Source organism: Proteus penneri (genome assembly GCF_003144535.1).
Taxonomy (GTDB): domain Bacteria; phylum Pseudomonadota; class Gammaproteobacteria; order Enterobacterales; family Enterobacteriaceae; genus Proteus; species Proteus penneri.
Genome location: NZ_PHFJ01000003.1, coordinates 173014 through 286498, shown reverse-complemented (window position 1 = coordinate 286498; position 113485 = coordinate 173014). Strand labels below are relative to the sequence as shown.

130 protein-coding genes and 10 pseudogenes are annotated in these 113485 nt (G+C 36.6%); 104 read left to right on the top strand and 36 right to left on the bottom strand.

Features of this window, described 5'->3' with window-relative positions; all coding sequences use genetic code 11:
- Positions 1-17: 17 nt before the first annotated feature.
- The 7 genes and pseudogenes from phoQ to rluE form a co-directional block, all read right to left on the bottom strand.
- Positions 18-1478 (bottom strand): annotated as a pseudogene (gene phoQ, locus CUB63_RS06320) (two-component system sensor histidine kinase PhoQ); the annotation flags it as partial.
- Positions 1479-2153: a two-component system response regulator PhoP gene (gene phoP / locus CUB63_RS06315; protein ID WP_006537215.1), complete on the bottom strand. Its 675-nt coding sequence runs from the start codon at positions 2151-2153 to the stop codon at positions 1479-1481. It lies immediately after the preceding pseudogene.
- A gap of 213 nt (positions 2154-2366) precedes the next feature.
- On the bottom strand, positions 2367-3737 hold the full coding sequence (gene purB, locus CUB63_RS06310) for an adenylosuccinate lyase (RefSeq protein WP_109847698.1): 1371 nt from the start codon (positions 3735-3737) through the stop codon (positions 2367-2369).
- A 31-nt stretch (positions 3738-3768) separates the two neighbouring features.
- Positions 3769-4398: a high frequency lysogenization protein HflD gene (gene hflD / locus CUB63_RS06305; RefSeq protein WP_072062697.1), complete on the bottom strand. Its 630-nt coding sequence runs from the start codon at positions 4396-4398 to the stop codon at positions 3769-3771.
- 2 nt (positions 4399-4400) lie between these two features.
- Positions 4401-5504 (bottom strand): tRNA 2-thiouridine(34) synthase MnmA, encoded by a 1104-nt coding sequence (mnmA, locus tag CUB63_RS06300; protein ID WP_109847697.1) that lies wholly within the window; start codon positions 5502-5504, stop codon positions 4401-4403.
- A 109-nt stretch (positions 5505-5613) separates the two neighbouring features.
- Positions 5614-6063 (bottom strand): NUDIX hydrolase, encoded by a 450-nt coding sequence (locus CUB63_RS06295; protein WP_109847696.1) that lies wholly within the window; start codon positions 6061-6063, stop codon positions 5614-5616.
- Complete coding sequence (gene rluE, locus CUB63_RS06290) at positions 6056-6685, bottom strand: 23S rRNA pseudouridine(2457) synthase RluE (RefSeq protein ID WP_109847695.1); 630 nt, start codon at positions 6683-6685, stop codon at positions 6056-6058. The genes CUB63_RS06295 and rluE overlap by 8 nt, the downstream gene beginning before the upstream one ends.
- A gap of 138 nt (positions 6686-6823) precedes the next feature.
- On the opposite strand from rluE, the gene icd reads away from it, so the two are divergent.
- A complete protein-coding gene (gene icd / locus CUB63_RS06285; protein ID WP_006537208.1) occupies positions 6824-8077 on the top strand; it encodes an NADP-dependent isocitrate dehydrogenase in 1254 nt (417 codons plus the stop codon).
- Between the two features lie 303 nt (positions 8078-8380).
- Here the strand turns inward: icd and CUB63_RS06280 are convergent, their stop codons facing one another.
- The 3 genes from CUB63_RS06280 to CUB63_RS06270 all read right to left on the bottom strand — a co-directional run bounded on the left by CUB63_RS06280 (position 8381) and on the right by CUB63_RS06270 (position 10647).
- Entirely contained in the window at positions 8381-9508 is a 1128-nt protein-coding gene (locus tag CUB63_RS06280; protein ID WP_109847694.1) for a phage integrase Arm DNA-binding domain-containing protein, read from the bottom strand.
- Positions 9489-9731 (bottom strand): excisionase, encoded by a 243-nt coding sequence (locus tag CUB63_RS06275; RefSeq protein WP_109399515.1) that lies wholly within the window; start codon positions 9729-9731, stop codon positions 9489-9491. The genes CUB63_RS06280 and CUB63_RS06275 overlap by 20 nt, the downstream gene beginning before the upstream one ends.
- A 256-nt stretch (positions 9732-9987) precedes the next feature.
- Positions 9988-10647 (bottom strand): helix-turn-helix domain-containing protein, encoded by a 660-nt coding sequence (locus CUB63_RS06270; protein ID WP_072062694.1) that lies wholly within the window; start codon positions 10645-10647, stop codon positions 9988-9990.
- 321 nt (positions 10648-10968) lie between these two features.
- Between CUB63_RS06270 and CUB63_RS06265 the strand changes: the two genes are divergently transcribed.
- The 4 genes from CUB63_RS06265 (at position 10969) to CUB63_RS06250 (ending at position 13364) form a co-directional block, all read left to right on the top strand.
- Positions 10969-12039, top strand: a complete 1071-nt coding sequence (locus CUB63_RS06265) for a conserved phage C-terminal domain-containing protein (RefSeq protein WP_109847693.1) — start codon at positions 10969-10971, stop codon at positions 12037-12039.
- Positions 12040-12052: 13 nt separating this feature from the next.
- On the top strand, positions 12053-12448 hold the full coding sequence (locus tag CUB63_RS06260) for an antiterminator Q family protein (protein ID WP_109847692.1): 396 nt from the start codon (positions 12053-12055) through the stop codon (positions 12446-12448).
- A 226-nt stretch (positions 12449-12674) separates the two neighbouring features.
- Entirely contained in the window at positions 12675-12935 is a 261-nt protein-coding gene (locus CUB63_RS06255) for a helix-turn-helix domain-containing protein (RefSeq protein ID WP_072062691.1), read from the top strand.
- Positions 12936-13109: 174 nt separating this feature from the next.
- The gene (locus CUB63_RS06250) at positions 13110-13364 is read left to right on the top strand and encodes a helix-turn-helix domain-containing protein (protein WP_023582489.1); all 255 of its coding nucleotides are present in this window, start codon (positions 13110-13112) and stop codon (positions 13362-13364) included.
- 8 nt (positions 13365-13372) lie between these two features.
- On the opposite strand, the gene CUB63_RS06245 is transcribed toward CUB63_RS06250, so the two are convergent.
- Entirely contained in the window at positions 13373-13645 is a 273-nt protein-coding gene (locus CUB63_RS06245; protein WP_023582488.1) for a helix-turn-helix domain-containing protein, read from the bottom strand.
- 304 nt (positions 13646-13949) lie between these two features.
- Between CUB63_RS06245 and CUB63_RS06240 the strand changes: the two genes are divergently transcribed.
- The 32 genes from CUB63_RS06240 to CUB63_RS06080 all read left to right on the top strand — a co-directional run bounded on the left by CUB63_RS06240 (position 13950) and on the right by CUB63_RS06080 (position 41082).
- The gene (locus CUB63_RS06240; protein ID WP_109847691.1) at positions 13950-14156 is read left to right on the top strand and encodes a hypothetical protein; all 207 of its coding nucleotides are present in this window, start codon (positions 13950-13952) and stop codon (positions 14154-14156) included.
- A gap of 185 nt (positions 14157-14341) precedes the next feature.
- Positions 14342-14725 (top strand): hypothetical protein, encoded by a 384-nt coding sequence (locus CUB63_RS06235; protein WP_109847690.1) that lies wholly within the window; start codon positions 14342-14344, stop codon positions 14723-14725.
- 97 nt (positions 14726-14822) lie between these two features.
- Positions 14823-15842: a DNA-methyltransferase gene (locus CUB63_RS06230; RefSeq protein WP_109847689.1), complete on the top strand. Its 1020-nt coding sequence runs from the start codon at positions 14823-14825 to the stop codon at positions 15840-15842.
- Between the two features lie 946 nt (positions 15843-16788).
- On the top strand, positions 16789-17058 hold the full coding sequence (locus tag CUB63_RS06220) for a phage holin family protein (protein WP_109399521.1): 270 nt from the start codon (positions 16789-16791) through the stop codon (positions 17056-17058).
- Positions 17058-17528, top strand: coding sequence for a lysozyme (locus CUB63_RS06215; RefSeq protein ID WP_109399522.1), 471 nt, complete (start codon positions 17058-17060; stop codon positions 17526-17528). Before CUB63_RS06220 ends, CUB63_RS06215 begins: the two co-directional genes overlap by 1 nt.
- A gap of 167 nt (positions 17529-17695) precedes the next feature.
- Positions 17696-18127, top strand: a complete 432-nt coding sequence (locus tag CUB63_RS06210) for a lysis protein (protein WP_237584857.1) — start codon at positions 17696-17698, stop codon at positions 18125-18127.
- A 124-nt stretch (positions 18128-18251) separates the two neighbouring features.
- Complete coding sequence (locus CUB63_RS06205; protein ID WP_109399524.1) at positions 18252-18674, top strand: hypothetical protein; 423 nt, start codon at positions 18252-18254, stop codon at positions 18672-18674.
- Between the two features lie 387 nt (positions 18675-19061).
- Positions 19062-19562: a hypothetical protein gene (locus CUB63_RS06200; protein ID WP_109847688.1), complete on the top strand. Its 501-nt coding sequence runs from the start codon at positions 19062-19064 to the stop codon at positions 19560-19562.
- Positions 19563-19625: 63 nt separating this feature from the next.
- Positions 19626-20102: a DUF1441 family protein gene (locus CUB63_RS06195; protein WP_109847716.1), complete on the top strand. Its 477-nt coding sequence runs from the start codon at positions 19626-19628 to the stop codon at positions 20100-20102.
- Positions 20103-20113: 11 nt separating this feature from the next.
- The gene (locus CUB63_RS06190) at positions 20114-22216 is read left to right on the top strand and encodes a phage terminase large subunit family protein (RefSeq protein ID WP_109847687.1); all 2103 of its coding nucleotides are present in this window, start codon (positions 20114-20116) and stop codon (positions 22214-22216) included.
- The gene (locus CUB63_RS06185) at positions 22213-22428 is read left to right on the top strand and encodes a hypothetical protein (protein ID WP_072062679.1); all 216 of its coding nucleotides are present in this window, start codon (positions 22213-22215) and stop codon (positions 22426-22428) included. The genes CUB63_RS06190 and CUB63_RS06185 overlap by 4 nt, the downstream gene beginning before the upstream one ends.
- Positions 22425-23915: a phage portal protein gene (locus tag CUB63_RS06180; RefSeq protein ID WP_109847686.1), complete on the top strand. Its 1491-nt coding sequence runs from the start codon at positions 22425-22427 to the stop codon at positions 23913-23915. Before CUB63_RS06185 ends, CUB63_RS06180 begins: the two co-directional genes overlap by 4 nt.
- Positions 23881-25872: a ClpP-like prohead protease/major capsid protein fusion protein gene (locus CUB63_RS06175; RefSeq protein WP_109847685.1), complete on the top strand. Its 1992-nt coding sequence runs from the start codon at positions 23881-23883 to the stop codon at positions 25870-25872. The genes CUB63_RS06180 and CUB63_RS06175 overlap by 35 nt, the downstream gene beginning before the upstream one ends.
- 88 nt (positions 25873-25960) lie before the next feature.
- A complete protein-coding gene (locus CUB63_RS06170) occupies positions 25961-26299 on the top strand; it encodes a capsid cement protein (RefSeq protein WP_109847684.1) in 339 nt (112 codons plus the stop codon).
- A 9-nt stretch (positions 26300-26308) separates the two neighbouring features.
- Entirely contained in the window at positions 26309-26581 is a 273-nt protein-coding gene (locus tag CUB63_RS06165) for an ATP-binding protein (protein WP_109847683.1), read from the top strand.
- 9 nt (positions 26582-26590) lie between these two features.
- Positions 26591-27154 carry a phage tail protein gene (locus CUB63_RS06160; RefSeq protein WP_109847682.1) on the top strand — a complete coding sequence of 188 codons (564 nt, stop codon included), beginning with the start codon at positions 26591-26593 and terminating at the stop codon, positions 27152-27154.
- Complete coding sequence (gpU, locus tag CUB63_RS06155) at positions 27151-27549, top strand: phage tail terminator protein (RefSeq protein ID WP_109847681.1); 399 nt, start codon at positions 27151-27153, stop codon at positions 27547-27549. The genes CUB63_RS06160 and gpU overlap by 4 nt, the downstream gene beginning before the upstream one ends.
- On the top strand, positions 27467-28075 hold the full coding sequence (locus CUB63_RS06150; RefSeq protein ID WP_237584856.1) for a phage tail tube protein: 609 nt from the start codon (positions 27467-27469) through the stop codon (positions 28073-28075). Before gpU ends, CUB63_RS06150 begins: the two co-directional genes overlap by 83 nt.
- Positions 28076-28078: 3 nt before the next feature.
- A complete protein-coding gene (gene gpG, locus CUB63_RS06145; protein ID WP_109847679.1) occupies positions 28079-28480 on the top strand; it encodes a phage tail assembly chaperone G in 402 nt (133 codons plus the stop codon).
- 65 nt (positions 28481-28545) lie between these two features.
- Complete coding sequence (locus CUB63_RS06140) at positions 28546-28821, top strand: phage tail assembly protein T (RefSeq protein WP_232240050.1); 276 nt, start codon at positions 28546-28548, stop codon at positions 28819-28821.
- Complete coding sequence (locus CUB63_RS17565; RefSeq protein ID WP_170110784.1) at positions 28790-29773, top strand: coiled-coil domain-containing protein; 984 nt, start codon at positions 28790-28792, stop codon at positions 29771-29773. The genes CUB63_RS06140 and CUB63_RS17565 overlap by 32 nt, the downstream gene beginning before the upstream one ends.
- Positions 29712-31787, top strand: coding sequence for a phage tail tape measure protein (locus CUB63_RS06135; protein WP_170110783.1), 2076 nt, complete (start codon positions 29712-29714; stop codon positions 31785-31787). The genes CUB63_RS17565 and CUB63_RS06135 overlap by 62 nt, the downstream gene beginning before the upstream one ends.
- 7 nt (positions 31788-31794) lie before the next feature.
- The gene (locus CUB63_RS06130; protein WP_109399539.1) at positions 31795-32124 is read left to right on the top strand and encodes a phage tail protein; all 330 of its coding nucleotides are present in this window, start codon (positions 31795-31797) and stop codon (positions 32122-32124) included.
- A 451-nt stretch (positions 32125-32575) separates the two neighbouring features.
- Entirely contained in the window at positions 32576-33973 is a 1398-nt protein-coding gene (locus CUB63_RS06120; protein ID WP_157955975.1) for a hypothetical protein, read from the top strand.
- A 1-nt stretch (position 33974) separates the two neighbouring features.
- Complete coding sequence (locus tag CUB63_RS06115; RefSeq protein ID WP_109847674.1) at positions 33975-34205, top strand: hypothetical protein; 231 nt, start codon at positions 33975-33977, stop codon at positions 34203-34205.
- 202 nt (positions 34206-34407) lie between these two features.
- The gene (locus tag CUB63_RS06110; RefSeq protein WP_072069159.1) at positions 34408-35112 is read left to right on the top strand and encodes a phage minor tail protein L; all 705 of its coding nucleotides are present in this window, start codon (positions 34408-34410) and stop codon (positions 35110-35112) included.
- A gap of 21 nt (positions 35113-35133) precedes the next feature.
- Positions 35134-35862: a C40 family peptidase gene (locus CUB63_RS06105; protein WP_109399542.1), complete on the top strand. Its 729-nt coding sequence runs from the start codon at positions 35134-35136 to the stop codon at positions 35860-35862.
- The gene (locus CUB63_RS06100; protein WP_193524908.1) at positions 35766-36416 is read left to right on the top strand and encodes a tail assembly protein; all 651 of its coding nucleotides are present in this window, start codon (positions 35766-35768) and stop codon (positions 36414-36416) included. Before CUB63_RS06105 ends, CUB63_RS06100 begins: the two co-directional genes overlap by 97 nt.
- A 14-nt stretch (positions 36417-36430) precedes the next feature.
- Positions 36431-39634, top strand: a complete 3204-nt coding sequence (locus CUB63_RS06095; RefSeq protein WP_109399544.1) for a TipJ family phage tail tip protein — start codon at positions 36431-36433, stop codon at positions 39632-39634.
- The gene (locus tag CUB63_RS06090) at positions 39624-39956 is read left to right on the top strand and encodes a hypothetical protein (RefSeq protein WP_109399545.1); all 333 of its coding nucleotides are present in this window, start codon (positions 39624-39626) and stop codon (positions 39954-39956) included. The genes CUB63_RS06095 and CUB63_RS06090 overlap by 11 nt, the downstream gene beginning before the upstream one ends.
- Positions 39956-40645, top strand: coding sequence for a hypothetical protein (locus CUB63_RS06085; protein WP_109399546.1), 690 nt, complete (start codon positions 39956-39958; stop codon positions 40643-40645). Before CUB63_RS06090 ends, CUB63_RS06085 begins: the two co-directional genes overlap by 1 nt.
- Positions 40646-40725: 80 nt before the next feature.
- Positions 40726-41082, top strand: a complete 357-nt coding sequence (locus tag CUB63_RS06080) for a DUF6979 family protein (RefSeq protein WP_109399547.1) — start codon at positions 40726-40728, stop codon at positions 41080-41082.
- Positions 41083-41110: 28 nt separating this feature from the next.
- Here the strand turns inward: CUB63_RS06080 and CUB63_RS06075 are convergent, their stop codons facing one another.
- Positions 41111-41458 (bottom strand): Rap1a/Tai family immunity protein, encoded by a 348-nt coding sequence (locus CUB63_RS06075; protein WP_109399548.1) that lies wholly within the window; start codon positions 41456-41458, stop codon positions 41111-41113.
- A 352-nt stretch (positions 41459-41810) separates the two neighbouring features.
- Between CUB63_RS06075 and CUB63_RS06070 the strand changes: the two genes are divergently transcribed.
- From CUB63_RS06070 to CUB63_RS06060, 3 genes are all read left to right on the top strand, one after another.
- Positions 41811-42362, top strand: a complete 552-nt coding sequence (locus CUB63_RS06070; RefSeq protein WP_109399549.1) for a hypothetical protein — start codon at positions 41811-41813, stop codon at positions 42360-42362.
- 587 nt (positions 42363-42949) lie between these two features.
- A complete protein-coding gene (locus CUB63_RS06065; protein ID WP_109847673.1) occupies positions 42950-45061 on the top strand; it encodes an AAA family ATPase in 2112 nt (703 codons plus the stop codon).
- Positions 45062-45064: 3 nt separating this feature from the next.
- The gene (locus CUB63_RS06060; protein WP_232240049.1) at positions 45065-46816 is read left to right on the top strand and encodes a UvrD-helicase domain-containing protein; all 1752 of its coding nucleotides are present in this window, start codon (positions 45065-45067) and stop codon (positions 46814-46816) included.
- A gap of 208 nt (positions 46817-47024) precedes the next feature.
- Here the strand turns inward: CUB63_RS06060 and CUB63_RS06055 are convergent.
- Positions 47025-48047, bottom strand: a pseudogene (locus CUB63_RS06055) (IS3 family transposase).
- A gap of 218 nt (positions 48048-48265) precedes the next feature.
- Here CUB63_RS06055 and CUB63_RS06050 point away from each other — a divergent pair.
- Together CUB63_RS06050 and CUB63_RS17495 are read left to right on the top strand one after the other, a co-directional pair.
- Positions 48266-48976, top strand: a complete 711-nt coding sequence (locus tag CUB63_RS06050; RefSeq protein WP_109399551.1) for a hypothetical protein — start codon at positions 48266-48268, stop codon at positions 48974-48976.
- 75 nt (positions 48977-49051) lie between these two features.
- Positions 49052-49225, top strand: coding sequence for a hypothetical protein (locus tag CUB63_RS17495; RefSeq protein ID WP_157955974.1), 174 nt, complete (start codon positions 49052-49054; stop codon positions 49223-49225).
- Between the two features lie 193 nt (positions 49226-49418).
- Here the strand turns inward: CUB63_RS17495 and CUB63_RS06045 are convergent, their stop codons facing one another.
- Positions 49419-49775: a hypothetical protein gene (locus tag CUB63_RS06045; protein ID WP_109399552.1), complete on the bottom strand. Its 357-nt coding sequence runs from the start codon at positions 49773-49775 to the stop codon at positions 49419-49421.
- Positions 49776-49936: 161 nt separating this feature from the next.
- On the opposite strand from CUB63_RS06045, the pseudogene CUB63_RS06040 reads away from it, so the two are divergent.
- Positions 49937-50104 (top strand): annotated as a pseudogene (locus CUB63_RS06040) (isocitrate/isopropylmalate family dehydrogenase); the annotation flags it as partial.
- A 120-nt stretch (positions 50105-50224) separates the two neighbouring features.
- On the opposite strand, the gene CUB63_RS06035 reads toward CUB63_RS06040, so the two are convergent.
- The 4 genes from CUB63_RS06035 to CUB63_RS06020 form a co-directional block, all read right to left on the bottom strand.
- Positions 50225-51358 carry a site-specific integrase gene (locus CUB63_RS06035; protein WP_109847672.1) on the bottom strand — a complete coding sequence of 378 codons (1134 nt, stop codon included), beginning with the start codon at positions 51356-51358 and terminating at the stop codon, positions 50225-50227.
- On the bottom strand, positions 51333-51584 hold the full coding sequence (locus CUB63_RS06030) for an excisionase (RefSeq protein ID WP_017628380.1): 252 nt from the start codon (positions 51582-51584) through the stop codon (positions 51333-51335). The genes CUB63_RS06035 and CUB63_RS06030 overlap by 26 nt, the downstream gene beginning before the upstream one ends.
- Before the next feature lie 85 nt (positions 51585-51669).
- Positions 51670-52194 (bottom strand): hypothetical protein, encoded by a 525-nt coding sequence (locus tag CUB63_RS06025; protein ID WP_109847671.1) that lies wholly within the window; start codon positions 52192-52194, stop codon positions 51670-51672.
- Positions 52195-52472: 278 nt separating this feature from the next.
- Positions 52473-53105, bottom strand: coding sequence for a LexA family protein (locus CUB63_RS06020; protein ID WP_109847670.1), 633 nt, complete (start codon positions 53103-53105; stop codon positions 52473-52475).
- A 100-nt stretch (positions 53106-53205) separates the two neighbouring features.
- Between CUB63_RS06020 and CUB63_RS06015 the strand changes: the two genes are divergently transcribed.
- The 7 genes from CUB63_RS06015 (at position 53206) to CUB63_RS05980 (ending at position 57668) form a co-directional block, all read left to right on the top strand.
- Complete coding sequence (locus tag CUB63_RS06015; RefSeq protein ID WP_006537203.1) at positions 53206-53412, top strand: Cro/CI family transcriptional regulator; 207 nt, start codon at positions 53206-53208, stop codon at positions 53410-53412.
- A gap of 37 nt (positions 53413-53449) precedes the next feature.
- Positions 53450-53926 carry a YmfL family putative regulatory protein gene (locus CUB63_RS06010; RefSeq protein WP_036976726.1) on the top strand — a complete coding sequence of 159 codons (477 nt, stop codon included), beginning with the start codon at positions 53450-53452 and terminating at the stop codon, positions 53924-53926.
- 261 nt (positions 53927-54187) lie between these two features.
- The gene (locus CUB63_RS06005; RefSeq protein ID WP_017628377.1) at positions 54188-54367 is read left to right on the top strand and encodes a DUF4222 domain-containing protein; all 180 of its coding nucleotides are present in this window, start codon (positions 54188-54190) and stop codon (positions 54365-54367) included.
- Positions 54368-54375: 8 nt separating this feature from the next.
- Positions 54376-55440, top strand: coding sequence for a helix-turn-helix domain-containing protein (locus tag CUB63_RS17715; RefSeq protein ID WP_223805433.1), 1065 nt, complete (start codon positions 54376-54378; stop codon positions 55438-55440).
- Positions 55441-55461: 21 nt separating this feature from the next.
- A complete protein-coding gene (locus tag CUB63_RS05990) occupies positions 55462-56268 on the top strand; it encodes a KilA-N domain-containing protein (protein ID WP_109847669.1) in 807 nt (268 codons plus the stop codon).
- A complete protein-coding gene (locus CUB63_RS05985) occupies positions 56265-57290 on the top strand; it encodes a DUF968 domain-containing protein (protein ID WP_109847668.1) in 1026 nt (341 codons plus the stop codon). The genes CUB63_RS05990 and CUB63_RS05985 overlap by 4 nt, the downstream gene beginning before the upstream one ends.
- 27 nt (positions 57291-57317) lie before the next feature.
- Positions 57318-57668: an antiterminator Q family protein gene (locus tag CUB63_RS05980; protein ID WP_109847667.1), complete on the top strand. Its 351-nt coding sequence runs from the start codon at positions 57318-57320 to the stop codon at positions 57666-57668.
- Here the strand turns inward: CUB63_RS05980 and CUB63_RS05975 are convergent, their stop codons facing one another.
- Both CUB63_RS05975 and CUB63_RS05970 read right to left on the bottom strand, forming a co-directional pair.
- Positions 57669-58886: a hypothetical protein gene (locus tag CUB63_RS05975; protein WP_109847666.1), complete on the bottom strand. Its 1218-nt coding sequence runs from the start codon at positions 58884-58886 to the stop codon at positions 57669-57671. It lies immediately after the preceding gene.
- A 15-nt stretch (positions 58887-58901) separates the two neighbouring features.
- Positions 58902-60032 carry a nucleoid-associated protein gene (locus CUB63_RS05970; protein ID WP_109847665.1) on the bottom strand — a complete coding sequence of 377 codons (1131 nt, stop codon included), beginning with the start codon at positions 60030-60032 and terminating at the stop codon, positions 58902-58904.
- Positions 60033-60448: 416 nt separating this feature from the next.
- Here CUB63_RS05970 and cspE (CUB63_RS05965) point away from each other — a divergent pair, with 416 nt between their 5' ends.
- The 3 genes from cspE (CUB63_RS05965) (at position 60449) to CUB63_RS05960 (ending at position 61451) form a co-directional block, all read left to right on the top strand.
- On the top strand, positions 60449-60661 hold the full coding sequence (gene cspE / locus CUB63_RS05965) for a transcription antiterminator/RNA stability regulator CspE (RefSeq protein WP_004244726.1): 213 nt from the start codon (positions 60449-60451) through the stop codon (positions 60659-60661).
- Between the two features lie 7 nt (positions 60662-60668).
- Positions 60669-60809 carry a cold shock small protein YmcF gene (gene ymcF / locus CUB63_RS17710; protein WP_420902344.1) on the top strand — a complete coding sequence of 47 codons (141 nt, stop codon included), beginning with the start codon at positions 60669-60671 and terminating at the stop codon, positions 60807-60809.
- Between the two features lie 183 nt (positions 60810-60992).
- The gene (locus CUB63_RS05960; RefSeq protein ID WP_109847664.1) at positions 60993-61451 is read left to right on the top strand and encodes an Hsp20 family protein; all 459 of its coding nucleotides are present in this window, start codon (positions 60993-60995) and stop codon (positions 61449-61451) included.
- Between the two features lie 187 nt (positions 61452-61638).
- On the opposite strand, the gene CUB63_RS05955 is transcribed toward CUB63_RS05960, so the two are convergent.
- The 3 genes from CUB63_RS05955 to CUB63_RS05945 all read right to left on the bottom strand — a co-directional run bounded on the left by CUB63_RS05955 (position 61639) and on the right by CUB63_RS05945 (position 63632).
- Positions 61639-62475: a restriction endonuclease gene (locus tag CUB63_RS05955; protein WP_109847663.1), complete on the bottom strand. Its 837-nt coding sequence runs from the start codon at positions 62473-62475 to the stop codon at positions 61639-61641.
- 131 nt (positions 62476-62606) lie between these two features.
- On the bottom strand, positions 62607-62942 hold the full coding sequence (locus CUB63_RS05950; RefSeq protein ID WP_109847662.1) for a hypothetical protein: 336 nt from the start codon (positions 62940-62942) through the stop codon (positions 62607-62609).
- Positions 62943-62984: 42 nt separating this feature from the next.
- On the bottom strand, positions 62985-63632 hold the full coding sequence (locus tag CUB63_RS05945) for a hypothetical protein (RefSeq protein WP_109847661.1): 648 nt from the start codon (positions 63630-63632) through the stop codon (positions 62985-62987).
- A gap of 467 nt (positions 63633-64099) precedes the next feature.
- Between CUB63_RS05945 and CUB63_RS05940 the strand changes: the two genes are divergently transcribed.
- Positions 64100-64522, top strand: coding sequence for a hypothetical protein (locus CUB63_RS05940; RefSeq protein ID WP_109409339.1), 423 nt, complete (start codon positions 64100-64102; stop codon positions 64520-64522).
- Between the two features lie 149 nt (positions 64523-64671).
- On the opposite strand, the gene CUB63_RS05935 is transcribed toward CUB63_RS05940, so the two are convergent.
- Positions 64672-65226: a hypothetical protein gene (locus CUB63_RS05935; protein ID WP_109847660.1), complete on the bottom strand. Its 555-nt coding sequence runs from the start codon at positions 65224-65226 to the stop codon at positions 64672-64674.
- A 21-nt stretch (positions 65227-65247) separates the two neighbouring features.
- On the opposite strand from CUB63_RS05935, the gene CUB63_RS05930 reads away from it, so the two are divergent.
- The 19 genes from CUB63_RS05930 (at position 65248) to CUB63_RS05845 (ending at position 77009) form a co-directional block, all read left to right on the top strand.
- Complete coding sequence (locus tag CUB63_RS05930) at positions 65248-65550, top strand: hypothetical protein (RefSeq protein ID WP_109409337.1); 303 nt, start codon at positions 65248-65250, stop codon at positions 65548-65550.
- Between the two features lie 184 nt (positions 65551-65734).
- Positions 65735-66004 (top strand): phage holin family protein, encoded by a 270-nt coding sequence (locus CUB63_RS05925; RefSeq protein ID WP_046334538.1) that lies wholly within the window; start codon positions 65735-65737, stop codon positions 66002-66004.
- Positions 66004-66474 (top strand): lysozyme, encoded by a 471-nt coding sequence (locus tag CUB63_RS05920; protein ID WP_109847659.1) that lies wholly within the window; start codon positions 66004-66006, stop codon positions 66472-66474. Before CUB63_RS05925 ends, CUB63_RS05920 begins: the two co-directional genes overlap by 1 nt.
- Positions 66456-66614, top strand: coding sequence for a hypothetical protein (locus CUB63_RS17560; RefSeq protein WP_004244729.1), 159 nt, complete (start codon positions 66456-66458; stop codon positions 66612-66614). Before CUB63_RS05920 ends, CUB63_RS17560 begins: the two co-directional genes overlap by 19 nt.
- Before the next feature lie 2 nt (positions 66615-66616).
- Positions 66617-67078: a lysis protein gene (locus tag CUB63_RS05915; protein WP_109847658.1), complete on the top strand. Its 462-nt coding sequence runs from the start codon at positions 66617-66619 to the stop codon at positions 67076-67078.
- A 174-nt stretch (positions 67079-67252) separates the two neighbouring features.
- Positions 67253-68086, top strand: a complete 834-nt coding sequence (locus tag CUB63_RS05910) for a pPIWI-associating nuclease domain-containing protein (protein WP_109847657.1) — start codon at positions 67253-67255, stop codon at positions 68084-68086.
- 336 nt (positions 68087-68422) lie between these two features.
- Positions 68423-68761, top strand: a complete 339-nt coding sequence (locus CUB63_RS05905; RefSeq protein ID WP_004242468.1) for an HNH endonuclease — start codon at positions 68423-68425, stop codon at positions 68759-68761.
- Between the two features lie 118 nt (positions 68762-68879).
- A complete protein-coding gene (locus CUB63_RS05900; protein WP_006537822.1) occupies positions 68880-69347 on the top strand; it encodes a phage terminase small subunit P27 family in 468 nt (155 codons plus the stop codon).
- The gene (locus CUB63_RS05895; RefSeq protein ID WP_109847656.1) at positions 69301-71034 is read left to right on the top strand and encodes a terminase large subunit; all 1734 of its coding nucleotides are present in this window, start codon (positions 69301-69303) and stop codon (positions 71032-71034) included. Before CUB63_RS05900 ends, CUB63_RS05895 begins: the two co-directional genes overlap by 47 nt.
- Positions 71034-72302 (top strand): phage portal protein, encoded by a 1269-nt coding sequence (locus CUB63_RS05890; RefSeq protein WP_109847655.1) that lies wholly within the window; start codon positions 71034-71036, stop codon positions 72300-72302. The genes CUB63_RS05895 and CUB63_RS05890 overlap by 1 nt, the downstream gene beginning before the upstream one ends.
- 17 nt (positions 72303-72319) lie before the next feature.
- Positions 72320-72988 carry an HK97 family phage prohead protease gene (locus CUB63_RS05885; protein ID WP_004242476.1) on the top strand — a complete coding sequence of 223 codons (669 nt, stop codon included), beginning with the start codon at positions 72320-72322 and terminating at the stop codon, positions 72986-72988.
- Between the two features lie 3 nt (positions 72989-72991).
- Positions 72992-74158, top strand: a complete 1167-nt coding sequence (locus CUB63_RS05880; RefSeq protein WP_109847654.1) for a phage major capsid protein — start codon at positions 72992-72994, stop codon at positions 74156-74158.
- 38 nt (positions 74159-74196) lie between these two features.
- Positions 74197-74439: a head-tail connector protein gene (locus CUB63_RS05875; RefSeq protein ID WP_109847653.1), complete on the top strand. Its 243-nt coding sequence runs from the start codon at positions 74197-74199 to the stop codon at positions 74437-74439.
- The gene (locus CUB63_RS05870; protein WP_075672647.1) at positions 74439-74768 is read left to right on the top strand and encodes a phage head closure protein; all 330 of its coding nucleotides are present in this window, start codon (positions 74439-74441) and stop codon (positions 74766-74768) included. Before CUB63_RS05875 ends, CUB63_RS05870 begins: the two co-directional genes overlap by 1 nt.
- Positions 74758-75231, top strand: coding sequence for an HK97-gp10 family putative phage morphogenesis protein (locus CUB63_RS05865; protein WP_087802806.1), 474 nt, complete (start codon positions 74758-74760; stop codon positions 75229-75231). The genes CUB63_RS05870 and CUB63_RS05865 overlap by 11 nt, the downstream gene beginning before the upstream one ends.
- Before the next feature lie 5 nt (positions 75232-75236).
- Positions 75237-75578 (top strand): tail completion protein gp17, encoded by a 342-nt coding sequence (gene gp17 / locus CUB63_RS05860; RefSeq protein WP_109847652.1) that lies wholly within the window; start codon positions 75237-75239, stop codon positions 75576-75578.
- A 9-nt stretch (positions 75579-75587) separates the two neighbouring features.
- The gene (locus tag CUB63_RS05855) at positions 75588-76253 is read left to right on the top strand and encodes a hypothetical protein (protein ID WP_017628356.1); all 666 of its coding nucleotides are present in this window, start codon (positions 75588-75590) and stop codon (positions 76251-76253) included.
- A gap of 64 nt (positions 76254-76317) precedes the next feature.
- Positions 76318-76734 carry a hypothetical protein gene (locus CUB63_RS05850; protein WP_088495934.1) on the top strand — a complete coding sequence of 139 codons (417 nt, stop codon included), beginning with the start codon at positions 76318-76320 and terminating at the stop codon, positions 76732-76734.
- Positions 76735-76778: 44 nt separating this feature from the next.
- Complete coding sequence (locus tag CUB63_RS05845) at positions 76779-77009, top strand: phage tail assembly protein T (protein WP_223231949.1); 231 nt, start codon at positions 76779-76781, stop codon at positions 77007-77009.
- Between the two features lie 24 nt (positions 77010-77033).
- On the opposite strand, the gene CUB63_RS05840 is transcribed toward CUB63_RS05845, so the two are convergent.
- On the bottom strand, positions 77034-77225 hold the full coding sequence (locus tag CUB63_RS05840; RefSeq protein ID WP_004242485.1) for a YqaE/Pmp3 family membrane protein: 192 nt from the start codon (positions 77223-77225) through the stop codon (positions 77034-77036).
- Between the two features lie 126 nt (positions 77226-77351).
- On the opposite strand from CUB63_RS05840, the gene CUB63_RS05835 reads away from it, so the two are divergent.
- From CUB63_RS05835 to CUB63_RS05780, 11 genes and pseudogenes are all read left to right on the top strand, one after another.
- A complete protein-coding gene (locus tag CUB63_RS05835; RefSeq protein WP_109847651.1) occupies positions 77352-80627 on the top strand; it encodes a phage tail tape measure protein in 3276 nt (1091 codons plus the stop codon).
- Entirely contained in the window at positions 80628-81224 is a 597-nt protein-coding gene (locus CUB63_RS05830) for a hypothetical protein (RefSeq protein ID WP_109847650.1), read from the top strand. It abuts the gene before it with no gap.
- Positions 81224-81805: a hypothetical protein gene (locus tag CUB63_RS05825; RefSeq protein ID WP_109847649.1), complete on the top strand. Its 582-nt coding sequence runs from the start codon at positions 81224-81226 to the stop codon at positions 81803-81805. The genes CUB63_RS05830 and CUB63_RS05825 overlap by 1 nt, the downstream gene beginning before the upstream one ends.
- Positions 81806-82188: 383 nt before the next feature.
- Entirely contained in the window at positions 82189-82368 is a 180-nt protein-coding gene (locus CUB63_RS05820) for a hypothetical protein (protein ID WP_072062631.1), read from the top strand.
- Between the two features lie 3 nt (positions 82369-82371).
- Positions 82372-82859, top strand: a pseudogene (locus CUB63_RS05815) (type II toxin-antitoxin system death-on-curing family toxin).
- Between the two features lie 98 nt (positions 82860-82957).
- Positions 82958-83356: a DUF6950 family protein gene (locus CUB63_RS05810; RefSeq protein ID WP_006537800.1), complete on the top strand. Its 399-nt coding sequence runs from the start codon at positions 82958-82960 to the stop codon at positions 83354-83356.
- Entirely contained in the window at positions 83356-87018 is a 3663-nt protein-coding gene (locus tag CUB63_RS05805; RefSeq protein WP_109847648.1) for a phage tail tip fiber protein, read from the top strand. Before CUB63_RS05810 ends, CUB63_RS05805 begins: the two co-directional genes overlap by 1 nt.
- Positions 87019-87021: 3 nt before the next feature.
- Positions 87022-87273: a hypothetical protein gene (locus tag CUB63_RS05800; protein WP_004242498.1), complete on the top strand. Its 252-nt coding sequence runs from the start codon at positions 87022-87024 to the stop codon at positions 87271-87273.
- A gap of 244 nt (positions 87274-87517) precedes the next feature.
- Positions 87518-88162: a hypothetical protein gene (locus CUB63_RS05790; protein ID WP_109847646.1), complete on the top strand. Its 645-nt coding sequence runs from the start codon at positions 87518-87520 to the stop codon at positions 88160-88162.
- Between the two features lie 816 nt (positions 88163-88978).
- A complete protein-coding gene (locus CUB63_RS05785; RefSeq protein WP_109847645.1) occupies positions 88979-90541 on the top strand; it encodes an HD domain-containing protein in 1563 nt (520 codons plus the stop codon).
- A gap of 217 nt (positions 90542-90758) precedes the next feature.
- A complete protein-coding gene (locus CUB63_RS05780; protein WP_337247294.1) occupies positions 90759-90980 on the top strand; it encodes an isocitrate/isopropylmalate family dehydrogenase in 222 nt (73 codons plus the stop codon).
- Between the two features lie 109 nt (positions 90981-91089).
- Here the strand turns inward: CUB63_RS05780 and CUB63_RS05775 are convergent.
- Both CUB63_RS05775 and CUB63_RS17705 read right to left on the bottom strand, forming a co-directional pair.
- Positions 91090-91476, bottom strand: a pseudogene (locus CUB63_RS05775) (tyrosine-type recombinase/integrase); the annotation flags it as partial.
- A gap of 2 nt (positions 91477-91478) precedes the next feature.
- Positions 91479-91796 (bottom strand): annotated as a pseudogene (locus CUB63_RS17705) (HD family hydrolase); the annotation flags it as partial.
- Position 91797: 1 nt separating this feature from the next.
- Between CUB63_RS17705 and CUB63_RS17490 the strand changes: the two are divergent.
- From CUB63_RS17490 to CUB63_RS05755, 5 genes and pseudogenes are all read left to right on the top strand, one after another.
- Positions 91798-91974, top strand: a pseudogene (locus tag CUB63_RS17490) (antiterminator Q family protein); the annotation flags it as partial.
- 319 nt (positions 91975-92293) lie between these two features.
- Entirely contained in the window at positions 92294-92815 is a 522-nt protein-coding gene (locus tag CUB63_RS05765) for a YagU family protein (RefSeq protein WP_072062621.1), read from the top strand.
- Positions 92816-93139: 324 nt separating this feature from the next.
- The gene (cspE, locus tag CUB63_RS05760; protein ID WP_004244726.1) at positions 93140-93352 is read left to right on the top strand and encodes a transcription antiterminator/RNA stability regulator CspE; all 213 of its coding nucleotides are present in this window, start codon (positions 93140-93142) and stop codon (positions 93350-93352) included.
- 7 nt (positions 93353-93359) lie between these two features.
- Complete coding sequence (gene ymcF / locus CUB63_RS17700) at positions 93360-93497, top strand: cold shock small protein YmcF (RefSeq protein ID WP_420902343.1); 138 nt, start codon at positions 93360-93362, stop codon at positions 93495-93497.
- A 183-nt stretch (positions 93498-93680) separates the two neighbouring features.
- Entirely contained in the window at positions 93681-94139 is a 459-nt protein-coding gene (locus CUB63_RS05755) for an Hsp20 family protein (RefSeq protein WP_072070436.1), read from the top strand.
- Positions 94140-94269: 130 nt separating this feature from the next.
- Here CUB63_RS05755 and CUB63_RS05750 read toward each other — a convergent pair whose 3' ends face one another.
- Together CUB63_RS05750 and CUB63_RS05745 are read right to left on the bottom strand one after the other, a co-directional pair.
- Entirely contained in the window at positions 94270-94911 is a 642-nt protein-coding gene (locus CUB63_RS05750) for an IbrB-like domain-containing protein (protein ID WP_109847643.1), read from the bottom strand.
- 12 nt (positions 94912-94923) lie between these two features.
- Positions 94924-96150, bottom strand: a complete 1227-nt coding sequence (locus tag CUB63_RS05745) for a phosphoadenosine phosphosulfate reductase (RefSeq protein ID WP_109847642.1) — start codon at positions 96148-96150, stop codon at positions 94924-94926.
- A 300-nt stretch (positions 96151-96450) separates the two neighbouring features.
- Here CUB63_RS05745 and CUB63_RS05740 point away from each other — a divergent pair, with 300 nt between their 5' ends.
- The 3 genes and pseudogenes from CUB63_RS05740 to CUB63_RS05730 all read left to right on the top strand — a co-directional run.
- The gene (locus CUB63_RS05740; protein ID WP_109847641.1) at positions 96451-97110 is read left to right on the top strand and encodes a class I SAM-dependent methyltransferase; all 660 of its coding nucleotides are present in this window, start codon (positions 96451-96453) and stop codon (positions 97108-97110) included.
- A 62-nt stretch (positions 97111-97172) separates the two neighbouring features.
- Complete coding sequence (locus tag CUB63_RS05735) at positions 97173-97568, top strand: subtilase family AB5 toxin binding subunit (RefSeq protein ID WP_157955973.1); 396 nt, start codon at positions 97173-97175, stop codon at positions 97566-97568.
- 125 nt (positions 97569-97693) lie between these two features.
- Positions 97694-97876: pseudogene (locus CUB63_RS05730) on the top strand (colicin E3-like toxin immunity protein); the annotation flags it as partial.
- Between the two features lie 95 nt (positions 97877-97971).
- Here the strand turns inward: CUB63_RS05730 and CUB63_RS17695 are convergent.
- A complete protein-coding gene (locus CUB63_RS17695) occupies positions 97972-98163 on the bottom strand; it encodes a hypothetical protein (protein WP_232240083.1) in 192 nt (63 codons plus the stop codon).
- Positions 98155-98407, bottom strand: a pseudogene (locus CUB63_RS05725) (integrase); the annotation flags it as partial. The pseudogene CUB63_RS05725 and the gene CUB63_RS17695, both read right to left, overlap by 9 nt.
- A gap of 69 nt (positions 98408-98476) precedes the next feature.
- Here CUB63_RS05725 and CUB63_RS05720 point away from each other — a divergent pair.
- The 3 genes and pseudogenes from CUB63_RS05720 (at position 98477) to CUB63_RS05710 (ending at position 100373) form a co-directional block, all read left to right on the top strand.
- Positions 98477-99472, top strand: a complete 996-nt coding sequence (locus tag CUB63_RS05720) for a YbgA family protein (RefSeq protein WP_109847639.1) — start codon at positions 98477-98479, stop codon at positions 99470-99472.
- 96 nt (positions 99473-99568) lie between these two features.
- A pseudogene (locus tag CUB63_RS05715) lies at positions 99569-100008 on the top strand (lipocalin family protein).
- Positions 100009-100223: 215 nt separating this feature from the next.
- Positions 100224-100373, top strand: coding sequence for a bacteriocin immunity protein (locus CUB63_RS05710; RefSeq protein WP_006537186.1), 150 nt, complete (start codon positions 100224-100226; stop codon positions 100371-100373).
- Positions 100374-100557: 184 nt separating this feature from the next.
- On the opposite strand, the gene CUB63_RS05705 is transcribed toward CUB63_RS05710, so the two are convergent.
- Positions 100558-101550, bottom strand: a complete 993-nt coding sequence (locus CUB63_RS05705) for an acetyltransferase (RefSeq protein WP_174704108.1) — start codon at positions 101548-101550, stop codon at positions 100558-100560.
- 621 nt (positions 101551-102171) lie between these two features.
- On the opposite strand from CUB63_RS05705, the gene CUB63_RS05695 reads away from it, so the two are divergent.
- The 5 genes from CUB63_RS05695 to CUB63_RS05675 all read left to right on the top strand — a co-directional run bounded on the left by CUB63_RS05695 (position 102172) and on the right by CUB63_RS05675 (position 105400).
- Positions 102172-102507: a c-type lysozyme inhibitor gene (locus CUB63_RS05695; RefSeq protein WP_006537182.1), complete on the top strand. Its 336-nt coding sequence runs from the start codon at positions 102172-102174 to the stop codon at positions 102505-102507.
- Positions 102508-103029: 522 nt separating this feature from the next.
- Positions 103030-103488, top strand: a complete 459-nt coding sequence (locus tag CUB63_RS05690; RefSeq protein WP_006537181.1) for an anti-virulence regulator CigR family protein — start codon at positions 103030-103032, stop codon at positions 103486-103488.
- Positions 103489-104007: 519 nt separating this feature from the next.
- Complete coding sequence (locus CUB63_RS17555; protein WP_006537179.1) at positions 104008-104163, top strand: hypothetical protein; 156 nt, start codon at positions 104008-104010, stop codon at positions 104161-104163.
- Positions 104164-104821: 658 nt separating this feature from the next.
- Positions 104822-104956, top strand: coding sequence for an immunity protein Imm33 domain-containing protein (locus CUB63_RS17965; RefSeq protein WP_420902342.1), 135 nt, complete (start codon positions 104822-104824; stop codon positions 104954-104956).
- A 222-nt stretch (positions 104957-105178) separates the two neighbouring features.
- Entirely contained in the window at positions 105179-105400 is a 222-nt protein-coding gene (locus CUB63_RS05675; RefSeq protein ID WP_072062611.1) for a DUF465 domain-containing protein, read from the top strand.
- Between the two features lie 164 nt (positions 105401-105564).
- Here CUB63_RS05675 and CUB63_RS05670 read toward each other — a convergent pair whose 3' ends face one another.
- Positions 105565-106104, bottom strand: a complete 540-nt coding sequence (locus CUB63_RS05670; protein WP_109847637.1) for an AAA family ATPase — start codon at positions 106102-106104, stop codon at positions 105565-105567.
- A gap of 400 nt (positions 106105-106504) precedes the next feature.
- Between CUB63_RS05670 and CUB63_RS05665 the strand changes: the two genes are divergently transcribed.
- The 3 genes from CUB63_RS05665 to CUB63_RS05655 all read left to right on the top strand — a co-directional run bounded on the left by CUB63_RS05665 (position 106505) and on the right by CUB63_RS05655 (position 108703).
- Positions 106505-106702: a ParD-like family protein gene (locus tag CUB63_RS05665; protein ID WP_036913277.1), complete on the top strand. Its 198-nt coding sequence runs from the start codon at positions 106505-106507 to the stop codon at positions 106700-106702.
- A 13-nt stretch (positions 106703-106715) separates the two neighbouring features.
- Positions 106716-107492 (top strand): type I methionyl aminopeptidase, encoded by a 777-nt coding sequence (gene map, locus CUB63_RS05660; RefSeq protein ID WP_109400290.1) that lies wholly within the window; start codon positions 106716-106718, stop codon positions 107490-107492.
- Positions 107493-107839: 347 nt separating this feature from the next.
- A complete protein-coding gene (locus CUB63_RS05655) occupies positions 107840-108703 on the top strand; it encodes a lipase family alpha/beta hydrolase (RefSeq protein ID WP_109400289.1) in 864 nt (287 codons plus the stop codon).
- Between the two features lie 76 nt (positions 108704-108779).
- Here the strand turns inward: CUB63_RS05655 and CUB63_RS05650 are convergent, their stop codons facing one another.
- Positions 108780-109217, bottom strand: coding sequence for a type II toxin-antitoxin system HicB family antitoxin (locus CUB63_RS05650; protein WP_109400288.1), 438 nt, complete (start codon positions 109215-109217; stop codon positions 108780-108782).
- A 314-nt stretch (positions 109218-109531) separates the two neighbouring features.
- Between CUB63_RS05650 and CUB63_RS05645 the strand changes: the two genes are divergently transcribed.
- Entirely contained in the window at positions 109532-110269 is a 738-nt protein-coding gene (locus tag CUB63_RS05645; protein ID WP_109847636.1) for a phosphatase, read from the top strand.
- Positions 110270-110343: 74 nt separating this feature from the next.
- Here the strand turns inward: CUB63_RS05645 and CUB63_RS05640 are convergent, their stop codons facing one another.
- Together CUB63_RS05640 and CUB63_RS05635 are read right to left on the bottom strand one after the other, a co-directional pair.
- Positions 110344-111942 (bottom strand): methyl-accepting chemotaxis protein, encoded by a 1599-nt coding sequence (locus tag CUB63_RS05640; RefSeq protein WP_170110782.1) that lies wholly within the window; start codon positions 111940-111942, stop codon positions 110344-110346.
- A 782-nt stretch (positions 111943-112724) separates the two neighbouring features.
- Positions 112725-113276, bottom strand: a complete 552-nt coding sequence (locus CUB63_RS05635) for a class IV adenylate cyclase (RefSeq protein ID WP_109847635.1) — start codon at positions 113274-113276, stop codon at positions 112725-112727.
- Positions 113277-113485 lie beyond the last annotated feature (209 nt).

Genomic DNA, 113485 nt, shown 5'->3' with positions numbered 1-113485 from the left:
ACCTTAATCAACAATGATTATTCACGCTCAGCCGTAAGTTGCTGCTCAGCAAAGATTACAGTAATACGAGCACCACCTAAAGGACTATCGGTAATAGTAATTTCACCACTGTATTGTTCAATAATATCTACTGCAATAGATAATCCTAAACCTTGCCCTGGACGAAGCGTGTCTGCTCTTGTTCCTCGCTGGAAAATAGCTTCTCTTTTTTCCGGGCTGACGCCTGGCCCGTCATCATCAATAATAATAATGACACTACTTTCATTATTGCTAACATTGATTTCAACAAATTCTAAGCAGTATTTACAAGCGTTATCCAGGATATTGCCCATCACTTCCATAAAATCATTTTTCTCACCTAACCACATGATTTCAGGTGAAATATTGAGTGTTAAATCAACGCCTTTTGACTGATAAACTTTACTTAATGCACTACAAAGATTATCTAATAACCCTGACAGTGAATGGAGTTTTCGTGTGGTAATATCGTGATCACCATGAATAGATGCTCGATGCAGATAATAACCGACTTGTTGTGAAATTCGTTCTATCTGATCGAGCATGATAGGTTCAGCTTGCTCTATCGTCATTTGCTTACCTGATCGTAAAGAGCGTAATGTTGATTGTAATACGGCAAGTGGCGTTTTTAAGCTATGAGTCAGATCTGATAAGCTTGTGCGATATTTACTATAACGGTTTCGTTCATTACGCAATAATACATTTAAGTTTCGGACTAAGCCTTTTAACTCGGTTGGTGGGTTTTCATCCAAATCATTGCGTGTCCCTTTTTCTAATGCACTGATTTGTTCTATCACTTGTTTTATAGGCCGTAAACTCCAGTGTGCAGCTAACCAAATTAAAGGCACAACTAAGAACAAATTAGCGAGAATGATATATAAGAACCAGTCCCAAACCTGACTGACTTTTTGCATTCGCTGAGGAATAGGATCGATAACTGCAATCGCCATATAAGGCATATTATCAGCCGCAGGATAATGATTAATTACCACTGAGTGAGTTAAAAATTCGTTACTTGAATATTCTTCGAGTCGCTTGAGATAAACACGGTATTGAGGTAACTGTTGTAGCATTAAACGCGTTGTTTTGACATCAACCGAAATTTCAAATAACCCTTCTTCATGGCGCCATTTATGCTTAATGCTATCTGGAATGGCTTTAGGTAAATCGGGAGTTGTCCATAATACACTGCCTTTATCATCAAAAATGATCACCAAAGAGGTGTTATTATTAAGGCTTGTAGGAAACTCAATATTCAGCTTGCCCTTATCCCACTGCGCTAAGCTGTAGTAAAGATTGCTTTGACTACGCATTAGCATAAAAGTGGTTTTATCCACACTGACAATCGAACCGACAATGGCAACTAATCCATAAGAAAGCACAAGAGCTAAAATTATGGCACTAGTTGCAAGTAAAAAACGAGTTCGTAATGAGAGTGGGGAGCGCTGTTTTTTTGCATATTAGGGTTTCATATCAAAACGGTAGCCTTGTCCACGTACTGTCACGACAACATCATCAGGATATTTTTCTAAGATTTTTTTACGTAATCGCCCCATTAGTACATCAATAGTATGACTTTCTTTTAATTCAGCATCTGGATACAACTGGCGCATTAATGCATCTTTGCTAACAACTTTGTTTTGATTGCGCATCAAGGTTTCTAAAATTGTATATTCAAATGCAGTTAACTTAATTTGTTCTCCCGAAATCATGAACTCTTTACGTGACAAATCCAATTCAAAAGGTTCGATAGCGAGGGTTTGTGATGCAATTCCCATGTTTCTTCGCATTAATGCCTGAATACGTGCAATAATTTCCTCAAAATGAAAGGGCTTTGTCACATAGTCATCAGCGCCTGCATTTAACGCTGACACTTTTTCTTGCCAACTTTCTCGTGCTGTTAAGACCATTATTGGTAGAGTAATATTATTTTCTCGCCATCTACGAATAAGGCTAATGCCATCTTCATCTGGTAATCCTAAGTCCACAATAGCTACATCAGGTGTACCTTCTGCAATAAAACTATCTGCTTCTTTGGCATCTTCAGCTGCATCAACCTGATGGCCAGCATCACGAAATTGCACAGATAAGTGATGGCGAAGTAAGATATTATCTTCAATAATTAAGATCCGCATTATTCCACCTTGAGTACAATCAGCAAAAATTTACTGTCATAAAATAAATATATGAATGATAGTTAATCTATCAGATAAAAATATGGGCTCATCATAGACAATCTATCGCTTAAAAAACACTGTATCTAGCAAAGTGTTTAAGTTATAGATAGTTTTCTTTGTGTTTTGGCTATAAAAAAAGGCAGAAATTATCTGCCTTTTTAGAGAGGTAAATTAGTTTAATTTATCAACGAGTTGAGTTGCAAAACCAATATAACTTTCAGGTTTCATTGCTTTTAAACGTGTTTTTTCATTTTCTGGTAATTCTAAACCATCGATGAAAACGACCATGTCTTGTTCTGTGATGCGTTTACCACGAGTAAGCTCTTTTAATTTTTCGTAAGGTTTTTCAATGCCATAACGACGCATTACAGTTTGAATTGGCTCGGCTAATACTTCCCAATTGCAGTCTAATTCTTTACGAAGGTGGTTTTCATTCACTTCAAGTTTATTAAGACCTTTCATGGTTGATTGGTAAGCAATTAATGCATAACCCATACCCACACCTAAATTACGCAGTACAGTTGAATCAGTTAAATCACGTTGCCAGCGAGAAACAGGTAATTTGCTAGCAAGATGTCCCATTACTGCATTTGCTAACCCTAAGTTTCCTTCAGAGTTTTCAAAATCAATTGGGTTTACTTTATGAGGCATGGTGGATGAACCAATTTCACCTGCAATGGTTTTTTGTTTAAAGTGGTTCAGTGCAATGTAACCCCAAATATCACGGTCGAAATCAATCAAGATAGTATTGAAGCGACTAATACAATCAAAAAGCTCCGCAATATAATCATGTGGTTCAATTTGAGTTGTGTATGGGTTCCATGTAATACCAAGTGAAGTGACAAATTCTTCACTAAATTGATGCCAGTTTACATCAGGGTATGCAGCTAAGTGAGCATTGTAGTTACCTACTGCACCATTGATTTTACCTAAGATCTCAACTTGTGTAAGTTGGCGATATTGGCGCTCCATGCGGTAAGCAACGTTAGCAAACTCTTTGCCAATTGTAGAGGGTGTCGCAGGTTGACCATGAGTGCGAGAAAGTAATGGTAAATCACGGTATTCTTGAGCCATTTTGCTAATGGTATCAATAAGTTCACGCCATGCAGGTAATAAGATCTCTTGGCGTGCCGTTTCCAGCATAATGGCATGAGACAGGTTATTAATATCTTCAGAAGTACAAGCAAAGTGAATAAATTCAGAAACCTGATGTAAAGCAGGGATGTTCGCCACTTTTTCTTTTAAGAAATATTCTACGGCTTTTACATCATGATTAGTGGTGCGTTCGATCGTTTTAATGCGAGCTGCATCTTCTTCATTGAAGTTAGCAACAATTGCATCAAGGTAATCGTTTGCGTTTTTTTCAAAGGCGGGAACTTCTTTAATGTCGGCGCAAGATGCCAGCTTTTGTAGCCAGCGAACTTCTACCTGTACACGGAATTTCAGAAGACCGAATTCACTAAAAATAGAACGTAACGACGAGGTTTTACTACCGTAACGACCGTCAATCGGTGAAATCGCTGTCAGCGAAGATAATTCCATTGTTGGCAACTCCCAGGTTGAATTTAAAGTATTAACATTGAGCGAGAAAATCATCAGCTTGTCGCAGGATAGTCTTTTGATGAAGTAAAAAATCAAAACGACGGCCACCTACTTGACGCCAGAGCACAGCACTACGAATGCCAGTTAATAACAACGCTCTAACTTTAGCTTGAATAATAGGGTTCTTTAACAGATCAATTGCGCCATGAACTTGAATGCGTGGGCCAACAGGGCTAACGGCATCAACATAAACGCCGGCAAGTGCATTAAATACACCTTCAGACATGGGTTCAAAGTAACTTTTTTGGCGATCTAATTGAGAAATTTTTTGCGATAAACGAGAACTGTAATCATCATTTCTATTGATAAGACGTTCTAGATTGATTAAGCCCTGTTGGTAAGTCATCAATTCAAGCGTTAATTTTTCTCTTCTTACCGCCTGATGAATAGCTTTCAGTGTTTGAAAGCCTAATTTTAAATGACTGATTTGATTGCCATAAACATCAAGTGTTGAGGTTGGATTGAGATTAAAAATACTGTTAACCATCACTTCAACATCATTCTCGTTCGCACTACCTTGGTAAGCAATTTGCTGAACAAGACGACTTGCTTGGCAGATGCCTGCCAATGCAAGTGTAATATCACGAAAATCTTTAGCCACGTCTACTCCTGAATACGGGTTTCAATGATACCGCCACCTAAACAGACTTCGTCTTGATAAAAGACGGCTGATTGTCCTGGCGTTACAGCAGCAACAGGATAATCAAAGCGGACTTCAATTTTATCTTCACTTAATGGCGTTACTGTACACGCAATATCAGGTTGGCGGTATCGTGTTTTAACAGTACAGCGGAAAGCTTCAGTAATTGGCTCTCTCGATACCCAATGCAATTGTTGAGCAATTAAGCCGACAGACATTAATCTTGGATGTTCATGACCTTGTGCCACAATAAGAATGTTGTTTTCAACATCTTTATCAACGACATACCAAGGGGAGTCTCCACCGTCTTTTGTTCCACCGATACCTAAACCTTTACGTTGACCTAATGTGTGATACATCAATCCTTGGTGTTCACCAATAGTTTCACCATCAACTGTGATGATAGGGCCAGGTTTAGCAGGGAGGTAACGTGATAAGAAATCGGTAAATTTACGCTCACCAATAAAACAAATACCTGTTGAGTCTTTTTTCTTTGCTGTTGCTAAATCAAGTTTTTCAGCGATTTTTCTAACTTCAGGCTTTTCCATTTCACCAACAGGGAAAAGGCTTTGTGCGATTTGCTCGTGACTTAACGTGTATAAGAAATAGCTCTGGTCTTTGTTATTATCGACGCCACGAAGTAATTGGCTTTTGCCATTGATATCACGACGGCGAACATAGTGACCTGTTGCGATGTAATCAGCACCTAAGTCTTCTGCCGCATATTCTAAAAATGCTTTAAATTTTATTTCTTTATTGCACAGAATATCGGGGTTTGGGGTGCGGCCTGCTTTATATTCAGATAAAAAATGTTCAAAAACATTATCCCAATATTCAGCGGCAAAATTGATAGTATAAAGCTCAATGCCAAGTTTATCGCACACGGCTTGCGCATCGGCAAGATCCGTTGAAGCTGAGCAATATTCTGTATCGTCGTCTTCTTCCCAGTTCTTCATAAACAGACCAACGACCTGATATCCCTGTTCCTTAAGAAGATAGGCTGAGACGGATGAATCTACGCCACCGGACATTCCTACGATGACTTTTTTTTGGCTGTTATCTGACATGACTGGATCTCACTGCGGAAAAATAAGCGCCATACTTTACCATATCACTGACACAGGTGCATCAAGTGTTGCTCTGTTTTTGATGCTTTGTTTTTCTATTCTCTACCATTTAGTTAAAGGGCGCACCAAAGCTAGTTAAAATAGAAAGAGGGTAGCGTTCACCTTGTTGATAACATAATAGGCTTTCTCTTACCAACGGTGAGCGCAATTGCTGGCTATGAATAATTTCATCAGCGCTAACCCAGTGACAACAATCAATATCACTATCTTGGGGCTGAGTTTCAAATTGTTCTTGTGCTTCAATAAGAAAAAGAAAACGTAGAAAAGGCGTTTTATCTGGGGCAATCCATTGATGTAACTTAAGAAAATGTTGAACGGGAAGTGTTAAGCCTGTTTCTTCCCATAATTCACGTTGAACAGCCTGAATAAGAGTTTCATTGGCTTCAAGGTGCCCTGCAGGTTGATTCCACGTTGCTTTTCCATTGACAGTTTCTTCAACAACGAGAAACTTATTTTGCGCATGAACGATACACGCGACAGTCACATGAGGTTTAAACAAAATTAATCTCCTTCCATTCACCGGGTAATAAATTATCCAATGTAATATTTCCCATACTAAAGCGGATCAAACGCAATGTAGGATAACCAATATGAGCCGTCATTCGTCTTACTTGACGGTTTTTGCCTTCAAATAAGGTGATTCTTAACCAAGTGGTCGGGATAGTTTGGCGTTCTCTAATCGGCGGGTTTCTCTCCCATAACCATTCGGGTTGCTCAACTATTTCGACTTGTGCTGGCAATGTTTTGCCATCTTTAAGCGCTAATCCATCTCGAAATTGTTGTAATGCGGCTGTACAAGGAACACCCTCTACTTGAGCATAGTAGATTTTTCCTGTGTTTTTACTCGGTTGTGTTAATTTTGCTTGTAGCTTCCCATCATTTGTTAAGACTAAAAGTCCTTCACTGTCTCTATCTAAACGTCCTGCTGCATAAATATCACGAATAGGAATAAAATCTTTTAGTGTTTTTCTGCCATTCTCGTCTGTAAATTGTACAAGAACATCGAAGGGCTTGTTGAAGATAACGACTTTACGCTCACCTCTTAGGCGCACTGGTTTTCTTTGTGCTAATGAAGTGTGGTGTTTTCTCGGTTTAGCACTATTTTTAAGTTGATTTGCCATAGTTAATTTTTGTAAAAAATGGGAGATTGATTATACCTTAAAAGAGAAGCGATTGGCGTTAGCTGAATAATCAAGTAGTATTGACAGGTCTCTTACAAAAAATTAACAAAGCGTGCGCTTACATGAAAGGAGAGGTAAATGGAAAGCAAAGTAGTTGTTCCGGCTAATGGCGCTAAAATTACACTAGATGCTAAAGGTAAGCTTGTTGTTCCAAATAATCCGGTTATCCCTTATATCGAAGGGGACGGTATCGGTATCGATGTTACGCCAGCAATGTTAAAAGTTGTTGATGCTGCAGTTGAGAAAGCTTACGGCAAAGAACGTAAAATTGAGTGGATGGAAGTCTATACTGGTGAGAAATCAACGCAGGTATATGGCAAAGATGTTTGGTTACCAGAAGAAACATTAGATCTTATCCGTGAATATCGTGTTTCTATCAAAGGACCTCTTACTACCCCAGTTGGCGGTGGTATCCGTTCATTAAACGTTGCACTACGCCAACAACTTGACCTCTATATTTGCCTACGTCCAGTACGTTACTACAAAGGCACACCAAGCCCAGTTAAACAACCTGAACTAACTGATATGGTTATCTTCCGTGAAAATTCAGAAGATATCTATGCAGGTATTGAATGGAAAGCGGGCTCAGCAGAAGCCGATAAAGTCATTAAATTCCTGCAAAATGAAATGGGTGTTACCAAAATCCGCTTCCCACAAGATTGCGGTATTGGCATCAAACCTTGTTCAGAAGAAGGAACTAAGCGCTTAGTTCGTGCGGCAATTGAATACGCTATCGATAACGACCGTGATTCAGTTACATTGGTACATAAAGGTAATATTATGAAATTTACCGAAGGTGCCTTTAAAGACTGGGGTTATGAATTAGCTCGCGAAGAGTTTGGTGGTGAATTATTAGATGGTGGTCCTTGGGTTAAAATCAAAAATCCAAAATCGGGTAAAGAGATCATCGTTAAAGACGTCATCGCTGACGCATTCTTGCAACAGATTCTGTTACGTCCAGCAGAGTACGATGTTATCGCATGTATGAACCTAAATGGTGACTACATTTCTGATGCATTAGCGGCTCAAGTAGGTGGTATTGGCATCGCACCTGGCGCAAATATTGGTGATGAATGTGCTTTATTTGAAGCAACACACGGTACTGCACCAAAATATGCAGGCCAAGATAAAGTTAACCCTGGTTCTATTATTCTTTCCGCAGAGATGATGCTACGCCACATGGGTTGGACAGAAGCTGCTGACTTAATCATTAAAGGTATGGAAGGCGCGATTGCCGCTAAGACTGTAACTTATGATTTCGAACGTCAGTTAGAAGGCGCTAAACTGCTGAAATGTAGCGAGTTTGGTGACGCGATTATCAAACATATGTAATATAATTAGCGTTGCGAACTGATTACGGGAACTTAAGGGTTCCCGTTTTTGTTACAGGATTTTTTATGAGTACGTGTAACGTCTTGATGCGTATTTTTGTATTAAAAGTAGCCTAATGTAGCAAAACCAAACAAACAATGCATAAAGCGTAAGTGTTAAAATCAACCCATTAAAAGAGGCGATAAGGCTTTATTTACGGCGAAATGAAAAAGAAAGAAAATAATCTGCAAACTGCATGATAAACGTGGCGAAAATTATCATTTGCAGATTATCTGATGGATTAAAATAAGGTCAGAAATAAGATTAACACGCGATGGTTATCCATTCTTTGCCACGAACATCATTATAACGGTCTGTCTGTGCTCGAGTGGCATGCCCTAATAAAGCTTGCGTATCTATACCCTGTTTTCGATATAAACGTTCTGATAATGAACGTTGCTCATGAAAGGACGCTGGCATTCCTTCACCCCAATCAATATTGGTTTTATTTCTTGCTTTGGTGAAATTCGTTGTCATCGTATTTGCGGTGACAGGGCCTCCTCGTTGCCCTTGTGATGTAGTCCGAAAATAGTGAATTAAATAGTGGCTTACCACGCGATCACGACAGCGGTCAACAATTTCTTTAAGTGAAACATTGATGGCTTGATTGCGTAAAGAAAGGGGAATGGCCACTTTAGCCCCGGTTTTTCCTTGAACAACATGTAAATGGTCATCCCAAATATCTTGAAAACGCATCCGTGAGATATCGCTAATACGCTGACCTGTTACGAGAGCAAGGAGCATCGCATTACCCATATAACGATGTTGCTTGTCCGCTAAATCATAAATCTGATGCCACTCATCTAAAGTCAATCTTTGACGTTTTATCCGAGTTTTTGGCCTTTTAGTTGCCAATGCGGGGTTATAACCTGGTGGAACTTCACCCGCATGTTGTGCTTCTTTAAAAATATCACTAAAAACGGATCTAACGACCTGTGCCATACGCGATTGTCCCGCCGTTTTATACTCGTCGAGAATACTGACCAAATCTCGAGTGCCTACTTTGGCTAATGGGAGCAACGCTAATTTTTGGCGCATAAGGGCGATGGGTTTTTTCTTTTGCCGATAGGTGGCCAGTTGTATCTCTCCTTGATCTAAGCGCTCCTTTTGGATGTTCCAATAACGATCTAACCATGTGGCAACCGTAATCGACTCATCTTTGTCAGTTGCAATGCGATCACTGATGGCTAAAATTTGACGCGTTCTTTGCTCTGCAATACGGCTATTGGCTTCGATGGCGATTAATCGCGCTTGAGTTTCATCAGCGCCCAAGGAATGAAATTTACCCGTTATAGGGTGACGATATCGCCAATACATTTTTCGCATTCTTGGATGATACGTTGTATATAAATTGGGGATATCAATGTTCTTCTCACGAGGTCGTCCGGTCATCTTTCAGTATCTTCCTTAATATTGGATCATCAAAGGTATTGATTGAAGGGATAGCTAACATGCCGACTAAATCCGCATCTTCTCTTACTCGCCACATGCCACCTTCTTTCCTTGCGGGAGGGCAGAAAAAACCTAATCGCGCATAGCGACTTAATGTGGTGAGAGACGGCGGACGACTTTTGTATCGTTTATCAGCCCACTCTTTTAATGTTAATACTTGCATTATTCTTTCCTTATATTATTAAAAATGAATTAATAATGATTATTCCTTTATTTTAAATAAATGAATGCTGTATTTATTTGATGACTAATTAATACGTAATTATATTTATAGTCTTTTATTCCCTTATCGTTTAAATGCGTGGGTGTTTGTTACTTGTGATTAATTGTACTCTATGTTTCTTTATAGGCAATAACACTGTGAGGGGAAGTACATATTGAGCTGAAGTGATCCAGCTCAATAAATTAAACTAAATAAGTTAAAGTGTTTGAATAATTTGTATCACATAACCAATGATTTGATAATCATGAGTTAATAATATAGGTGTAAAGGCGGTATTTAATGAAACCAAATAAAGATGAGGGGGTTCTGATATCAATTTCTTAATTACCACATCATGGGTAATACAATTTTTCGCGATGATTATCTTTCCATATAATTCAATATTATTTTTAAATTCCGGCTCGATAATAATCGTTGAACCCTTTGGTATGGAGGGGAGCGAGTAAGGGTTAGTCATTGATTCACCTTGATACACAAGCCCATAAGCCTGCTCAGAAACAGGTACTGTTGCATAACACCAAGTTTGAATATCACTTAATCTTAATGTTTCATAACGTGCATTCCAATCAATGGTTTGCTCTAGTGTGATAACGGGAATTTGACGAATATTCATTGTCTTGCGTGTGATTATTAATGCATCAGCATCGGATGATGTTCCACCATAAAGTAACCATTCGGGTGAAACTTCAAGAACTTTAGCCAGCATTTGTAAGTTTTCCCCGTCGGGCTCGGTGACTTGGGTTTCCCATTTTGTAATAGAAACTCGGCTGACACTTAACATCTTTGCTAATGACTCTTGTGTTAAAGCTAATTGCAATCGACGCTCTCTAATTCGGGTATGCATTTTGTTTCTCATGTAATTCCCATTTCCTTTTATTTAAGTAAAAATGATTTGCGTGTCCATTCTCTATTTGTTAATTTTAATAGCGTAATCGATAACTGATTAATTTAATCTATAAAGATGTTATTTAAATTAATCCTATTAATTTAACTCACGATAGTTTCAATAGTAATAACGAATTAGATTTTTTCGTTAAGTGTGCTAATTAAAATTAATGCAACGGAATATTTTACAAAACAAAAGTGGAATTACCATCTTTTGTTATTTTTTCAATTAAATTATTTTTAATTTGATGCGCATCTTTTTTTTAAAAGAATGGTAGAAAAAGGAATTCACATGAAATTATTAATGGAAAAAACACGTCCTCAGATAGTCATACCTGAATTAGCAGTTCAAATTGGGTTATACGAAGCAATTGTTTTGCAACAATTACATTATTGGATAACAGAAACAACATCGGGTGTTGAATATGAAGGACGGCGATGGATCTACAATACATTACCTGATTGGCATTTACAGTTTCCCTACTTATCTCTATCAACACTAAAACGCGTCTTTACTCATCTTCGAACGGCTGGATTGATTGAAGTGAGACAGCTCAACAAACACCTTCATGATCGTACTAACTTTTATAGTATTAATTATCAGCATAAGATTTTGAAAACAGAAGATGAAGAGCAAAAGACGAATGAAGAAGGTAGTGATAATAAAACGAAAATACGTACATTCGATGGCGCCAAACAGGAACAATGGAAGGGAAGCAAAAGTCAGCCTCAGAACAGTTCAAATAGGGCTCTTCTTACAGAGAATACAACAAAGATTACTACAAAGAGTAACCTTAAAAGATCTTGTTCAGATTGCTCATTGCCAAATCGTGAGCGGCCTGAAATAGACATTATTCGCTATTTTAATAAAACAACCCACTCCCATTATCGAGAATGTCAAATCACATTGAGCTATGTTCGAGCGAGGTTAGCTGATGGTTTTCAAGTTGATGAATTGATCTTAATTACCGATTACCTAACAGCAAAATGGCTTAATGATAATAAAATGCAGGATTATTTAAGACCTAAAACTCTGTTCCATAAAAACAATTGTGCAGAGTATCTTGATAAAGCGAAAAAATGGCAATTAAAAGGACGACCGGCTTATCAAAATGGGCGGTGCTTAAAGGAGGGTGAGATCCCTATTGAAATCGATTGTGCTGAAAGAGATAACACATTTAGTCTGTTATTTAGTTCAGCATGGAAGCCTAAAACAGCCCTTCAGATCCTCGCGAAAAAAATCGCCTTACAACGTGGTTTAGGGCGAATGCATATTCATAATGCTAAAGCGCTTTGGAAAGAAATTTGGTATCAGTCCGCACAGTTAATTGCGCGTTCAACACACCACAATAGTATTGGATAAAGGTATTTGCGACATGAGAGATATACAGCAAGTATTAGAACGATGGGGTGCTTGGGCATCTGATGTACAAAGTGGTGTGGATTATTCTCATATTGCTGCGGGTTTTAAAGGGATATTACCTTATCAATCATCATCTCGTATAAGTTGTTGCGATGATGATGGATTGATCATTGATTCAGCTATCGCTCGCCTAAAACAACTGAGAAAAGAAGGAGAGGTGAATGCACTTATATTACATTATATTTATCAGCATACTAAAAGAAGTATTGCGAGGCGTTGGAAAATAAGTGAAAGCCGAGTTCGTCAAATTATACAAGTCGCAGAGGGTTTTGTTGAAGGTGGGCTGGCAATGTTAGAAATACGTTTAGAGATGGATCATGAAGTTTCTTGTTATAAGAAAACAAATTAAATAAAAAAGTATTAACGCGCTACGCAAACTAGCTGTTAATCTAATAAAAATAAAGATATTTACCTGACTTATGTTTTATTTAAAACGGTAATATTAAATAATGAAATATCAAATACTATTTTAATTAATGTTTATATGGCCTAATCTTGTTAAGTAATGCTTAATTTTTAAGGTTTGAATTTTTATGATATAAACTTACATCTTCATTTTAAATGTTAGAGTTATTATGATCCCTAAAAGACTAAAAACAGCAAGAGCAAGAGTTGAATTAACTCAAGAGGAGTTAGGAATTTTAGCTGAGATAGATGAAGAGTCAGCTAAAATTAGAGTTTGCCAATATGAGTCAGGCACACATCGTCCTAATTTTGAAACTATTTGCCGGTTTGCCAAAATATTGAAAGTACCAGAAAATTATTTTTACACTTTAAATGATGAATTCGCAGAAGAGTTAATTCTTATTTATAATGAAAAATATAATTTACTATAAATTTTTTTAAAGAAGTGCTATACACGTTTTTTTACTTTATGATATAAAATAAATGAATTACTAAAATAAAATACTATTTTTAAAGAAATTGCTATTTGTTTAATAATTGGGAGGTGAGATAGAATAGATAAAATAAATATTATATTAATTTTGAAGAGTAATTAGTTTTGAATTATGGTTCCTATTAGATTGAGATATGCCCGTAAAAGGGCAAAGTTGACTCAGGCAAGATTAGGTGCTTTAGTTGGAATGGAAATAGCTAGTTCTCGTTCTAGAATTTCGCAATACGAGTCTGGGTTACATAAACCAAGCTTTGATATGGTATGTAAGCTAGCCAAAGTACTTAATTTGCCTGAATGTTATTTTTATACTGTTAATGATAATCTGGCAGAAGATATCATTGAATTATATTATAATAAATATTGCTAATGATGAATTTATTCTTTATTTTTATCATTAAATTTTTGTTCTCTTGTTTTTCGGATAATTTGATTTCCGTTTTCATCAAAATATCTTTCAGGCCATATTGTTGAAGGTGGCAAATTAAGTTTTTGAGCGATAATTTGTTCACCTTTAGGCCATGGTCGGGACAACGCATTAGCTAGAGTTGAGGAACTTAAACCAGCACCTCTGGAGATCTCTGCTAACGTTGTCCCTTTTTTCTTTAATGATGCGATAATATCTGCTGCATGCCAATTTTTATTAATCATAATATACCCATATGAGTTTGATGAAATAATGTATTATAAGTAATTTGTTAATACATCGGTTAACATTTTTTATTTTAAATAATTATTGTATTTTTTCAATTGAAGTGATTCCTATTTTTAAATGTAGTGAATTAGTATTTGTTTTTATAAAAATATCTTAAATATATAAATTAATATTTTTTGTTTTTACAATTATCAATAAAGTTATTTATTTAAAAATAATCTGACAAAAAACTTGCTGTTTTTAGGATGAGGAGTTACATCTTTAGATATATTCTCTTTTAAATAAAAGGTGTAAAATATCATGATAAAACAGAGTGATATGACTATTCAGGCATATGATGTATTAGAAATGATATCACAAAGTGTAGGTAAGGATATAATAGAAATCGTAAGTGAATCAAAACTCAGTTATGAAAGTTGCGAATTTTTACTCACTCAATTAGAAATGGCGGAATTAATTTTAAAACAAGATGATTTTTATAAGCGAACAAGTAAAAGAATTGATTAAATACTTTATATTATAATAAAAGGTGTCAGTTCATATTTTTCTTGCATAAAAGATGAATTTACACTTGATAAGCCGTAGATAAAGATAAGACCGAATAATTACTTTATAAATTAAAATTTAAGATAAAGCTTTTCGATTAATTGACGATATACATAATGACTTATCTTAAATGAGAGATTAAATTTGTGAAAAAAATCTTATTATTATCACTACTGTTTAGTTCTTCTGTTTTTGCACAAAATGTCGATGTAGGGCAAGTATGTAAAGCGTCTGCGGCAACCATGTTTGGTCGAGATCATAAGATTATGCAATTAGATACTATTGAAAGCGGTATTGCTTATGTTCATTACATTCGTTCAGTGGATAAAAGTCGCTGGGCTATTAAATGCAAGCTAAACGGTGAAAAGGTAATTTGGGCATCAAATAATGCTGATAGTATTGGTCGATGGAGGGATGATCCTCTAGATAGCATTGTGAAATATTCTGTAAATGGTGGGGATATCACGATTTCTGAAATTTATAGTGATGGTTCTAAAACGGAAAAAACATATCCAATAAAAGAGCTATAAATTACCACCTGTTTTTGCACTCTTTTATATTAAATATAAATACAAGTCAGAAATTTGATAATTTCTGGCTTTTTTGTTGCCTCAATAAAGGATATAGATGCAATTATATAATAATGACGCATTAATTGTGCTGAAAGCGTTACCAGAGAATTGTATTGATTTGATAGTGACAGATCCCCCTTATTTTCGGGTTAAATCTTGTGCATGGGATAATCAATGGGCAAATGAAGCAGAATACTTAGCGTGGTTAGATGACGTATTAACTGAGTTTTGGCGAGTATTGAAACCGAATGGAAGCTTGTATTTATTTTGTGGCTCTAAGCTTGCCTCAGATACTGAATTATTAGTAAAAGGGCGATTTAATATGCTAAGTCATATTATTTGGGCTAAACCTTCAGGTCCTTGGCGACGCCAGAATAAAGAAAGCCTGCGTGCATTTTTTCCTTCGACAGAACGAATATTGTTTGCGGAACATTATCAAAGACCAGTACAAGCAAAAGGGGCTGAGTTTGTTATAAAGTGTCGTGAACTCAAGCAACAAGTATTTAAACCGCTAATGGATTATTTTATCGATGCACGATCAGCATTACAGGTTGGTGTTAAACAAATAAATAAAGTTACAGGGAAGAAAATGGCTAATCACTGGTTTGGTCGCAGTCAGTGGCAATTACCATTAAGGGATGACTATCAAAAATTACAAATGTTATTTTCACAACGAGCTACGCATATTGATCAGTTATCACCGTTATTACGTACCTATGATGATTTGCTGTCAGAACATAAAGTTTCTCAGATACGTTATCAAGTATTGGTTGAAGAATACGGATTATCGAAGCGTCCTTTTTTTGTTACAGCTGATGTTCCTTACACTGATGTATGGACATATCCTCCAGTGCAATATTATTCTGGCAAGCATCCTTGTGAAAAGCCATCAGCTATGATGGAACATATCATTCGTTCTAGTAGCCGTGAAGGTGATTTAGTGGCTGATTTCTTTATGGGCTCAGGGGCAACACTGAAAGCAGCACTAAAACTTAATCGAGAGGTTTTAGGTGTTGAGCTAGAAAAAGAACGCTTCGAACAAACAGAGAAAGAGATAAATAATACATTGTTATAGATATAATCAGTACTCATTAAGCAAGTATTGGCAAGGTCAGTAAAGTCAGAAGTGCGATTTTAATCACCGAATTGACTTAAGCTAAATGTTATTAAATTATCTTCATACTTAAATGGAGGTAATGAATGGTTGTTTGTCGGGGATGTAAATATCCATTATCTGAATCTCAAGAGATAGAAATAGATGGTGAGTTGTTGAAATCTTGTCCCAAATGCTCATCCAATAAGGGTGTTCATATTTTCTATAGGTATGAAGACTTTGGAATGAGAGATATGGGGGATGGACGTCATATTGTACAATCATGGTGCCCATCATGTCGCTCTGATGAGTATCCGTCCCTTAAAACAAAATTTACTTGTTAATTTATTAGTAAAGTAAAATTATAAGGCCTCCTTTGGTGGCCTTTTTCGTATAAGAGATAGTTATGTAACATAAAAAATTATAAATTGCAGTTAGTATGGCATCAATGCAAGTGGAAGAACGAGGACAATAAATAATAGAGTTAAAAAATAGCTAGCATGCAATTAATGAGCTATAAATTAGAAACTATTAATAAAGCTACACTAATGGCTCTACTATTTACCACTTAAAGCTTTTTAGTTGTTTGACCTATTAGAGCTATTTGCTCTTTAACTAGTAGTTGCTCATTCCATTTTAGAGTTTTATTTAACATTCTAAAAACGTTATTTTTTATTTTTATTACCATTAGTCATTAGCTTTGCTAACAATGAAAATAAAAAATGTGTGGCATACATCATTTTTCTACTTTAATTTTTAGATCTTTTATTTTTTCAAATTCATATTTCATAAAGCTTCTTTACCGAAGTAAATCAGCCATCCTTTCGGTTCATTACATTGGAATAACCTATCAGTTTAACTTAAGTTTTACTGTTTCTTGTTTAACTCACTCATATTAATCATCAACGGACACTCCATAGGGGTGTATATGCGCATGGAAAAATTGACCAATGTTACCTACGGAACGGCTGGCTTAACTGCCTTTTTTGCAAGTATCTCATTGTATGAATGGGGATTTGTAATAGGGATGGGATTTAGCATGCTGCTTGGATTAGCAACTTATCTGATGACATGGCGAGAACAGCGGAAACGAACAGCGTTATTTGCCGAGCTAGTTCATCGAAATTGTTCTAGTGATCCGCGAGACATAGAAAAGATAGTTGGTGAAATACTGACTAAAGCTAAAAAGGACATTTAATGAATCTAAAACAAAAGGTAGCTGCAGTTGCGAGTGCAGGTGTAGTAAGTATTGCGATAACTATGATTAGTTATTTTGAAGGTGTGCATTACGAACCTTATCGTGATGTTGTTGGTGTGCTGACGGTTTGCTACGGACATACTGGCAATGACATCATTCAGAATAGGCTATACACACAGCAAGAATGTGATGCTTTATTACAAAAAGATTTTATTAAAATACAACGACAAGTCGATGCTTTAGTTAAAGTATCCCTCGATAATCACACTCAAGCCTCTTTATATTCTTTTGCTTTTAATGTTGGAATAACTGCATTTGCGCGTTCTACTTTACTCAATAAATTAAATGCAGGTGATAAACATGGTGCTTGTGAAGAAATGAAACGCTGGGTTTATGCTGGTGGAAAAGTATGGAAGGGCTTAATTAATCGCCGTGAAATGGAATCTACTTTATGCCATGGAAATCTTTAATTATTATTTTGTGCTTTATTATTACTCTTTTTCTTATTGTTATCTTCAGTTTTTATCTTTCCATTGATCCTTTTTGTTCAAATGATAAAGCGAGTTTAGCTAAACGTTGTCAACGCGCTATTTCTCATCATAGGTATTAATCAATAATGAATTGGAAAGTTTATATCATGACTATAGCGATAGTTATCATTGCGGGTGGTTATATGGTGGTAAATGAGCAATCAAAAAAACTCAATAGATTAAACGATGCTAATAAGGAGCTAGCCAGTCGTTTAAAAGAGCTAGTGAATATAAATCACGATTATCAAAAACGGGTAACTCTATTAAATCAGCTCGATATTAAACACACTAAGGAATTAGTTAATGCGAAAAAGAAAATTGATGGGTTGCGTATTTTGGCTGAGCGTAATCCTAAGCGGGTGTATATCAGAGCCGAGTGCTCCTCTCGTATCACCACAAATTCCACCTCCAGCATGGATGATGCAACCCCCGCCAGACCTACTGACACCGCTATCCGAAATTATTGGCTACTTAGAGAGCGAATTGCCGAGTCGGAAAGAATGATTAAGGGATTGCAGGAGTATATCAAAATAGAATAAATCAATAACTACAGTTATAAATTTTTTGATAATAATAAGATTAATTAATAGTATGTATTGGAATATATAATTATAATGCTATTATGTTAAACAACTTTTATAAAATTTAATTTGGCTAGATTTAATGAAAATCATAATAAAATTATTAGTTATAACTCAATTTTTATTCTTATCAATAAATGCACACGCATTAATGGCGAGAACGGTAGTTATAGCAGCAACCTATGAATCTTATTTTGCATGTGCAGCCGCTCAAGAAAATATAGAGTTTGATAAAATTTATCTTCTAATGCGTGATAATCGAAATGAAGTAAATGGCGAAGGAGATCAAATACCATTGTCTTTAAATCCTAGATTTGATACCGATTTACTTAAACATTATCGTATAGTTCAAGAAATTAAAATGAGCGGAAAACAATTAGACTGTAATATCTTTGCTAGTGTTGTGTATGATTCATTAAAAGAAGAGCTCGATGCAAATGATATGAGTGAATATGTTCCAATGAGTAAGAAGAATGCGGATAAAATTTTATCTTTGTTAAAATGATTAATTCTTTGTTATTTATAAAGTTTTCAATAATATTTAATAAATTAATATCTATCTATTAATTCGTTAATAGCTTGAAGAATAGAATAAATTACAAAAGGTACTCCCAATAGCCTCCCTTCCCACGGGGCGAGGGCTTCGCGGAAAACGTCAAATTTTTGTATTTTATTTTAGCATCATCACTATTGAATTAACTTATTAATTTTTAAATATATAAATAATAAATACTGATGATCGTGAACGTTTTTTGTTCATCAGCATGTTTTACAATTCATTATTTTCTACAGGAATTTTTTTTAATATTTATAAGAATGTGATGTAGTGACTTGTATTTATTACATTCAGCACGTATATCATAAATCATTATTTAAAGTGGACTATCCCATAATGAAACTTGGTAAAAAATTATTGTTAGGTGTTTTTGGTGCAAGTGAACGAGGTAAAACTCAAACACTGAGCAAATTGATTGATAAGTTTGAATCAGATAAAAGCTATTCTATTCCTTTTGAATTAAAAATAAGGGAATTATCTTCAAGTGATGAGATCGCTATTTTTGAGAAAAATGGTATTAAAATAGGAATTTCTACAGAAGGTGATTATAAAGAAATAGTAGATAAAACAGTTGGGAAATTAATTAGTCATGGATGTGATCTGATCGTTACAGCGACAAGAACTAAAGGTGAAACTACGAACTTAATTAATCAAATAGCAGATAAATATTGCTATGAAATGCAATGGTTCGAAAAAAATACAAATATAAATGAGTGGTGTAATAAATGGCCTCATAAAGGTGAAGATTTTGAAAAAAGAAAAACCGAATATTTTAATAAATTAAACGAGACTGATGCTCAATTTCTTTTTGACTATATTGATTCCCTAACACAATAAAGTTAAATACCACTGCGAACACCCGCTCAACGCGGGTTTTTTATTCACTATTTACATGCAATGATGGATCAAAAACTCAAACAGCTAACACTCAATATTAGCCAGATAGCTGTATTATCAGGAATACATCGACAGACCGTTTCATCACGCCTTAAAAATCTCACACCTGTTAATACCAATAACTCAAACCTCAAACTTTATGCACTTAGCGATATTTTAGCCGAAACAATGAAAGCTCATGCATCGATTGATAGTCAAGACATGCAACCTCAAGATCGAAAAGCGTGGTATCAGTCTGAGCGGGAGCGTTTGAAGTTTGAGCAAGAAGTGGGGGAGTTATTGCCGGCTTCAGATGTTGCACGAGAATATTCAGTACTGGCTAAAGCGATGGTGCAAGTATTGGAAACGTTACCAGATATATTAGAGCGCGATTGTGCATTAACGCCTTCAGCGGTTTTTCAAATACAAGCAGTGATTGATGACCTACGTGATCAAATTGCGATAAAAGTGCTAGCAGACGATGAGCTTAAGGAGGATTAAAAGGAGGGGAAATGGTTAAACCAATATCTGCCTCTTTGTTACGTAAGAATGTGGCTCAACTCATCAAAGCACCGAGGCGAATGCCAGTTGCGGATGCTGTGGCAAAATATATGCGCGTACCAGTAGGCGCGGGTAACTCTGTTCCTTGGGACCCAGCAGTATCCCCTTACATTGTTGAACCTATGAATTGTTTATCGTCACGGCTCTATGATGCAGTGATATTTGTCGGTCCTGCGAGAACAGGAAAGACGGTCGGGTTAATTGATGGGTGGGTAATTTACAATATTGTGTGCGACCCTTCGGATATGTTGCTGGTGCAAATGACGCAAGACAAAGCACAAGAGCACAGTAAAAAACGGCTTTCTCGTACCTTTCGTTGCAGTCCTGAAGTCAGTAAGCAACTCAGTCCTCGTCGTAACGATAATAACGTGTTTGATAAATACTTTTTATCGGGCAGTTTTTTAAAAATGGGGTGGCCATCGATTAATGTGATGTCCTCATCTGACTTTAAATGTGTGGCACTCACTGATTATGACCGTTTTCCTGAAGATATTGACGGTGAAGGGGATGGCTTTTCTTTAGCCTCAAAACGGACAACCACTTTTATGTCAGCGGGTATGACGTTGGTGGAAAGCTCTCCGGGACGAGATATTACCGATACTAAATGGAGTCGTTTATCCCCTCACGAAGCTCCGCCCACAACGGGCATTTTATCGCTTTATAATCGGGGGGATCGCCGTCGCTGGTACTGGCAATGTCCTCACTGCCACGAATATTTTCAGCCTATTTATGATGCGGTAAAGGGGTATCGTGACAATCCAGATCCCGTAGAAGCGAGTGAATCTGCGTATGTGGAATGTCAGCACTGCTTAGGTCGCATCGAACCCCATCAAAAACGGGAACTCAATAATAAAGGGGTGTGGTTGATTGAAGGGCAGTCCATTGATAAGCAAGGGAAGATCTCAGGCACAGGGCGTCGTTCGCGTATTGCCTCTTTTTGGATGGAAGGACCTGCTGCTGCTTATCAAACGTTGTCTCAGTTAGTTTATAAGTTACTAACTGCAGAACAAGAATACGAATTAACCGGCAGTGAAGAAACCCTAAAAGCCGTCACCAATACAGACTGGGGTTTGCCTTATTTACCGCGCACAGCACAAGAGCAACGCCGGAGCGATGAATTAATCAATCGTGTAGAAAGTTGGGAAGAATCAGTTGTGCCAGATGGTGTACGGTTCTTGGTTGCCACAGTTGACGTACAGGGCGGTAAAAAACGACGCTTTGTGGTTCAGGTGGTCGGTTATGGCGAAAAAGGCGAGCGCTGGGTGATTGACCGATTTGAAATCACGCAATCTCTACGTTATGACAACAACGGTGAATGCCGTCGAATCGATCCGGGTTCGTATCCCGAAGATTGGCAAGTATTAATCACCGATGTATTAGAGAAAACCTATCCATTGCAACATTATCCTCACCATGAAATGGAAATCATGATGTTGGGCGTAGACTCTGGTGGTGAAGATGGCGTTACTGATAATGCTTATAAATTTTGGCGTCGCTGTCGAAAAGAGGGATTACACCGTAAAGTCTATCTCTTTAAGGGCGACGGGCATAAACGCAGTAAGTTAATTACTAAATCATTCCCTGATAACACCAGTCGTTCTGAAAGGCGCGCCCAAGCCAAAGGGGATGTGCCTCTTTATTTACTGCAAACAGACCAACTTAAAGATCGGATCAGTTCTGCGTTATCGCGCGATACCGTCGGGCCTAATTATATTCATTTCCCTGATTGGCTGGATGAATCGTTCTATGACGAGTTGACGTATGAAGAGCGTGATGAAAAAGGGCATTGGGAAAAACCGGGTCGAGGCGCTAATGAGGCATTTGACTTGATGGTTTACGCCCATGCCTTGGTGATATTAAAGGGGTACGAAGGGATCAATTGGGAAAAACCGCCTAAATGGGCAAGGTTGCCTGATGTAACGCTTTCCTCATCTCCGTCAATTGCCGATATCGCCACAGAGCCTGAAATAAAACCCTCACCCGAAATCCAAAAACAGGAAATGCCTGCCGTATCAGCATGGGCACCGGTATCAAACAGCGGAGGCTGGATATGACGAAAGAAGAAATTGAACACATGATTGAGCAATACCGTTTAGCGGAAGAGGCGGTGTTAAAAGGCAAATCCATCACCTTTAATGGACAAGCCATGACAATGGAAAACCTCAACGAGATCATTAAAGGTCGTGAGCGTTGGGAAGCCCGTTTATCGGCATTGATATCACGAAAACGAGGTAATCCAATGTATAAATTAGCGAGGTTTAGATGACATTATTAGACAACGCCATTGGTTATTTCGCCCCAAACTGGCAAGCCTCACGCCTCCGCTCTCGATTACAAATTAAAGCTTATGAAGCCGTTTTACCCACTCGCACACATCCCGCTAAACGTGAAAATCGCAATGGTAACCAGCTAACTCAATTCGGTGGGGCATCATTACGGGAGCAAGCGCGGTGGCTAGATAATAATCATGATATCTCTATCGGTATTCTCGACAAGATGGAAGAGCGCATTGTCGGGGCAAAGGGCATTATTGTTGAGCCTCAGCCCTTAGATGGCGCAGGGCAAATCCATGAGGATTTAGCGTCGCAAATTCGTCAAGCCTGGGCGGAATGGTCCGTGTTACCCGAAGTGACAGGGCAATTTAGTCGCCCTGTATTAGAACGTTTATTGGTGAGAACATGGCTACGTGATGGTGAAGTCTTTGCTCAACTGGTCAAAGGTAAAGCCAAAGGATTAGAACCTCACGCCAATATCTATTTTTGGCTAGAAGCCTTAGAGCCTGACTTTGTGCCGATCCACATGAATATGCCAGAAAGTAAGATTATCCAAGGCATTAAATTCAATGAGTGGGGGCGACCCACAGGGTATCAGGTGTATAAAAACCTCCCCCAATTCAGTGCCAATTTAGGGGATATCAAAACCATTGATGCCGAAAACATGTTGCACCTGAAGTTCACTCGCCGGCTTCATCAAGCGCGAGGTGTCAGTTTGTTTTCGGGGATCTTAATGCGCTTAAGTGCGTTAAAAGATTACGAAGATGCGGAATTAACCTCCGCACGTATTGCAGCTTCATTGGGGATGTACATCAAGAAAGGGGATGCTGGCTCTTTCCCAGAGGGTGAATACGACGAAGATGAGCAACGTAACATCGATATTCAGCCGGGCATGATTTACGACGGATTAAAACCGGGTGAAGAAGTGGGCATGATCAAATCAGACCGACCCAATCCTAATCTACAAACTTTTCGCAATGGGCAATTACGTGCAGTTTCTGCAGGCAGTCGGGGCAGTTATTCCAGTATCGCCCGTGACTATAACGGTACATATAGCGCTCAACGACAAGAGCTGGTGGAGTCATTTGAAGGTTATAACATTTTCCAAGATACCTTTGTGGCAGGTATTAGCCGTCCGATGTATCGCAATTGGTTAAAAATGGCGATAGCCAGTGGTGTGGTCGCCGTGCCACCTGATGTTGACCCTAAATCACTGTTTAATGCGGTTTACAGTGGCCCTGTGATGCCGTGGATTGATCCGAAAAAAGAGTCTGAGGCATGGAAAACCTTATTACGCGGTGGTGCGTCAACAGAAAGTGACTGGATACGTGCCAAAGGGGGCAACCCTGCGGATGTGAAACGTCGTCGTAAAACCGAAATTGACGAAAATAAACGATTAGGACTGGTATTTGATACTGATCCTGCTAATGACAAAGGGGCACAAGATGCTAAACAACAAGAAATCGATGACGATGCCTAAAATGTCGGGGCCAGCAAATCAAAAAAGCTGGTTTCGCATGCAGGCTAAAGAAGACCAAACTGCAGATATCTATATTTATGATGAAATTGGTGGGTGGGGAATTAGCGCAAGACGCTTTACAGAAGATTTACTCTCGCTGGGTAATCTCAGCCATATCAATCTGCATATTCACTCGCCGGGTGGTGAGGTATTTGATGGTATCGCCATTTATAACCAACTTAAAAACCATTCTGCAACAATCACGGTTTATATCGATGGTTTGGCCGCCTCAATGGCGTCGGTCATTGCCATGGTCGGTGACACGGTCATTATGCCGAAAAATGCCATGATGATGATCCACAAACCGTGGGGCGTTTCATGGGGGGATGCGAATGATATGCGCGAATATGCTGACTTGCTCGACAAGTTAGAAAACGTATTAATCCCTGCTTATGTGGCGAAAACAGGAAAAACAACAGAAGAAATTACCGCCATGTTAGAGCAGGAAACATGGCTGGATGGTGACGAGTGTGTTGAACACGGTTTCGCCGATAAAGTGATTGAGCCAGTAAAAGCAATGGCAAGTCTTACATCTAAACGAATTGAGGAATTTTCATCTATGCCAAGTGCAATTAAAAATCAAATTACCCCTAAAAACACCACGAGTCCTACACAACCTCATCCAACTCCAGTGCCAGCACCGGAGCCACAACCTAGCGCCACCTATGCTGACGAACAAGCGCGATTAAATGGGATTAAAGATTTATTTGCCATGTTCGGTGGTCGTCACAATGATTTGATGATTACTTGTTTAGCGGATGCGAGCTGTTCTATTGAGAAAGCGCGTGAGCAATTACTTAACACGGTTGCACAACAACAAAATCCTGAACCATCAAATAAAGGTAATGCACATATTTACGCTGGAAACGGCAATATCGTGGGTGACAGTGTGCGTGCCTCTGTGATGGCACGCGCGGGTTATCAGGATTATGAAAAAGATAACGCCTATAACAGCATGACACTGCGTGAGTTAGCACGCGCATCACTGACGGAGCGTGGTGTTGGCGTGGCTACGTATAATCCGATGCAAATGATTGGTATGGCCTTTACGCACAGCACCTCTGATTTCGGTAATATCCTGCTGGATGTCGCGAATAAAGCGATTTTGCTTGGTTGGGAAGAAAATGACGAAACCTTTGAGAAATGGACGAAAAAAGGACAACTCAGTGACTTTAAAACTGCACATCGTGTGGGATTAGGGGCATTCCCTTCCTTACGTCAAGTGCGTGAAGGTGCCGAGTATAAATACGTTACGCTCGATGATAAAGGTGAAACCATCGCGCTGGCGACCTACGGTGAGTTATTTAGCATTACCCGTCAAGCCATTATCAATGATGATATGAACATGCTGACGGATGTGCCAATGAAGTTCGGTCGTGCAGCTAAAGCGACAGTCGGCGATTTGGTATATGCGGTGCTTATCGACAATGAAAAAATGAGCGATAAAAAAGCGCTATTTAGTGCCGATCATAAAAACATGATCACCGGTGGGATGGATGTAGAAACCATCAGCGCAGGTCGTACCGCTATGCGCCAACAAAAAGAAGGTGAGCGTACACTCAATATTCGCCCCGCGTTTATGTTGGTACCGACCACACTGGAAACACAAGCTATCCAAGTGGTTAAATCAGGCAGTGTGAAAGGCGCTGATGTTAATGCCAATATTATTAACCCGGTGCGTGATTTAGCGGAAATTATTGCTGAACCTCGTTTAGATGATGCGAGCGAGAAAGATTGGTATATGGCCTCACGTCAAGGTAGCGACACCATTGAGGTGGCGTACTTAAACGGGATTGATGTGCCATATATTGATCAGCTTGAAGGCTTTACCTCTGATGGTGTCACTACGAAAGTGCGTATTGATGCGGGTGTAGCACCGGTTGATTATCGCGGTCTGCTGAAAGTAACTGGTAAGTAAGACGTCTTTTTTCTTCGTTTTATCCTGATGCCCTGATGGGCTTTTTTTATATCTAAAATCCGGTGTTTCGGCATCGGAAGGAGTTTTTATGGCTAAAAATTATGTACAAGCAGGAAACACTATCGCCATACATAACACCACTCAACATAGGATCAAAAGTGGTCAGCTAGTTTTTGTGGGGAAAGTTGCCACGGTTGCATTGACCGATATTGCAATAAAAAGTGTGGGGGATGGGATCACGGAAGGTGTCTTTTTACTTAACAAAAAAGTAGGGATCACGCTAAAAGCAGGCACAGTCGCATTGGTCAAAAATAATGAAGTTGTGGAGACAGAAGGCATGCCAGCAGGGATGGTATGGCAGGATGTTGAAGCTTCTGACAGCGCGATTGCAGTGAAATTAAATGTTGCTATGCCTAAACAAGAATAGAAGGAAAAAATGAGTGTATTTGAATACTTGCGTTATCAAATGGATAGTCTTACGGCAAAACGTATTGGAAAAAGCATCAGAATAAATGGGATCGTTTATCAAGCCATTGACGCTTATTTTATGGTTGAATTAGGCCCAATTCAGGGCGATAGCGTGAGCTATATCGTGTTTTCCCAAGATTATCGACCTCAACGTGGTGATGAGGTTGAAGTGGATAATCACATTTATAAAGTGACTCGCTATCAACAATTTAATGGAAAACCGCATATATGGGTAACATAAGGAACAAATATGAAAGGACTCGATCAGGCAATAAAAAACCTGAACAGCATCAATGATCAAATGGTTCCTAAAGCGACGGCACAAGCGATTAACCGTGTTGCAACACGGGTGATCAGCCATAGTGTAAAGCGAGTGGCGAAAAAAACAGGCGTACCACAGCGATTAATTCGACAACGTGTCAAACTCAATAAAGCTAAAAGTAATTACACAAAACCTCGTGCAAGGCTGGTGATAAATCGAGGTAACTTACCTGCGATTGCATTAGGTAAAGCTCGACTTCAACTGACTCGAAAACAACGTTATCAAAAAAATCAGGGGAGCGTTCTTAAAGTAGGGAAATTTACTTTTCCTAATGCCTTTATTCAGCAACTTAATAACGGGCGCTGGCATGTTCTTCAACGTGTTACAAAGGATCAATATCCCATTGATGTTGTAAAAATCCCACTTGTTACACCTCTGACCCAAGCCTTTCAAGAAGAGACTCAACGACTAATACATTCAGAAATGTCAAAAGAAATAGGGTATGCCTTGAAGCAACAATTGAGGCTCTATATTAACGAGAGGACGAGATGACCAAACATGCTCAAATACGACAGAAAGTGAAAGAGGCGATAATACCTTATGTAACGGGGGCGACATTTTTTGATGGACGCCCCTTTTTTATTGATACACAAGAATTACCCGCCATTGCAATTTATTTAACAGATGCGGTTTCGATTAGCGATACGCTTGATGCGGATAGTTGGCAAGCGATTATCCATATCACTCTTTTTCTCGAAGCGAAAAAACCAGATACCGAATTAGATCAATGGATAGAAACACTAATTTATCCAGCCTTGAATACGCTACCTTCGCTCACCTCCTTAATTGATGTCATGACACCTCATGGTTATGACTATCAGCGCGATGATGATGTTGGCTTATGGTGTTCTGCTGATCTTACCTACCACATACAGTATGTATTGTAAGGCGATTATGACTATAACCTCACTAACACCGATTAAAGGTACAGGTACCACATTATGGCTTTATCTCGGTGAAAATAACCCATTGGAAGCCCCTTTTTCAAATACAGATTGGATAAAAATAGCCAAAGTAAAAGAACTTCAACCTGGAGAAATGACAGCCGAAAGCCAAGACGACACTTATCTTGATGATGAAAATGCGGATTGGAAAATAACCACGCAAGGTGAAAAATCAGCGGGTGAAGCGAGTATTACACTGGCATGGCTACCTAATGAATCAGGACAAAAGGAGATCATTCATTGGTTTGATAAAGGAAATGTTCGTTACTATCGCATTCGTTTTCCTAATGGTGCTGTCGATATTTACCAAGGCTGGGTAAGCGCATTAGGTAAAACCGTCACCGCGAAAGAAATGATCACTCGTACAATTAAAATTACCAACAACGGCCGCCCTACATTAGCTGAAATTTTACCTAACCCGCCTGTAATAATAAAAACAGTGACTCAACTCACTGAAGAAGAGGAATAAATTATGTTTTTAAAACAAAAAACACTCAATTATGGTGAAAACAATATTGTGATACATGAATTATTAGCATTACAGCGTGTTGAGTATTTCGATTTTCTTGTTGAACAATCAGAACATAAAGCGCCAGAGAAAAACAATGATGACATTAAACGCACCGCTTTTTATTTACGTTTATCTGTAGAAGCGAATGCTTGGTTAGTTTCTTGCTCATTACAACAACAAGGAGCTCAAGAGGTAAATGATGTTTACAAAGAGGTTATTAATACATGGCCTCCAAGCATGTTAGAAAGTGTGGCAAAAGAAGTATTATTACTGAGTGATATGTTACCTAATAACCCATCATCAAAATCTTCTTCTCCAGAAGAAAATGGAGAACCCACATCTTATGAGTCATTGGAAAAGTAAGAACCCGTGAACATCAATTTATTTTACGTTTAGCTCATGAATTTAGGCGATTAGATTGGCATAAAATGCTGAGTGAAATGTCGTCTAGTGAACTTGCGGATTGGGGGCGTTATTTCGGTGAAGTACCGTTTACGCTCCCTTTTTATGATTGGGCGTTTGCGGGATTAAATTGCACCATAATGACGGCATTAACAGGGAAGGAAAATTGTTCATTAACCGACTTCACCTTATTGAATAAGGAAAATACTAACGAAATGAAGGCTGAAACAATGATGACAATTAGCGAAGGAATGGCAGGTGGAATAAGGTATGAGCCAACAAATAGCCGATCTCACGATTAATTTAAGTGCGGATACCGCAGAGTTTGGTCAGCAAATGGGGCGTGTTGAACGTCAACTGCAAGAAACCGCAGAAAAAGCCAAAGCCAGTCAACGACGCATGGCTCAACTGGTTGAACAACAAGCGCAATCTGCTCGCAGTTCAGCAGAGAGTACTGCGCAGTCTCTTCAAGAACTTAACAATCAACAAGAAATTTCCCAGCAACAACGGGCTGATTACTATCAGCGGATCGCACAGGAAGAAGCGCGTTCAGCGATTGAATCACGCAAACAAGCCGATGCTTTTTTAGAGCAAGCTCAAAGTGTTGGGCAAACGAGAAATGCACTCGAACAACTCACTGAGGTTTTAAATAAATCAACAAAGGCTTATGACAAGCTCAAAATTACAGGTGAGCAGTTTGTCGAAATTCAGAATGTCACTAAATCAAGAATAAAGGCGATACAAGATCAACAAGACGCGAATACTGAAAAATACTACAAACAAATCGAAGCCGTTAAAGGATTATCAGGTAGTGCATCAGCGTTAAGAGCCATTCAGGCTCAGTTAAACCAAGAAGTGAAGAAAGGCACTATCCATCAACGCGATTATCAGGTGCTTATTTCTGCTATTACTTCAGAGTCAATGAAGTTACGCAGAGAAGAAGAGTCTCTAACACAACAAAAAACACGGTTTATTCAGCGACTAAAAGAACAGGTTGCCACTCAAAATTTAAGTCGTGAACAGATGTTGCGTTATCAAGCCTCTCAACTAGGTGTCAGTTCTTCAGCCGAGATCTATATTCGTCGATTATATGAATCGAACAAAGAAACTAAAGAGTTTGATAAAAACAGCAAGTCATTATCTGGTCGTCTTCAAAGTATTGCCAACTCCTTTAATATGGGCTCACTGGTTCGTGGTGGTATTTGGGGGGGGGATCACCGCAGGGTTAACGGGCGTTGCAAAATTAGCTTATGATGCAGAAAGAGAGTTTTCTCAATTTAATAAGCAGTTGATCTTAACAGGTAACTACGCCAATAAATCTGCCAGCCAATTAAATGAAATGGCGCGAACCCTTGCAGGTGGCGGTATTACGCGTGGTGAAATGGCAACATCCATTTCGAGTGTGGTCGGTACAGGCGTATTTTCAAATAATGAAATTTCTCGTGTTTCAAAAGCGGCCGCACAGATGAATTACATCACTGGGCAGGCGATTGATACCACGATTGATCAGTTTAAACGCTTGCAAGATGAACCACTTCAAATGTCGCTTGAATTAGAAAAAGCGAATCATCATCTCACAGCATCCCAATTAGAGCAAATCAGAACACTCGAATTGCAAGGTAATAAAACCGAAGCAGCACGATTGGCAATTGATGCTTATGCCCAAGCTATCAATGATGGTGCTAATGATATTGTTGAAAATCTTGGGTATTTAGAATCGGCATGGCTAGGGATAAAAAATACAGCGAAAAAAGGCTGGGATGCCATGCTCAATATTGGGCGTACAGAAACATTAAATGATCAAATTAGAGAGCAAGAGTCATTATTAAAGAGCCTCAGTAATATCGTGATCACTCCGCAATATCGTCTTGATGAAATCAAAGTAAAAATCGCTACTTTAAAAGAGCAAGTGAGCGATATTGATCTTAAAAATGCACAAAAACAAGCAGAAGTGGTGGCAAATCAATTAGAAGTGAACCAAATCAGGTTACAAGAAAAATGGCGAAGTTTTTATAGTTGGGAAACACAACGGCTAAAAAAATTAGCTGAATTAGAAAAAGAGAAACATGCCTTAACCAAAGAGCAGTACGAAGAAGCTAAAGCGATGATCAATTACCGATTAAGAGATCGTCAAATACCAAGAAGAGGACGAGAAAATGGAAATCGCGTCTCTGCTGGGAAGCGCGAAGAAGAGAATGCCTCACGTGACTTACTCGCATTACAAGCCCAACTTGATGTACTCAGAAAACATCACAATACATATCAACAAATTAGCCAACAACGTAAAGACTTACAAAAACAACAAGCGCAATTTACCCTCTTAGAACAAGCCTCTCAGTCTCGGCAATTAACGGTAACTGAAAAATCGTTATTAGCTCACAAAGATAATATCCTCACACAAAAAGAAAAATTAGCATTAATTGGTGATGAAATCGTATTACAGCAACGCTTAAACAAGATGCAAGCGCAAGCTGAAAAATATCTCACTCAACAAATTAAAAAACGTCAAGCAATAGAGGCAAATGCAGGACTTTCTCGTCAAGAAATTCAACGAAATAATCAGCGAGAACAATTATTAATAGACAATAAAGATAATCCTCAATTATCTATGATGGTTGCAGAGCAACAAAAAACATTTGAAGCGGAAGACAATCAACGAAACAACTGGTTAGCAGGGGCAAAAAGTGCGTGGGCTGATTATTGTGAAACGGCATTAGATGTTAACACGCAAGTTAAAAATGCCACATCAATGGCATTAGACGGATTTAGTAGCCAGTTAACAGATGTATTAGTAGAAAGAGAAGCTGATTTTAAAGCATTCACTAAATCGATATTTAAAATGATCACGAATATCTTAGTTAAAATGGCTTTAATAAAAGGCCTAGAAGCCTTTGGCTTTGGTGGTTTTAGTGCGCCAGTCGCTAATGCGAAAGGGGGTGTTTATTCCTCATCAAGTCTTAGTCGTTATAGTGGACACATCGTCAATCGCCCTACATTATTTGCCTTCGCTAAAGGCGCAGGAGTGATGGGGGAAGCTGGGCCTGAAGGTATTTTTCCTCTTCGCCGAGGGATTGATGGCAAATTAGGTGTTGTTGCTAAAATACCGAATCAAGGTGCAGGATTCACTCAAATCAATAATGTCACTATTCAAAATGAAAGTAGTCAGGGACAAATTAGCCCTCATGTGCTGAAAAAAATCTATGAGATAAGCAAGCGGGGAGCTCAAGATTATATTTTAAGTCAGCGCCGTGACGGTGGTGGAATGTAGGAGGTATATGGACGTTTTTAAATGGAAAGTGAAACCTGATATGACCAAAGTATCTGAACCCAGAGTAAAATCGGTAAAACTGGGAGAGGGTTATGAACAACGACGGCCTGATGGGTTAAATTCTAATACAGTCAAATATCATGTCACATTTCTATCGACTCACGCTGGATCACAAGAAATCGATCGTTTTTTAGCAAAACATCAAGGTGTTAAAGCCTTTCTCTGGCAACCTCCATACCAATCTGACTATATCAAAGTGATTTGTCGTAAATGGTCAGAGCAAATCAAACTAATGCGCAGTGAAATTGAAGCTGAATTTGAACAAGTGGTAAATTAATAAAATTAATTATTACTGTGTAATCAATCTGAAAATAAAGAATAGAAGAGGAAAATGATTTTTTTATTAACTATAAATTATTAAAGTACCATCAATTAAAAATTAACGAGGAGAATGTATATTAAATTTAAATTAATAGGGGAGAAATGTTCTCCAACCATATATGGTGGATATCTTATTATTTATAATAATGATATAGAGGTATCAATTGTTTGTATACCTTCTCTGATTATATCTAATGATGGTAATGTTTTTTATTCCATAATGAAAGAGAATTTTATTTATGATGAATTCGGGAATAAATATGATATCGATATTATTTTATTAGTTAATAAAATTATTTGGAGGTTAGTCATAGAAACTAAAGATAATAGTTTAAGAGATAAGATAAAAATAGAGTATCAATCAACATGTTTTTAATTATTATTTAAATAACAGGGAATGGTAAACTTTGAATTATTCAAGTGAGAAATATATCCAAATGGGCTATATGGGTATTATAGTATTTATTGTTATATTATTTGGAATTATTGCATGCGTGATTTTCTTACGAAAGAAAAGAAGTGTATGGGTAATGAGACTTGCCAGTATGACTCACTCTGCTTATGGGCATTTATTACTAGCAGCTATTGGAATATTCTGGGCATCTAGCGTATCCGTTTTTGGTACACAATTACAAAAACAGTGGTTTGATGGTGAAGTATGGGGATTTGAAAGTCTCTTTTTTGCCATTCCTGTGACTTTTGCTTTGGTATTGAGCGTATTGCATTATATTTATAGTCAGCATAAAGAACATACAAATCAAACTCGTGCTTCATATAATGCCGTTAATGAAAATGGAACACAGTGTATTAATATGTTAAGTGTTATTAATTCCTGTATACAGGATTTAAGAAAAATTATGCAAGCAGAAAAGCATCAAGTGGGATCTATTTTAGGAAATAAAGAACTAGTTAATAGGTATAATGACACTTTAGACAGTGCTATAGATACCGTGCAGGAATCAATATTAAAAGTGACTCATCGTTTTTTAGAAGGAAATGATGATGTTACGATAAAAAGTAATCTTTTTTCTTTAGTTCCAACATCATCATTATTAAATACATTTCAAAGTGAGGATGTTTATAAACAAGAAAATCATTCTATTTTTAGTAAGAATGCCGTTGTATCTTCACCTTTTTTCTTGTTTTCATCAAATCTTCAATCTCGCTTAGAACATTGCGATCATGTTTTAATATGTGAGCAACAATTTACCTGTGAATTGAATAAAAAACATCAATTTTCAAACTGTTATAAAAATGGAAAGAACAGTAATTCATATCCAATTTGCATGCCATTCTCTACCACTGAAGAGGTTGGAAAGATAAAGCATCCCAATCTATTTGGCGCACCAGAGGCGGTGATTACTGCACGTGAAGTTTATATAAAAAACATACAAGAGTGTGTCGATAATTATCTTAATCGATTAAAAAAATCGCCCACATATCGAGAGCATCTTACAGGAGTATATGAACAAGATATTCGTAAGTATTATGAAAGAGATAAAGATAGAACTAAGTCAATACTTTCGGTGCCTATTGGGAGATTAGATATTGATTGTAATACATTAGAAATACCTATTGTATTTGAAGAGATAGCAGGAGTTATAAATATTTATGTCGATAGAGTTAATTTTTTAGAAAATGAAATTAAGTCAGAAGTATATTATTCAACAATAAAACCATTATGCCACAATCTATCAGTATTAATGTCATTGAAAATACTGTACTCTAAATTATTAAATAGCTACAATTTAAACGATAATGAAAAAGAAGATAACTATCTAGCAGATCTAAAATCCGAGGTGTAAGATGAACAGAACAGAATTATGGGCATATACAGGACTTTCCTATAAAAAACTCCCTAACTCAGATGCATTATATGCTGAAGTCGCCATAGACTTGAATGGTAAGTGGTTGAGAAATAAAGACTCAGGAGAAATTATATATTTAAAAAATGAAGATAAAAAAGAAAGTGAGAATATTATACAAGCAAGAAAATTCAGTGTATTACAATCAGTAGATAGACGAAGAATAAAATAATTAAAATCCTAATCATTCAATTAAAATATAATTAAAACATTAATACTTTAATCTTAATTCATTTGTCTTCTTATATGAAAGATATTAATTCATAATTTATTTAAATATGAATATTATCGTCATCATCCTTAAATTATTGCTCATAATATAAAAAAGTATTGTAACCCTGACCCGCTTCGGCGGGTTTTTTATTGGAGCTAATATGCAACATATTCCTCCTGAAATGCGAATTAGTGTTACCGAACTCTCCTCCACTGATGCTTTGCTTGAACTTTACGAATTTGATTTAACCAAAATAGGCGGTATTCGGTACCGCTTTTTTGATGGACTCAATCAGCGTAAAGAACCGTTAATCTGGCAAGGAAATACCTATGAACCTTACCCCGTGAAAGGTGAGGGATTTACCTTCAATGGCAAAGGCCCCTCAGGGCGACCCACTATTACATTGTCTAATTTATTCGGGCTCATTACTGGTATTGCCAGTCAGCTAGATAGTGCAATTGGTGGGCTGGTGGTACGTCGCATTGTCAGCACCCAATTTTTAGATGCGGTAAATTTTCCTCAAGGCAATCCTAACGCTGACCCTTCACAAGAGATTGTGACACGTTGGATCATCGAACAGATGACCAGTTTAAATTCAGTAACTGCTACCTTTATGTTGGCGACACCCAGTGAAACCGACGGATTGATGCTTCCTGGTCGCGTGATTTTGTCGGATATCTGCCCTTGGGGATATCGCTCAGAAGAGTGTGGATATAAAGGGCCTCCTGTTGCCGATGAATGGGGAAAACCGACCACGGATCCATTAAAAGATAAATGCGGTAAGCGTCTGAGTGACTGTAAGTTACGAAAAAACGAATCCCGCATAGGGGCATTTGTTTCCACGTCCCGCATTGGTAACAGTTAATTCCCTCCTAAGGTGTTTCTTATGATTGAACAAGCAATTTTGGCGCATGCAAAAGAGCAAGCGCCCTTAGAGGCGTGTGGTTTATTGATAAGTACCGCGCAGGGTGAACAGTATTTACCTTGCGTTAATCAGCATGCTGATCCGAAAAACCATTTCACAATTTCTTTTGATGATTTTATTCGCGCCGAACAGCAGGGTGAGGTGATTGCGGTTGTACACAGTCACCCCGATGGTCAGCCTTATCTCAGTCCCTTAGACCGACAACTGCAGGTGAACAGCGCGTTGCCGTGGTGGGTGGCCTGTAATGAAAAAATTCACAGCTATCAGCCAGTGCCTCATCTGTTAGGTCGCCAATTTATTCATGGCTCAATCGATTGTTATGGGTTGTTTCGTGATGCTTATCATTTAGCTGGGCATGAATTGCCTGATTTTGAGCGACATGATAATTGGTGGCGACAAGGTAAAGAGTTGTACCTCGACAATATGGCGAACAGTGGTTTTCGGCAGGTCAAAAAAGAGGCGCAACCCGGCGATATTATTTTGTGTTGCTATGCCAGCTCTCGCGCTAATCACGCAGGGATCTATTTAGGCAATCAAACAATTTTGCACCACATTCCTAATCAACTTAGCAAACGCGAGGAGTATAACGAACGATGGCAACGAATGACGCACTCAATCTGGCGTTACCGAGATTGGCAACCTTCCGACTTTACGGGAATTTGCAACGATTTGGACGTCGCTTTGATTTAAATGTGAATACTGCTTCTGAAGGGCTTCACGCGCTTTTTATTCAAATTCCAGCCTTACGTTTAGCGATTCGTGATGGTTGGTATCAAGTCCGCATTGCGGGTACTGATATTTCCCCGCAAGAAGTTCACCAAAAATTCAATGAAGCCTTACCTGATAATGCGGTCGTCCATATTGTGCCGAAATTATCAGGGGCTAAAAACGTCGGCGTTTTTCAGTTTGTTGCGGGTGCCGCCTTATTTTCACTGGGATGGTGGGGGCCTGCGTGGATCTCCGCAACCGTTGCCACATCTTTGATGGCGGGTGGTGCGGCCATGATGATTGGTGGTGTCGCTCAAATGCTGATCCCCGCGCCTAAGCCACCTAATTTATCTCGTAGTGATGAAGAAAAAGGCAATACCTATTTTAGTAATCTTGATAACGCGGTTGCTCAAGGGATGCCGGTGCCCATTGCGTATGGCGAAATTATGTGTGGCTCACGTGTCATTTCACAATCTGTTGAAATTATGGATGACAGTGACGGTGAAGATATTGATGCAGGCAAACACGGTGGATAAGAGGAGTTCGTATCATGGGTAAAGGTGGTGGCGGTCAAAAAACACCGTATGAGGCACCAAACGATTTAACATCACGCCAAAAAGCCTCATTAATTGATTTAATCAGTGAGGGACCGATTGAAGGTCCTATTCATATTCAAGGCTCGATGGATGATTTAGGGTGTATTTATTTGGATGATACACCTGTGATAGACGGCTCTGGCAATAGCACCATTAATGGAATGTATGCACAATGGCGGGCAGGGACATTAGAACAACCAGCAATGAGTGGCTTTACTGCGTCTGCGAATGAAGTGCCGGTGGGTATCGAAGTTAAATATAATTCCCCCGTCACTCGTACTATTACCTCACCCAATATTGACCGTTTACGTCTAACCTTTGGTACACAAGCTCTGGTTGAAACCAAAGATAATGGTGATCGCGTACCGACTTCTGTTCAATTACAAATCCAAATTCAGCGCAATGGGGCATGGATAACAGAGAAAAACGTCACGATTAATGGCAAACGCTCTAACTCACCTTACTTAATGGCCGTTGTGTTGGATAATTTACCCCCCGTGCCATTCAGTGTGCGCATGATCCGTATCACTCAAGACAGCACGTCTGACAAAATTCAAAATAATACCATTTGGTCAAGTTATTCTGAATTAGTCGATATTTCACAAACCTATCCGGGGTCTGCTGTTGCAGGATTAATGTTTGATAGTGAACAGTTTGGCAATAAATTTCCACGCCGTAATTATTTAATTAAAGGTCGTATTATTCAGGTACCGAGTAATTATGATCCAGATAAACGGATTTACTCGGGAATTTGGGATGGCACCTTTAAGCCCGCATTTACTAACAACCCCGCATGGATATTATGGGATTTATTAACCCATCCGCGTTATGGCATGGGGAAACGTCTTAATATTAGTGAAGTCGATAAATTCGCCCTGTATGCAATCGGTCGTTATTGTGATGAACAGGTTGATGATGGGTTCGGTGGAAAAGAACCCCGTATGACGTGTAATGCTTACATTACGGATATGCGCAAAGCCTATGATGTCATGGGTGATATGTGTGCCATGATGCGCATTATGCCTGTCTGGAATGGGCGAACATTAACCTTTATTCAAGATAGACCGTCTGATGTGGTGTGGCCCTATACCAACGCCAATGTGATTGAGGGTAACTTTCAGTATAGTTTTAGTGCATTAAAATCGCGTCATACTGCTGTCGAGGTTCGTTTTATTGATCCCGATAATGGCTGGAAAACCAGTGTTGAGCTGGTTGAAGATGATGCCAGTATTGCCCGTTTTGGGCGTAATGTGATGCGCGTCGATGCCTTTGGTTGCACTAGCAGAGGGCAGGCTCATCGTCACGGTCTGTGGTTATTAACCACGGAAAAATTAGAGACACAGACAGTTGAGTTTACTGTCGGCAGTGAAGGCTTGCGTCATATTCCGGGTGATATTATTGAAATTGCTGATAATTATTATGCCGATAATCAAATCGGTGGACGCATAACACACATTGATTATACCTCTCAAACATTAACCTTAGATCGTAATATCGACACACCCAAAAGCGGTAAATCAAGCGTTACGCTCATCAATGCACAAGGTGATCCACAATCTTATGAAGTGTTGAGCTATCCCGCATCTAACCAAATAAAGCTGGATACCTTACCGTTAGGGTTACGCGAGGGCGGAATTTGGACGTTGACGCTCCCGTCTTTACGTCGTCGATTATTTCGTGCTATCAGTTTGGCAGATAATGGTGATGGTAGTTTTACGGTTATCGCAGTGCAACACACACCCGAAAAAGAGGCGATTGTTGATAAAGGCGCTAAATTTGAGCCAAAGCCCGATACGCCACTGGGTGGATTTATTCCACCGGTTGAAAACCTTTCTGTGGATATCGAATCGGATGCGAGTGCGTGGCAAGTGGAGGCGAGTTGGAACACGCCTTATTCCAGTCGAGGAGTCGATTTTTTATTAAAACTCACCACCGGTTATCGCATTGTCGGTACCGCTTCAACCACGGATACGATGTATCGTTTTGGTGGTTTGCCTCAAGGAAATTACGTTTTATCCGTTGTACCTCAAAATGATCGGAAACAAAAAGGCGAGGTGACCACAACCTCATTTGCGATTAATCCACCCCTACCACCGAGTTATATTGAAGTGGAGTCAGGTTATTTTAGCTTGGGTATTATTCCGCGTTCTGGTGGTCAAAATAGCTTACGAGCACAGTATGAGTTTTGGTTTTCAGAAAAGCAGATCACAGATATTTGCGAAGTGGAAAGTCGTGCCGAATATTTAGGTGTCAGTACGATGTGGGTTATTCAAGGGCGCAACCTAAAGGCAGGGCATACCTATTATATTTATGTTCGCAGTATAAACGCTGTAGGGCGTTCAGAATTTGTGGAAGGAATAGGGCAACCAGAAAGCTACACCAGAGAGATATTAGATAACTTAGATAAAGAATTACAAGAAACCCAAGCATGGAAAACACTGAGTGAAACTGTCGATTGGAATGAAACCACCGTTAAAAGACTGCGTTACAATGAATACCGCTTATCTCGAAAGTTTGAAAAATACAGTGAACAGATTGAAACAGATATTAAAGATATCCGAACTCAAATAGAAAATACGGAAGCGGATATTATTACCCAAAAAGAAGCCATTTCCTCAATAACACAAGCACAATCAACTTATCAACAACAGGTTCAAGCCAAGTTTAATCAGCAGTCAGGTATTGTTAATCAAAAGATGAATGCGCAATTTACGCAATCAGGCGGATATGCGAGGCATTCAATGAACATTACCATTATCCAAGATAATATTAAATATAATGCTGGTGGCCTTGTGGTGAGCGCTGAAATTAAAAATAAAAAGATCACCTCCTATATTGGATTTAATGCCAATAACTTTGCCTTTTATAATCCTAAAAATAATCGAATGGAACTGTTTATGTCAGCAAAAAATGGACAGTTTTTTATTCGAGATGCATTAATTGATAAAGCCATGATCAGAAAATTAGTCTTATCAGAAGCCATTACTTCCGATAATTATTATCCCGACGAGTCAGGTTTTATTATTGACGTGAAAAATAATAAATTAGAATTTTATGGCGGTAATGGTGGTACATCCCTCACAGAACAAAATTTATATGTCAAAGATGAGTTTGGAAATAACGTTGTTATTATTGGTGATATCAGCAATGAAGAGTAAATATGGCGTACTGGTTAGGTCTACATTATATGATATGGATTTATTAAATACCTCAGACAGAGTAGGAAGAATAGTCGGGTATCATGATATCACACCCATCCCACTACATACTCAAAAAGAGTATATTTTCGATTATCAAGATTTAAATAAATATGGCAAGGTTTTTGCTTGGTTTGGTTCGGCATTTTTGATGGGATTGGCAGGTGATATTAAATTAGAGATAAATAATGGAGTGATTAAACTTGAATTAAAAAATATGTATACCAATGGAGTTGATGGTGAATATGAAGATATTATAAAACTCTACTATGGTGTTTATTAATGAAAAGTAAATATGGAATAATCATCCGCGGTGAAAATAGGCAAGTTCAGATCGATAGCCATAACCAAGTGATGTGCTGTCTTGATAAAAGAACCATAAGGATGGCTGGTGGGATAACATCAAATAATGAAGGATATAGCCAAGAGTTTAAAATACCTCCTCATCCCAATACAAAATTATTAGCAATATCACCTAAACATGCATTTATTCGGATCACCTCAAGAATTATAAATAACGAGATGAAAGCGGTTTATATATCACAACCTTGCTATGATTCACAGGGCGTTGTTGATATTTATGAGTTTGGTGATCAGCCAAACAATATTTTTAATGAAAAATATGGATTGGTTGTAAAAAACAGCAAAACAAAAAAGACCGTTTATAATTCAAATTGGGGAATATTGAAAATAGTTGATTATTTTATTGTTTCACAAAAAGAAAGTATGGATTATCCGTTACCGAATATAAAGGATTTAGCCTTTGTTTTTGGTGGAGGTATGGCCGGAATTTGTGAAGATGGTTTTGAAGGTGCTTTGATGGAAACTTTTATTCGAAGAGAAGGAAATGTGCTCCAAATTCGATATAAAGAAAGCATTAAATGGGCAACAAATGTTGCAGGAGAAGAGATATCCCGATTTCCCGCAACCTGCTTGGTGGTTGATGTGGGGAATATAAATAGGGTTTTGTAGTTTGTTTTAAATTATTTATTTTAATCTGATCTAACATCATAATACCTTAATGAAAATTAGTTTTTGAGAGAGGGGTAAGTATGGCGATTGATTATGGGAAAATATCAGTACAAGTAACTAAATTGTATAGTAAAGATGATGATATTTATGAACTATGGGAGAAAGAGCATGGTAAACAAAGTGACAAGAGGATTAAAAGCTGTCCTCGAAGTGTTTTTATAGCACTATGTGAATTAGGATATATAAAACATATTCCCAAGAATAAATATTCAAAGAGAAATGTGAGTGAATCAAAAAAGCATGCTAATAATCTAATTTATTTAATGAAAGCTAATCCAAAAGTATCTTTATCAGAATTAAGAAAACAAAAGAGTGGAGAGCAATCACGAGCTTCTGTCGTATATTCGTTATTTAGAGAGGGTTTATTAATCATCTAACCCATCCTTGGGCTATTATCATTATTATTTATTTTCCACAAGGAAATGCAGACATTAATGATTTAACAACTAAAGACATGCCTGACGAAGAATCAGGTACTTTGTTATTCAAAATGTATCTGATAACTCCTTTATTTAGCGTTATTAGGGTAGCATCAATAGGAGGGCAGTAATAAATTCCTTCTCCAGAATCATATATACCAGCAACATATCCTTGGAATATAGATGCTTCCATAAGCTCTTTGCTGGATAACTCTCCTTTTGTGTAAGCTTTATTGGAAGCAATGGCGAATCTTTTTATTTCTCCGGCGGTATATGCTGAGGAGAATACGGATGGAGAAATAGTTAATAAAATTAAAAAGATGATTTTCTTCATTATTCAAATATTCTATGCTTTCTTAGGTTAGTGGTTGGTTTGGTTATCTGTTTGTTTCATTGAAATTTTAAATCTAAAGTGCTTGTATGTTTGGTATTATATCTACTTTAGTAATTGTACAAGCATTTATTGAAGTTTATTTAGTATTTACTGAATTAGTGGTTATTCACTTAATGCATTGCGATACTTACAATCTATATCTATTTTTTACACCAAACAAGCTATATGCAAAGTTGAAGAAAAGGGCAAAAACTAACTTATCCAACTGAACATAGCTACTATGATGACATTTTTAGTCAAAATATGTAATTAATAATAGGGGGATAAATCAGAAATAAGGACACAAGGAACAATGGATATTTTGTCTTTAAAAGAATTGCTTCGTCCAGAAGTTGGAAATTTAAATGGTCATTGCACTCACCAGGAGCTTCCTGAATTTTTCCGTCAATTGGGATTGCCGATATCAGAGGATAGTGGAAGTAAGCGTGAACGATTATATTCAGCTTTTGACTTACTTGATGACGCAGAATTACCTAGGTTTGCAGAAAAATTGTTAGCACAACAAATTCTAAATGAAAGAGTTCGTAACCAAATCCAAGATTTGTTGTGGGAGGATGAATTAAGCATCGAGATCTCGAAAAGACATCGTCGAGAATTGGCGACTGTTTTACAGCCATTAAAACTTTTTAGCCACTGGGAAAATTTTAAGCAACTAATTAACGATATCTTTATTATTCCTGTTGATTTAAGTTCAATGTTCTTAATACCTGAAACAGGTATTTGGGCAGAAATTGAACGACGTTTTGTTAAATGTCCTGAACATGCTGATATAGAATGGCTATTTGATGAATTGGGTGTAGTTGAATTATCCCATCCACGTTTTCGCCGATGGTTATTCAGATAATGCATTATATAGAGCAAAAAGGCTTTTATTCCATTCAGATCGCCATAATCTGAAACCATTACTTTGATCTTGCTGTTGTTCAGAATTGACTTGAACAGATACTCGCCTTGGTCAAACACATTTTACGGATGAATTTTTGATCGTTTTTCCGTTCTGGGAGATAGTCCATTCAGAGCCAGCAAAGCTAATTTTGGTATCTTTAAGGGCAAATTCAAACGGAAATAGTTATCACCGAATTTCATCAAAACTATATCTGCATGAACATCATTACTGTCAGTAAGTATCAAGATCATTGGTAGAATGTGTCTGAAATTTTTTGTTCACTTAATATCCGATAGTTATGTTACATCGTCAATATTAATTATTGTTAATTATAATTTATTGATTTAAAAGTGGTTTAATCATTGCGTTGGTTTTTATAATCTAATTTCAATTAGGTATTTTATCTTTTATTTTAGTATCTCTTGTAAACTACTTTGCTTTTATTTGACTTAACTAGACTTTTGAATTTGATGGCTTTGTGCTTTTGGTGGCTATGGAGTAATCTAATGTGTAGTAAAACTATGCTAAGGGCTCAATAGATTACTATGTATATCAATAAATTAGCTATTAGAAACTATAAAAACTTTCGAAGCTCAAATTTCTACTTTGTTAAAGACTCAGTGAATACAATTATCGGTGAAAATGCTTCGGGAAAAACAAATTTATTTAATGCTATGAGATTGATTCTAGATGATTCTCTCCCAATGAATTCTAGGATTCTATCTAATGAGGACTTCTACTGTGGATTATCCGAACCTTTTGGTCATTGGATCATAATTACGCTATATTTTGATGATTTAAGTGAGTCGGAGGAAGAACAGGTCCTTGCCAACTATACAGTAAATGATGGTAATGATAAGTCTATAAAGGAAGGTAATTACACTTTTATATATCGACCAAAATTCCATATTCGTCAAAAATTGTATGAGTTAACATTAGAAGATGAAAATGTGGAAGCAAGATCCGATTCTTTTACTGAATTTGTATCTAATCATATTATTTCTAAAGAAACATATGAAGCAGTGGCTTTTGTTAGAACAAAGGTTGATTTGAATAATGACGAAATTTATAAACAAGTAGTTGGGGATTTTGATAGTTACTCCTTTTCAAATCCTAATGATGATGATGCTACTGTATTAGGGGTTAAGAAGCCTCCTTATTTTGCCTTAGGCAGCGAAGTCGCTTGCACTTATGTAAAAGCACTTAGGAATGTAGTTGCAGATCTTAAATATTATAAAACGAATCCATTGTATAAATTACTTACTTTAAAAAGTAAACAAATTGATGATAGAAAAGATATTGTAGAAAATGTTAAAGAGATCAATGGTAAAATCTCTGCCATACCTGAAATTGAGAGATTGAGTAATAAAATATCTGCTTCATTACTTAATACAGTAGGTTCGACTTATTCCCCTAAAATATTAGTATCCTCACAACTTCCAGAGGATTTCACAGAATTAATTCAATCACTTGGTTTAGTAGTTGAAGATTCTCTGGATTACAATGGCTCAGGAAAGATTGATGATCTGAGTCTTGGTGGAGCAAACTTAATTTATCTTGCTTTAAAGTTATATGAATACGAAGAAATAAGGGATAGTGAAGAGCATATTACTCACTTTTTGTTAATTGAAGAGCCTGAAGCACATATTCATAATCATATCCAAAAAACCCTTTTCGATAACTTCAATTTTAAAAATACGCAAGTGTTTGTTTCTACACATTCAACACAAATTAGTTCTGTATCAAAAATATCATCAATGAATATACTATCACGCCAAAAAGGATTCACTGATGTATATCATCCATCGTTTGGTTTGACGCCGAAAGAAATTTCTTCCGTAGAACGATATCTTGATGCAATTCGTAGTGACCTTTTGTTTGCTAAAAGTGTCATTCTAGTAGAAGGCGATGCAGAACTTATTTTAATACCAGCAATGGTAAAAGAAACTTTAGGAATTAGTTTAGATGAGTTGGGCATAAGTATTATCAAAGTAGATGGCACTGTTTTTAAACATATTTCTAATCTTTTCCATGAAACACGGTTGAAAAGAAAATGTGCTATTCTCACGGATCTTGATTCGGCCTATGTAAAAGTAGCTGATAATATTTTTGATGCGGATTTTGTCGAATCTCTGGTAGATGCCGAAGATGATGGATTACGAAGAAAAGAAGAGTTAGATAAATATATTAAAGGTAATGAGTTTATTACTGTTCATTACGCAGAAAATACTTTCGAAACTGAGCTTGTTCGCTACGATGAAAACAATAACTTGTTTATAGAAGTTATGAAAACAGAGTATAAAAAAGAAGCGTATTTTAAAAAGGCTGAATCAGATGTAAATTCATCTGATCTCAGAGTTCGATATAAAAGAGTATTAAAGTTTGCAAAGAAAATAGGGAAGGGATGGTTGGCTACTGAAATGGTAGAGCATCTTAGTGTTGATAATCGTGTTCCTGATTATATTTTACAGGCCATTCAATTTGTTCTTCAGGATAGAAATGTCGAGCCTATATATCAAAAAATGCTTGACTACAATATGTCTTTAATGGGGGTTAAAGAATTTGATTGTATAAATGCCGAAAAGGATTTTTCTAGTAAAATGATAGAATATAAGAAACACTTCAATGACAGTTTTGTAAGATTGTTGGAGTTATAGTTTATGCCATATAGAAATTTAACTTCTGAGCAAATGGATGCCGTTAAATTCAACGGGAATTTATTATTAACGGCATGTCCAGGGTCGGGTAAAACAAAAACATTGGTTTCTAAACTTTGTTTTATTTTAGAAAATAAAGAACTATTTTGTATAGGTAAAAAAAAGATAATTGCTCTTACATATACAAATATAGCAGCTGATACGATTCTTGAACGGATTATGTCATTCGGTATAAGTAGTGAATCGTTATGGATTGGAACAATACACAGTTTTTGTTTGAATTGGATTATAAAACCTAATGTAGATAAGATACCAAGGCTTTGCCGAGGATTTAGTGTAATTGATGAGCATGAAAAGGAATTTCTCATAAATGAATTAAAAGAAAAACATGGCCTATCTGCAAATGATAAAGTTTTTACTAATTTAGATTTTAACCTTGGTCAGCTTTATTCCCGTGGGACCAAAGAATATTTGGTTGTAAAAGAATATCATAATCACTTGTATGAGCAAAAGTTAATCGATTTTGATTTGATATTAAATCTGACTTGTCGAGTGTTGACAAAATATAATACACTTTGTGAAAGATTGTCTTTACTTTTAAGGTGTATTTTAATCGATGAGTATCAAGATACATCTCTTATACAATATGAAATACTCAGACAAATTGTATTAAAGAAAAATACAATGATTACTTTTATTGGAGATAAAGAGCAAGCTATATACACTGGTTTGGGGGCTGTCGTAAAGAATAGAGATGAATTAATTGATTGTTTCAAACTTGATAATCTAACCGAGATGAAATTAACGGGGTGTTTCCGTAGTAGCCAATCTATTATTGATTTTTATAGTAAATACAAAGACGAAGATTATGAGATTAATTCACTTTCAGATAATAAGGATTTCAACTCAGTAATTTTTAAAGAAAGCGAGGTAGATGTTACTCAACTGCCTATTTATGTATCAGGTATTATTAGAACTCATTTAGCTCAGGGAGTACTTCCAAATGAAATTGCTATTCTGTGTCCTGGTTGGTTTGATGTGATAAAACTTTCAAATGATATTGTTACTCTTAATCCTGATATAGAAATTGATGGAGTCATGATCTCTCCTATACCTAAAAACAATGAAAATCTCTGGCTTGCTTTAGTTAAACTCTTTTTAATTAAGAGGGTTCCATCTAATTTTAATACAAGACAGAAGCTATTGCGAGATTTCCTTCAAGAATTAAATGTTACTGCACCCTATACTGAATCTTTGTCTCCTAAAAAAATATTGAAGATGATAAACAAAATATCATTATCAGTGGATTATGATTGTGAAATTGATGTTTGGTTGAGAGAGGTTATAACGAACTTTTGCCATTCTATTAATTTGAGTATAAGTAATGATAGTTACTATTATCAAGAAATGGATCTTTTGATTAATGCCACATTGAAAAGAATGTTGAAGTATAAAATGGCTTATAAAGCAAATGAATTACATTTATTTTTCAATTTTAGAAACGGTGTTAAAATCACGACTTGTCATTCGACAAAAGGTGATGAGTATGAAGTGGTCATTTGCACTGGGTTACTAAATGGAAAAATACCTAATTGGAATGATATTATAAATTGTAGCTCAGAGCATCAAAATTATGTTGCCCGTAGACTTTTATATGTTGTTTCTTCGCGTGCAAAGAAACATTTATACATGATATCAGAGAGAGGTTACAAAACAAAAAGAGGATATCCATATCAGACAACACCACAGCTTTGATCCCGCATTTCTTGTATTATTTGTCAGTTCATACAGAAAATCGCTTTTGTTCGTTACAGTCTATGTATCTTGGTTCAGAAGAAAGTGATATAAAAACAGAAGGTTATGTCTTGGGAGGGAATAAGGGCTAGGAGAATTAACCCCTTATAGAGTTGTTACTCCGCAATAGCCTTAAATTTTTGAGTAATGACGTAATGTCCACTCCCCATTAATTGAGACACGTTAAATTAGAGTTTTCTAACTGTTTTCTGTATGCCTCCGGCGGGAGATGATTTAAACTTTCATGAGTGCGGTTCTGATTATAATCTTGCTGCCAAAACCACACCATTTCTCGCACCTGACTTAATGATTCAAATAAATAGGCATTTAAAAATTCACGGCGAAATGAGCCGTTAGATCGTTCAATAAAGCCATTTTGCTGTGGCTTGCCGTGTTGAATATGGCAAAGCTCAACGTGGTGAGTTTCACAGTAATTCAATAAATTAATCGAGATTAGCTCAGGCCCATTATCCACGCGTATCTGTTTTGGCAACCCCCTTTCTGTTCTTAACCGTTCGAGTACCCTAATGACGCGCTCGGCGGGCAATGACGTATCAACCTCAATTGCCAAACATTCACGCGTTCCTTCATCAATAATGTTGAGTGTTCTGAAACGCTTACCACAATATAAACTGTCATGCATGAAATCTAATGCCCATTGAATATTCGGGACATTTTCAATTTTTAATGGTCTTTTTTCACGCTTCGGAAGTACTTTTTTAACCCGTTGCTTCAAGTTCAGCCCTAGTCGACAGTAAACGAGATAAACTCGTTTATGATTAAACGAATAGCCTTGAAATCGCAGCTTCTCACGCCAATCTTGAGTCTTCCGATAAAACGTGGATGGAGGCAATGACGTGAGCAGACAAGCCTTAATGACTGATAACCCTTGCCTTATTTAAAGCTTGAGCACAGGACTTTTTCTCAGCTATCACCAACCCTTTTTTACGAAAAGCTTCTTCATGGTATGATTTTCAAGGCTGACTTCTTTTTCAGTTTAACATTTTCATCTCCGAGCTCTTTTAATCGTTTAACATCACTGGCTTCTATACCACCATACTTTCTTTGATTTCCAATAATAAGTGGCATTACTGATCCCATTTTGGCGACAAATATCTTCCACTTTCATACCAGAATCAGCGAGTTTTAAAATATTAACGATTTGAGCTTCAGTAAAACGAACTTTTTTCATGATGACTTCTGCAAATTAAAGAGCCGAAAATCTAATTATAGCTGTCTTATTTTAGGGGAAGTGGACATATTGACTGGAAAGGTTTTGGTGTTAACACAAATACACGAAATGGAAATTGTATAGTTTAGAGTGCAAAAACAATATTCATTACATTAATTAGGTTATTAATTAAACTTAAGGTATATTAATGTAACTATAATTAATCATGAGATATCGAGATGAATGGTTTGTATTCTTTGTATGAAACTCTTTATTTTAAATCACTTGAAGAAAGAGATAGGGTTATTTCACGTATTCAAGTGAATGTAACATTATTCACTGCCTTTTCTGTTGCAATATTTTATATGTTTAAATCAATGGATTATAATGAGACCGAAATCCCCATAATTATCTGTATTGTGGCTTTAATATGCACATTCCTTTCTATACTTGCATCTGCTTACTATACATACAAAGTTTTAAAAAATAAAAATGATTATTTAAAGATCTCAGAATGTTCAAGTCTTACTCAATATAGGGAAGGAATGAGTCAATATATAGCAAAACTAGAATTAAAAAATTTAAATAGTGAGGAAAAAATAGTACTACCTGATTTATCCTTAGAAGTGAAAAAAAATTTATGCAAACAAATGTCTGAGTGTATAGATAAAAACAATGCTATTAATGAAAAAAAAATGTTATTGATAAATAACTCATTCACATTTTTAGGTGCTGCATTTGCTTTTTTACTTATATCATCAATGATTTATGTTGTATGGGATTTGGATGGTTCTACTCCTCGAAAAAAATTACAAGTAGAAGATAGCAGTCTGAGTTTTTCTTTAAATAATATTGAGTATTTCTTATATAGAAATCAATCTGTATTAAGTGATTTTATATATACAGCAGGAAAAAATAAAGGAGTACAAAAGATAGAGAAAAAACAATAAATAATAAGGTTAAATATCTTTCTCAATTGAGAAAATGGGAAAATAGTAATTAATATTAATCATATGGAGCAATATATGAGCCGTAGTACAGATAGCAATCCATCAAACGAAGAAAACAATACGCAACCAGAGGAAAGGCCAACAGATAATACAGCTTTTTTTAGACCAAAAGAACCAGAGCCAAGAGTTGTAACTGAGAGCTATAATCCAAAGAGAAATCATGATATGTATAAAGAGAAGAATGATTAAACTTTGACTAGTCCTGATATAGGTTGACAACTTTTCAGGTATAAACGCTCGATGAATCTCATCGAGCGCTTTATAATTATCGGCTTTAGCCAGTTTAAGTCGCGTCAGCCTCTTAAATATACAACCACCCGCTATGCGGGTGGGTATTAAAGGTTATACCAAGAAAAACACCTTTCCGTTACGATATAGATGTTCAAGCTAATATTCGTAACTTAAATAAGGAAAGGTGCTTTTTTTCACCATATATTGGCGAATAAAGGCAGTGATATTTTTTATCCATCCAAGATACAAACTGCTCAACAGTTAAATCAAAAATCTTTTTATCAACTTCAAGCCAGTAATGATGATTATCATCTTTACGAGAACTACCTTTAACAATAGTGACTTTAGCATTTGGGTGTAAGTCTAGGATAAGTTGTCCTAATATAATTGAAGTACCTTGGCAACAATTTAGAGGATAAGTACAGAAAAATGGTAAATCCATCCGCTCATGATATTGTTGAAAAATAGCGTGTAATAACTTAGCAACCTCAATATATTTTTTATTCATTGTACTCAGCCTTTACAAATTAACTTTGTACTTAAGGTAGCAAAGTTAAGTTACAAGCATGATTAATATAAATTGTTTAATTAACCCTACAAAACTAAAAATAAGAAAGTAATGAATGAAATATACCCTACAAATTAATAAAGTAAGTGATAATTTAGGTGTTACTGCTACGCCACATGGGTTGGACAGAAGCGGCTGACTTAATCATTAAAGGTATGGAAGGTGCGATTGCTGCTAAGACTGTAACTTATGATTTCGAACGTCAGTTAGAAGGCGCTAAATTACTGAAATGTAGCGAGTTTGGTGACGCGATTATCAAACATATGTAATTGTTGATTTGATAAATAGTTAACGGGAGCTTATTAGTTCCCGTTTATTTTTTGTACTATAAAATTCTTCCCCAAAATATCCCCAAAATATCCCCAAAACTCTTCCCCAAAACTGTTCAATTAAACAGCAATACTTTGCCATTCTTTGCCTCTATCATCGTGGTATTTATCAGTCATATTTTGTGTTTTATGCCCCAATAATTTTTGTGTATTAATTCCTTGTTCTCGATAAAGTCGCTCGGATAAAGAACGTTGTTCATGGAAAGTAGGTGCAGTACCTTTTTCCCAAGTTAACCCACATTTATCTCGTGCTTTTTTAAACGTTGTGGTTAATGTATTTGGTGTGACTTGTTCACCTCGTTTCGCTTGTGCGGTGGTATGCCGATAATGCACGAGATATTTACTTACAACCGCGTCACGACATTGAGCAACGACATCCCTTAAGGAGAGATTGATAGCTTCACATTTTAGCGAGAGAGGGATGGCTAACTTACTCCCCGTTTTCTCTTGCTGTATATGTAGCATGTCATCCCAAATATCAGAGAATTTCATTTTACAGATATCACCGATCCGCTGACCTGTGGTTAAAGCCAGCAACATGCCACATTGCAAATAAGGAGGGTGATTTTTAGCTTGCTGATAAATAGTGCGCCATTCTTCCAATGTCATGCGTTCTCTTTTCACCCTGTTCCGTGGTTGTTTAGTTGCTTTCGCGGGATTGTAACCAGGCGGAACATAGCCAGCATGTTGAGCTTCTTTAAATACATCAATAAGCACCATGCGAACGACCTGAGCCATTCTTGAATGTCCTAATACTTTGATGGAATCTATTATTTCAGCAATATCTAAAGCGGTTATCTCTTTTAATATTTTCGTACCACAATACTGACGGAATAAATTAATAGGTTTCATCTTTTGTCGATAAGAATTAATTTTTAATTCACCGATATCTAATCTTTCTTTTTGAATATCTAAATATTTATCCATCCATATATCGACAGATATTTCAGACTTATTTGTCTTAATTTTTGATAACCGTTCATTAATACTTAATAACTGTCGAGTATGTTGTTCAGCAATAATTGTATTGGCTTGAATGGCGGTTTCTCTCGCTTCTTGCTCGTCGGTGCCTAAGCTATGAAATTTACCGGTGATGGGATGTTTATATTGCCAATAAATCTTGCCGTTACGTTTATCTAGCTTTCGATATAGATTAGGGATAATAATTTTATGGGTTCGTGGTCGGGCAGCCATCTGTAATTATCCTCTTAAGTCGTTCCGTTGATTTAGTAGGAATTTGAGGGAGAGATAGATAACCCACATAACGAGCTTCTCTATCAACCATCCACTTGCGGCCAACTTTCATTGCAGGTGGTGCAATAAGGTTATTCTTTGCGTATTTTTGTAATACCGTCATGCAAGGAGAAGCATCTCCAAATTCCAACCTTGCCCACGCTTCAAGAGTCACCATTCTTGACATGTTTTCTCTCCATACTGCCGTATACAGTTTAAATAGACGTTAATAATGCTGGTGGTATTTATTTAAACTTTTTAGAACTGTTTATTTAGCTCCTTTTATTTAATTCATTAAATCTACGTAAAAATAAAACTTTGGCTTGTAGTGGGGTTAATGGATTAACAATAAAATCACTCGTAGGAATACTTTCAAGCATTAGCCAATTGCTACCCACATCAATTTCTAAATCTCGTTTTTCAGTTGCTAACATCATTAAGTCGGCTAAATGCACAGCGTCCGATATAACGGGTGGCAAGTTATATTTTTGACGAATAACAGTATCAATTCTTTTTTCTATCTCCTTATATTCAGGTAATAGCTTTTTAAGCGGTGATGGCAGATCTTTTACATAGGCCTCACTGGCATCATGAAGTAAGGCTTCTAAAGCATATTCAGGAGCAACTAAATAGCTGACATATACCGAGTGTTGAGCAACAGAATAGAAATTATCAATCTGCCCATTAAAGCGACATTCATTAGCTAAACCCGTCGCAATGTCTTGAATATCTATATCCTCGATCCGTACATCGAGGTAATAGAAGTGCTTATTTGTTGCTGTTGCAATATAAGACATTATTCTCTCCACATAATTTAAGTAATAAAGATCCCTCTCGAATTAATCGAGATTAAATTTCCCTGATGTTGGTTAATGGTAAATAAAGACTTATTTTTTATGTTTCAATTATTGAACTTGATTATTGCTTACCTCAAGTTGTGGCGGTTTCTGCTGTTTTCTATGAAGTGGGAAAGACTCTTCATCTAATACTAAGTTTTGTTAGAATTAAATCTAATAAAACTTATATTTTATGTCAACACAAATCTAAGTAAATTTAGATTTGTGTGATGGTGAGATTACAATTCGTACTGAACACCCTTTACAACACCAACAATTTCACAATTGCCATTGATCGGGATGTTTGGATAGCGGGGATTGAGTGGAGATAGGTATTTATTAGGGCCATCAATAATTAATTTTTTAATTGTTACCTCGTCACTTCCTGTAAGGCGAGCGACTACAATTTTGCCACTAATTACCTCTGCTGCGGGATCAACAATAACTTTTGCACCTTCTGGAATAGAAGGCATACCCGAGGGATTAGTCATCGAATCACCTCTTACTGTAAGGGCAAAGCTTGAAGGTGATACCTTTAAAGAAGTTTCTAGATATTCCAACGTTTCATCATAAATCTCTGTTGCTAGGTATTCAGTGAATTTATCTGCTTGTACATATGACAAAACGGGAAGTTTTCTCATTGTTGTAATCACAGAAATATTTTCCTTCGATGATATGCCGTAAAGGATGTAAGACTCAGTTGTATTAAAAAATTGAGCAAGCTTTATTAGAGCATCACCATTTGGCAAATTAAGATCTTTTTCCCAATAGCCAACCGCAACACCCGATACGCCACAGTATTTCCCTAGTTCATTTTGTGTCGTCTTGGTTGTCTTACGAAGCTTTTTTATTCTGCTTCCAACAGTATCCATTTTCATTCCGAGGTTAGTTTTTAACTAAGTTATCTTAGTTTTTATTGATAAAAGAAAACTTATATTTTAATATCTAATAAAACTTATATTGGAGGTGCTTATGACAACTAATGAAGTTGAAGTTTACTTTGGTGATGCTAGCAAAGTCGCTAGTTTTTTTAAAATTACGCCAGAAGCCTTTTATCAATGGAAGAAAAGACCAGGTCAATTAATACCTAAAAATCGAGCAATTGAAGCTGACTTACTAACTGAGGGAAAACTTAAATATAACCCTGAACTTTATAGAAAAAATACCAAAACAGCATAAGGCAATTAACTACCAATAAAAGATAGAGCAGGTAGATATGAGCAAACATTCAATTAAAGAAGTTATTAAAGAAATGTGCAAAGCACTGCCGGGTGGACGTTCTGCTATGGCAGGGGCTTTAGGCATGTCACTCGATACGTTTAATAACAAGTTATATGAAAAAAATGGCTGTCGTTTCTTTGATATTGATGAACAAGAAGCTATGGAAGACATTTCGGGCACTAAGTTGCTGGTGGAATATCACCTAGAACGTCATGGCATGAGTGCATTACCAAAAATAGAAGCAGAAAAGATAGATCAAGTAGAGCTATTTGATATGCGAATGACATTGGCTGCTATGCAAGGTTCACTCGCCGTTTTAATTCAAGAAAGCCTTGTTGATGGTGTTTTAACGGATGAAGAAATAGGGCGTATTTATCGAAAAGCAGGGAAAGTTTTTGCGTATGCAATTGGGTTCTTGGATTCACTGAAAGTGTTATACGGTGAAAAACAGGAAGCGACTAAGAAAGGGTGAAGCCAAAGGTATACGGCCTCTGGCTTCGATTGCCAATTTCAATGATGTGAAGAGAAATAAGCATGAGTAGATTAGCGCATTTAATACCTAAAAAGCAATTTCGCTGTTTACCCTTAACTAAAGAGGGAACATTTCGCTATGTAGAAAGCATACCGAGTGACAATCGATCACATAACTACCGAAAAAATATCGATTTGGTAGATAAGAGGACACTGAAAAAGTCATGGGCTGATTTCTATTTCTTGAGTGGAGGAAAATGCAATGCGAAATGAAGATCCCAATCGTCTTGATCGCTATTACAGAAACCCTCGAGGGCTCCTTGTTCATGTCATCCGTTATGATCGAGAAAAACAGCGCGTTATTTTTATGATTGATGGTTGTGAATACGAACAATGCGAGCCGGTTCAAAGATTTAAAGAGAGATATACCCGAGTTAAGTGAGGCCTCTTATGAGTGTTAAATTATCTAGTTATGTTTGGGATGGTTGCGCCCATGCAGGTTTAAAACTCACATCAGTCGCTATCATGGCAAGATTAGCTGATTTTTCTAATGATGAAGGTATTTGTTGGCCTTCGGTTGTGACGATTGCACGTCAAATTGGTGCGGGTGAAAGCACGGTGCGCACGGCAATAAAACAGTTGGAAAAAGAAGGGTGGTTAACCAGTGAAAAGCGTAGAAAAGGCAATCGCAACGCAAGCAATATCTATCAGCTGAATGTAGAGAAACTATACCAATCAGCAAAGAAAGCGCTTTCTCAACCAACAAAATCTGACGTGTCAAAATTTGACGCATCAGGAGTTGACCCATCAAAATTTGTTGCATCAAATTCTGTTCCCTCAAAATCGAGCAAAAATAGGGATTTTGAACCGCCAGCTCCTGAGGGCGATCCATCAGTAACTTCAAAATATGATCCATCAATAAACCATTCTTCGTCGCAGAATTCTGGCGAATCCAGCGACCAGCCCAAAAATGATTTTTTAACTCGTTATCCTGAAGCTGTGATTTACAGCGCCAACTTTCAAAAATGGGGCTCCGCTGACGATTTGAAGTGCGCTAAATGGCTATTCAGTCGTAAATGCGAAGTGTTTCAAGAGATGGGATTAAAAACGCCTAAAGAGCCAAATTTCACTGATTGGGCTAATGATATTCGCTTAATGACAACGATTGATGGGCATACTCACAAAGAAATTTGCCAGTTCTATAAACGAATTACGCAAGATGATTTTTGGAAAAAGAATGTTCAGTGTCCTCGTACACTCAGGGCTCAATGGGATGATTTAACCTTACGTTTGGCGGGTAAGAAAAAAATCACAATCGATTCCGTAGAGCGTGATGAAACATTCCGGCTTATCTGGGGTACGGGTTGGAAACCTAAAAATAAAATCCAAGAATTAGCCGCTATTCAGGCAAAGAAAAATGGTCTAGGCCGAATGAATGAGGTTGCAGGTTTAGCTGCGTGGCGAGGTATTTGGCAACAAGTCGCGGAACAAGTTGCTCAGGAAGTTTTGCTATAAACGAGAGTGGAGAAAAATAACATGAATGGACTAATTGTTATTGATGGTGTTCAAATTCGTCGAGATACCGCAGGGCGTTATTGTTTAAATGACCTTCATCGAGTCTCAGGTGGTGAAAAACGGCATCAACCGTCGAATTGGAGTGCTTTGACTCAAACTAAAGAGTTGGTTGATGAAATTTCAACCGCTCCTGAGATCACAGGAGCGGTTCCCATTGTGACCATTGTTGGTGGGCTTAACCAAGGAACGTATGTTTGCAAAGAATTAGTGTATGCCTATGCAATGTGGATAAGTCCTTCATTTCATTTAAAAGTGATCCGTACTTTTGATGCATTGATAACACAGCAACACGACGAAAAGTTAGCCGATAAAGTTCAAGCTGGAGTCATATTGCTTGAATCGATGGCCAAGAGCCTGAATTTCTCAAACTCTTCAAAATTAGGGGCGTATCAAAAATTACAAGTCATGGCAGGCTTACCCGAATTAGCCCCTGTGTATGCGATTGATGCACCAATTGGTTCAATGGATGGTTCAAGTCGTCCAACAGTAGCTTTATCAACACTGATTAGAAAACACCAATTACCTATTTCAGCGCAACAAGCTTATAAACGATTAGCCGATCTTGGCATTGTTGAACGTTTATCTCGTCCAAGTACGAAAACCGCAAACAAAGTGAAAGAGTTCTGGTCTGTGACTGCTCGAGGTTGTCAGTTTGGGAAGAACATGACCAGCCCTAATAATCCTCGTGAAACTCAACCCCATTTCTTTGAAAGTAAAACGGATGAATTGATCCGTATGGTGATGCTGAATAAACAGGTGAGTGTATGAAATTATTATTAACACCCTATATTCAGTCCGATCTTGGTGTTGTTTTATTGAAGCCTGAAGCGGAGTTGCTTGAGCAACTTAAACAACATTCTCGTGTGATTATTAGTGATGTACCAAAGAGTTTAAATAAATGGCCTTCTGGTGCATTAACAGGGAACGAACAACCATTATTGAATAACAAGGACATTATTGACTTTTTGAATAATGAAAAAGTGATCCAAGCTATGGGCGGGCTGGTATCGATGAATATGTGGATAGGCAGAAATATCCATTGCTGCCAGATCAACGATGAACATGACAGTTATCATCATCATGAATTAACAACCACATGGCATAAAGACGGTGTGATACGGACTTGTTGGTATCATGATAATCATATTCGCAATTCATCGGCGGGGTGGGTTGCTGAATTAGCGTATAAAAATCGTATTGCTTGGATGATAGACACTATTCGCAGTCGTTTGAGATTAGATGATAGCCATTCGCTGACGATACCTGATTTTTTTGCTTTTGCTGTGATGCATAAACTGGTTGATAAATTACCTGATGCTATATTGCGCCGTATTCTAAATTGGCCTGATAAAACTAAAGAGCGTAGGGTGCATGGCGGTTTTCCTGAAGCTGATATTGTTCCAAATGAAGTGACAGCACTATCAGCAATGAATGCGCGTTTAGATGCCATAAAACCCGTTATTAATGTGACTGTCGATCCTGAACCTCCAGCCTCATTTCTTCTTAAACCTAAAATGCGCCGTTGGGAAAATTCCCAGTGGCTTCAATGGGTAAAAACACAGCCTTGTTGTGTTTGCGGACAACAAGCTGATGATCCACATCATATCATCGGCCATGGTATGGGAGGCATGGGAACGAAAGCCCATGACTTATTCACTATTCCATTATGTCGCATTCATCATGACGAGTTACATCGTGATCCCAAATTGTGGGAAGCCACTTACGGCAATCAAATCGAATTGTTATTTTCTTTTTTAAACCGTTCATTAGGAATGGGAGCATTGGTTTAACGTGTATACGGCACGGGGAGTATTAGTATGAGAGACTTTGATATTCATGATTTAGTTAGTAAATGGGGGGCATGGGCCGTTGCCGATAATAGTAATATTGACTGGCCTAATATAGCTGCTGGTTTTAAAGGTGTTTTACCTTATTCTGGAAGTAAATACCCACAATGTAATGATGATGAAGGAATTTTAATAGATAAATGTGTTGCTAAATTAAAACAATATTGTTACGAGGAATATGAAATAATAGTGTTACACTTTATTTATAGAATATCATTAAGAAATATAGCTAAATATAAGAAATGCTCAGATGGTACTATAAGAAAAAAAGTGCAAACAGCATTAGGATTTATAAATGGAATAGTTTCTATTTTAACATAATTATTTAATAGCTGAATAAGATAACAGTATTATTGAAGTAATTGAAGGTATCCATGTAATAGTTATTAAACAAATAAGAGTAAATTTTGTAAATTTTTGATTTTTATCTAAGCTCGTTAATGCTTCTTGTACATCAGCATGTAACTCTTGTGGATATGTTTTTTCATCATTTTCAAATGGCTTAAATACTAAATCTTTAGCATGTATAACTCTATTTAATTGTTTATATTGGTTTATTAAGACTAAATGCATAAAGATAGATGTAATAAGTACACCTAAAGTTGCAAAACTAATTTCGATTATGTTATTTAATTTAAAAATTGCAATAGTTGCAGCCATCGATACTGGGATAGATAATATCTTTCCAGCAATATCACTAGTTATTTTAGATAACTTTTCTGCAAAGTTAGCCTCAGCTTCTGCAATCTCTTTTCTAGCCTTATGAAATGAAAAGTTATTTAAATAAGTTGATAAATTGTCTAAATAAAGTTTATTGAAATCATTCCAATTTTTTATTATGTCTTGAAACGATACTTTATTTTCACAAACAAATTCCACAATTGTATTTCTGAAAATGCCAACTTTTTCATGGTAATGAGGAGTGTTTTTTGATGAAGGATCGCTGAAAAAATCCAAAATCGAGTAATCAAAATCTTCAATATCGATTAAATCTTTAGTCAAAATAATATTTAAGATAGCAGATATTGACTTTCCGTTTTCATTATTTTTAATAAAAACAAGTTTATAGTCATCATCACTATTTCGAGAATCATGATAGTGGGCTAAAGTAGATAATTTATCGATAAAGTCACATAGTTTGTTAAGCTTTATAATATCATCTGGTTTATTGTTATCCTCAGAAAAATAATTTGTATCAACTAAATAATAATATCTAGGTAAAACACCTTTTTTAACTGAATTGATTGATAATAAATCATCAATGCAAGAGTAAAACCTGTTTTCAGAGTTTGAAGGAGTAATACATGTTAACTCTATTTTTGACCACTCTTCTGGGATATTGGAGGAATCTGGGTCACTAGGTAAGAATAATTTACCATCAAGAACAATATCCTCAAGAATAGGTATTGATGAATTATACAGAGTGGAAACGGAATGATGCAAAGAATCACAATAGGTTGTTAAGCTCACATTAAAGCGCCGATTGCTCCATTTTGGGCATCCAGTTGTTCTGTATAAATTAACAATATCTTCTAACATGTTCATTTTATAAGTTTATTGAATTAATCCTTGTTCTTTTAGAGCTTTGATAATATCCAACTGCGCGGACTCAGGCAAGCTAGTGAAAGTAAGCGATTTCTCTTTTGGGTTATAACAAACACTAGCACTCTTGTTAATTCCCAACATATTTTTCTCAAAAGTATAACCAAACCCCGCTGATTTATATGAAATATTTTTCATTTTTTCATAAGCGGCTTTATTCACATTAAATTCTGAAGGAATTTGTACTTCATCGCTATTTAATCTTTCAATTAGAAGACTAACAAGAGTTTCTTTTCGTTCATCATCTATATTAGTCATATGTGTTTTTGCCATGTCCTCAATATCTGATAACTTGGCTGGTTGATTATTGGATATTTTATCACCTAAATAATCTATAACTTTTTTTCTAAAGTTTAAGGATGATGGTTTTAATTCCTCATGTGACTCAAAAAATTTCTTTATTTCATAAGGTAATTGTTGTGTGGCTTTTGTTGATGATATACCTTTATCACATCCTAATGCTGTAATAAAATAGCTAGCAGCGTTAGTGTTTGGTGTTTTGCTTATAAAACTAAGGTAATTTAGATCTGATTTTTCTACTTTAGCTGAATTTTGGTACTGTTCATAACGTGAAAAGTTGATTCTTGCGGCTTGATGAATTTTTGATAGATCTAATTGTTCTAACTCTTCGGGCTCTAATTTAGAGCTAATTCGCATTCCAGGCTTATTTTTTACCATTGTTATAATGAAATATCTTGTTGCATCAGATAAATAGTCGGCATAAATTAAAAAACCGCCAGAAGACCAAATTTCCTTTTCAGCTTCCTCTGCTATTTGTTTTGTTATAGATACTGTAAAGTCGATAAAATTTTGTATATTTTTATCGCCATATACGAAATATTCTTCAAATTTATTAGGAATAGGACCTCGTTTGGTCGTATCTTCTTTAAAGATACCGTAATATGCCGAGTTGCCTTTTTTTCCATATAAACCAGTAATCGTTGATACTAATCCTGAGACATTTTGATTTTTAGGATCTAGTACGCTATCCCTAAAATTAAACATCTTGCTCTTATCAACGGGTTTCTTTGCTTCCTTTATAAACTCATGGATAATGACATTTTTAATTTCAATTGTTGCCATTTTTTTATTATTCCTGTTCTAATACATAATAATTACTTATGTCATATTAGCCCAGATAATTGATCAAAAAAACTAACGCGTACGCAAAAAATCTAGTATTGTGATAAGAGTAGTCTTTAATGTCATATATCTTACCAATTAAAGATTTCGTTAAGTTATTAGGGGAGAGCTGGTGGTACTTAAGCTGATTTACCGCTAAAAAATAAAGTTTGCTATCTGCATTTTTCTATGGCTTAATAGCGTCACTGGTTTGGAAGTACAGACCTATTTATGTTAGTAAGTTTAAAGTTGTTCCCGTTTAGCGTTATCCTCGATACCTCTTCATTGTGAATTCCTTCTAATTAATACCCATAAGTAAAAATACAAAACAAACCGCATATGCCTTATGGCAAATTAAATAAATTAAAGGAAATTCTATGTCTAATACAATGACTGGTACAGTAAAATGGTTCGATGAAGGTAAAGGTTTTGGTTTTATTACTCCAGCTGATGGCAGCAAAGATGTATTCGTACATTTCTCTGCAATCCAAAGTGATAGCTTTAAAACATTAGCGGAAGGCCAACAAGTTTCATTCACCATGGAAAATGGTATGAAAGGCCCAGCAGCCGGCAACGTGGTGGCTCTCTAAAGGCGCTATTACTATTCGCCTCTATTTTAAATGCCCAAGGTGTTGCGGTTCACAATATAGAACATCACAATTTGATGTCACAGTGAACAACCCACACGGCGCAAAATGTATCTTTTGCAAAAGTGTGATGACAGCTCAAATGAGTTGAGCATTAAATAGTTGAATATACAAAACCTCGCTTCGGCGGGGTTTTTTGTTATCTATAATCTCATATTAGTTAAAGATAAAAAATTTAGATTTTAGGGCTTGAAAAATACTTGCTCGTTCATATTTATATTTTGGGTAAATAAGAGACCGCCCATAATTCACTAAATACTGAAGGAGGAGTTATATGCCTAACATTAAACCTTTTTCATTATTCCCAACATTATCTGATAACTTACTTTCAAACCGTTTTGATCAGATAGATCGCCTGTTTAGTCAGTTAACAGGCAGTAAGCCTATTGCATCACCAATTCAGACTTATAACCTGAAACAGATTGATGATAACCATTATGAACTGACGGTGAGTGTGCCTGGATATCAAGAAAATGACTTATCGGTTTCATTAAAAGGAAGTCGTTTATTGATTGAAGGGAAAAAAGAAGAAAAATCAGAAGAAGACAATGATAAATGGATCCACCGAGGTATATCTCAAGGTCAATTTACGTTGCAATTTGACCTCGGTAAAAATGTTAAAATAGAAAAAGCCGATTTATCAAGTGGACTTCTGACTATTGCTATTGAGTATGAATTACCTGAAGAAGAAAAACGGCAAACAATAGCGATAGAAAATAAAGACAAAAGATAATTGAGTTATATAACGTAAATAAGATTAAGGCTACGCATAATGTGTAGCCTTAATTGTTTTTGTGAGGGGTTTAAATTTCACTAATTCAAAGTTGAGTTCACAAGATTTGTAAGCCGAACATAATTAGAGTGGACAGTCTGGTTTGAGCGAAGAGCGGACATACGGGAGCATGGGCTATGTATGAAAGCTAATGATGATAGCTGCCATCTTCCAAAGGGGGACCATCAGCAGTAATCCCCGTTATACTAATTGGCGGTTCAAAGATGGCTCCACCAAATATTGTATCAAACTCTGCTTTGGTGTCTGATAAGTATTCTAATATGATTTTTAGTAGCTCTCTGTACGTATCGCAATACAGTTCAATGTGAGGACAAATTTGGGAGAGAACTCTGGTCTTAAAATCATCCAAATTCTTTGGGACTTCTAGCAAGTTGCCAGTGTTTAATGCTTTTGACATAAACTTGTAATTGAACATAGAAAGAACCATGACTGATGCACCTTTCTCTCGCCTTAACTGATCGAACTTCTCTTGTGCTTGAAGGCTAAGCTTGGCGTATTCGCGATCTCGCTTAGAGTTGATTGGTTCGACGTACTGAAGTGGTTCGTCTGCAGCATCACCGATACGTGGACAAAAGTACCTATACCACCAAGCCTCAAAATACCTTTGTTGGAACTCCAGGTATGTCATCCCAATAATATTGGTGTTTTGAGTGTACTGTTTAGCACCTCGCTGAAGCCCATGCTTTGAAATAATAAATCCAATGTTAGCCCCAGTTTCATGCATTACCGTAGTGAACGAATGGACCACTGTCTGTGGTATAGAACTACCCCAGTTTTTGCATTCCACGATATATCTGATTTTGTCCACGCTCCTAACATCTGTCGCGAGAACATCCACATTCACCGAGCCACGCGGGGTTTCTAAATCGACCTCAACTTCTGCAAGTAAGCCAACATTACGGAATATACGTTGAACCCCTGTCTGGAGGTCTTGCCAGTTCTCTGGTAATGGGTCATCGATCATTTTATTTCCTATGCACAGAAGTTAATCTTTTCGTTTGTTAAGTAATAAGATTAGTTAACCTGCTCTTTTTAAAGGATAAGACTACTTTTTAAAATATTTTGATGTAATGAAATATCGTTACAATGTTCATTTTAATTTTTAAAGTTATTTTTTGACGCTTTTAAAGCATCTATCACAGATTTAGGATAAGGAGTCGCTACTTTCTGGATGTAGCAAGTATAATCACCTAAACCACCAGATCTTTTGTCTTGAGCGCTCAGCCATTTTTCCATTGGTGAACCATCATAAAAGAAATCTCCACCCCATACTTCTATACCTTGCTGATAATATTTTGTATTTAAACCACTTTCAGAGGTACACACTGCCCTGATTATTGTTTCAGTAGTTGTAGCATGTACAGGAAAGACGAAGGTTATTGCTAAGCCAATAGTAATAAATTCAAGCCAGCTTAAAATCTTTTTCTTCATTCGATAGAGTATCCTAAAAAATTAGATAAAATGTGGAAATAATTAAAATAGCTGTTGTTTCGAGTGCATCATCCGTTCAGCTTTTTTTAACTTTTTGTTGAAAGCTGATTTTGATTTGATACGGAGAATCTGTTTCTTGCTTCTAAGCAAGCTATCTTTAGGTTTCCATCCATGATCAGAATCTATTTTCAATTTATCACGGATATCTTCTGATAATTGATTAACGTGCAATCCTAGATCTGTATAACGTTCACGTCTTAACAAAATATAGCGATCCATAAATTCTGGACCAAAATTTAGATCAGATGTCATTTCTTGAAGTTCTTGTTTGATTTTCAATAATTCAATATCGATGGATTGCAATTTGTAAATGAGTGCTGGTTCAAGGTATTTGTACTCACCCCTCACTGTACTCATATCGAAGATGGGAGGTTCGACTCGAGGGCTTAAACATTCAGGGGAGTCAGGTTCATGATAGGTTTCATCAAACCCTCTATCCCATGAAACTTCTGCACATTCACTAACAAATTTATCCAAAATAAATACAAGCTGAACACCAATATAATTGCGTTCTACTGTCATCTTTTTCCGATCAAAAGCTATTTCTTTGAGCAAATTAAATAAAAGTGGAAATCCGATAGCAACGGCACCACCAAGGAACCCGAGCATAGCAGGACTAAGGTTAAACATATAAACAACCATCAAAAGTTGAAAGTAGTTTAATTCTAACTTATATCAATAGTAATAAAAGTTGTGTTTTAGTGAATTGCACCTCGAATAAGATAGAGGAGTCTAGTCACTCCATTTTTGACCTTACCTATATTCGTTTTTTGGCGTTGAACGGATACATGTAAATTGTAAGTACAAGAGATTACACAACACACAATAAAAAAATGCCGATACGCTAGGAGTCATATCGGCATATAAAATAAACGCAAGAAGCAATGTAAGTCATGTCGTACTAATTCGTATCAGACCTGTCAAATTTGATACATATGTAATGATAATTATTCTCATTAATATATTCAACCATAAATTAAATAAGGTTACTTTGTAGCCTTTTCATCTACGCCGACCACAGAATCAACACCCACTTATACCGTTCACACAAGAGCTGTGAGTCGGCACCTTATTAACTAAATAAATCGGTAAATGTTATGTCAAAAGAGATAAGCGAATTACAGTTTAGTCTTCACTATGCCTCAGAAACAGACAGTGAAATGAATACTTCAGCCATTTTAACGGCGAATATCCATACGGCTGATGGTGAAACTCAACAACTGACACAACTAATTTGCACGACATCTCCCGCAGGTAAAAAGCAATATCGAATCGGCACACAAAAGATTAATGATGCAGGCGACCCATTGCTGGTGGCGATTGAATCTTATTGGCGCAAAAATACACAAGAGAGCTGTGTTTATTTGTTAGAGAAAGCGAAGCAATTTATTCAAGGACACTTACAACAAACGAATACATGGATATCTATGTATGGTCTTGTGATTGTTTCTAATGCTTCACTGGAAGAGCAATTGCCTGAAGGTTTATTAAGGGCACTTAATGTGTCGAAAGCTGTTTGATACTTTGAGTAAACAGAGCAAAAAATAAATATGTCGATTTGTAATTAGCTCTTACAGGTTGAACTCTCCCGAAACTCCAGAGAGTTCATATTTTTAGTTATAAGAGTTTATGGCAAATTACATACTATTTTATAAGTAGGTTTTTATAATTATTGATACATCATCGAGACTCTTCTTATTAATGAGAAGTATGTGATGCAAAGTTTTAACGTTTGAGGAATATCGGGATCAGACATTCGATAGGTAAATGTTTTTTTTGCATTAGAAGGGGAATAGTGTATACCTTCATCTTCTAATTTTAATTCTTGTTCTGAAGAGCGTATTGAATCGATAAGAGTGCAAAGTTTATTTATTCTATCTGCGGGTATTTCCGCATGTAATAATTTATGTGCAAACTGATTTCTTATCTGATCAATATGACAAAAAGCATCATATGCTTGTTTTGGCATACCTAATCGCTGAGCTAGCTTATTTTTATGTTCAAAGGACATTCTAAATCTAACATCGTTAATATTTTCTGGTTTTTCTGCAAACAAATCCTCAATATTTAGATGAGCTGATATAAAAGCTTCTAAAAAATTTTCACAAGTTAAATGTAGTGTTAAAACTGAGACGAGGGGAGTATCGGTCTCACAAATTGTTAATACAGCATTTCGAGTTTTATCATCGGCAAGAAATAATTTTTCAAATATTTTAGTATTCATTCTTTCCTCATAGGACTTTGTATGAAAATAAAAAATGAAACCATTGGATTGGCAGATCCTAATGGCCATATAGCCTGCGTTATTGGGCGCCTACCTGATAATAATGTATCAGAAGTGAATACGGAGGATAATGATATTTTTAAGTCGATGATAAAAGATAAAATTTTTATAGGTGAAACTTGGTCGGATCATGATACACCTTTATTGGCTATATGGAATTCTTTTACCGATATACAACAGGAGGTTATAAGTAGCGTTATTCAAAGATATAAAGATGAGATATTTAATTTGGAATGTTCTCTTTATGAAAGGAATTTCGATTAGTTGGAATGTTTGGTTATTTGCGAGCACCTGAATATTTTTAATGCTCCCACTGAATTCTTGAATAGCCTGTGATCATTCATTCAGCCAACCACATTGGGCTGGATCATTAAATTAATTAAGTCTTATATTTTCACTTTTAACTTTCTCACACTAATCATCAACGGACACTCCTCTGGGGGTGACTATGCGTATGGAAAAATTAACCAATGTTACTTACGGAACCGCAGGCCTAACGGCATTTTTTGCCAGTCTCTCATTATATGAATGGGGATTTGTTATCGGGATGGCGTTTAGCATGGTTCTAGGTTTAGCTACTTATTTTATGACTCGTCGAGAGCAACGAAAACGCACTCAATTATTTGAAGAGCTTGTCCGTCATGTTGATCCACAAAACCCGACCGAAACGTTAAAAAGGCTTGCTGAATTAATGGTAAAAGCGCCAAAGGATATTTAATGTCTTTCAAACAGAAAATAGCGGCGCTAACAACTGCGGGAGCAACAGCCATCGCATTAGTAGTAATAGCCCATTTTGAAGGTGTGCGTTATGAACCTTATCGTGATGTGGCTGGTGTTTTGACGGTTTGTTATGGGCACACAGGCAAAGACATTATTCAAGGTAAGACATACACACAACAAGAATGTGATGCGTTATTACAAAACGATTTTATTAAGACACAACAGCAAGTCGATGCATTAATCAAAGTACCACTCAATGACCATACTAAAGCCGCTTTATATTCTTTTGCTTTTAATGTGGGAACGACAGCATTTGCTCGTTCAACATTACTTAAGAAACTAAATGTTGGTGATAGAGCGGGTGCCTGTGAAGAAATGAAACGTTGGGTATATGCAGGCGGAAAGGTTTGGCGAGGGCTTGTCAGTCGTCGAGAGGCGGAGTCAGCACTATGTCATGGAAACCTTTAATCATCATTATCAGCTTTATCCTTGCATTACTCATTACAGTCGCTGGTGGCATTTATCTCTTGATTGATAACTCATGTACTAAAGACCAAGTTAGTTTAGAAAAACGCTGTCAGATTGCACTCTCACATCATCGGTACTAATCATGAAATACGGGAAACTCTATGCCATCATTGCGTTGGTAGGCATTATTGTGGGTAGTTACTGGGTGATTAACTGGCAAGCTAATAGGATTAATTCACTGACAGATACCAACAAAAAACTGGCCGTGGCTCTCGAAGAACAGAAGTCTATTAATACTGATTATCAAGCGCGCATAATGCGATTAAATCAGTTGGATATTCAATATATGCAGGAGTTAGCGAATGCCAAGAATGAAATTAGCCACTTGCGTGATATTAGTGAGCGTCATCCTGAGCGGGTGTATATCAAAGCCGAGTGTCCAAAGAGTACAAGTGATCCCGCCACCAGCTTGGCTTATGCAACCACCGCCAGACCTACTGACACCGCTATCCGGAATTATTGGTTACTCAGAGAGCGAATTGCAGAGTCAGAGCAAATGATTAAAGGGTTGCAGGATTACATTAGAGCGGAGTGTGTCCAATGAAAAATACATCTAATCAAAATAGGAGGTATAAGGTTAAATAGAGATTATTATATAAATTTCATTATCAAAATAATGGATATAAATTATTATCTTAATTGGGTAGGTTAGTATTATTATTTGCTGTTGTTTGATATATTGGAAAGATAATATTCAATTCAATAGAGAATAATTGTAATGAAACTAAAAAAGTTACTCGAATATGATTTTATTATTGATTTTCAAAAAGTATTAGTCACTAATTTTGAAAAAGAATTATTTATTGGAAGCCTGAGGAATTATTGTTCTCATGGTAATCCATTGAGATTCCATAATTTTGCATTTTCAATGAGAGAATTGGTTCTATCTATTATTGAAAGAAGAGCTCCTAATGATAAAGTTAAAGCGACTAGCTGGTATCAGGTAGAAAGTGATAAATTTGAAGTAACAAGAAGACAAAAGCTTAAGTTTTGTGCTCAAGGATTTTTATCAGATGATTTTTTTGATGAATACTCACTTGAGGATTTAAATTTAACTATTAGTGAATACTTGGGTAAATTCCGTTTTTTTAATAAGTATACACATATAAATGAAAAATCCTTTAAACCATGCCCGAAGAAATTTTTTGAAGATATGAAAAATATTATTCAATTATCAAAAAATGTCATAGATGAATTATCTTCAATAGAAGAACTTGTTATTTCTGCGGTAGAAAGTAACTTGGAGCCTACTGTTTTTGAAGCGGTTGTTAATAATTTTCCTGATGATTTATCAATCTTAGCTGAAAATGTAATTATAGAACAAACATCTCCAGAAGAGCTTAATATTTCTACTATTAATGATAGATTTATCTCTATTTATGTTGATGGTACTGTGTATGTGAGTCAAGAATATGGTGGAAGCGAGGACTTTACATCACTACCATCAAACTATCCATTTTCTATTGAAATATATGTATCTGTTAATAACCCAAATGATATTACTGTGGATGTCAATAATATTAATGTTGATACTTCCAGTTGGTACGAATAGTATGTTTATTCATTTTTATAGTGTAATTTTAATTTAACAAATTAAAAATAGTCCAAGTTTAATTTAATTATTTTACTATTTAAAATTAATGAGATTTCTGAATTCCATTACTTAATTTAAACTTTATTTAATGATTATATCGCAGAGATATAACATTTATATCAATAAATGAGGTAAATAGCGTAACTAAAGTTACTTAGTTGAGTTTTTACTACACGAATTATATAAGACCTTATAAATTTATTCACTGAGTAATATTGATAAAATTTATTTATATAACCATCAGTTAACCGCTGGTGGCTTTTTTATTGGGGAAAATTTGTAATGAGATAAACCATGAAAAAACGCAATGTCTATGGTGGTCGCTGGGCTAAAGTGAGATTAGCGTTTCTTAATGAACATCCGCTCTGTGTTATGTGCCAAGAGCAAGGGCGCATTACTGCTGCCACAGTAGTTGACCACATTATTCCGCATCGTCTTAAAGAAGCGCTTGAATCAGGTGATAAAGAACGTATCGCAAAAGCTCAAGCCTTATTCTGGGACACAAAAAACTTTCAAAGCTTATGCGAACTGCATCATAACTCAACCAAACAACGTATTGAAAAGAGTGGCAAAGTCATTGGCTGTAATGCGGATGGCATTCCACTCGATCCCAATTCTCATTGGCATCAATAACACCATGAAATACAGGGTGGGGGCGGGGTAAAAGTTCAAACACTTTCGCCCTGATTACCTAGCGCCCTCATTTGTGTGCACAACCGCGAAATGAAAAGTTTTTTTCTGGGAGGTTCCGATGGCAGGAAGACGCCCGAAACCGACCCACTTGAAGGTGGTCACTGGTAATCCGGGAAAACGAAAACTCAACGATAAAGAACCCCAACCCAAACGTGAAATTCCAAGCCCACCCGAACATTTAACGGATTGGGGGAAAATGGCGTGGGCAAAATTAACCTTATTACTCGATGGAATGGGCGTTTTAACCGTGGCTGACACGCTGGCATTAGAACGGCTGTGTGATATCTACGCTGATATTCTTCAATTGCGAGACACCATTGCCATTGAAGGTCGGACATACACCACAAAAACGCAATTAGGGGATTTTTTAATTAAAGCGAATCCTGCCGTTGCCATGTTGGCTGATGCAGATCGCCGTTTTAAAAGTTATTTAGTCGAGTTTGGTTTAACCCCCGCCGCTCGTTCGAAGGTGAAGATGGATGGTGGAGAAGAAGAGGAAGATCCGCTCAACCAATATTTCGGTTGATCCCGCAACGCAATACGCGCAAGACGTGCATCAAGGCAAAATCTTAGCGGGGCCTGATATTCGTCATGCATGTGCACGTCATCTCAAAGACTTAAATGAAGCCGAGCAACGAGGATTAGTCTGGGATGTTGAGGCTGTCAAAAGGGTGATCGACTTTTTCGCGAAAGTCTTAAAGCTCAATGGCGGGGAGCATGAAGGGAAACCGTTTATTTTATTGCCTTGGCAATGCTTTGTGATTGGCTCTATTTTTGGCTGGAAAATGACAGACGGCACACGCCGATTTCGCATGGTGTACGTTGAATCAGGTAAAGGTTCAGGAAAATCCCCGATGGCAGGTGGCGTTGGGCTGTATTGTTTAGTCGCCGACAGTGAACCGCGTGCCGAAGTGTATGCGGCAGCCACGAAAAAAGACCAAGCCATGATTTTGTTTCGTGATGCGGTGGCGATGGTTGATCAATCTCCCGCATTAAGTCAGCGGATCACCAAATCAGGCGGAACAGGCAAAGAGTGGAATTTGGCTTATTTGAAAACGAGTTCATTCTTTCGCCCGATTAGTTCGGATGATGGGCAATCAGGGCCTCGTCCCCATTGTGCGCTGATTGATGAAATTCATGAGCACAAAAATAATACCGCCGTTGAGATGATGCGAGCGGGCACAAAAGGTCGGCGACAAGCCTTGATATTTATGATCACCAATAGTGGCCATGATAAAACCAGCGTGTGTTATGACTATCATGAATACGGACGAAAAGTCGCCGAAGGTACTATCGAAGACGACAGTTTCTTTTCCTATATTTGCTCACTGGATGAGGGCGATGATCCCTTTAAGGATGAGTCTTGCTGGGGGAAAGCCAATCCGTCATTGGGCTACACCTTTTCTGATCGCTATTTACGCGAGCAAGTGACACAAGCCCGAGGTATGCCCGCGAAAGAAAGCATTGTGCGTCGGCTTAATTTTTGTCAGTGGGTGGATGCCGATAATCCGTGGATTAACAGTGAAACATGGATGCAGTGTGAAAACACGTTCACATTCGATGACCTTCAAGGTGAAGAGTGTTATGGCGGACTGGACTTATCGGGAACCAAAGATTTAACCGCATTAGCCTTGTATTTTCCTAGTCTCAAACGTCTTTATGTCGAATTTTGGACACCCAAAGACACCTTATTGGATAGAGCGAAAACCGACCGAGTGCCTTACGACTTATGGGTAAGGCAAGGTTTTATGCATACCACGCCAGGGAATGCGGTGAGATATGAATTTGTGGCAGAACGCATTGCTGAAATGGCGATGCACGTCAGCATGAGAGCCATTGCCTTTGACCCTTATCGCATTAAATACCTTGAACCCAAACTCGATGACGCGGGTGTGACGGTTCCTTTAACTCCGCATGGACAAGGATATTACAAAGCCAAAGATTCAGGGCTGTGGATGCCACACTCTATCGAACTGTTTGAACAGCTCATTGATGACAAGAAGATTGAGATCCACACCAATCCTTGTTTGAGATGGAATGCTGCATCCGCTGTGCTTGAGGCTGACCAAAAAGATAACCGCGTCTTTGCCAAGAAAAAAAGCACCGGTCGAATCGATGGTGTGGTGGCCTCTGCAATGGCGATTGGTGCTGCGGAAGGTGAGGTTGATAATGGCAACCTTGATGATTTTTTCTCTAACCCATTGAGTATGTGATGACAGATAAACAATATTCAATCGATTTGCGCACTAATCATGGTTGGTTTGCGCGTCTGGCTTCCTTCTTCGTTGGGGGAAGACTCGTGACACCTGAACAAGGTTCACAATCAGGCGTTATCTCAGCGCAAGGCTCACTTGGTGGTTCTTCTGTAAATGATGAGCGAATACTCCAAATATCAACGGTTTGGCGTTGTGTTAGCTTAATTTCGACGTTAACGGCTTGTTTGCCACTGGATGTGTTCGAAACGGATAAACAGGGAAATAGAACCAAAGTCGATTTAAGTCACCCATTGGCTCGATTACTGCGATATTCGCCCAATCAATATATGACGGCTCAAGAATTCCGAGAGGCAATGACTATGCAGCTTTGCTTTTATGGTAATGCTTTCGCGTTGATTGAGCGAAATAAAGTCGGTGATGTGATCAGCTTGCTTCCTCTGTTGTCTGCCAATATGGATGTGCGCATGGAGGGGAGGAATATTATCTATAAATATCAGCGTGATCATGAATTTGCGAAATTTAAACAACATGAAATTTTTCATTTAAAAGGGTTTGGTTTTAATGGGTTAGTTGGATTGTCGCCTATTGCTTATGCGTGTAAGACAGCAAGCACGGCCGTTGCGATGGAAGATCAACAACGTGAGTTTTACGCTAATGGGGCTAAGTCTCCTAAAATTCTGACAACGGGCGATAAGGTATTAAATAAAGAGCAACGTAGCCAACTTGAAGAGAATTTCAAAGAAATTGCGGGTGGCCCCGTTAAAAAACGATTGTGGATCTTAGAAGGGGGATTTCAAGCACAAGATATTGGCGTTAGTCCTCAAGATGCAGAAACAATGTCTTCCCGAAAATTTCAAGTCAGTGAATTAGCGCGTTTCTTTGGTGTTCCACCGCACTTAGTCGGTGATGTTGAAAAATCAACAAGTTGGGGAACAGGTATTGAGCAACAAAACTTAGGTTTTCTTCAATATACCTTACAACCCTATATCTCCCGATGGGAAAACTGCATTGCGCGTTGGCTTCTAAAACCCCCCGAAGTGGGAAAATACCATGCTGAACATAACCTTGATGGATTATTGCGAGGCGATTCTACTTCACGCGCCGCGTTTATGAAAGCGATGGGAGAATCGGGGCTAAGAACTATTAATGAAATGCGACGGCTCGATAATTATCCTCCTCTTGAAGGTGGAGATGTCGCTTACCGGCAAGCACAATATTTACCGATTAACCAACTCAATAAAGAGCCTCACGAAAGTGGGGCTTAATTATTTATGGGGGTTCAATGCCTGATATTAGAAAAACACTGAATTTTGATGAAGCGGAAATCAAATTTACGGGTGATGGCACACAAGGCGTTTTCGAAGGTTATGCCTCTGTATTTAGTCATCAAGATTCCGATGGTGACATTATTTTACCCGGTGCGTTTAAGCATGTTTTAGATAAGCAAAAACAAAAAGTCGCTATGTTTTATAACCATCGAGTCTGGGAGCTTCCTGTGGGGAAATGGGAGTACATGGAGGAAGATCAAAAAGGATTACGTGTAAGAGGACAACTGACACCCGGTCATAGTGCGGCTCAAGATCTAAAAGCGGCAATGAAGCATGGCACGGTTGACGGGCTTTCTATCGGATTCGGTTGTCTGCGTAATGACTTTGAGCGAACACCTTCAGGTCGTATTTTTAAAAATATCTCCCTGTTACGTGAAATTAGTATTTGTACATTTCCCGCTAATGACCAAGCACAGGTTTCATCACTCAAGAGCATTGATGGGTTATTAACGATCCGAGATATTGAGGATTGGCTGAGAGAGTCAGCCGGTTTATCAAAATCAGAAGCAGTCGGTTTTATTTCCCGCTTCAAATCCGCTATTCGGAGTGAGTCCGATGACACTCAACAATCCCTAGTCGCATCTATTGTTAACCAAATTAATGCATTTAATCTGAAAGGATAGAATATGTCTGACTTAGCTATTATCCAAGAAGCCATCGAAGGATCACAAAAAAAGGTGCAAGAGCTTTTCGATGCACAGAAGAAAGAAATTGAAGCTACTGGCGTAGTTTCAAAGCAATTACAAACAGATTTAGCCTTAGTTCAAGAGGAATTAAAAAAAGCCGGTGAGCGTCTGTTTGATTTAGAGCAGAAAGGGGCAACGAGTGCTGATGATCCTAATGTGAAAAAAGATTTTTCTGAGCGAGCAGCAGAAGCGCTGACAAAATCATGGAATGGGAGTCAGGCTTCTTATGAAGTGAAAACGTTTAATAAATCATTAGGCAGTGATGTGAGTTCAGCCGGAGTTCTCATTCAGCCGATGCAAGTACCGGGTATTATTATGCCGGGTATGCGTCGTTTAGTTATCCGCGATTTATTAGCACAAGGTCGTATTTCCAGTAACTCACTGGAATATGTACGCGAAAAATTGTTTACCAATAGCGCGGCACCTGTGAAAGAAAAGGCACAAAAACCAGAATCTAATCTGACTTTTGAAAAACAAACGGCAAATGTGATCACTATTGCTCATTGGATCCAAGCGTCTCGCCAAGTGATGGATGATGCTGTGCAGTTACAGTCTTACGTTAATAACCGCTTATTGTATGGCTTAGCGTTAGTGGAAGAGGAGCAATTACTCAATGGTGACGGTACTGCGGATAATTTGACGGGGATTAATCATGTTGCCACGGCCTATGATACCACGTTGAGTGCTACGGGTGACACGCATGCTGACCTGATTGCTCATGCCATTTATCAGGTAACAGAATCTGAATTTAGCGCCTCTGGTATTATTTTAAATCCTCGTGATTGGCATGCCATTGCGTTAATGAAAGATAAAGAAGGGCGTTATATTTTTGGTGGTCCACAAGCGTTTACTTCAAATGTAATGTGGGGATTACCTGTTGTTCCAACAAAAGCACAAAAACAAGGTGAGTTTACTGTTGGTGCATTTGATTTGGCGTCTCAAGTATGGGATCGAATGAATGCAGTTATCGAAGTGAGTCGAGAAGATCGTGATAATTTCGTGAAGAATATGCTGACCATTTTGTGTGAAGAACGTTTAGCATTAGCCCATTATCGCCCTCAAGCCTTAATCAAAGGGACTTTCCCAACGTCTGGAAGAAGTGCTTAAGTAATAGGTCGGGGTAGGTAACTATCCCGTATTACATCATGAATATCTTAGATGTCATTCCTCTTTCTTTATTAAAACAGCATCTCGAATACAGCGGTGATGATCGTGATGAACCAGCATGGAAATCACCCGATGATATCCCTTATGAAGTGAAATCGGCAATGCTCTTAGTGCTGGGGGATATGTTTGAACATCGAACCAGCCAAAGTGAAATTCCGTTATATGAAAATAAAGCAGTAGAACGATTGTTACTGCTTTGTCGAAATTGGCGAGGTAGTTAATGGATCCTGGACGATTACGCCACACTATTCATATTCAAAAATCAGTATTAGCGCCCGATGCCATCAGTGGCAGTGATGTGATTTGGACGGATCATGCGACAAAAGTACGTGCAGCGATCATGCCTTATCAAGGGCGGGAATATTTTCAAGCCCAGCAAGTACAAAGTGAGGCCACAACACGAATTCTTATTCGTTATATCGCTGATATTGATACTTCGATGCGTATTGTATGGGGTAAGCGAATATTTAATATTATTTCGATTATTGACCCTTATGAGCGTCATCGTGAGCTTCAATTAATGTGCAAAGAGGGCGTGAATGATGGGTGAAATTAAAATCAGTGGATTGTCTGAACTCGCTCAACGAATGCAAGACATCGCCCGTAAAACTAGAAATCAAAGCGCGCGTAAGGCGATGAATGTAGGGGCTTCGGCGTTAAAAGAAGAAATCAAACATCGAGTACCTATTCTTAAGGAAACGGTGCCTCATCGACGCAAAGGCACCATCAAGCGCAATATTCGTTCTAAAACGAAAGTGCAGCGCAATGGGCAAGTTAAAACGCGCATTTGGGTGAAATCATTATCGGGTAAAAAGGTGTCTGCCTTTAAACAGGCAACGGGAAAAAGTGCGGCATTGAACCCGAATGATCCGTTTTATTGGTGGTTTGTCGAGTTTGGCACCGCCAAGATGCCCGCACAACCGTTTATGCGGCCCAGTTTTGAAGCGAAAAAGGAAGCGACGGCCAAAGTGATTGTTCAAACACTCAAAGAGGACATTGAAAAAGTAAGGTAGAGATCATGATACAGCAATTAAAAGAGACCCTTTCACCGCTTGTCGATGGAAGGGTTTTTTTTCAGGTATTACCTGAAGGCAAAGGGCATTATCCCGCCATTGTGATCCAGTTTGCCAGCATCACGCCTAACAGTGCGCTGGAGGATATGGATTTAGATAACTATCGCGTGCAACTTGATGTGTATGCGCCACAACCACAACCTCTCATGGTCTTGCGTAAAAAAATCGAGGCTCAGATTATCGAGGCAATCCCATTTGCACAACGAATGAATGCGGTCTTTGGGTATGAAGCGGATGTCAAATTGCATCGGCTTGTTCTTGAATTAATGATTTCATCAGATAAATAAGGAATGGATATGGCAAAGTCAAAAAACCATAAAGCGACGCCTTTCCTCGGCACGAAGATCTTTGTGCAAACAGGCTTAGGGGAGGCGATGACAGTGACGGAAGCGACGTTATCACCCGCAACCATTACCATCGCCAATAATAAACTGAAAGCGGATGACATGATTATGTTATCGGGTTTAGGGGAGTTAGATGGGCGTTTTCCCATTGCACAGGTTGATGGCAATAAAGTGACCCTGTGCGACGAAGTGGATTGGAGTGATAAAACGCTACCTACGGATTTTTCAAACGCCAAAGCACAACGTATTCAATGGTCTAATAATTTCTGTGCGGTAAAAAGTTTCAGTAAAGACGGTTCGACAACCGAACAAATTGATGTCACCACCATTTGCAGTGATGGCAAGGAATATGAATCCGGTGATACGGAATACGGCTCAATTAAATTGACCTTCTTCTTACGTTATAGCTCCAGTGATGTGCAGCGACTCTTGCGTAAATATGAAAACAGCAAAGAAAAATTCGCAGTGAAAATGGTCTTAACGCGAGATGAAGGCTCCATGTTTTATTACGGCTCCGTCGAGACAGGTATGAACATTGATGGCAGTGTAGGGCAAATGATGGATTCGGGGATCTCGATTAAATTGTCTGGCCGTGATTATTTGAATGTGAAGAAATAACCCCTTAATTCATCCACCTCATTATTTCTCTTCTCCCTTCTCGATAAAAAACTTAGGAGTGATTATGTCTAACGCTTTATTGCGTGAATTAGTGTTAAACCAAGCACTGAAAGTGACGCCTTTTACCTATTTAGACAACACTTTTTATGTCAAAGAGCTGGATGTTGGCACCATGAATTACATTCAGCGCAAACTTCGCCAAATTAAAATCAAGCTCGCCGAAGCGCAGGATATTTACTTAGACGAAGACGATCCCGAACAATTTAATGAGGCGATAAATCGTGTCTACGATGAATATGATGTCGCCAGAATGTTGGCTTTTAAGTTGTGTGATGAAAAAGGGGAACTGCTTTTTGATGCAGAAAATGAAGAAGACTTAAAAGGTCTTAATCGATTAGGGCAAGGGTTCTCTAATGCGGTGTTTACAGCAGAAGCGGGGAACAGCGAAAAAAACTCGGAGACCGACGGCAATTCCAACTGATATTGTCGTTGGCTCTGGGAAAAACGCTCGCGGAAATCGAGCAAATGCCCGAAAGCCACTTGTGTGAATATGAAGCTTTTTATCGCAAACAACCCTTTGGTTTATGGCGAGAGGATTATCGGATGGCACAAGTGGCGCATCTTCTTGCGATGATAAATCGTGATCCGAAAACGTCTCCGCCTGAATTGATGGATTTTATGCCGATGTGGAAGAAGAAAATCACGGAAGAAGAGCTGTGGGATAACGTTACTGAGAGTGTATTAGCTAATCGATAGCCCCACATCAGTGGGGCTTAATCGTTAACCACCGCGAGACATTTTCTCAATTTTTTTATCCGTATTGTATTGAGAAAGCGCATAAACCGACCAGATAGCCGCAGGGATCCAGCCAATTAATGTGATTTGTAGGATAAGGCAGAAGATGCCAGCAAATGGGCGACCAATCGTGAAAAATTGTAACCAAGGTAGTAATAACGCCAGAATAAGTCTCATAAAACCCCCTCTATTATTCGAAATTTCAGTTTATCAATAATTAAATCAATAGCAAATAACAAGGAATATTGCATTTATTCAGGGTGAAAGTTTGCTTTTGTAGTGTTCATACCAAGGATTGAATTTATGGCGGGAGCATTAGGTAGATTAAATATTGATTTGACGCTGAATACGGCAAATTTCACAAATGCGATCAACCGTAGCCAGCGCCAAACAGAACAATTTGGGCAAAGTATTCGCGTCAGTCTTCAAGCTATCACCGTACAACAAGAGCGAATGGTATCACAAACCGTAAAATCCTCGGCGCTTTTTGCCCGTTTTGCGAGTGTCACCGCAAGTGCATTATCCATTCATCAAGTAATTAATTATGCTGATAGTTGGACGGAATTACAGAACCGTTTAAAACTGGTGACAGAAAGTTCTGTCGAGTTAAATAAAGCCACACAAGCAGTCTATGGCATTGCCCAAAAAACCTATCAATCATTGGATGCCACAGCACAAGTTTATCAACGTTTTGCGGATAATGCCGATCGCTTAGGATTAAGTCAGCAAAAAGTCGCTGAACTCACGGAAACCGTCTCAAAAGCCGTGGCGATTTCGGGAGCAAGTGCAACCGCAGCCCAAGCAGCATTAACTCAATTTGGTCAAGCATTAGCCTCGGGGCAGTTACGTGGCGAAGAGCTAAATTCAGTGATGGAGCAAACCCCTGCGTTAGCGAAAGCCATCGCTGACGGAATGGGTGTCAGTGTGGGTGAACTAAGGAAGAAAGCCCAAGACGGTGAAATGACGATTGAGAAAGTCATTCAAGCCTTAGAACGTGCAGCCGACAGTGTGGATAAAAAATTTGCTACCAGCGTGACAACAGTTAGCCAAGGTTTTACCAATCTTCAATCGGCGATGACAAAATTTATCGGTGAAGCGAATCAAGGTACAGGTGCGACTCAGCTTTTTACCACAGGGATGACCACTCTTGCCGATAATCTATCGTTAGTGGCCAAAATGGTTGAAGGGATCGCCGTCACGGCATTGGTAGCAAAACTCTCTCAATGGACGAAAGCCACTTATCTGAAAAATCAGACAACGTTGAATGAAGCCAAAGCCACATTACACAGTGCAGAGGCAAACAGTGTGGCAGCAACCAGTGCCGTGAGGAAGGCATGGGCGGATAAAGAAGCCGCCACATCGGCGCTCAATAGAGCCAAAATGGAATATCAAGTTGCTAGAGGCACTAACGCGGAAAAAATCGCACTCGATAATCTTATCGCCACAAAGTCACTCGCAAGAACGGCCTCTTTAAACTATACACAAGCATTAACCGCAGAAAATGTTGCTCAACGCGCATTAACAACCGCTCGGCGTCAATCAACGGTGGCGGGGCGAGCGCTCAACAGTGTTATGGGATTAGCGGGTGGCCCTATTGGATTAGTGCTGACTGGTGTTGCGGCATTGGGCATGGGATTGTATGAATACAGCGAAAATGTCAAACAAGCCAAGTTAGAATCGATTGAATTTGCTAATTCCCTTGATACATCAACAGAAGCGTTAAACAAAATGAGCAATGCCACGTTAGTGGCGAATTTAAGCAAAGTTTCATCGGGCATTAACGCGCAATTGGAGAAAATCGAGGAACTTAAACAACAGGTTATTTCCTTACAAGGTCTATCAAAATACAGCGTTGAGAGTGAAAAGGCGTTTACTGAACAAGGTGTGGGGGATTTATACCTTAAACGAGTAGCTGAAAAGCAAAAAGAGCTTGATGCTGCGATGGGAATGTATGCCGAGCAAGTTAACAACTTAGAGCGTCAGCGAGCCAATATGCAAAATATGTTGGCGACACTCAAAGAAAAAGTGGGCGATCAAGCCCCTGAATATAAACGCTATGTCACTGAGTTACAAAATGTTGATGCCGTTATCAATTCACTTAAGGCGAGCTTAAAGAGTTTAGGCATTGAATATGAATCACTCATTGATATCACGCTTCAGGCGACAAATAGCCAAGTGAATGCCGCCACGACGATTGCTAAACAGATTGATGAATCGATTGAAAAATCGCAACGTTCAGTAGCAAAAGCGCAAGCCACAGGGAAGGTATTAGCGAAATTAAATGCAGAAGATGTATTGGCCTCACGCAAAATTACACCAGATATGCAAGGCTACGATAAAGCCTTACAAGCTGAAATTGAGGCACAACTGGCACTGCAAGCCAAACGGACGTATAAGCCCAGCCATAAATCAACCATTGATTATGCCAAGCAATACACCAAAATCTTAACGGAATTGGAGGAAAAACAAGCCTCACTGATTGCGGATGGACAAAGCATTCAGCTGTATGGCACTACCTCTTCTTTTAATGAGTACACATCCGCCTTAGCTGATATCAAACAGAACAAAGATAAGTTTGATGCCATCTTAAAAATCGATCCCAAAGCGATTGAGACGATAAAAGAAAAAGCGAAAGCCATTGATGACTTAGCGCGAGCCAACTCGGTTGCGCAATTTGCTTATGATCGCGGTAAAGAAATTGAGCAGATGCAATTTGAAACTTCCTTGATAGGAAAATCGCGCGCAGAGCAAGAAAAGCTCAATGCCCTTCGTCAGATTGATGTGCTGTATCAGCAAGCCAGTGTGGATTTAGGCGAAAAAGAGCTGGTGAACTTACAACGCAATGTTGAACTCACTAAACAGCAGATTGAGGCAGAGCTGAGGAAGCGAGAGGCCATGAAAGGCGATCCGATGGCGGGATTAAAACAAGGATTATCGGATTTCAGTGAGTCGGCCATGAATGTGATGGAGAACGTCAGAAACGTCACTACCAATGCGCTGAATAATATGTCTGATGCATTAGCCGATTTTGCTTTAACGGGCAAAGGAAGCTTTAAAGATTTTGCCAATGCGGTGATCTCCGATATCACTCGAATGGTAATGAAAATGCTGATTTTCAAAGCCATTGAAGCAGGCGGGCAGGCAATGGGCTTTGATATGGGATGGATGAGCAAAGGGCATGCTTACGGTGGCTATACGGGGCATGGAGGAAAATTCGAACCTAAAGGGATTGTGCATGGTGGTGAGTTTGTTTTTACCAAAGAAGCGACGGCTAAATTGGGTGTCGGCAATCTCTATCGCTTAATGCATGCGGCGCAAGGTTATGCTTCAGGGGGCTTTGTGGGGGCGGTCGCAGGACGAATACCCGTTACACCGCAACCGACGTTAGCCCGTGCCGGTGGTGTGCAAATGACGGTCGTTAATCATATTACAGTGACAGGAAATGGTGACGCTGTACTTGCGCAGGCAATGAAAGAAGCCACACAACAAGGGACAGAAGCCGGCGCACAGAAAGCTCACGCGATGATGTTACAAGACTTTCAAAGTAATGGCGCAGCACGCAGAACATTAGGAGTCTAAATGTCTATTCTTGAATGGCCAAAAGAGGTGATCCCCACACAGGAAAACTGGCAATTATTGAGTAACAGCAAAACCTTTACCTCGCCGTTTAATGGAAGTAGCCAAACGGTACGCTTTCCGGGAAGCCGTTGGCGTTGTGAGCTGACATTCAATAATTTAAATGAAGAGAAATCGCGCCAGTTAGAAGCGCTGGTGGCTTCATTGGATGGCATGTCGGGGCGAGTCAAAATAGCCAGTTGGATAAGAAAAGGGCGTTATGGGTATGGTTCGCCTCGTATTGCAATACCAAGCCAATTAGGTCATCGGCTAGAAACAAAGGACTGGAAGCGCAATATGCGCGTGTTACAGCAAGGGGATCGTTTAACTGTGGGCAATGAACTCAAAATGGTGGTGGCTGATGTGGTCAGTGATAATCAGGGGTATGCCAGTATCCCTATTTCACCGATGTTAAGAACGTCACCTACTGTTAATGAAATGCTTGAGGTTGAGCGTCCTTTTGGGGTTTTTCGGCTTGTTGATAATGAACAGGGGAAATTTCAGCATCGCCGCTTGGGGTATACCCATATCACGTTATCTTTTGAGGAGGTGTTGTACTAATGCAATATCATCCATTTTCTGACGGTATGGTAAAGGCGATTAATGAGGGGGCTTATATCGTCTTAGCCGCCAGACTCGATTTGAAATCAGGCGTCACCTGTGCGCATACCGGTGTTGGGCAACTAATTATTGCAGGGGAAACTTATTTAGGTGTAGGAAGTTTAGGCGAAATCAGTCAGCTAAAAGAAAATAAGACAACCAGCCCTCCACAATTACAGCTTAAATTAGCGGGTTTTGATAAATCGCTGGTGGGGATGGTGATGAATGAGCAAAGTCGAGGGCGAGAAGTGCGATTGATGATGGTTGCCATCAGTGAAGAGGGGAAACCGTTGCTTGCTGAAGTCTTATTTGTCGGACAAATCACATCGATTAATGTGGTGTCTGGCGAAGAAAATGCCGTATGTGTTAATGTTTCTAATCGATTCGAGCGGTGGTCAATCGGGTTACCCGATAGATTTACCGATGAGTCGTGGTCATCTCGAAGACAAGGTGATCGCATCTTTCGCTATGTGGCTCAAATGGCTGAACGGGCGATTTATTGGGGCAGCAAGAAAGATGCACCTGCATTTATTTATAAATAATCTTATTGCTTTGTTAAACCCACTTTTGTGGGTTTTTATTGCATAAACAAGAGGAACTGTGTCCTTTGTTGTTTCATGAAAGAGCTAAATTTATCCTTGTTAGAAGATATCAGCGTTGGGAGTATAGATAGGTAGTTGATGCCAAAAACTACATTCATATACCTTTATAACCGCAAAAAAAACAAGCTTTAGTTGATAAATCTGGGTTGTAATGGCGACAAGATGACTCTATTATGAATAGGCCACTGGTCGAAAAGGTTCACAAAAAATAATCCAGTACCCACTAACAGTGTGGGTGATTTTTTACATGCAGAGTAATTGCAATAACCTCAAAATCGTCTATTTTGTATATATGCCAGAGATCCTGGTAAGAGGGTATTTATATGAGTCACGCACTGAGAAAGGCTAGTCGTTTAGATATACCGCCTCGTGACAAAAGTAAAGTTGCGTCTCCTAGAGCAGTAGTTGGATATAATTGCTCACACAAAGATCAAGTGAAAAATGCTTTCAGTCTTGGCTTTGAGCGTTATGAGACTGCTATGGATAAATTATCTAAGGTGTGATAGATGTCTAGGGAGTTTGGTTATCATCTTGACGGCGTGAATTACTTATCTGTTGATGACATAATTTATATCAATGAAGTTCTTATTAAAGCACAAACGCCAGATGAGCCAATCCAAGTTTTAAATCAAAGCAATCTAGAATCGTCACAAGCCAGACCTAGCGTAATAAGATATTACGAACAAACAGAGGATATGTTTAGATTATCCTCTGTTCTTATTGAAAGCCTTATCCAAAACCATCCATTCGCGAATGCTAATAAAAGAACAGCCATGATGTGTGGTTATGTTTTTTATTGATAAATGGTTATGAGCTTACTGCACCAAGTGATGATATGGTTGATATTGCATCTGGTTTAGCCACTAAAGATTATAGTTGTGAGGATCTTGAGAATTGGCTGTGTCATTGGTCTAGGACTTATGACACAGTAGAATTATGTAATCCTGATTTCGGTAAACTATGTTGTGGTGTAATCAAATTAAAAAATATCTGATATTACGCAATTGAAACTAACCCACTTCGGTGGGTTTTTTATTGCCTGAATTTCACCATGCCTCTTAATTGAGGTTTTTTGCTATTTAAGGTCAGTACATGAAACAACCTAACTGGACACTTAAATTACCTGAAACCATAAGGGCGGCGATGAGTCGCCCTTTTTCATGGGGTGAATTTGATTGTTGTATTTTTGCCTCGGAATGTATTTACGCACAATGCGGTTTCTCGCCAATAAAGCCTTATCTCAATCACTATAAAACCAAAGCCGAAGCCTTCAACCTGATCAAATCTAAATTTGGCACATTAGAGAAAGCCGTATCACGCTATTTCAAATCCATTGAGATTGAGCGCGTTCAGCGTGGCGACCTCGTATTGTTTAAAGGTGAGGACGGTGACAGTTTAGCCGTGGTTTGGGCGAGGCATTATTGGGGAGTAACCCCACAAGGTGTGAAGCCAGTGCAGATTAACCCAATCAAAGCGTGGAGAGTGGAATAATGGGTGGGAGTGGTGGATTAATTTCAAAAGTCGTGGGCGCAGGCTTAATGATTGCGGGGCTATTTACCGGAGGTGTTACCTCGGCGATGGGGATGGCGCTGATGGCAGCAGGCGTTGCGGTTCAAGTCGCGGGTTCGCTTATCTTTAAGCCAAAACTGCCTTCCATGAATTATCGAGATACCAGTGAACGCAAACAGATGTTACGTTCATCGTCTGCCCCTGAAACCGTGATCGTTGGAAAAACAGTGATATCGGGTTTGCTTTTCTTCGCCGAAGAAGAGGCGGGTGAACAAGATGAAAACGAAAAAATCACACTGACATTGGCTCTGGCAGGGCACCCCATAGAGAAAATCGGGAAGATTTGGTTGGGTGATGATCTCATTGAGACGTTTGGTGATAAAGCCTCATGGGAATTACATAACGATAGGGAAAATGCCGATCCCTTTATGCTTAAAAATTGCCCGTCATGGAAAGAGGATATGATTGGTCGAGGTCTGGCGTGGTTACGTGTGACACTCATGTTTGACCAAGAAAAATTCCCTTATGGATTACCCAATGTGAAATGTGAAGTTTGGGGAAAACATCTGTTTGATCCTCGCACTGGGCAAACTGCATGGAGTAATAATGGGGCCTTAGTGGTTTTAGATTATTACCGCCATTATTTAAAAGTACCTGATACAGATATTGATTTTGACAGCTTTAAACAGGCAGCCGATTTATGTGATGAAAAAGTGAGTCTGCCAGAAGGCGGATTTGAGTCGCGATATACCCTTAATGGTGCCTATGACTTAAATGAGAGTCCATCCAGTGTCTTGGAGGCGATGCACAAATGTATTAACGCGGAACCGACATTTACCGCAGGAAAACACGGTATTCAAATCGGCGCTTATTATGGGCCTGCAATAAAAACCATCACTGAATCACAATTGATTGGCACTGTCACGTGTACCCCTGAAACAGGTTTAAAAGACGCGACCAATGCGGTGTATGGCACGTTTATTGATGCCGAACAGTTGTACATAAAAACCGACTTCACGCCTGTGATTGTGGACGAATGGGTGAAAGAGGATGGCTTAGAAATTCGGGAGAACATCGATTATCGTTTTGTCACCAGCCCTTATCAAGCCCAACGATTAGCCCGCCAATATCTCCGTAAAAAGAAAGCCGGAAGACGGGTTCAACTCACGATGAACTTAGACGGCTATGCTTATCGCCCAGGGGAAGTTGTGCTTTTAGAATTACCTTCTTTGGGGATTAGTGGGCTGGAATTCCGTATTGCCGAATGGTCTTTCCATGCATTAGACGGTGTGGCTTTAACGTTGGAAGAGGATGGTGCCTATTTATATGAAGATGTGGTTGGCAAACCGTTTGAGCGTCCGCCATTTGTGAGTTTACCCGCTGGTGGTGTTGCTTCACCGATTAATCTTACTTTTGTTCCACTTGCAGTCAGTGACATCGTGCAAGGTACGCTTTCTTGGCAGAATGTGGCGTCTGATGTGCGCTATAACACCGTTACTATTCTTCAAGAAGGCAATGTTATTCAATCTATTCAGGTACCGGCTGAGCGTGTTGATATTAACGGATTAGCGCGAGGCACTTATCGTGTTGAAGTTAGGGCGACAAATGTGGCTGGCGCAATGTCGGCACCCGCTATCAGTGATTTTGCCATTCAAGCCCCACCGCCTCCAGAGCATATTGATGTTACCTCTGGCTTATTTAATCTGACCGTTGCACCGAAACAAGGCGATAGTGCTGTCTTTGGTTATACCTTTGAGTTTTGGTTTAGTGAGGAAAAGCTCGCTAATTTTTCTGAAAATGAAGTGATCACCAAAACAAACAAAGTTGGCCAAGGGAATTTCTGGACGCAAGAGAACTTAAAAGCAGGACATACGTATTATTTTTATGTTCGAACAATCAACAGCTATGGCAAATCACCTTTTGTGGAGGCTTCTGGTGTTTGCTCAGCTCAAACCGATTTAATTCTTGAAGAATTAGCGGGGCAAATCAGCCGAGACCAACTCGCACAAGACTTATTGGGTGAAATTAACAGTAAAGCTAACCAATCAGCTGTTGTTGAATTAAACACGCAAGTGAAAGCAAACCATGATGCGATTTTAGCGGAGCAAGTTGCGCGAGGAGCGGTAATTAACCAAGAGCAACAAGCTCGTGCTGAAGCTGATAAAGCGGAGGCTCAACAACGCCAATTCTTAGCCACCCAACTTCGTGGTGATTATACCGGCAATGATTTATCGAAAGTCACCGCAGGACTTATCTCCGCCGAGAAACAAGCGCGTGTTACAGGCGACCAAGCGGAAGCAAAAGCCAGACAGTCATTGGAAACACGGATGAATGGGAATGTTTCCGCGATTAATAAATCACTAGAAACCCTCACCTCGAAACAGCAAGCGCAAACGCAAGAGATTTCAACGCTCAATTCAAATTTGAAAGGGAAAGCCGATAGCAGTGCGGTTAATGCGTTAAATACCCGAGTATCTAATCTTGATGGCAAAGTGACGTCCGCAACCTCTCAGGTACAAACGTTATCCAGCAAATTAGATAAAGTGAAAGCCGATTTAACTGAATCTGTGGTGGTGGATTTAGATTTATCAAAACTCAATGAAAACACCTATTATCCAGTGATTTTACCTTTAGTGACCTCTCGACGTTACGCGTTTAAGGTTTTTAGAACCTTAGGACAATATTCAGACAATAAACCCAGCTATGCAACTCACAGCACCAAAGGTTTTGCCGTGATTGTGGAATGGCAAGTGAGTGGTTCTGGATGGGGAACTCAGTCTGAAAACCGTATCATTGATAACTTTGATTGGCGATGGACAAATCAATCTCCTGTGATGGGGCCTGCTCAATTAACGAATGGCTCTGTGGAATATATCTATTTGCGAGGAGGGGCAAAATATCAGCTTACTAAGCATAAAAGTATTAACCATCAAATCATCACCAGCACTTATACCAACAACAAGCAATCGGTGGCACCGAAAGGGTTTGTGGCGAATGAAGTACCTAAGTCCAGCGAACAGAAAGCCAATGCAACGGCGAATGCGGTAAGCCAACTTGAAACTAAAGTGACTGAAGTTTCAGGCAAAGTTACCTCTACCGCTCAGCAGGTCACTCGCTTAGAAAGCCAAGTGGGTACAAGTTCAGCCAAAATCGAACAAACTTCGAAAGTGGTCACAGACATAAATGGCAAAATTTCGGCATCATGGACAATGAAAGTTCAGCAAGACAGCAAAGGGAATAAAGTCATTACTGGCATTGGCTTAGGATTTAATGCGCAAGGAAATAGCCAATTTCTGGTCAATGCCCAAAACTTTGCGGTGATATCGTCATTAAACGGCAAAGTGGTGACACCGTTTGTGATCCAAAATGGACAAGCTTTTTTCAATGATGCGTTATTTAGCAAGGCAACCATTGATAAATTATCGATAGGTAAAAAAATCACATCCACTAATTATTCAGCTGGCAAGAAAGGATTTAATATTGATGCCACAACAGGGAATGTGGAATTAAATGATGCAGTATTTCGTGGACGGTTAGATATTAACTCAGGAGGAACAAAAGGGCGGTTAGTGATCACAAATAATACTATTTATGTTTACGATGAAAACAATCAGTTAGCGGCAAAAATAGGTTATTTAGGGTAGCGTATGAAGTTTATTGTTTTAATTACAGCATTATTATTGTCAGGGTGTACCTCTGGATATAAAAAAGTCGATTGCCAAGGTGTTTATCAAATAAAAACTTTTCACTATCAACAACCTGTATTAGTAAAGTTTGATAAAAAGAGAGAAACCATTAAAGGGCCTCTTTATCATGCTGTACCTCAATTAGGATTTAAATTCTTAGGAGGATGGGTATCTCCTGATGCCGTAGAGGACTTTTCATGTCGTGGGGAATAGAGATATATGAAAAAGGAAAGCCAATAAAAATCACAAGGCGTTCGTTTATTTTTGATCAAATAGCGGTCACTCAAAATGGCAGTAAAACTTATAATAATATTCCTAAAGGGCGGTCATTGGCCGCCTATATTGTCGCTAGAAATCGAGGATCTTATTTCACTGTTAGAGTCGAGAATAATAAAATCTCGTGGAATTCTTTACGCGGTAGTCAATCGATTAATGGAATTATTATGGTACTAATGAAATGAGTAAATATGGTGCACTATTTTTTAATCAGGGTATTACCGAAGAATTAACACCTTATGAATCAGCCGTTTTTTTAAAAAAGATAAAAACTAAGCCGGGGCTAATTAAAATTATCGAAGGTAATAATAACGCAGTGCCACTTATTTTTATTCGAGTTCTTAATTCTTCTAATCCATCATTAGGTGGATTATCTGAAGTGATTTATGAGAATAATGCGTGGTGTGTGAATTTAATTGATACTATTCAAGGCAATTCAGCAGAATATGAGCTCTATGTATTTGTGAAGTCTTCTTATCATATTTCACTTCATCCCCAAAAATGGGGAATTCAAATTTATCATAAAGGTGTTATTACACATGCTTCAAGTCAAAGACCGCTTAATTTATTAGAGGGAAATAATTTTGTTCTCACAGGAAATAATTGGAGTGGCGTGGATGTCGGTTTCCCTTGTGCGGTATTAATCACAACAATTGGGCATATTGGGATGATGGATTCGATGGGAGGAAAAACAATTAGAGTAACCCTTTGTGGCCGAGGTAACCGCATTATCCCTCATTCCATGATAGTATCCGGACAGATGTCAACAACCTCACTAGGTAAGCAGTATTTTTATATTGATGTGAGGGAGTATGGTGGGGGATAGAAAACCACGATGAAGGGATGAGTACGTAAGAATTATAAAGCAAAGTATATATTTCTTAGTGATTATTATCATAGCTGGCATCAAGCTAGCTGTTCAAGACTAGAGTGAGATTTGCTTAGTAGGCAATTACAGAACTTCGATCAATTTAGTTTGATTCTCTATCTCGATCTTAACTCTATTCATACTCTCATACGCAATTCTAGCTTCCTCCCCCCTGATTTTTCTATTTTATCATCATTTCCCATATAACTTGCAGAATGCTCAATTGCTTCTTTGTATTGTTGTTTTAGTGTGTAAAAACATGAGGTAGTTTTACAAGTTTTTTTGTAAAGTTAAGTTCAATATTTACATTATTCATTTGAATTCCTACATGAGGCTAAATCATACCTACTAAGGAAAATAAGGTTTTGTAGAAAGAGTTTGGTGCTTAGTTTATTACAGCATTCATTAGATGTAATGTTTAATGTGATGGAACTACTTAGTTATCATGAATGTAACGTCTGCCACCAGCTCGAGATGAATTTCATATTTAAGTATCTATATCATTTTTATTCTCGCCCTTAAGTGAAATTATGCAATCATAATTCTATACTGTTTTAAATATCTCAGAATATGAGCTTAATTTAGACCCTAGTGTTTATTTGAAGTGTGCCATCCCATCAATCAGGATTACAATCCAAATACATAGGTTATTTGAATATATGAAGCCATATTGATATGCTGTTTCATAATATATTTTTTATTAAAAAACCAATGAAAAACTGTAAATATTAATACTATTTAATTTAATAATAACCATACAAAAAGGAAAGTATCGTGGCACAAGAAAAAAAACCTGAGAACTTCGAAGACCTGCTTTTAGGGAAGTTTCTAGATCCCATACATGGAGTTATTCGAATTACTAAGCTTGAAAAAAAAATAATTGACCATCCTTTATTTCAAAGACTAAGAGATATTAGACAGAATACTTTTTTATATAAAGTATTTCCTTCTGCAATGCACTCTCGTTTTGAGCACTCAGTTGGAGTGATGCATTTATCGTATGAAATATTGAAAAATCTAGATTTAAATGCATTAATTTATAATCGTAAAAATGAGAGTGTTGACCTCTATCTGGATATAAAAAAAATACCAATAAACCTTATCCAAGAACTGCGTATTGCAGCTTTGTTACATGATGTTGGGCATGGTCCTTTAGCCCATCAATTCGATAGTTTTGCAATAGATATAGATAAATTCAAAGAAAAATGTAAGATTGAAGGCACTAATAAATACGATAAGATCATATCACTAGCTGAAAATGGAGAAAGAAAATTAAGTCACGAACAAGTATCATGTATTTTTATTAAGGAAATTATTGATGAATTGAAAAATAAAGCTGAAAGCGAATCAGATGGTGACGATGTTTATAAAGAAAACATAAATATAATTAACACAGATAGTATTATAAGAATCGTTGAAAAAAACTATGAATTTGAAAATGAAATAGAAGGTCTGAATATATATCCTTTGTTAGGTTCAATCATATCATCTTCACCTATAGATGCAGATAGAATGGATTACTTACTGAGAGATAGCTATTTTTCAGGTGTTAAGTATGGGATTTATGATTATGGACGATTGCTAATGTCATTTATTCCTGTAAAAGATGAAAATAATGTTTACTTGGCATATAAAGAAAGTGGTATGGATTCAATACTAGAGTTTGCTAATGCAAGAAGTGGTCTTTATAGTCAAGTTTATTTCCATAAAACCAATCGTGCGCTATCTGCCATGCTTAATAAAGCGTGCTCTGACTCAGATACTGTTAATGTTATATCTTTAGATTCTAGCGATACAATCATTGATATAATGAAAAATTTTTATCGAAATAACCCAGATAAGAAATTTTTAGAGCATACGCTTAAAAATGTATTAAATGGCCCTTCAAAAGAAATAATTAATGATATTGTTAATAGAAATGTGTGGAAAAAAATATATGAAAAAAAACACACATTTTCTAATGTTAGACTTTCAGATAATACATTCAAAGAATACAAAAAAGAAATATCTAGAGAAATCAACTCTATTCTCGAAAATGCTAAAATTGGAAAAGAATGTGCTCTTGACTTTCAGATCGAAGATAATTTCAAAGACATTGAAAAAAGCCAAGCTAGAATTATTAAAAAAGAAATAAATGGTAAGTATAAAATAAATAAACTGTGTGATTTTAATGAAGCACTTCAACCATATCACTATGTTAAGTTTTTTATTCGTGTTTTTGTATCAAAGTCTACTCAATCGACAAATATTAGAAAATTCGAACAGTTGGTTGAAGATATTGAAGAAGTTGTTAAAGATAAAATCAATGATATTGAAATGCAAAAAAAGCAACAATAGAATCCTAGAGTTCTCGTAACATATTCTTTAATGCTAAAGCCCCATCGCCGTTAGTTATTCTCAGTAGCTAACGGTGACCATGTCTAATGGTTAGTATGATCTAGTTATTTTCATTGTACTGGTCGCTAAGTACATTTGAAATCACTTCCCCAAAACCACACCAATCCAAACTAAAAATCAACCAGTTACATACAAACCAAGATCACATAAAAAATAAATTACAACCATAATAATTATAGTTTATTTAATAAGTTACTTAATTATTATGGGTATAATGCTACGCCACATGGGTTGGACAGAAGCCGCTGACTTAATCATTAAAGGTATGGAAGGCGCAATTGCCGCTAAGACCGTAACTTATGATTTCGAACGTCAGTTAGAAGGCGCTAAACTGCTGAAATGTAGCGAGTTTGGTGACGCGATTATCAAACATATGTAATTGTTGATTTGATAAATAGTTAACGGGAGCTTATTAGTTCCCGTTTATTTTTTGTACTATAAAATTCTTCCCCAAAATATCCCCAAAACTCTTCCCCAAAACTGTTCAATTAAACAGCAATAATTTGCCATTCTTTGCCTCTATCATCGTGGTATTTATCAGTCATATTTTGTGTTTTATGACCCAATAATTTTTGTGTATTAATTCCTTGTTCTCGATAAAGTCGCTCAGATAAAGATCGCTGTTCATGGAAAGTAGGTGCCGTACCTTTTTCCCAAGTTAACCCACATTTATCTCGCGCTTTTTTAAATGTTGTGGTTAACGTATTTGGCGTGACTTGCTCACCGCGTTTCGCTTGTGCGGTGGTATGTCGATAATGCACGAGGTATTTACTCACAACCGCGTCACGACATTGAGCAACGACATCCCTTAAGGAGAGATTGATAGCTTCACATTTTAGCGAGAGAGGGATGGCTAACTTACTGCCTGTCTTCTCTTATCAATTTCTAAATCTCGTTTTTCGGTTGCTAACATCATTAAGTCGGCTAAATGAACGGCGGCCGATATAACGGGTGGCAAGTTATATTTTTGACGAATAACAGCATCAATTCTTTTTTCTATTTCCTTATATTCAGGTAATAGCTTTTTAAGTGATGATGGCAGATCTTTTACATAAGCTTCACTGGCATCATGAAGTAAGGCTTCTAAAGCATATTCAGGAACAACTAAATAGCTGACATATACCGAGTGTTGAGCAACAGAATAGAAATTATCAATCTGCCCATTAAATCGGCATTCATTAGCTAAACCTGTCGCATTAAATAAAAAGAATAGTGATATGCATGACCTATTGCTTGATTACTATTTATTCGGAATGACATTTATGCAACTTACTAACAAGCACAATTGCTCTGATGGGCATATAGGTAAAAAATTACAAAAGGCAGAAGGAATAATAGAAGATATGTTAAAGATGCCAAATGTTCCATTATAGATGGTTTGATATGTGGAAAAAATCATATAAAAACTTTACGTACGTAAAAATAATGAGGTTGAGATAAGAGTGGCATCAAGGTCAATTAGCTTATTAGCTTGGCTTTTTGCAGGGTTTTATTTTTAGATATATGATTATTAATCAAAAAATTTGTTGAGAGTTTTTTGTTTTCATTGATTATTTGTTTATATTTAAGATGAAATTTATTGTTATGCTATAAGAATAAATCTGTAGTGTTTAACTAATAATTAAAATAATAAACAGGTATTCTTATCTCTACTATACTCATAATATTCAATTTATAGAGCGAGTATATATAATGATTGATTTGTTTAAATTAACGAAAAAAAGTTCTAGGCATATTGGTATAGCAATATACGTAGGTATTATAGCGGGTATCTTTTCAGCTTTAGTAAAGTCTGGTTTTGAAGACCTAATTCCACCGAGAACACTTGAAACGACACCTCCTCCAGTTGTCTTATTAGAAAAGCTAGGATTAAATATAGATACTATGACTTATCATTGGATGGGATATAGTATTAATTGGGGCGGTAATGGTGTTCATATATTATTCTCAATAGTTATCGCTGTGATATATTGTGTTATTGCTGAATACTTACCAAAGGTTAAATTATTACACGGTATTTGTTTTGGTATTGGTGTTTCTGTTTTTGCTCATGGTTTAGTTGTACCATTATTAGGGCTATCTAGCTGGCTTTGGACAGCAGGTTATCAAGCATTAGTTTCTGAGTTTGTCGGAACCGCTTTTTGGATCTGGTCAATTGAAGCGATTAGACAAAATTTGCGTTATTGTTTAACTAAAGAAAAAGATGCTGAGTAGATAAGAAAGTTCAGCCTTAATCTGTTATAAATCTCTTAAAGATCGCCTAGGCGGTCTTTTTTATTAAGCTTTTATTTTTGATAGTACACACAGGTGATTTACCGCTAAAAATAAAGTTTGCTATCTGAATTTTTCTATGGCTTAATAGCGTCACTGGTTTGGAAGTACAGACCTATTTATGTTAGTAAGTTTAAAGTTGTTCCCGTTTAGCGTTATCCTCGATACCTCTTCATTGTGAATTCCTTCTAATTAATTCCCATAAGTAAAAATACAAAACAAACCACATATGCCTTATGGCAAATTAAATAAATTAAAGGAAATTCTATGTCTAATACAATGACTGGTACAGTAAAATGGTTCGATGAAGGTAAAGGTTTTGGTTTTATTACTCCAGCTGATGGCAGCAAAGATGTATTCGTACATTTCTCTGCAATCCAAAGTGATAGCTTCAAAACATTAGCTGAAGGCCAACAAGTTTCATTCACCATGGAAAATGGTATGAAAGGTCCAGCAGCAGGCAACGTGGTGGCTCTCTAAAGACGCTATTACTATTCGCCTCTATTTTAAATGCCCTTGTTGCGGTTCACAATATAGAACATCACAATTTGATGTCACAGTGAACAATCCACACGGCGCAAAATGTATCTTTTGCAAAAGTGTGATGACAGCTCAAATGAGTTAAGCATTAAATAGTTGAATATACAAAACCTCGCTTCGGCGGGGTTTTTTGCTATCTACAATCCCATGTTGGTCAAAGATAAAAAATTTAGATTTTAGGGCTTGAAAAACTTTCGCTCGTTCATATTTATATTTTGGGTAAATAAGATACCACCCATAATTCACTAAATACTGAAGGAGGAGTTATATGCCTAACATTAAACCTTTTTCATTATTCCCAACATTATCTGATAACTTACTTTCGAACCGTTTTGATCAGATAGATCGCCTGTTTAGTCAGTTAACAGGCAGTAAGCCCATTGCATCACCAGTACAGACTTATAACCTGAAACAGATTGATGATAACCATTATGAACTGACAGTAAGTGTGCCTGGATATCAAGAAAATGACTTATCGGTTTCATTGAAAGGAAGTCGTTTATTGATTGAAGGGAAAAAAGAAGAGAAATCAGAAGAAGACAATGATAAATGGATCCACCGAGGCATATCTCAAGGACAATTTACGTTGCAGTTTGACCTCGGTAAAAATGTTAAAATAGAAAAAGCCGATTTATCAAGTGGGCTTCTGACCATCGCTATTGAGTATGAGTTACCTGAAGAAGAAAAACGGCAAACAATAGCGATAGAAAATAAAGATAAAAGCTAATTGAGTTAGATAATGTGAATAAGATTAAGGCTACACATTATGTGTAGCCTTAATTGTTTTTGTAAGAGTTTTAAATTGGATTAATTCAAACTTGAGTTGATTAGTTTTATCGATAGAAAATAATTATTTCTTATTTTACTGTCCAAGCCTCTGAGAAAAGGCGCTTTGAAAATAATTCAGCTAACCCACAGATTTGTTTTAAGCGTAATACTTCATCTTGTGACATACCTAGTTCATCACCAATCCGTTTATCGTTCCATCCTAATCGGGATAGATCTCTAACTATATCTGACATAGCTGCTACTTGATGTTGTCCTCTTGCTCGATTATGACGAATAGTTGTTGCTATTTGATCTGACATTGTGTTGTTTTTAACATCAAGGATGGTGACTGGTAAATAATTATTAATTCGTTTTTTTAAGGCGTTTTCTTTACTTAATAAATAACGATGATAGCCATCAACGATTTGCCATTGCAATTGTTTAGTTTTATTTTGTGGTGCAGATACTACAACAACGGGTTGAGTATAACCGTCTTTTATCAATGAGGTTTTGAGTAATCTCTTTTCTGTAGGAGACATGACATTAGGATTGTAGTCATTTGCTATGACTTGATTTTGCTTTATCCAAAGAACACAGTCTATAGGTTCATTTTTGAATGGACTAATTTGATGAACAAATAGTTTGATTTTATTGATAGCTTCGATTTTTTGCTCATCATTTAGTTTTAGTAGATAATCTTTTAGCGAAGAAAACACTGTTTCAATAGTCATATTTACCTCTTGTTAAATCAACTGCCAATTTTTACGTTTTTCCTGTATCCGTTTGCAATATCGGTCATAACAGTGTGATTTAGTAGGACTAAATGCTAATGTTCTACACCAAAAATCATTACGTAAAATAGTTTTACAGATCCGTCGCCAAGACGGGATTTGTTTACTGCTAGTATCACCATCTTGTTCATCGGGTATACCATTTGGGTAATCTCGCTCAACATACCAATGAAGGTAAACTGCGATTTTATTTCGGTAATGTTCGGCTGTTTGTTCCGGTAAGCTCGCTAGTAAAAAGTGGGCGTAAGATTTCCATGTATGATGGGCTGGTTTACTAATTTTACGTTGCCCAAAAAAACCTGATTTATTATGAGGGTGAGTGTATAACATACCTGCATCAGCACCACTCACTCGTTCACAGGCGAGACTCCACGTCTCAGGTTCTAAAACATGGTATAACCATAGCCCTTTACGTTGTTCAGGGCCAAATGGCTCACAAATACGCATTTGACTTAAACTAACCCCAGCTTGGTGCATTAGATCATAAATAGAATTATAGGGTAGGTTAAAACGTGAAATGTATGTCCAAATATCTTTTACATGCCAGTCATAAATAGGATAGGCCATATAATAAAAACCTTCGGGTGATGCCGTTGTCCATGGGATATCATCGGCATAACGTAGTTTTTGGTTGTTATTGATAGCAATAAAGCGATTTAATGATTCATCGGCTCTGATCCCTAATAAAATAACTGAACTACGATGATTTCCCGTGATCCACTGATTAAATGCAGGTGTGAAGTCTTCAAAAATCATATTTGGATGATAAAAAGGGAAAAAGTCTGGATCAATTATTGCGTCTTCTGGCGGTTGCCTTACCCATTTTTTTCCTGGTTCCCAAGCTGTCCAAGTCGGTTCATATTGTGAGATACCGCTTTCCGTCGTTATAGGTAATGCTATCCAGTAAAATCGCTCCGTACAGTCTTCATACAAAAATTTCATTTTTGCAACATGGTTAATGGTAGCGGAATATTGCACTTCCCAGTCAAGAAACATGACATTGAGTTTTCGATGCCGCTTTTTTGCTTCTGCAGCAACAAGATGAAACAGAACAGTAGAATCTTTACCTCCAGAAAAGGAGAGAGAGATTTGTTCAAAAGTATCAAACAACCATTCAATTCGTGTTCGAGTAGCATCTAGCACATTTATTCCAAGAGGAATTTTGTGTTTGCAAGACATAACTATCACCAGAATAAGTTAGTTAATAGTATTATTACTTAATCATATTTAGACTATAAGGGTAAGTGATGGTTACTGATTGTTACTGAGATTTACTTGAAAAATAGAATAATAAATCATATGTCATTGTTATTATTGATAGTCTCTAGTAATGAAAGATTTTTATAATGAAGGAAAATAAAGAAAGTGATTTAGTTAGTAGATAATATTTTAAAGATATTTCCTGATTTATTATTCGGTATTTTCAACTATTCATACAATAAATAAAAAATAAAATAATCATTTTATGATAGGTATTGTATGACATTAAATACACATGATGGAGTTAAAGTATATACACCAGTGTCATTGAAGCTATATGATTGGTGGGTGCTTAATATTTCTAATAGCTATGCATGGCAGTGTGATACGAATAAATATTTAATTCCACATTTTAAAAATCATCTCGGTGATCGCCATATGGATATTGGTGTTGGAACGGGATTTTATTTGAAAAAATCAATAAGTTATATAAAAGAAATCTCATTGACTGATCTTAATTTGCACAGTCTGGAACATACTAAAAAGTATTTATCTGATGATAAATTAATAAATTGCCTCCAGCATGATGTTTTTCAGCCTTTTTCTAATAAATTAAATGGATCTTATAATTCTATCTCCTTGTTTTATTTACTACATTGTTTACCAGGAACGATGGATGATAAGAAAAAAGCAATAGAAAATATAAGTTATTTACTGACAGAAAAAGGGGTTTTATATGGCGCAACGATTTTAGGGCAGGGAGTTAAACATAATTTCTTTGGTAAAAAATTAATGTCTATTTATAACAAAAAAGGTATTTTTTGTAATTATTCTGATTCGGTAGGCTCTTTGGAAGAAATGCTTTCCTCTTTATTTCATGACATCTCTATACATGTACAAGGTACTGTAGCTTTGTTCACAGCGAAGAATAAAAAATAATAAGCAATATTATTCTGGATTAGAGGCCTTTTATCTTTATTTTCTTAAGGAATGATATGTTAATGCGTAGCCTGTTTTTTGCCTTTTTATTCTTAACACCAGCGGCATTTGCCACAGATACATTAAGTCATAATATTGAATATTATTCTAATGTTACGTTAACGGATTTTAATTCGGGCAAAATTGAAGATGGTCGGTATTTTTGTGTTAAGGCCATGAATCATAGTGGTCAATTTATCGCCTGTGCTGTATCTAATAAGTCAGATTGGGCTTCTTCTTATGAGCACTTTTTTCAGCAAGCACATTATTACTACACAACAGGTAAAAGCTTTAGGTTATATGTTCAACCTAATGTTTGGACTCATCCCAAATTTACTCGAGTATATTCAAATAAAGCGATAGCAGGGTTCGCTAGTTGTCATAATAGTCGTTGCATGGGACCAACAAAAGATAACTAATTGAATAATAGTATATTTTATAACTTGCATTATCCTTTCCTAATACGCAGACCACAGTACTCATCATACCCTAATCACTTTACACAAGAGCTGTGTGTCTGCTCCTATAACTAAAATATTCGGTCGATCTGGGAGATGACGACACGGTTATTGAACAGACTGTTAATCCGACAGAAAATATCATAAATGCAGGTAGCTTCGATGTTATTTCCGCATGGGTTCCTTACCTACAGAAATATATCAAACATAAAATTGAACTAAATAAATACGATTATCAGGTAGCTTTTGATTATCGTGATAAGTGGTAATGAACAAACGTATATAATATTTATTCGTATCGCTTTAAAAGCCTCTTAACGAAGGTTTTTTTGTTCCAAATGACGATCTAGAAAAAATCAGTAAGTTAATCAATCTTAACACACTCACCTTCAATAAAGTCCTCTCCGTCATTTTTGCATTTTACAATATGGCACCTCCCAGCCAGACCATACCGACTAACGACACAGCGAACATCAGGAGAACTACTTAAGCCTTCGGGTTTGTTTTGTCGTCTCTCATAGCTAGATACCTTTTCTAATAATCCATCATCACCGATCCGTTGACCTGTGGTTAAGGCCAATAACATGCCACATTGCAGGTAAGGAAGGGGATTTTTAGCTTGCTGATAAATAGTGCGCCATTCTTGAATATCCTAATACTTTGACAGAATCGATTATTTCAGCGATATCTAATGCGGTTATCTCTTTTTATATTTTCGTACCACAATACTGACGGAATAAATTAATAGGTTTCATTTTTTTTCGATAAGAATTAATTTTTAATTCACTGATATCTAATCTTACTAATATGAATACAGTTATGATCTACTATAATCAGATTATATGAATGTTTCATATGAGGTAGTAAGAATGCTTAACTCTGTTACAGATATTCACAAAAATAAATTTGTTAGTAAAAAAATTATTGTAGGGATTAGCACTTGTTTATTAGGCAATAATGTTAGATTTGATGGTGGTCATAAGTGCTTTCATCTTGCCGTAGATGAATTATCTAATTATTTTGAATATCAATCGGCTTGTCCTGAGATGGCTATTGGTTTACCTACACCAAGACCCGCACTAAGATTAGTTAAATCAAATTCAGGAGAAATTGCATTAAAATTTAGTAACGGGAGTGAAGGTGATTTAACTGAAAAGATGAATCGGTATTCTGTTGAGTATTTAGAGAAATTTAATCAGTTTAGTGGGTATATTGTTTGTGCAAAATCACCAAGTTGTGGATTAGAGCGTGTTCGTGTATACGATCCTATTGGTAATGGTAATCGGAAGGCAGGGACGGGTATTTTTACAGAAAATCTGAAAAAAAAGATGCCTTGGTTACCAGTAGAAGAAGATGGACGATTGAATGATCCTCATATAAGAGAAAATTTTGTTATACGTGTATTTGCACTGGATGAGTTGAATGAATTGAGAATGAACGCATTTACTCGTCAGTCTTTAATCGATTTCCATACAAGATATAAATTGCTCTTATTGGCTCATTCACAACCTCTTTATAGAGAGTTAGGTCGCTTTGTTGCTAATAATAAAGAATGGCATTCATTGGAAGCTTTTTTTGATGAATATCGAAATAGATTTATGACATTATTACAACACCAAGCAACACGACGTAATCATACCAATGTTCTTATGCATGTACAGGGGTATTTTAAGCGCTATTTAACACCAAATCAGCGACAAGCATTAAGTCAATTAATTTTAGAATATCGTCAAGGAATACAGCCTTTATTAGCACCTTTAACATTAATTAATTATTATCTATCAGAGTATCCTGATAATTATTTGAGTAAACAGAGATATTTTCATCCTTATCCCCAATCCTTAAGATTACGTTATGGATTATAATAAACTTATTGATAGGAGGAAAATATGATACGTTCTTTTGTCACTTTTTTAAGCTCATTGATTCTTACTGGATGCAATGTTATTCCTCCGAGTGACATTGAGCCTGTTAATAATTTTGATCTATCACGTTATCTTGGGCAGTGGTATGAGGTCGCTAGAATAGATAATCGTTTTGAAAAAGGCTTAACGAAAGTTACCGCAAATTATTCATTACGAAATGATGGTAGTGTTAAGGTTATTAATCGAGGTTGGAGTCAAAATAAACATCGCTGGAAAGAAAGTATCGGTAAGGCTTATTTTGTTGATTCATCTAATAAAGGTGCATTAAAAGTATCATTTTTTTTGGTCCATTCTATGGTGGATATAATATCATCAAATTGGATAAGAATTATCAATATTCTTTGGTTGTAGGGCCAGATAAAGATTATTTATGGATTTTATCACGTACACCGACCATGCCATCAAATTTGTTGAATGAATATATTAATTTTGCAACATCATATGGATTTGATAGTAGCAGGATCATAATATTTTAACAAAAGGTATATAGCTGAATTTAAATACTATCTAATTTGGTAGTATTTAATTATGACTTGAAGGTGTCTATTCGTAATATGAATGGGGATTTGTTATCGGGATGGCGTTAACATGCTCGGGCTTAAAAAGCTATTGCAGTGTCCGTAAACGGTGACTTTATGCAGGTTCTGAGCAATCCTAAGCGGCTCATTGATATTCATAGAGAGAAATAATAATGAGTCAAAAGCAAAATATTAGTGATTATACGGAAGCTGAATTTTTATCATTTGTTAAACAAATTTTTAATGTAGAAAACACTACAAAAGAAGATGTTAAGCATATTTTAGAGTTCAAGAATGTAGATAAAGTGTTGCTCATCTTCTAGTAACAAAAGTGTTTCACTCCACACATTAAGTGATCCCCATTTTTTCTTAAAAAATCATATCTGTCATAATGCTTTTGAAAAACACCAAGTCTTTTATGGTTTGCACAGAAGTTACCGATTTAATCATTAAAGATATGGAGAGGCAATTGCTGCTAAGACCGTTACTTATGCTTTTTAAGCAGTTCTAATGTGGCGACTTGTTAAAGTTTAATTTAGGCTCAATAAACCAGTGAATAGTTGAGTTAAAAGCTAATAAAAGAGAGAGGCTAATCGTTGATAGTGTTAGTAATATTATGACTAAAAAAGTATATTCCACATGGAAATAAGTTAATATTTGTAAGAAAATAAAACAAATAATAGGATGGATTAAATAAACACCTAAAGCATTGTTTGATACTCTAGCATATTTATCAGTTGATAAAGCGAAATAAATTATACTGGAACCTAAAACAACACTTATCAAGAACTTTAAAATATACATAACAAAAAAAGATGATAAAAAATCAGTTTTAGTAAAGTTTATAATTACGCTATTGATACTGTCCTCATGATAGAGTGTAGCTATAGCTAAAGTTGTAGTGATTACAATTATCAAAAAAGGTTTTTTTCTTAATGAGGATATATTTTCATTATTAATAAAATAAGCCATTATAAAGAATGGGAAATATATAATAATAGAGAAGAATTGGGATGAATTAATTAAATAATTTTTGGCTAAATAAGAAAGCACCAATGATGCTATCAAAATAGAAAATAATATTAATTTATTAGATTTTAATTTTTTTGGTAATAATAAAAAAAAAGTTTGCCAAACAGGTGTAGCTAAAAAAAACCATACTCCATTTTGAGGTTCAAAGATATAAGTATTTAAACTTAATTCGCCTGAGAAGTATAGTGGGATTGCATCAACTGTTTGAAATGTTAAGTAAATGATAATAGATGAAAGTAAACTAAGCTTTAAAGACTTCCACGTGATATTTTTCGTTACAAATGCAACTATAAATACAAACATAGGAATTAGTGTTAAGTTAAAAATATCAATAAGAAGTAAGATCTTGTTTTTATCAGCTAAATTTAAGTAGAAATTAAAAACAATAAAAGAACTCAATATGAGTTTCAAGGTAGGCCAATATGGTTGGGCCATATTATTTGACTCAGGCTTAATTTGTTGTTTCATATGAGCGCCCTATATAGAAATTACTTTATTGTACTGTATTGATACACTTATTTGAAATAAATTTATTAGTCAAGGTAGAGCGGTTTATGATATAGATAATATTTGAGTCGCTACCCCGAAACGTAACATCGATATTCACAATGAAAAAGCTGAATTTGAAAAGCTAACTACTGTCCTTGTTAAATTAATAAAGGCCTCTTAACGGAAGTTTTTTATGTGTTCAAAGCTCATTATATTGGGTATAGATAAAATGTTACAAATCTTTAAGTGAGAATGCTTTTTACTCTACTTATTAGGTGAACTTTGCTTTTTCTTAAAAAATTATATTTGTCATAATATTTTTGAGGAACTCCTAGTTTTTTGTGATTTTGTACAATATACCTTAATTCAGAGCTAACTTTCATTTCGAAAGCTAATGTTTTGAATGCTTACCTAATCATGTTTATATCTCTAATAATAAATTAAGAAAAGATTAAAATAAGCTCATTATTATTCAATAAGTCAATGGTACCTTTTTATAATTAGATAAATCTCATGGAAAATAATATAGGATTCGATTAACTATAAGGAATTAGTTAGTGATGTATTAGAAGTGTGTGTCAAATAGCATTAGGAGATTATATGAAACTATTATTAAAAAGTATTGCTTTTACAGTTAGCTTTTTATCTGCAGGTTTTGCTATGGCAGATAATGCAGATGATATAACGAAAGTATCTTATACATGTGAAAACAATCAAACAATGGAAGTTGTTTATATAAATACGGAAAAGGATAGCTATGCAATTATTAATCAAATGAACGAAATGATACCAATGAAGATTATGAAAATGGCTTCAGGAGCAAACTATGAGGCAATAAATAAAAATTACACCTATAAGCTTTATACTAAAGGTGATAATGCCGATTTAGTTGAAGGAAAAGATAAACCAGTATTAAGTGGTTGCAAAGCTAGCTAATAATCACGAGTTTTAGTGAAAATTATTTGGATTTTTATAAAGGTCACTTTGGTGGCCTTTATTGTATTCTCAAGAGAAATTTACGTTGCAATTTGAGCTTGGCAAAACTGTTAACTAAATAAATAACTTAGAACCTATAACTCTACGGCGTTAATGACATTATTAATAAACAAAATAAAATAAAAACTCAATAGCTATATCGTAATAAAGATTTTTTGTAATATAAAAATATCAATATATTTTATCTTAAGTGTTGTGAATCAGTTTATTACTCATTCAACATGCTTGGAATAATCTAACAGCAGAATACATCGCTTAAAAGTTCTGGTAGTGTAGAGCAATCAAGTTTAATTAAATCAATTACTTATTATAATAAGTTATTTAGTGAGACTTTTTTGTCTGCGCTGACTACGGAATCAACACCCATTATATTGTCAATTATTCTTTTTCTAGGAATATTACTTATGGTAGTTGTGTAGCTTGAAGGATACTCTGTAAAAATTAATTGTTGAGGTCATAGATATGAGAATTCTTTCTAGAGTAAGTAACTTGTTATTGATAATTATAGGATTGTCGGTGATATCAGTCTCTTCTTATGCTGATCCAAATAATGGGCACGGAAGAGGTCAAAATAAAGGATCTCAAGGAGAAAAACCAAATAAATGGCATAATAAATCACAAAATAACCACTTTGATAATGAAACATCTTTCTCAATTTCGTTATCTTATAATGAGGCTAGAGCAATTGCGCTAAATGGTGGATTTACTGGATACTCATCGTTACCACCTGGTATTGCTAAAAATTTAGTAAGAGGAAAACCATTGCCGCCTGGTATTGCGAAGAAAATGGTTCCTGAAAAAATGCTTAACCAATTGCCTTACTATCCTGGCTATGAATGGCGTATTGTCGGAAATGATTTGGTGTTAATTGCATTAAGCACAGCAATAGTGACTTCAATCATTAATAATGTTTTTGATTAAAATATAACGAATTAAATATATTTGATACAGTGGCTGAAATTTATAATCTATAACACATAGTCTTGTGAGTTTAGCAACCTTCAGAGCTTTAGGCCTGTTGAGACTTCCTTTTTTCTTACGAGAAAGGACTTTCTGCTTCCGGAGCAGATTGGTTGCGGACATTGATTAAATATCCAGTGTGATTTGATGTTGGTGCTGGTTTCGTTGGTGTTTCCATTCTATCGTCATAGATCATATTTGCTGGTCACGCAACGACTTAACGTAATATTTTTCAGCATATTAGCAATTTCTTTTAACTTTTTTACCTTTATTTATATTTGTATGGATCTCATTATGAAGATGAGCAATCTTAAATAAAGCGTTTACATAAAAAATAGAATGATTAAGCCAAGTTAAATAAATACCACCATAATGTATTGCTAGTCATCGTTAAATGATCATTTTGTAAAACCGTGTAAGTCAGACCGTTCTGTTACTATTTTGTGTCAATATTTTCTTTTTTACAAATGGGGAAATATTATGTCTACAATGAAAACAGAAGTTATTGTTATTCGTTTAACAAAAAAAGAACGTGCTTTATTGGATTCAATAAAAACAGTACCATTACTTGCAGATTGGATGAAAGAATTAGCTCTTTCTAAATTACAAGAGCAAGATATTTTATCTAATAAATAATTACTAATGCCGACAAGAGGGAATTGAGTCGGCATTGCTATTTTATGGTTTTTGTTGCTGGAGTTTATCGTTTTATCTGTTTTTATTTTTGTAGGATTACTATCTAAATATTGTTATTTAGATGACGAAAGGTGTACTGTTACTGTCAGTTATTTATTATATTCTTATATCTTAAAAAAGAGAGAGTAAGATATATAAATGAAATCAAAAAATTGCTTAATGCAGTAGTTGATATTGATTAAGCTACATAAAATCAAATGATTTAATTGTTTAAAAAAGTATTAGAGTAAAGTGAAAGAGATATAAGCTAGTTATAATGAGGCATGATATTAATAAACATTGCTAATAAAAAAGCCCAATGTGGCGGCATTGGGCTTAGTGACTCGAATAGATGGGTATAAAAAACTATTAGAGATCAATATAAATGTAGTGAATTTTCATTTTATAAATTAACAATAAATGCTTTTTTTAGTAAAAAAGTGTTTTTATGCTTTATCTTGTCTAGTTTTAAGGCAAATTGATGTTTTTTCATTCCCTGTGGGCATATGATGTTACGTGGATTTACTTATTTTTTGCTATGTGAATAGATGGCTCTATGTTCTCTTTTGGCAATACTTAGTAGATAACGATAAGTTGATTTTCCTATTGTGAGGAATATCTGGAAAAATGGCTACTTGAAGTAATAAATTATCTTTATTTAACAGAGGGATATCATTTTATTATTAATAGAGACGGATATGATGATGTTTGGCTTGAAGAGATAAATAAACACGTGTTTTTCATTATGTTATAATTTTTAGCTTAGTTATATTTATATTTTTTATGTGCTTTTATGCGTTGAATTTTATAACTATGTTTAAAAATGTAAAATATAAGAATAATGAGTTATTTCAAAAAATAAAAATATTAATTGATGTTGGTCTTATTTTTAACATAAAGCCAATGACAGCCTAATCAGTTTGAGTAAATATTATAAGAGTATTTAATTCACAATTAATAAGGAAGGTAACTTTTTATGTTTCCAGAATATCGTGATTTAATTTCAAAACTTCGTCAGACTGATCCTGATTTTCGTGCTCTATTTGAACAACATAACGAACTTGACCATAGAATTGTTAGATTAGAGCATAAAGATAGAAGAGGTTATGGTGAAGAAGTTGTTGAGCTAAAAAAACAAAAATTGAAACTGAAAGAAAAAATTCATCAGATCCTCAAAAATCCACCAAAAGAAGAGTAAGTAGTAAAAATAATTTATTCTTGATTAAGAAATCATATAAATTACACAATTTATTTATAAAGAAAAGGCTACTGATGTAGCCTTTTTACTACCTAGGATCTAAAAATGATTAATTAGTTATGTACTATGTCAAAATTCACCTTTCCAAAGTACATCGAGATAAATTATATTTTATTAATAATAAAATTAGCTCTATCAGTTATATCTATTTTAGGTAGCTCTATTAAATTATAATTATATCTTTTATAAACAGCTATCATAGCTAAATAGGTTTCTTCTGCTTCTTTTTTTGTTTGTTTTCTTTCTTGATCTTGAGTATAAATTTCGGCCCATGGTGGTGCTATAAACACATTTGTGGAATAACGAAATAAGTTAATTGCCTTATTAAGGTGTTTTGGGATAGCTAAACCACATAGTAGTAAATACCCTGCAATATCTGGGAGGCCTCTATCATAGAAATAAAGCCTTTTATTGTTGTTTGCTTCATGCCATGACCGTAACTCCCAAATTAACATTGCTTGTGCAAAAGCGTTCGGATCTTCCCATGGTAATGCATTTCCTTCAATTACAATTTGGTCTTGAATGATGGCTCTTCCTGCTTCTAAAGAACAAAGATAACCTCTATTTTCAAGTTCATTTATTAGTGTGGTTTTTCCAGAGCCGGGGCCTCCAGTTAATATAATACGATGTGATTTTACAGGCATGATAACTCCTATAAGTTTATATAATTAATTAATTAAGAGAATGGTGATGATGTATAGAAGGCGTTAAGATGGAGTTGTTAGAGACTAAGTATACTTAAAAAGGGAATTAGAAAAAGTGTACTAGCATTAAATGCTAATATAAATTTTAAGTAACTTTTATTTTGATAAGGACCGATAGTTTGAAGTCAAATATTATGAACTTATGAGCATAGATAATTAATTATATGGAAATAAAAAAGACAATATTATCATTTTGGGTTCTATTTTTTCCTGTTTCTCCTTTTTTCTTAATTTAGGCATTTTATGCCTATGATGGTATCGAATAGCAATTGAAAGAAGAAGAATTTGATTTTATTATAGAACGCATATGTTTTATTATGATCTGTATATAAGGATTGGTGTGGGTATTGTAAAAATTTCTGATGAGTTACATGAGTACTTGCGAAAAGCAAGTAATGTGATGTCACGCTCTGTTAATGCTCAAGCCGAGTTTTGGATAAAAATTGGCATTCAAGCAGAATTAAATCCAGATAAAACGTTTCCAATGATTATCAATGAAATGCTAGAAAAAGAAGCCATCAAGCAAGAAGTAGAATAAAGAGGGAAGAAGAGTGGAAAAAATAACGATTAAAACAGCTGACGAAATTGAATTAATGCGTGAGTCAGGACGTTTATTGGCAAAAGTTTTTACAATGCTTGATGATTTTATTGTACCTGGTGTTTCTACACTAGAGATTAACGATAAAGTTGATGATTTTATTGTCAATGAACTCCAATCGAGACCAGCAAGTAAAGGTCAATATGGTTATGAGTATGTGCTAAATACATCTATCAATGAAGTTGTTTGCCATGGTGTGCCAAAAGCAGATGAACGCCTTAAAAGCAAAGATATTGTTAATGTTGATATTACACTAGAAAAAAATGGATTTATTGCTGACTCTAGTAAAATGTATATTATGCCAGATGCATCCCCTATTGCGCGCAAATTAGCAAAAATAACGTATCAAGCAATGTGGGAAGGTATTAAGGAAGTAAAACCAGGTGCGACATTAGGCGATATTGGTCATGCTATTCAAAGTTTTGCGCAGAGTCATGGATATAGTGTAGTGAGAGAATACTGTGGGCATGGAATAGGAAGAGAGATGCATGAAGCACCACAAGTACTACATTATGGTATTAAAGGACAAGGTGTTGAATTAAAAGAAGGTATGACTTTTACTATTGAGCCAATGATAAATCAAGGCGGTGCTAAAATAAAAACCAAAAAAGATGGTTGGACAGTTGTGACAAGAGATAAAAAATTATCTGCTCAATCGGAACATACTATTTTAGTAACAGCAACAGGGTATGAAGTACTCACTTTGCGTCCTGAAGAAGTATTACCATAATTGTTACTCTTTTATATTTATAGCCATTTTAAGAGAAAATATTCTTTATAGTTTCAAAATGATTTAGTTTTTAATTAAAGTGGCTACTAATAAATAATAAATAATAAATAATAAATAATAAATAATAAATAATAAATAATAAATTAAAATGGTGCGTTACAACCGTAAAATAGAGATTATACTAATAATACTTAAAAACAATTAAGGCATTAAAAATCGATATTTACTATAATCTTGCACTTCAAATATTATGTTTTAAATTTTGTACTCTGAATATTGTTCTAGAAATTGCTAATAGGATGTTTAGCAAATTAAATAAATTAATTTAAGCCCAAGGAATGGAAAATATGTCAACTACATATCCAATTGTTTTAGTTCATGGTTTATCTGGTTTTGATGATGTCGTCGGTTATCCTTATTTTTATGGTATTGCGGATGCCTTAGAAAAGAATGGCCATAAAGTTTTCACTGCATCTCTTTCGGCATTTAACGCAAATGAAGTTCGTGGTGAACAACTTTGGGAATTTGTGCAAAAAGTTCTCAAAGAAACGAAAGCAAAAAAAGTAAATTTAATTGGCCATAGCCAAGGTCCATTAGCTTGCCGTTATGTTGCTGCAAAACATGCAAAGAGTATTGCTTCTGTTACTTCTATTAATGGTGTAAACCATGGGTCAGAGATTGCAGATTTGGTACGACGTATTGTGCGTAAGGATAGCGTGCCAGAATATATTGCTGATGCAGTAATGAAAGCCATTGGTACTATAATCTCTACCTTTTCAGGTAATCGCAGTAACCCACAAGATGCCGTTGCCGCATTGGAAGCATTAACAACTGAAAATGTAACTGAGTTTAATAAAAAGTACCCACAAGGATTACCTGCCGTTCGTGGTGGTGAAGGGAAAGAAGTTGTAAATGGCGTCTACTATTATTCATTTGGTAGTTATATCCAAGGTTCGATTGTTGGTGAAAAAGGCAATTTACTGGATCCTACTCATGCAGCAATGCGAATATTAAATGCATTCTTTACTGAGCGTGAAAATGATGGTTTGGTAGGTCGTACAAGTATGCGGTTAGGTAAATTGGTTAAAGATGATTACGCCGAAGATCATCTAGATATGGTAAATCAGGTTGCTGGGTTAGTGGGGCGTGGTGAAGATATTGTTGCTATTTATACAAACCATGCAGAGTTTTTGGCAAGTAAAAGGCTTTAATATCCTGCATACTTGTTGTGAAATAATCTAGCACGAATGGCTCTAATCGATTTAGAGCCATTTTTATTTTTAATTACTATTGTTTAATATCTTTGTTAACGCTGATTGAAATAGCATAACCTAATAAATAAAGTGCTTGCTCCAAGCTATCTACTTTTGAGGTTTGATTAATTTCAAGTAAACGTTCTATTTGTGCGCTCGTTAAATTCATTTTTCTTGCAAGATCGGATTTTTTTGTTTTTGTTTCTAACATCGCATTATGTAATGCAATTTTTAAACAGCTGATAAGAGGTAAGTAGACAATAAAATCACCAGATTGCGCTTTAGATGGAGCAGGAATAGGCAATTTACTCGCAATAAATTCTTCAAGACCTACATGTAAAATATCAGAGGCTTCTAGTTCAATATCATCTTCTGTATAAGCAACAGCGTGTATATTATCAAAATCACGGTAGGTAATTTCGTAAGTTTCACTTTCTTCATCAAAATGAGCGATTGCTGGATAGTTGAACATAAATAACCTTTTATAAAGTTGAAAGTCGGATTTAAAACGAAATTACATAATATAATGTGTTTTCAAAATTCTTGTGTATAGTACTAAAGTGAAATTTATCTATTTGATATTAAATAGTATGTTAAAGATTAAAGCATATTTATCAAAATTTATCTTCATTTCTTTCTAATGTGAGAAAGAATGAAGTAGATAGTATCTTGTTTGTTGGTTATTACGTACTTTACTGGAATTGATAATTAATTTTAGGTAGATCTTATAGTTAAGAAAAACTATCTTATTGATATTCATAAGGTGTTTTTAGGAAGGAGTTGTTTATGTATCCCGTTGATTTACATGCTCATACTATTGCTAGTACACATGCTTACAGTACAGTTAGTGAATATTTCCAACAAGCTAAAAAACAGGGAATTCAATTATTTGCAATTACTGATCATGGCCCAGATATGGATGATGCTCCTCATGAATGGCATTTTTCTAACTTACCGGTGATCCCTCGTATTATTGATGGTGTGGGTATTCTTTACGGTATAGAAGCGAATATTAAAAATATTAAAGGTGAAACAGATTGTAGTGAGAAAATGAGCAAGAAATTAGATATTGTGCTTGCTGGTTTTCACGATCCTGTCATGGGTTCATTAGGGCTAGTTGATAATACAAAAGCAATAATTGCAACAATAGCAAGTGGTTGTGTTCAAATGATTACGCATCCTGGAAATCCAAAATATCCAATAGAAATTGCTGAAGTTGCAAAAGCCGCTGCCACTTACAACGTTGCTTTAGAAATGAATAATTCATCATTTATTCATTCTAGAGTAGGAAGTGAGAAAAACTGTATAGAAATTGCGAAAGCAGTACGTGATGCGGGAGGATTAATTGCATTAGGCTCTGACTCACACATAGCTTCTTCGTTGGGAAAATTTGATCGAGTATTAAAAGTATTAGCTCAAATAGACTTTCCACAAGAGCGCATATTAAATGTAACCCCAAGAAGAGTGTTAGACTTTCTAAAATCACACGGTAAAAAAGAGATCCCTGAATTTAGCCATTTTTAATGTTGGGTTAAATAAGTAATAAGAAAGCTATCCTAAAATTAAGATAGCTTTTATGATGTGGGTTGACTTAACACTTACTGATGAAAAACAGTTAGTTCTTGCTTCAGTCTATCTGACTGTGTTTGCAATGAATCTAATGAACTGACTAATTCTCGGGTCATTGTTGCGTTAGCTTGTGTGGTTTGATCTAATTGATTAATTGCATCTTCAATTTGAGCAATACCATTACTTTGTTCATTTGTAGAAATAGAAATATCGTGGATCATTTCATTAATATTTTCAGTGTGCTTAGAAATATCTACCATATTGTCGTTAGCGTCAGCAGCTAGCTGAAAGCACTGATTTATTTTTTTACTTGAATTAGCGACAAGTATCTTTATCTCTTTTGATGCTAAATTACAACTAATGGATAATTCTCTTACTTCTTTAGCAACAACAGCAAAACCTTTTCCGTGTTCACCCACTCTTGCCGCTTCTACGGCAGCATTTAAAGCCAATAGGTTTGTTTGAAAGGCGATATTGTCGATCGTAGAAGTAATATCATTAATTTGCTCGGAAAACGTGACAACCTCATGCATATTTTCAACAACGTTAGCGAGCATTTCATTGCTTTGGTGGATCATCGTATCTGTTTTTGTGACTAGTTCACATGATGTTTGTGTATTTTCTGCATGCTGTTTTGATGTAACACTTAATTGTCGTATTCCTGCAGAAGTTTCGAGTACGGCTGCTGATTGTTGTTCAACACGAATAGCAAGATTATTATTCATAACAGCAATATCACTTAATTCTGAATTAATAAGGCCTGAGCTGTGATTGATATTATTGACGATCCGTTTTATCTGATCTCGCATTTTTTGAATATTGGTAGTGAGAATATTTATTTCATATAGACCTTTTGTTGTGACGTCGGTTGTTAATTCTCCATTACTAATATCTTCGATATTTTTCATTATTACGTTTAAAGGTGAAATAAAGTTTTTTCGTAGTACAACTTGGACTAAGAAAGAAAAAATAACTATTAAAACTGAAATAACGATTAAGCTATAAATAATTTTCTGGTACAATAACTCACCTTCATCCAATGAAGCTGTGTAGTAGTTTTCTAATTGTTGATGATAGGTAGTATAGGCTTGCTCAAAATTGTCTTGATAGGTTTGTGTTGGTTGATTTAAATACTCGTATGTTTTGCCTTGTTCTAGGAAGGCTAAAAATTCAATGAGTGCTGCATTAAGTTCAGTATATTTTTGCTCTAATTGTTGCACATAACTTTGATCTTTAACGTTATGAGGCAAATTCTTGAAACTTTTCCATCCATTCTCAACGTGCTGAAGTTTTTCTTTAGTTTGTTGTAATAATGAAGAGATGTCAGTATTGGCTGTAGCCATTTTATTTATAATTAATAAGTGGCGAGAGCTGGCTCTATTTAAAGTATTACGTGTTTGTAGTAAATTTTCCCAAGTATTATTTAATAGTGATTGTTCATGATAGATATTATTTAGTGTGTTTAAATTTCTCTTATAATCATTAACTGAAGAGAGGAATAAAACACAAGCTAGAGCAAGAAGTAAGATTAAAGAGCCTGTAATAAGCCAAACTAATGTGGTTGTTTTTAAACGTGACATATTAAAAGAGACGTTTGGCAAATAACGTTGTTTTAAGTTCTTAAACATGTAATGTTATTTCCTTTTTCATAAAAATATAACCGTGTAATCTATTGATTTTTTTAAGTTTTATTTTTACTTCCTGTAACTGACATAAACAAAGAGTTAAAAAATACATAAAAATATGTTTTTAGGTCACTCTTTGATTTAATGCCATATATCCTTTTGATTTTTTCAAATACTAAAAAATAGTATCGGCATTTTATAAATATTCTTTATGATTATTTATTGTTCTAATTGATAAATTTATCAAATGTATTTTCTCTCTTTGTAATGCTTTGATTTTTAATTAATTTTTCTTAAATATTAAAAGTTAAAGATAAAAATAAAAATGATATAAAAGATATTTCCTTAGGAGATAGTGGTTAACTTGTTGATCTATTATTAATTTTATGTGATTAACTCATTTATTTTTAAACAATTAGATTTAAATAGTGTCAGTGTTTCTATTTATAAAATAAAAAAGTAATAATGATTTAAACAGCAATAAATTAAATTATTTTTTGTTTATTTAATAGAACAAATAAGAGTGGCTAACGTTATAAATGAGATAAAAACAAAAAGATAGCAGTAGAAAAGTAAGAAAGTAGATTAAATCGCTATAAACGAAAGGTATATAACCCTTCCATTTGTGAATAAGGATCACATTAATAATGATCCTAATAATGTACGAAAATTTCACATAAAATAAAAACAAGATATTAAAGCGATGCTAGAGAATGACATAAAACCAAGTTACATTAATCTTATTGTGATCCCTAAAGGATGATAATGTGAAAGGATAAATTTATTTATAATTTTAGAGTATTTAACATTAGTGTTTTATAGTTATTTTCCTCAAGATCTTTATCTGTAAAGCCAAAATTTGCGGCTAAATGCCTTAGTTGGTCAATATAGAGTGGGAGTTTACTTTGGTCGTCCGTCATGATAGCAAATTCAGCAAATGAGCCTAATTTATCTAACTTATCAATAGTAATATGAAACTTATCTAGAAAATAAATTTCTCTTGATTTTGTATAATTGAGAATACAATGGTAGCCAAGAGTCGTAAACATGGAGACTGTTTTTCCTGCATCTTCGATACGAACAGCTTCACATTGCGATAAATCAGGGCCTTTAACGATAAGAAGATTTATTCCTGCGGGAAGCATTTTTCTTACACATAAACTGATAGTTGGAGCTGAAAATTCAGTATTTTTATGTTCCATATACCAATCTGTTTCTTTATTCTCAGGCGTAAATAATGTGGCACCTGCTTTTTTTAACTCATTAATAAATTTTTGTGGATTTTGAAGGTGATATTTTAGTTCAGCTTCAAATTTTCCTTGAAAATGTTCAGACATACGTTTTCCCCAAATTAGCGTTAATGAATTATAGCATTAACAATGTATCCTTTTGGGATAAAAAAGAACTTTTAATGTTATTTCATTATTGTATTTATATTTTTTGTAAATTAGATAAAAATATTTAAATAGAACAATAGATAACATTACTATCAAATAAGAGGTAGGGGATATAGTGTTTTTAATAAAAAAAGAGTAAGAGAAAATAA

Bases quoted from the DNA above. Each gene is read 5' to 3' on its own strand.
- CUB63_RS06255 (WP_072062691.1), top strand. From the start codon at position 12,675: ATGATCCCTAAAAGACTAAAAACAGCAAGAGCAAGAGTTGAATTAACT.
- CUB63_RS05850 (WP_088495934.1), top strand. From the start codon at position 76,318: ATGTCTAACGCTTTATTGCGTGAATTAGTGTTAAACCAAGCACTGAAA.
- CUB63_RS06220 (WP_109399521.1), top strand. From the start codon at position 16,789: ATGCGCATGGAAAAATTGACCAATGTTACCTACGGAACGGCTGGCTTA.
- CUB63_RS06085 (WP_109399546.1), top strand. From the start codon at position 39,956: ATGAAAAGTAAATATGGAATAATCATCCGCGGTGAAAATAGGCAAGTT.
- cspE (WP_004244726.1), top strand. From the start codon at position 93,140: ATGTCTAATACAATGACTGGTACAGTAAAATGGTTCGATGAAGGTAAA.
- CUB63_RS06215 (WP_109399522.1), top strand. From the start codon at position 17,058: ATGAATCTAAAACAAAAGGTAGCTGCAGTTGCGAGTGCAGGTGTAGTA.
- CUB63_RS05905 (WP_004242468.1), top strand. From the start codon at position 68,423: ATGAAAAAACGCAATGTCTATGGTGGTCGCTGGGCTAAAGTGAGATTA.
- CUB63_RS05735 (WP_157955973.1), top strand. From the start codon at position 97,173: ATGCGTAGCCTGTTTTTTGCCTTTTTATTCTTAACACCAGCGGCATTT.
- CUB63_RS05750 (WP_109847643.1), bottom strand. From the start codon at position 94,911: ATGACTATTGAAACAGTGTTTTCTTCGCTAAAAGATTATCTACTAAAA.
- CUB63_RS06110 (WP_072069159.1), top strand. From the start codon at position 34,408: ATGCAACATATTCCTCCTGAAATGCGAATTAGTGTTACCGAACTCTCC.
- CUB63_RS17565 (WP_170110784.1), top strand. From the start codon at position 28,790: ATGAGCCAACAAATAGCCGATCTCACGATTAATTTAAGTGCGGATACC.
- CUB63_RS06160 (WP_109847682.1), top strand. From the start codon at position 26,591: ATGAAAGGACTCGATCAGGCAATAAAAAACCTGAACAGCATCAATGAT.
- CUB63_RS05960 (WP_109847664.1), top strand. From the start codon at position 60,993: ATGCCTAACATTAAACCTTTTTCATTATTCCCAACATTATCTGATAAC.
- CUB63_RS06195 (WP_109847716.1), top strand. From the start codon at position 19,626: ATGGATCAAAAACTCAAACAGCTAACACTCAATATTAGCCAGATAGCT.
- CUB63_RS05800 (WP_004242498.1), top strand. From the start codon at position 87,022: ATGAAGTTTATTGTTTTAATTACAGCATTATTATTGTCAGGGTGTACC.
- CUB63_RS06175 (WP_109847685.1), top strand. From the start codon at position 23,881: ATGCTAAACAACAAGAAATCGATGACGATGCCTAAAATGTCGGGGCCA.
- CUB63_RS05925 (WP_046334538.1), top strand. From the start codon at position 65,735: ATGCGTATGGAAAAATTAACCAATGTTACTTACGGAACCGCAGGCCTA.
- mnmA (WP_109847697.1), bottom strand. From the start codon at position 5,504: ATGTCAGATAACAGCCAAAAAAAAGTCATCGTAGGAATGTCCGGTGGC.
- CUB63_RS06105 (WP_109399542.1), top strand. From the start codon at position 35,134: ATGATTGAACAAGCAATTTTGGCGCATGCAAAAGAGCAAGCGCCCTTA.
- CUB63_RS06045 (WP_109399552.1), bottom strand. From the start codon at position 49,775: ATGAATAAAAAATATATTGAGGTTGCTAAGTTATTACACGCTATTTTT.
- CUB63_RS06270 (WP_072062694.1), bottom strand. From the start codon at position 10,647: ATGAGAAACAAAATGCATACCCGAATTAGAGAGCGTCGATTGCAATTA.
- CUB63_RS05675 (WP_072062611.1), top strand. From the start codon at position 105,179: ATGTTTCCAGAATATCGTGATTTAATTTCAAAACTTCGTCAGACTGAT.
- CUB63_RS05895 (WP_109847656.1), top strand. From the start codon at position 69,301: ATGGTGGAGAAGAAGAGGAAGATCCGCTCAACCAATATTTCGGTTGAT.
- CUB63_RS06140 (WP_232240050.1), top strand. From the start codon at position 28,546: ATGCTGAGTGAAATGTCGTCTAGTGAACTTGCGGATTGGGGGCGTTAT.
- CUB63_RS06115 (WP_109847674.1), top strand. From the start codon at position 33,975: ATGAACAGAACAGAATTATGGGCATATACAGGACTTTCCTATAAAAAA.
- CUB63_RS05915 (WP_109847658.1), top strand. From the start codon at position 66,617: ATGAAATACGGGAAACTCTATGCCATCATTGCGTTGGTAGGCATTATT.
- CUB63_RS05690 (WP_006537181.1), top strand. From the start codon at position 103,030: ATGAGAATTCTTTCTAGAGTAAGTAACTTGTTATTGATAATTATAGGA.
- CUB63_RS05930 (WP_109409337.1), top strand. From the start codon at position 65,248: ATGAAAATAAAAAATGAAACCATTGGATTGGCAGATCCTAATGGCCAT.
- CUB63_RS06185 (WP_072062679.1), top strand. From the start codon at position 22,213: ATGACGAAAGAAGAAATTGAACACATGATTGAGCAATACCGTTTAGCG.
- CUB63_RS05705 (WP_174704108.1), bottom strand. From the start codon at position 101,550: ATGAAACAACAAATTAAGCCTGAGTCAAATAATATGGCCCAACCATAT.
- CUB63_RS06165 (WP_109847683.1), top strand. From the start codon at position 26,309: ATGAGTGTATTTGAATACTTGCGTTATCAAATGGATAGTCTTACGGCA.
- CUB63_RS06280 (WP_109847694.1), bottom strand. From the start codon at position 9,508: ATGACCGGACGACCTCGTGAGAAGAACATTGATATCCCCAATTTATAT.
- CUB63_RS05645 (WP_109847636.1), top strand. From the start codon at position 109,532: ATGTATCCCGTTGATTTACATGCTCATACTATTGCTAGTACACATGCT.
- CUB63_RS05985 (WP_109847668.1), top strand. From the start codon at position 56,265: ATGAAATTATTATTAACACCCTATATTCAGTCCGATCTTGGTGTTGTT.
- CUB63_RS05790 (WP_109847646.1), top strand. From the start codon at position 87,518: ATGAGTAAATATGGTGCACTATTTTTTAATCAGGGTATTACCGAAGAA.
- CUB63_RS05805 (WP_109847648.1), top strand. From the start codon at position 83,356: ATGGGTGGGAGTGGTGGATTAATTTCAAAAGTCGTGGGCGCAGGCTTA.
- CUB63_RS05885 (WP_004242476.1), top strand. From the start codon at position 72,320: ATGCCTGATATTAGAAAAACACTGAATTTTGATGAAGCGGAAATCAAA.
- CUB63_RS05980 (WP_109847667.1), top strand. From the start codon at position 57,318: ATGAGAGACTTTGATATTCATGATTTAGTTAGTAAATGGGGGGCATGG.
- CUB63_RS06150 (WP_237584856.1), top strand. From the start codon at position 27,467: ATGGTTATGACTATCAGCGCGATGATGATGTTGGCTTATGGTGTTCTG.
- CUB63_RS05920 (WP_109847659.1), top strand. From the start codon at position 66,004: ATGTCTTTCAAACAGAAAATAGCGGCGCTAACAACTGCGGGAGCAACA.
- icd (WP_006537208.1), top strand. From the start codon at position 6,824: ATGGAAAGCAAAGTAGTTGTTCCGGCTAATGGCGCTAAAATTACACTA.
- CUB63_RS06070 (WP_109399549.1), top strand. From the start codon at position 41,811: ATGGATATTTTGTCTTTAAAAGAATTGCTTCGTCCAGAAGTTGGAAAT.
- CUB63_RS05670 (WP_109847637.1), bottom strand. From the start codon at position 106,104: ATGCCTGTAAAATCACATCGTATTATATTAACTGGAGGCCCCGGCTCT.
- CUB63_RS06005 (WP_017628377.1), top strand. From the start codon at position 54,188: ATGCGAAATGAAGATCCCAATCGTCTTGATCGCTATTACAGAAACCCT.
- CUB63_RS05875 (WP_109847653.1), top strand. From the start codon at position 74,197: ATGAATATCTTAGATGTCATTCCTCTTTCTTTATTAAAACAGCATCTC.
- CUB63_RS05970 (WP_109847665.1), bottom strand. From the start codon at position 60,032: ATGGCAACAATTGAAATTAAAAATGTCATTATCCATGAGTTTATAAAG.
- gp17 (WP_109847652.1), top strand. From the start codon at position 75,237: ATGATACAGCAATTAAAAGAGACCCTTTCACCGCTTGTCGATGGAAGG.
- gpU (WP_109847681.1), top strand. From the start codon at position 27,151: ATGACCAAACATGCTCAAATACGACAGAAAGTGAAAGAGGCGATAATA.
- CUB63_RS06130 (WP_109399539.1), top strand. From the start codon at position 31,795: ATGGACGTTTTTAAATGGAAAGTGAAACCTGATATGACCAAAGTATCT.
- CUB63_RS06230 (WP_109847689.1), top strand. From the start codon at position 14,823: ATGCAATTATATAATAATGACGCATTAATTGTGCTGAAAGCGTTACCA.
- CUB63_RS06245 (WP_023582488.1), bottom strand. From the start codon at position 13,645: ATGATTAATAAAAATTGGCATGCAGCAGATATTATCGCATCATTAAAG.
- CUB63_RS06180 (WP_109847686.1), top strand. From the start codon at position 22,425: ATGACATTATTAGACAACGCCATTGGTTATTTCGCCCCAAACTGGCAA.
- CUB63_RS06050 (WP_109399551.1), top strand. From the start codon at position 48,266: ATGAATGGTTTGTATTCTTTGTATGAAACTCTTTATTTTAAATCACTT.
- CUB63_RS05640 (WP_170110782.1), bottom strand. From the start codon at position 111,942: ATGTTTAAGAACTTAAAACAACGTTATTTGCCAAACGTCTCTTTTAAT.
- CUB63_RS06205 (WP_109399524.1), top strand. From the start codon at position 18,252: ATGAAAATCATAATAAAATTATTAGTTATAACTCAATTTTTATTCTTA.
- CUB63_RS05940 (WP_109409339.1), top strand. From the start codon at position 64,100: ATGTCAAAAGAGATAAGCGAATTACAGTTTAGTCTTCACTATGCCTCA.
- CUB63_RS05955 (WP_109847663.1), bottom strand. From the start codon at position 62,475: ATGATCGATGACCCATTACCAGAGAACTGGCAAGACCTCCAGACAGGG.
- CUB63_RS05755 (WP_072070436.1), top strand. From the start codon at position 93,681: ATGCCTAACATTAAACCTTTTTCATTATTCCCAACATTATCTGATAAC.
- CUB63_RS06025 (WP_109847671.1), bottom strand. From the start codon at position 52,194: ATGTCTTATATTGCAACAGCAACAAATAAGCACTTCTATTACCTCGAT.
- CUB63_RS06035 (WP_109847672.1), bottom strand. From the start codon at position 51,358: ATGGCTGCCCGACCACGAACCCATAAAATTATTATCCCTAATCTATAT.
- CUB63_RS06250 (WP_023582489.1), top strand. From the start codon at position 13,110: ATGGTTCCTATTAGATTGAGATATGCCCGTAAAAGGGCAAAGTTGACT.
- CUB63_RS17495 (WP_157955974.1), top strand. From the start codon at position 49,052: ATGAGCCGTAGTACAGATAGCAATCCATCAAACGAAGAAAACAATACG.
- CUB63_RS05900 (WP_006537822.1), top strand. From the start codon at position 68,880: ATGGCAGGAAGACGCCCGAAACCGACCCACTTGAAGGTGGTCACTGGT.
- CUB63_RS06030 (WP_017628380.1), bottom strand. From the start codon at position 51,584: ATGTCAAGAATGGTGACTCTTGAAGCGTGGGCAAGGTTGGAATTTGGA.
- CUB63_RS06265 (WP_109847693.1), top strand. From the start codon at position 10,969: ATGAAATTATTAATGGAAAAAACACGTCCTCAGATAGTCATACCTGAA.
- CUB63_RS05695 (WP_006537182.1), top strand. From the start codon at position 102,172: ATGAAACTATTATTAAAAAGTATTGCTTTTACAGTTAGCTTTTTATCT.
- CUB63_RS05810 (WP_006537800.1), top strand. From the start codon at position 82,958: ATGAAACAACCTAACTGGACACTTAAATTACCTGAAACCATAAGGGCG.
- CUB63_RS05870 (WP_075672647.1), top strand. From the start codon at position 74,439: ATGGATCCTGGACGATTACGCCACACTATTCATATTCAAAAATCAGTA.
- CUB63_RS05950 (WP_109847662.1), bottom strand. From the start codon at position 62,942: ATGAAGAAAAAGATTTTAAGCTGGCTTGAATTTATTACTATTGGCTTA.
- CUB63_RS05890 (WP_109847655.1), top strand. From the start codon at position 71,034: ATGACAGATAAACAATATTCAATCGATTTGCGCACTAATCATGGTTGG.
- CUB63_RS05840 (WP_004242485.1), bottom strand. From the start codon at position 77,225: ATGAGACTTATTCTGGCGTTATTACTACCTTGGTTACAATTTTTCACG.
- CUB63_RS17715 (WP_223805433.1), top strand. From the start codon at position 54,376: ATGAGTGTTAAATTATCTAGTTATGTTTGGGATGGTTGCGCCCATGCA.
- CUB63_RS05820 (WP_072062631.1), top strand. From the start codon at position 82,189: ATGAGTCACGCACTGAGAAAGGCTAGTCGTTTAGATATACCGCCTCGT.
- CUB63_RS05865 (WP_087802806.1), top strand. From the start codon at position 74,758: ATGATGGGTGAAATTAAAATCAGTGGATTGTCTGAACTCGCTCAACGA.
- CUB63_RS05975 (WP_109847666.1), bottom strand. From the start codon at position 58,886: ATGTTAGAAGATATTGTTAATTTATACAGAACAACTGGATGCCCAAAA.
- CUB63_RS06015 (WP_006537203.1), top strand. From the start codon at position 53,206: ATGACAACTAATGAAGTTGAAGTTTACTTTGGTGATGCTAGCAAAGTC.
- cspE (WP_004244726.1), top strand. From the start codon at position 60,449: ATGTCTAATACAATGACTGGTACAGTAAAATGGTTCGATGAAGGTAAA.
- CUB63_RS05880 (WP_109847654.1), top strand. From the start codon at position 72,992: ATGTCTGACTTAGCTATTATCCAAGAAGCCATCGAAGGATCACAAAAA.
- CUB63_RS06010 (WP_036976726.1), top strand. From the start codon at position 53,450: ATGAGCAAACATTCAATTAAAGAAGTTATTAAAGAAATGTGCAAAGCA.
- CUB63_RS06065 (WP_109847673.1), top strand. From the start codon at position 42,950: ATGTATATCAATAAATTAGCTATTAGAAACTATAAAAACTTTCGAAGC.
- CUB63_RS06080 (WP_109399547.1), top strand. From the start codon at position 40,726: ATGGCGATTGATTATGGGAAAATATCAGTACAAGTAACTAAATTGTAT.
- CUB63_RS05855 (WP_017628356.1), top strand. From the start codon at position 75,588: ATGGCAAAGTCAAAAAACCATAAAGCGACGCCTTTCCTCGGCACGAAG.
- CUB63_RS05990 (WP_109847669.1), top strand. From the start codon at position 55,462: ATGAATGGACTAATTGTTATTGATGGTGTTCAAATTCGTCGAGATACC.
- CUB63_RS06200 (WP_109847688.1), top strand. From the start codon at position 19,062: ATGAAACTTGGTAAAAAATTATTGTTAGGTGTTTTTGGTGCAAGTGAA.
- CUB63_RS06100 (WP_193524908.1), top strand. From the start codon at position 35,766: ATGGCAACGAATGACGCACTCAATCTGGCGTTACCGAGATTGGCAACC.
- CUB63_RS05935 (WP_109847660.1), bottom strand. From the start codon at position 65,226: ATGAATACTAAAATATTTGAAAAATTATTTCTTGCCGATGATAAAACT.
- CUB63_RS05910 (WP_109847657.1), top strand. From the start codon at position 67,253: ATGAAACTAAAAAAGTTACTCGAATATGATTTTATTATTGATTTTCAA.
- CUB63_RS06060 (WP_232240049.1), top strand. From the start codon at position 45,065: ATGCCATATAGAAATTTAACTTCTGAGCAAATGGATGCCGTTAAATTC.
- gpG (WP_109847679.1), top strand. From the start codon at position 28,079: ATGTTTTTAAAACAAAAAACACTCAATTATGGTGAAAACAATATTGTG.
- CUB63_RS05650 (WP_109400288.1), bottom strand. From the start codon at position 109,217: ATGTTCAACTATCCAGCAATCGCTCATTTTGATGAAGAAAGTGAAACT.
- CUB63_RS06210 (WP_237584857.1), top strand. From the start codon at position 17,696: ATGACTATAGCGATAGTTATCATTGCGGGTGGTTATATGGTGGTAAAT.
- CUB63_RS06095 (WP_109399544.1), top strand. From the start codon at position 36,431: ATGGGTAAAGGTGGTGGCGGTCAAAAAACACCGTATGAGGCACCAAAC.
- CUB63_RS05635 (WP_109847635.1), bottom strand. From the start codon at position 113,276: ATGTCTGAACATTTTCAAGGAAAATTTGAAGCTGAACTAAAATATCAC.
- CUB63_RS05835 (WP_109847651.1), top strand. From the start codon at position 77,352: ATGGCGGGAGCATTAGGTAGATTAAATATTGATTTGACGCTGAATACG.
- CUB63_RS05845 (WP_223231949.1), top strand. From the start codon at position 76,779: ATGCCCGAAAGCCACTTGTGTGAATATGAAGCTTTTTATCGCAAACAA.
- CUB63_RS17555 (WP_006537179.1), top strand. From the start codon at position 104,008: ATGTCTACAATGAAAACAGAAGTTATTGTTATTCGTTTAACAAAAAAA.
- CUB63_RS05945 (WP_109847661.1), bottom strand. From the start codon at position 63,632: ATGTTTAACCTTAGTCCTGCTATGCTCGGGTTCCTTGGTGGTGCCGTT.
- CUB63_RS06240 (WP_109847691.1), top strand. From the start codon at position 13,950: ATGATAAAACAGAGTGATATGACTATTCAGGCATATGATGTATTAGAA.
- CUB63_RS06075 (WP_109399548.1), bottom strand. From the start codon at position 41,458: ATGAAGAAAATCATCTTTTTAATTTTATTAACTATTTCTCCATCCGTA.
- CUB63_RS05830 (WP_109847650.1), top strand. From the start codon at position 80,628: ATGTCTATTCTTGAATGGCCAAAAGAGGTGATCCCCACACAGGAAAAC.
- CUB63_RS05710 (WP_006537186.1), top strand. From the start codon at position 100,224: ATGAGTCAAAAGCAAAATATTAGTGATTATACGGAAGCTGAATTTTTA.
- CUB63_RS05745 (WP_109847642.1), bottom strand. From the start codon at position 96,150: ATGTCTTGCAAACACAAAATTCCTCTTGGAATAAATGTGCTAGATGCT.
- CUB63_RS05655 (WP_109400289.1), top strand. From the start codon at position 107,840: ATGTCAACTACATATCCAATTGTTTTAGTTCATGGTTTATCTGGTTTT.
- CUB63_RS06275 (WP_109399515.1), bottom strand. From the start codon at position 9,731: ATGCAAGTATTAACATTAAAAGAGTGGGCTGATAAACGATACAAAAGT.
- CUB63_RS06170 (WP_109847684.1), top strand. From the start codon at position 25,961: ATGGCTAAAAATTATGTACAAGCAGGAAACACTATCGCCATACATAAC.
- rluE (WP_109847695.1), bottom strand. From the start codon at position 6,685: ATGGCAAATCAACTTAAAAATAGTGCTAAACCGAGAAAACACCACACT.
- CUB63_RS06260 (WP_109847692.1), top strand. From the start codon at position 12,053: ATGAGAGATATACAGCAAGTATTAGAACGATGGGGTGCTTGGGCATCT.
- CUB63_RS06020 (WP_109847670.1), bottom strand. From the start codon at position 53,105: ATGGATACTGTTGGAAGCAGAATAAAAAAGCTTCGTAAGACAACCAAG.
- CUB63_RS06190 (WP_109847687.1), top strand. From the start codon at position 20,114: ATGGTTAAACCAATATCTGCCTCTTTGTTACGTAAGAATGTGGCTCAA.
- CUB63_RS05720 (WP_109847639.1), top strand. From the start codon at position 98,477: ATGCTTAACTCTGTTACAGATATTCACAAAAATAAATTTGTTAGTAAA.
- phoP (WP_006537215.1), bottom strand. From the start codon at position 2,153: ATGCGGATCTTAATTATTGAAGATAATATCTTACTTCGCCATCACTTA.
- CUB63_RS05825 (WP_109847649.1), top strand. From the start codon at position 81,224: ATGCAATATCATCCATTTTCTGACGGTATGGTAAAGGCGATTAATGAG.
- CUB63_RS05740 (WP_109847641.1), top strand. From the start codon at position 96,451: ATGACATTAAATACACATGATGGAGTTAAAGTATATACACCAGTGTCA.
- purB (WP_109847698.1), bottom strand. From the start codon at position 3,737: ATGGAATTATCTTCGCTGACAGCGATTTCACCGATTGACGGTCGTTAC.
- CUB63_RS17560 (WP_004244729.1), top strand. From the start codon at position 66,456: ATGTCATGGAAACCTTTAATCATCATTATCAGCTTTATCCTTGCATTA.
- CUB63_RS05765 (WP_072062621.1), top strand. From the start codon at position 92,294: ATGATTGATTTGTTTAAATTAACGAAAAAAAGTTCTAGGCATATTGGT.
- CUB63_RS06090 (WP_109399545.1), top strand. From the start codon at position 39,624: ATGAAGAGTAAATATGGCGTACTGGTTAGGTCTACATTATATGATATG.